This window comes from Pseudomonas sp. 7P_10.2_Bac1, from assembly GCF_025465935.1.
Taxonomy (GTDB): Bacteria; Pseudomonadota; Gammaproteobacteria; order Pseudomonadales; family Pseudomonadaceae; genus Aquipseudomonas.
Window position 1 is genome coordinate 57,672 of sequence record NZ_JANLNV010000094.1, and the last position, 112,722, is coordinate 170,393.

A 112,722-nucleotide genomic window follows, 5' to 3' on the forward strand; every position below is an offset into this window, starting at 1 on the left:
GGTACCTGGACGGTGAGTCATCACGGCTTTCATTTATCACTACGCAAAATGCCAATGTTGCCAACAAACACCGTTTTCTGGTCTTGCACGGCAAAGTGGACCGCAAGGGGCACGCGCAATTGCGCATCGAAATGGACTCGGTCAACAGCGCAGTGCCATTGCGTGATGAACGCATGCGCGACCAACTGTTCGATTTCAAGCATTTCCCCGAGGCGCAAATTACCGCGCAAATCAATCTGCAACCCATCAACGAACTGGCACCGGGTGCGCAAGTAGAGTTGCGCCTGCCGGTCACGGTCACTCTGCGGGACAAGCAGCACACCTATGAGGCGGAGTTGCTGGCAACCCGGCTGGATGAACATCGCTTTCAGGTCGTGACCCTCGAACCACTGATGCTGCAAGCCGAGGATTTTGGTTTACAGCCAGAGCTCGAGACCTTGCGTAAAGGTGCCGGATTGTCGGCTATCAGTTTTTCAGTACCGGTAAATGCGGTGCTGATTTTCACGGCCCGCTAAGATGGCCGGCGCCGTGTTCCCCTGGCACAGCGCCAACCAATTCAAGTTATTGATTGATGGCCCGGCATTTTTTCCGCTGATGCTGACGGCCATCGAGCAGGCTCGGGATCATATTGATCTGGAGTTCTACTTGGTGAAGGCCGGGCAGTGTGCTGAAACCCTCGTCCAGGCGCTGGAACAAGCGGCCCGGCGCGAGGTGCGTGTGCGCTGTCTGTTCGACGCTTATGGCAGCCTGGCGTTTACCGTGGCGTTACGGCATCGGCTGACCTCAGCCGGGGTTGAGCTGCGGTTTTACAATCCGCTGAGTTGGCGTCGGGGGTTGAACAATCTGTACCGTGATCACCGCAAGCTGCTGTTGGTGGATCAGCAATGTGCCATGGTCGGCGGCACGGGCGTGACTGATGAATTCTGGCAGCCCGCTGAAAATACCTATGACTGGCATGAAGTCATGGTGCAGATCCAGGGCCCGTTGGTTCAAGACTGGCAGATGCTGTTTGAGCGTCAATGGCGCGCCAACATCAGCCGCAAAGCCTGGAAACCCGCCACCCACTTTGGCCTCCCACAGTTGCCCATGGCGCCTGCTAAGGGTATCGGCATGGGGCGGGTGGCCTATGCCGATGCCCATCAGCATCGCGACATTCTGCAATCGCTGGTACGAGCCATTAACAGCGCCCAACACAGCATCTGGCTGGCTACGCCGTATTTTCTGCCAACCTGGAGTGTCCGGCGTTCATTGCGTCGTGCGGCCGGTCGCGGAGTGGATGTGCGCTTGTTACTCACCGGCCCACGCACCGATCACCCGTCCGTGCGCTATGCCGGGCATCGTTACTACCCTCGGTTGCTCAAGTCCGGGGTGCAGATTTTTGAATACCAGCCGTGTTTCATGCACCTCAAAATGGTGTTGGTCGACGAATGGGTCAGCATAGGTTCCTGCAACTTCGACCACTGGAACCTGCGCTTCAACCTCGAAGCCAACCTTGAGGCCCTCGACCCGACATTGACCCAGGCGGTAGCGGCCAGTTTTATGACGGACTTTGCGCAAAGCCTGCCGATCAGTCTGCAGGCTTGGCAGTCACGGCCATTGTGGGGCCGAGTTAAACAGCGGATATGGGGCTGGGTGGACAGGGTGGTGGTCAACATGCTGGGGCGTCGCCCCTAGGGGCTTCCAGACAAATTCGCGATGCCTTTAAATAAAGCATGGCATTTTGCTTCACAAGCGGTTACATAACTGAACGGAACGTGCAAAATCGAACGGCTTCACGGGCGGCTGGAGAGCGTGAAGTCTGAATCTTTTGGAGCGTTTTGCATGACATCTTCATTGTGGTTGGCAGTACTGGCTTCGGGCTTTATCTATGGCATTACGCCGGGCCCGGGTGTGCTGGCTGTTTTCGGGATTGGCGCGGCCCGTGGTCGCCGCGCGGGTGCCGGTTTTTTGTGCGGGCATTTGCTGGGTGATGTGATTTGGTGCAGTACGGCATTGATTGCCATTGTGGGTGCACGCGAATTTGGCAGCACCGCTTTCAACGTACTGGGGCTGATCAGCGGTCTTTATCTGTTCTGGCTGGGCCTGCGCGCCGTGCGTGTCAAACGCAGCAGCGTGGCTGAGCAAGGCCCGGCCCGCAAGCCGTTTGCCCATGGCATTTTCTTCGGCCTGACCAACCCCAAAGCCTATCCGGTCGCCGTGGCCACCTTCACCGCATTGCTCTCCGGACGTGCAGAACTGCTGACCTGGAATATGCTGCCCTGGTTGATCGCCTTGAGTTTTTTGGGGGGCGCGCTGGCGTATGTGATCTTGATTGGCATAGTGGGTGCAAGCCATGTCCGTGCGCTGTATCAACGTCACCAGTTGCTGATCACCCGTCTGTGTGGCGTGATGTTTATTGGTTTTGCCATCAGCGCTCTGGCGCATGCCTTACCGGGGCTGTTGGGTCATAACAGATAAAATTGGCTGCAAAGGATGTAGTCAGGGAGCGATACAGGGATAGGGATGGATGTTCACGTTTAACTTCCAGGCATCGGGTGCCTTATGGACATCAAACGTTACCTGTCTCAAGCCAGTTTCATTGATCAGTTGATGGACGCGGTCTGTGTCGTGGACCGCAAGTACCATATCGTTTATGTCAGCGCGGCCTGCGAGCGCATTTTTGGCTATGAGCAGGACGAGCTGATCGGGCTTTGCATCATTGATCTAGTGGTTCCGGCTGACCGTGAACGCACCGTACAGGCCGCCGACGGTGTCAGGGAGGGCGATCCGCAGTTCAATTTCGAGAACCGTTATCTGCGCAAGGACGGGAGTGTCATCCATATTTTATGGTCGGCACGCTGGTCGGATGACTATCGATTGCACATAGCAGTGGCCCGAGACATCACCGAGCGCAAGCTGGCCGAGTCGCGTCAACTGGCACTGTTCGCCATCTCCGAGGCGGCCCATGCTGCTGGTGATTTGCTGGAGCTGTTCAAGCGCGTTCATGAACTCGTCGGGCAATGGCTGCCGGCGTTGAACTTCTCCGTAGCCCTGTGCGATCAGCCTGAAGGCGAGTTGAGCTTTCCTTATCTCGTTTCACAGCACGGTGACTGGTCGATAAACGAGGTCTCGCGGCTGAGTGAAGAGGTCATTCACAGTGGTCAGCCGCTGCTGCAGAACGCCCCGGATGCCCCGTCGTGGCTGGGTGTTCCGCTGGTTACTCAAAACGGCATTATTGGGGTGCTGCTGGTCGAGAGTCCGTTGGGCTGCGAACTCTATACCGAGTCGCACAAAGAGCTGTTGCAGTTCGTATCTGCCCAGGTGGCAGCGGCGATTGAACGGAAAAAACTGCATGCTCGCCTGCAGTTTCTGGCGCAACACGATGCGTTGACTCGCTTGCCCAATCGCGAATTTCTCTACGAGCGCTTGAACAGCGCCTTGGCCCGCGCCAAACGTGAGCAGCAAAACCTGGCGGTGCTGTTTGTCGACCTGGATGGCTTCAAACTCATCAATGACAGCTACGGCCATGGGGTTGGCGACCAGTTGCTGCAACAGGTCGCAACGCGCTTGAAGGCGTGTGTGCGCGAGAGCGACACGGTTGCGCGAATGAGTGGTGACGAGTTTGTCCTGGTGCTGGAGAACCTCAACCTCGCTGAAGACGGAGTGATTGTGGCCGAGAAAGTCCGCTTTGAACTGAGTCGGCCCATCTTGATTGACGGCCATATGCTCAACATCCTTTGCAGCATCGGTATAGCCCTTTACCCCGAACACGGAGAAAACGCCCAACAACTGCTGCTCAAAGCCGACACTGCCATGTACTCCATGAAAAAGGGCGCGCGCTGACACCGCGCCTGTCATCGTTCGTTCGGTATGTGATCCGCTATATACCTGGAGGCACGAGCTTGCCCGGTGATCCTTTGAGGTTAAAAAGATCGCAAGCCAAGCCCGTCCCTCACAGCGTGTTAGCGACCTGCGCTGAGCTGAATGTCTGCACAGTGCCTGATCTTGTCCCAATCGATTTCAAGCCCTAGACCCGTATTGCCGGGCGCAGCGACTTGCCCCTGTGCATTGGTGCGGATCGGATTGGCCGTGGCAAATTCGAACAGTTCATATTCCATCGCCTGCTCAAAATAGCGGCTGGTGGGCTGCCCCAGCATCAGGTGCAAGTTGGCGGCTTGTGCCAGCGAGTGCCCCCAGCTTTGCAGTTCCACTGCTATGCCGTTGGCTGCCGCGTTATTGATGATTTTAAGCGCTGGGGTAATCCCGCCGCAGGTCATGACGTCGACCCGTATCCGGCTCCAACAGTGCTGCTGCGCGGCAAATGCAACCAACCGATAGTCGGTGATGGCATTGCCGGCGGGGAGCACCGGCACGTCCAGCCGTGCGGTCAATTGCCGATACCCCGCAAGGTCGTAATCATCCAGTGGCGCTTCGAACCAGGCGTAATCCCATTCGCCCAATACCCTGCCCACTGTCAGCGCCGCTTGCAGGTCATAGCGTTGTTCGACATCGAGCATCAGCGCCAGGTTTTTCCCGCCATGGGCACGCTGCACTTGTGAAATCAATTCCAGGTCGCGTGCCGGGTCGCACCAACAGTGAAACTTGATCGCGCGATAACCCTTTTCCACCAGTTCCTGCACGGTCTCGACATAGGCGCTCGGTGTCGCCAGCACCGGGGTGCTGGCGTAGGCGTCGATACGTTCGCGAAACCCGCCGAGCAGTTTGAACAACGGCTGTTCGGCTGCCTGCGCGGCGATGTCCCATAACGCCACGTCAATCAGCGCCTGAGCCTGTGCCGAGCGGGCATAGGCCTTGGGCTGAAAGTGCTGCCACAGCTTCTCCCGCTCCAGTGCCGAGCGACCGATCAGATCCGGGATCATGTCGCGCAGGGTTTGCGCCAGCACCGCATCGCGATGATGCGACGTGTATGAGTCGGTCGCGGCACAGCCCACCACGCCGTCACGGGTGGTGAGACGAATAAACGTATGGGTGGTGCACGGCTCGGGCTGTTCAGGGGTCCAGGTTGAGCCGCGAATCGGTGGCGTACAGGCAAAAACTTCGGCGCGCTCAATGATCAGATTGTTCACGTGCTACCTCCTGGGTTTATGGATGGACGCGATAGCGTTCAATCATCGCCTCGTCGAGCACGACACCCAGGCCCGGCGTGTCTGGCACCGGGACTTGACCGTTTTGCAGAGGCAGCAGGTTTTTCACCAGGCCACGGAACAGCGGGCTGTCACTTTGCGAATACTCGATCAGCTCACCGAACTCGCTGGCTGCAAGAAAGTGCACCGTGGCCGCCAGCAGAATCCCGGTGCTGAACCCGTGCGGCACTAATTGCGCGCCATGCAGTTGGGCCAGTTCGTAGATGTGACGCATCTCGCTGATCCCGCCACAGCGGGTGATGTCTGGCTGAATGATCGCGGGCCGTGACGCCTCGAGGAAGTGCCGGAACTCATGCCGTGTAGCCAAGCCTTCGCCTCCGGAAATACGCAGGCCCGAGCGTTCGGCCAGATACGCCAGCCCGCGCGTGTCATCTGAGGGCAGCGGCTCTTCGATCCAGTTCAGATTGAATTCACGCAATGCCTCACATTGCGCCAGCGCGTGCGGGTAGTTACGCCAGCGGCCGACCAGATCGATTTGCAGCTGTACCTCGTCACCGATCTCCTCGCGAATGGCGCGCAGCAGGGCCTGGTCTTTACGCAAGTTTTCGCCAAACCCGCCACCGCCCAATTTGATACTGCGCAGCCCTTGGGCCATCAAGCCGCGCACCAGCTCGCGGTTGCCGGCTTCGTCCGGTCGAGGGATAAAGGTGCCGTAGGCGTTGATGTGCTCGCGGTATTTGCCGCCCAGCAACGTATGCACCGGCACACCGTAATGCTGGCCAGCCAGGTCCCAGAGTGCGATGTCCAGCGCACTGATCGCATGAATCGCAGCTCCGCGACGGCCCATGTACTCGGATTGGCGGTACATCTTTTTCCATAAGCGGTCGATTTCCAGCGGGTTTTCACCCAAGAGAATGCCGCGCAAGCCCTGGCAGGTCTCATGGGAAGCCGGGGTGTCGATCAAGGCTTTGATCACTGCCGGAGAGCTGTCGGTTTCTCCAATGCCGATCAGCCCGGTGTCTGTATGAATGCGCACAATCAAGGCATCTTCGCCCCATTCGCAGGCGTGATCGAGCGCGGGCACGCGCAACCAGATGGCTTCTACATCAATGATTTTCATGGCTGTGTTTCCAGAGTCGTCGCAGTACCGTGGCGCAGGTTGTTACGGGCGATGCGGGCTTGCGCGGCATCCATCGTGGCCAGGTGTTGGCTCTGTTCTTCAATCAGGTTGGCGGGCATGGCGGCATAGTCTTCACGCAGCCATTTCAGCAGGCCCCAGATTTTCACGAACAAGATAAAAATGAACGGAATGGCGGTCAGGATCACCGCCGTTTTCAACGTGTTGAGCGAGGCGTTGATGTACAGCATTGCCAGTGGCAGCGCGGCCAGCATCAGGCACCAGAACAAGCGCAGGGAAGGCGAGGGGTCCTGGCCTTCACGCAGGTTGCGGGTGCTGGTGGCGGCTACGGTATAAGCCACGGCGTCGAGGTGCGAGGCCAGGAAGACCAGCATCAATACGAAGTAGATCACCGACAGCACTTTGCCGAATGGCAAGCTGTTCAGCAGCAACGAGACCGCAGCTTCACCGCCGGCGCCACTGAGCATCGCCGGGGCGTTGACCACGTCGGTGATGAACTGGTGAATGGCGAAACTCTGCAGACTGCCGAAGAAGAACCAGCACCCGCCACACCCCCCCAGGATCATGGCCATGACCACTTCCTTGATCTTGCGGCCCTTGGACACGCGGGTCACAAAGATCGCCACGCCGGGCGCGTAAGTGATCCAGTACAGCCAATAGAACACGGTCCAGCCGCGTGCGAATTCGCCGTTGCCGGTTGGGTCGGTGGCCAGGCTCATGTGGATGAAGTTTTGCAGCGTCAGGCCAATGGCGTTGGCGGTGTTGTTGATGCTGAACAGGGTGGGACCCAGCACCAGCACCACCAGGGCAAACAGCAAGGTCATGCCACAGGCCAGCTTGGCCAGGCGCTGCATGCCGGAGCTGATGCCGATGTACGAACTGAGCGAGAACACCACCGTTACCAAAATGACCAGGGACGCCTTGAGCGTGAATCCGTCAGTCAGGCCGGTAAGATCCGACAGCCCTTTGGCGACCGTCGAAGCGGTCAGGGTGGTGGTCAGCACCAGCCCGCCGAAAGTGGCAAACAGGAAAATCAGATCGATGATCCGCCCGACCGCGCCGTGGGCCTTGAAGCCGGTAATCGCTTCAATAATGCCCGCCAGGCTCAAGCCTTTGTTCTTGCGGACGTGGAAGTGATAGGCCATCGCCAGCGAGGCAATACCGTAGATTGCCCACGGCGTGATGCCCCAGTGAAAGAACGAATAAGCGATGCTCATTTCCAGCGCTTGCTTACTGGCGGCGGCAATGTCCAGGCCCGGCGTGAGGTAGTAATACGCCCACTCCATGAAAGCCCAATACATGGTCGCCGAGCCCAGGCCCGCGCAAATGAACATGAAGATCCAACTGGTGTTTTTGTATTGCGGCTTGCCTTCGCCCAAGCGGATGTTGCCGTATTTGCTCAAGCCCAGGCCGATTACCAGAATCACACAAGCAAAGCCCAGCACTTGCACCAGGGTGCCGAAGGTCATGGTCGCAGACGTGAATAAGTGATCGGCCACCACCTTGGCCTGATCGGGAAACATCATCAGCCCGATAACCGTGAGCGAAATCACCACGATACTGGTGAAAATCAGGGTTAGGTCTTTCTGCGTGTTTTGCAGCATATTGAGTCCCAACTATTGTAATTATTGGATAGGCCCCCTTTATTTGCGGGGTCTGGGACTAATGTAGGCAGGCTCTCGCGCCGAGAGAATCGCGATTTAGTAATGGACTGATAACGACCTCTTATGAATAAGTTCACCGAGCGGTTGCCCCATCTCACATTGCTGCTGGCCTTTAAAACGGTGGCCGAGCAGGGCAGCTTCACGCGTGCGGCAAACCTGCTGCATTTGTCGCAGTCGGCGGTCAGCCAGCAGGTGGTGAAGCTCGAAGAAGTGTTGGGTGTGCCTTTGTTCGTGCGTTCCACGCGCACGGTCACGCTGACCAAGGCAGGGGCGACACTCTTGGGTGATATTCGCGGGCCTTTTGAACAATTGGTCGGCGCCTTTGAAAAGTGCGCCCGGCAGGCGGCACCACCGGTGTTGTACATCGAGGCGGAACCGGTGATGAGTGCGTTCTGGCTGACCCCGCGCCTCAAGCACTTCACCCGGCGTTTTCCGGCGTTGCACATTCAACAGTTGCTCAGCACCCAGCGGGTGGAGTTTCCGGACGAAGTCGAACTGGCGATCAAATGGGGCACCGCCGATTGGCCCGGTTTTGAGGTGGAGTACTTGATGGGGTTGAATTACGTACCCGTGTGCTCGCCCGAGCTGGCGCAGGCCATTCACACGCCTACCGATCTGGCAAATCAGCCTTTGCTGCATGATCGGCATTATCACGATTGGGAGAGCTGGTTGGCGCTCTACCCGCAGGCGGATTTGCATGTGCGTACCGGGCACGTGGTGACCGATTCCAACGTGCTGGCGCAACTGGCGATTGAGGGGCACGGCGTGGCGTTATGCGCCATAGAACTGTGTGAGCGGGCAGTGCGCAACGGGGAACTGGTGATCCCGTTTCCTCACCTGAGCATGCGCCACAAGCTGGCTTACTACCTGCTGACCCAACGGCAAAAAGGCGTCAGTGAGATGACCCGCCAGTTCATTGAGTGGATCAAGGACGAAGCCCGGGGCAACTGATGGGCGGGTGTCGACCTGTGAGCGCCGGTGACGCTCACAGGTCGCTCCTGGTTAGAACTTGAACGTCACCCCCAATTCGGCGCTGCGCGGGGCACCGAGAAAAATCTGAGTCGCCGAGTAACCGGAATACTCCCCATAAAACGCATTGGTGAGGTTGCGCCCGCGCAGGGTGACAGTGGCGTTTTTCAGCTCATAACTGATCGACGCATCCAGCGTGGTGTGGCCTTGTACAAAGTAAGTGTTGGCCGTGTCGGTATAGAACCCGCTGGCGTGTTTGACGAACGCGCCAAGTGTCACCGGCAGGGTGTTCAAACGGTACAGCACGGCGGCGTTGGCGGTGGTGTGCGGAACGTTGACCGGATGGTTGCCGGAGCGGTCCGCGCCGCCTGCCTCGATCAGTTGGTCGTAACGCGCATCGACCAGTGACACGCCCAGATCGACTTCAAGTTGCGAGGTCAGTTGGGTCGACGTGGTCAGCTCCATGCCCCTGGAGACTTGGCTGCCGCCCTGAACCGTCAATGTCGAGTCGTTAGGGTCGCGGGTCAGAATGTCATTCAGGCGGATCCAGTACAGCGAGCCGAGCACCGAGGTCCGTCCGTCAAAGGCGCTGGCCTTGAAACCGACTTCCACCGAGCGCCCTTTGGACAGGTCAAAATCGCCGTTGGCGGTGGAGATCAGCAGCAAAGACGACACTGGCATCACCGCCGTGGAGTACTGCGCATACAGCTGTACGTCGGGCGTCAGGTTATAGACCGTGCCCAGGCGCCAGGAAAGCGATGTGTAGTTGGGGCTGAACGCTTGGCGGGTCCCCAGATAGAGGTCGCTGACCGAGCGGCGCACGTCGATGTCTTCGTAGCGCAAACCGCCGATCAATAACCAGTCAGGTGTGAGGTTGAACGCGTCTTCGGTAAACAGCGCGGTGGTGTCCATGTTGGTTTGGTAAATCAGGTTTTTGCCGGCCCCTGGCCAGTTGCCGGCAGCGCTGGACGGGAAGCTACCGACCTCCGGGTTCTGCGGATCCACCGAGGTGGTCGTGCCGTTTTGTCGGGGGTTGGTGAAGCGCGTGTAGTTGAATTCGCCGCCGACCGTGAAGCGGTTACGAAAACCGCCCAGCAGGGTGTCGTTGGTGGCGCTCAAGCGTTCGCTCCAGAACTGATGGTCGTGGCTGATACGCTGAACCGTGCGGTCCAGTTGCCCAGTACTGTTGTTATAGACCTGATCGCCCGAGAGGAAGAACTCACGGCGTGCGGTGTAATAGCTGAGCAGGTTGTTGAGTGACCAGTCGTCGTTGATGCGGTAGTCCGTGGTCCAGCGCAATGCGGTGCTGCGGGCCCCGGAGTGAGCGCCGTCAGGGTTGTAGTTGCGGTAGCGGGCCGATTTGTCGATGACCAGCCCGTAGGGATTTTTCACAATGCCGCTGGCGTGGCCAGCCGCCGAGGCGCCGACCAGCGGGGCGCCTTGGTAGGTGGAGTCGTACTCGTCATCAAAATGATCGACCGCGAACAGCATCGACAGGTCGTCGTTGGGCGTATAGAGCAAGCTGCCAGTCAGGCCCAGGGCCGTGGTGTTCTGATGGTCAATGTTGTAGAGACTATCGGAGCGCAACGAACTGATGTCCGCGCGCACGGCCACGGTATCGGAAAGTGGCTGGTTGACACCGATGGCGGCGCGCCGGGTATTGAAACTGCCAGCGCTGAACATGCCGTCCACGTGCTGGCCATCCAGACTGGCCTTGCGCGTAATCATGTTCACCGCGCCGCCCAGCGCACCTTCGCCATACAGCACCGACGCCGGGCCCTTGAGCACCTCGACGCGGTCGTAGTTCCAGGTGTCGACGTCGCGGGTGATGAACGTCGAGGCCGCTACCCGTACCCCGTCCTGCAGCACGTTAATGGCACTGCCGCTGAAGCCGCGCATCGTCAGCACCGCGGGGTTGCCAGGGACGTTGCCGACCGTGGCGCCGTTGATATCGGAAAACACTTCTTTGGTGGTACGCAGGCCTTTGACCTGCATGTCTTGCTGGGTCTTGACCTCGACCGTGGCCGGGGTTTCCCGGGCGGTGAGACCCAGGCGGCTGCCGGTGCTGTTTTTGTCATCCAGGTGCAACGGATCCTGGACAGGGGAGAGGGCCGTACCGGTGACCTGCAATGCGTCCAGGACCACGGTTGAGCCGGTGTCGGCCAAGGCCACCGGGAGGTGCAAAAAGCTGGCGCTCGCCAGCAGCAAAGGGTTAACCGGCAAGCCGATACGTTTCATCAGGGCGCGTAAACGCCCTGACGCCAGAGGCGCCATTTTTACGTTGTGTTCAGACATGTTTTCACCACAAAGCCGCGCGCACGCAAGGGGCGCGGTCATAACGTTGTCGAATCAGTGAGCGACGCAAGAGCGCGTCGTGAACCAACGGCAGGTTATGGGGCTTGTGGTTGAAGCCTGGGGATCAGGTAGCGGGGCGGTGGCTTGAGTTGGCCGCGGGGCTGGGCGCGGGCAGGGCGTACTCGGCGAATCAGCCATCCCAACGCGATAAAGAAGATCAGTGCCTGCGCCACCGAGGCGGCAAATGAACAGGTGTCGTCCATGGCTTTCATGGACGTGGGCGACAGGTCGCTGATTTTCGACATGCCCTTCATCTCGTGCGGGGCGCCGTGGCTCATGCCGCAGTCGATGTTGGCTGGCGTCATCGAAAATGCGCCCAGCATTTGCCCGTGGCAAATACTGCAGGCGAGCCCGTTGAACAGGATGAAAGCAAACAGCATCCAGGCAATGAGCGATCGGTGGTGACGGGCAAACATCATGGGGCGGCAATCTACCATCGCTTTTGCGCGGCTCCCAGTGATGTGTGCTGAGGCGCGAGCCTTGCGCGGCGCCACCCCGCGCCGATCAAGCGCTCAAGAGAGGTGCGGCAAAATGGCGCGCGTCGACGGCAAATGGCTGATACGCGGTCAGTTTCTATGGCGGGCACGAGCAGGCGCTGCAGTTTTCGAAGGTCATTAAAAGGTATTCATTTGGCAGAACAGATTTCAGGGATGTAATATCATTACATTATATTTCGAGCGACCCGCGTGAAGACTCCCCGTTCCCCCCTTGTTGCAGGCATTGTCAGCTCTGCGCTGGCGCAATCTGCGGGTAAGCGACTGCTGACCTCTGCGGCCGTTCTGGTTGTGTTATGGCTGGGCATCGCCTGGGCGGTGGCCATTCCATGAGTGCGATAAGCATCAGCCTGGATGACTTGACCGTCACGTATGAGCGCCGCCCCGCGGTGCACCACATCAGCGGCTGCTTTGACGCGGGCAGCCTGACCGCGATTGTCGGCCCAAACGGTGCCGGCAAATCGACGCTGATCAAAACCATTGCCGGTACGCTTAAACCGGCGGCCGGGCGGGTGGATCGCGGCAATCTGGCCTTGCGCAATCTGGGGTATTTGCCCCAGGCAGCGGAGATTGATCGCAGCTTTCCGTTGAACGTGGCCGATACGGTATTGATGGGTGCCTGGCGCAGCATCGGGGCTTTTCGTGGCGTCAGTCGCGAGCAGGCCCGGCAGGCACAAGAGGCGCTGATCGCCGTCGGGCTTGAGGGGTTTGAAGCGCGAAGTGTCGGCTCGCTGTCGTCAGGGCAGTTTCAACGGGTGCTCTTTGCCCGTTTATTGATGCAGAACGCTTCGGTGATTTTGCTGGACGAACCGTTCACCGCCATTGATGCCCGCACCACCCAAGACCTGCTCAAACTGATCCGCGACTGGCACGGTCAGGGGCGCACGGTAATTGCCGTGCTGCACGATATCGAACAAGTTCGCAAACACTTTCCAAACACTTTGTTGATGGCCCGCGAAGCGATTGCCTGGGGCGATACCGCGACCGTTTTGCACGCCGACAACCTGCGCCGGGCCCGCAACATGGCCGAATACTGGAGTGACGATGCCGCGCCGTGTGAGATGAACGAGGAGCAGTCGTCATGATCCTCTATCAGATGGTGGTGGAGCCGTTCGTGGAGTTCGGCTTTATGCGCCGCGCGCTGATTGCCTGTCTGGCACTGGGCATCGGCTCCGGTCCTGTCGGCGTGCTGCTGATGTTGCGTCGCATGAGCCTGGTTGGCGATGCGATGAGCCATGCGGTTTTACCCGGCGCGGCGGTGGGTTTTTTGTTCGCCGGTCTGTCATTGCCCGCCATGGGGTTTGGCGGTTTGATCGCCGGGCTTTTAGTGGCGTTGCTGGCCGGGTTGGTCAGTCGCTTCACGACCCTGCGTGAAGACGCCAGCTTTGCCAGTTTTTACCTGACCTCGCTGGCCGCAGGCGTGCTGATTGTGTCGCTGCACGGCTCCAGCGTCGACTTGCTGCACGTGCTCTTCGGAACGATTCTGGCCATCGATAACCAGGCTATTTTCATGGTCGGCGGCATTGCTTCGTTCACTTTGATCGTGCTGGCGCTGATTTATCGGCCGCTGATCCTCGAGTGTTTCGACCCCGGCTTCCTGCGCGCCGTGGGCGGGAAGGGCTCGTTGTATCACGTGCTGTTCCTGTTGCTGGTGGTGCTCAATCTGGTGGCGGGCTTCCAGGCACTGGGGACGTTGATGGCGGTGGGCATGATGATCATCCCGGCCACCGTCTCGCGGTTCTGGGCCACCTCGTTGAGCGCGCTGATGATCATTTCAACCGTGGTCGCCACGCTCTCGGGATTTATTGGCTTGATCGTTTCTTATCATGCCGGTGTCGCTTCCGGCCCGGCGATTGTGCTGACCGCCAGTGCTTTTTATGTCCTTTCGCTGCTGTTTGGCCGCAGTGGAATGGTCCGTCGCTTGCTCCCTAAAACACATCTCAACCACTGATTTCAGACACTCACAACGAGGGGATTCGAATGAAGCCAAAAATGCTGCTGGCTGCTGTTTTTGCACTGTCGAGTATGGCCGGTCTTGCCCAGGCAAAACCTATCGAAGCGGTGGCTTCATTCACTGTCATTGCTGACATGGTGCACAACGTTGGCGGTGATCACGTGCATGTGACCTCGCTGATCGGGCCTAATGGCGACCCGCATGCCTACGAACCAACGCCTAACGACGCGAAAGCGTTGAAGGGTGCCGACCTGGTGTTTGTCAGTGGCCTGCACCTGGAAGGCTGGCTTGATCGCTTGATCAAAGCCTCGGGCTATCAGGGCCAGCCGGTGGTGTTGTCCAATGGCATCAAGACCCGCAGCATGGAAGAAGACGGCAAGCAGATCACCGATCCGCATGCCTGGAACAGTGCCGCGAACGGCGTAGTGTATGTGCGCAATATCATCAGCGCCTTGCAGAAAGCCGACCCGGCCAATGCCCGCGACTACCAGGCCAAGGGCGAGCAGTACATCAAGCAACTGGAGCAACTGGACGCGTATGCCCGCGCCCAAGTACAGGCGATCCCTGCTGACAAGCGCAAAGTGCTGACCTCCCACGATGCGTTTGGTTACTTCGGCGATGCTTACGGCGTGACCTTCCTGTCGCCGCTGGGCTTTTCGACCGAGACTGAAGCTTCGGCCGCAGACGTTGGCGCCTTGATCCGCCAGATCAAGCAAGAACACGTCAGCACTTACTTCTTCGAAAACTCCAGCGATCCGCGTCTGGTCAAGCAAATTGCCGATGCCAGCGGTGCCCAGCCAGGTGGCGAGTTGTACGTCGAATCGCTGTCGCCAGCTGATGGCCCGGCGCCAACCTACGCGCAGATGTTCCGCTACAACGTCGACAAACTGACGACGGCCATGAAAGGCAATTAAAACGTTTGCACTGTGTGGGAGCGGGCTCGCTCGCGATTGCATCGACAAGGTCTAACAGATAGTCCGAGTCGTCTGCATCGCGAGCAAGCCCGCTTCCACAGGTGGATGGCGCTCGTCAAACCTGCGCAACAATCATTAATGCGATATGGATATATTAAATAGTTCTTTTATCACCATTCTTGCGGGTTGGTAGTATCCGCGGCGAATGGCCTGCACTGCCGATCGGTGGCTGGGTCGCGTTCTTGAGTTTTTCTTTTGAGATCCTGAGATGAGAATTAGCCTTCTGAGTTCGGCCGTTGCGCTCGCACTGTCTATTGTGAGCGTGGGTGCATTTGCCGATGTCGCTGCCATCAAGAACAAGGGCGAGATTGTGATCGGTACGTTGGGTACCGACGAGCCCAACAGTTTCGTTGACCCCAAGACTCGCCAGATCATTGGTTATGAAATCGACCTGGGCAATGAAATTGCCAAGGACCTGGGCGTCAAGCCGGTCTACAAACAGATCGCTGTAGCGGCGCGTATTCCTGAATTGCAGCAGGGGCGAGTAGACCTGTTGGCCGCTTCGCTGACGCACAACAAAGAACGTGAGGCGCTGGTCGATTTCTCGTATTCGGTGTTGATCACTGGCCAGAAAGCCATGGTGAAGAAGTCCAGCGGTGTGACCGCGCTTGATCAATTGGCCGGTGAAAAAATTCTGACCGTGAAAGGCGGCACTCAGGAACCCAACATTCTCAAGGCATTGCCTAGCGCTAAAGTCGTGACGTTCGATACCTCGCAACAAGCGCTACTGGCTTTGCAACAAGGTAAAGGCAAGGCCTTTGTCGATGATGAGTCGGCCCTGACCAACGATTTCGCGAAGATTGGCGCAGCATCCGCGGGCTACGCAATCCTGCCGGAGAACCTCAGCACCGAAGCGCTGGCACTGGCGTTGCCCAAAGACAGCGACTTGAAAGCGGCGGTCGACAAGACGCTCGCGCGTCTTGAAAGCTCGGGTGAGGCCGAGAAGCTCTACCTGAAATGGTACGGCCCAGGCACCAAATCCAACCAGGCCGAGCGCCATTTCAAGATCGACTCCGATCAGGTTGAGTAACCGCTGCCATTAGGCGGGCTGGTCGTGACATTGCTGGTCTGGTAACGCCAGGCAACGCCAATGAATGGCCAGCCGGTCTCCAAGAGTTTTGCGTGAGATGCTGGATTTTGATTATTCGTTACTCCTGAGCGGTCAATACCACGACATGCTGCTCAGTGGCTTGATGCTGTCCATCAAGCTCGCCTGTGTCACGTTGGTGTGCGCACTGCCGCTGGCCTTGTTCATCGCTTTGCTGCGCCTGTCACCTGTGCGCCCGCTGCAATGGCTGGGGTTTGCCTACGTCGAGTCGATCCGTAATATTCCGCTGCTGGCCCACATGCTGTTCTGGTATTTCGCGGCGCCCGAGTTCCTGCCCGAATCCTTGCGCGAGTGGCTCTACGCCGGCAACATCGAGGCCATCAGTGCCATCGTCGCGCTGACGCTGTACACCGCAGCCTTTATGAGCGAAGACATTCGCAGCGGCATTCGTGCGATCCCCACTGTGCAGCTCGAAGCCGGGCGCGCCCTGGGTTTTGGTTACCTTGAAAGCATGCGCCTGGTGGTTTTGCCGCAAGCCTTGCGGGTGACCGTTGCACCGCTGATTTCGCAGACCCTCAACTTGTGGAAAAACACCAGCATCGCCACGGTGGTCGGTGTCGCCGAGTTGATGTACCAGGCCGGTCAGGTGGAAACCGCAACCTTCCGCAGCCTTGAATCCTTTGCCTTTGCCACAACGGCTTATCTCAGCGTGTCGCTGCTGATTACCGGCGTCGCGGCGTGGTATCAACACCGCTATGTGCAGGTGAAATCGCGATGACCACCTTAGAGTTGATCGATTCGTACTGGGTGTACTTCCTGGTCGGTCAATACCCCAACGGGCCGCTCGGAGGGTTGGCGCTGACCTTGATCCTGGCATCGGCTGCGCTGGTATTGGCCATGCCGCTGGGCGTGCTGTTCGGCCTGGCGCGGCTCAGCCCGTGGCGCTGGCTGCGATGGCCGGTCACGGCACTGGTGTTTGTGGTGCGCGGCACGCCGTTATTGATGGTGATTTTCTGGGCGTACTTTTTCCTGCCGAGCCTCACCGGCTTCAAGACCGACCAATTCACCACCATGTTGATTGCGTTGGTGATCTTCGATGCGGCGTACCTCTCAGAAATCGTTCGCGCCGGGATACTGGGGCTTGATCGCGGGCAGGTTGAAGCCTCGCGTTCGTTGGGCTTTGGCTACTGGCGCACGATGCGCTGGGTGATCCTGCCACAGGCGCTGCGCACGATGCTGCCTTCGCTGGTCAACCAGTTTGTGTCGACCATCAAGGAAACCTCATTGGGCTACATCATTGGCCTGACGGAAGTTTCTTTTATCGCCTCGCAGATCAATACCCAAGTGTTCACCATGCCGGCTCAGGTCTACCTGATTCTGGGGCTCTCGTATTTTGTGTTGTGCTTTGGCCTGTCACGTTTCGCCTTTTGGCTGGAGCGGCGTCAGACGCAACGTGTTTCCTTAACTGACAACAGCAAGGTGACCTGATGATTCGGCTGGAAAAAGTTAACAAGTGGTACGGCACCTATCAGGCGCTGGTGGATGTTGATGAGCACATTGCCAAGGGCGAAGTGGTGGTGATTTGCGGGCCTTCAGGGTCGGGTAAATCGACGTTGATCCGCACCCTCAATCGCCTGGAACCGATCAAGTCCGGACGCATTCTGATTGATGGCCAGGACATTCATGCCAAGGACCTGGACCTGAACCAATTCCGTTCACACATCGGCTTTGTGTTTCAGCAGTTCAACCTTTTTCCCCACCTCACCGTGCTGGAAAACTGCACGTTGGCGCCGATTCGTCTGCGCGGCCTGAGCCGTGCAGACGCTGAAAAAGAAGCCATGGCGTTGCTCGACCGTGTGGGGCTGGCGCATAAGGCGAGCGCATTTCCGATCAATTTGTCCGGTGGCCAGCAGCAACGCGTCGCCATCGCCCGGGCGCTGGCAATGCGCCCGCCGCTCATGCTGTTTGACGAGCCCACCAGTGCGCTCGATCCGGAGATGGTCGGGGAGGTGTTGCTGGTGATGCGCGACTTGGCCCGCGACGGCATGACCATGGTCGTGGTGACCCACGAAATGGGCTTCGCCCGCGAAGTGGCTGACCGGGTGCTGTTTATGGATCAGGGTCGGGTACTGGAACGGGCGCCCGCTGCAGCGTTTTTCCAGAACCCGGAACATCCGCGCACACAGAAATTTTTGGCGGATATCCGCACACCTTTCTCTTCTGCCGTTTGAGGGCGAGTTGCCATGACTGATTCGATCCGGGAACTGCCCATCATTGATGTGGCGCCCTTGTTGGCTGAAAGCGGGCGTGATGACGTCGCTGCGCAGATCAGCCGCGCCTGCCGCGAGCAGGGCTTTTTCTATGTTGTCGGGCATGGCATCGACCCGGCACTGGTTCAGCGCCTTGAAACCCTGAGCCATGAGTTCTTTGCACTCGACGAAGCCACCAAACTGCGCTGGCGTATGGAGTTGGGCGGGCGCGCCTGGCGCGGTTACTTCCCGCTGGGCGGGGAACTGACCTCAAACCGCCCCGACTGGAAAGAAGGGCTGTACCTGGGCACGGAACTGGACGAGGCCGCACCAGAAGTCGTGGCCAAGACCCCGGTTCATGGCGCGAACCTGTTCCCAGATGTCGTCGATTTTCGCGAAACCATCCTCGCTTACATGGAGGCGGTCACCCAATTGGGGCATCGCTTGATGGAAGGCGTGGCCCTGAGCCTGGGGCTCGACGCGCAGTATTTTCATGACCGCTACACCGCCGATCCATTGATTCTCTTCCGCCTTTTCAACTACCCCTCGCAGCCTGTGCCGCAAGGGCTGGATGTGCAGTGGGGCGTGGGCGAGCACACCGATTACGGGCTGCTGACCATCCTGCATCAGGACAGCATTGGCGGCCTGCAAGTGCGCACCCCGCAAGGCTGGATCGACGCGACACCGATCCCCGGCGCGTTTCTGTGCAACATCGGCGACATGCTCGACCGCATGACCGGCGGGCTATACCGTTCGACGCCGCACCGCGTTGCGCGCAACACCTCGGGCTCGGACCGGTTATCATTCCCGCTGTTCTTCGACCCCAACTTCCGCGCCCGAGTCCAGCCGATTGAAGGCTTGCCCGCGGTCGAGCAACAGGACGACAGCGCCCAACGCTGGGACCAGGCCAATGTTCACGCCTTCCACGGTGAGTACGGCGACTACCTGCTGAACAAAGTCTCGAAAGTCTTCCCGCAACTGCGTGAAAACTTGCGGTAAAGCCGATTTGCACGAGCGAGCTTGCCTCGCGATCTTTTGATGTTAAAAAGATCGCGAGGCAAGCTCGCTCCTACTGTTTTATGTTGCCAATCTCGTTACAACCATGCCTTGCTTAACGCCTCGATCGCCTTCCAGTAGAGCCATGCAACGAGGGTCAACAGGACAGCGCCGGCCAGCGTAGGCATCAGGGCAAATGTCCAGCCCGGATCAACCATGAAAACGATGATGGGGTTACCGCCCGCCGGCGGGTGAATCGTGCCGCTGAGGGTCATCAGCACGAGCGCCAGTGAGCAGGCCAATGCCATGGGGAAGGCGCCAGGCCCCAGCACGTACAGACACATCAGCCCTGTGCATGAGCACAGCAGATGGCCTCCAATCACATTGCGTGCTTTCGAGAATGGCCCTTTGGGGAACCCGAACAACAGCACGCAACTGGCACCGAATGAGCCGATGATCCACGGAGCTTCGCTGTGTTCAGCCAGCAGGCCGACAAGGCTCAGTGCCAGAAACGCGCCGAAACCGGCCAGCAACAGCTGACCGGCCCGAGCCCGCACAGGGGGTGTCACGTTGGATGAGGTGCCTGGCGGAGTTTGACTCATCGCAGGTTCACTTCTTGAAGCGTTCGGCTTCTTCCGAACCCTTGGTCGCGTTACCTGCGCTGTAGGAGTGAGCTCCTACGCCCGCCAGTTTGCCGCCTTTAACGATCAGGTATTCGTCGCGGATCGGGCGGTTTTCGAAGTAGCACTCCAGAATTTCACGGGTGCCCGCGGCATAGCGCGCTTGCGCCGACAGGCTGGTGCCGGAGATATGCGGCGTCATCCCCTGGTGCGGCATGCTGCGCCATGGATGGTCGGCAGGCGCCGGTTGCGGGAACCACACGTCGCCGCCATAGCCCGCCAGTTGGCCGCTGCGCAAGGCTTCTGCCACTGCATCACGATCACACAGCTTGCCCCGAGCGGTGTTGATCAAATACGCGCCGCGCTTGAATTTTTTCAGCGATTCGGCGTTGATCATGTGCTCGGTTTCAGGGTGCAGCGGGCAGTTCAGCGTCACCACATCGCAGACTTTGGTGAGGCTTTCCAGGTTGGAGTGGTACGTCAGGTTCAGCTCTTTTTCGACCGCTTCAGGCAGGCGATGGCGATCCATGTAGTGCAGGTGCATGTCGAACGGCTTGAGCAGGCGCAACACGCGAAGACCAATACGGCCAGCAGCGACGGTGCCTACGTGCATGCCTTCGACATCGTAGGAGCGTTCTACGCAGTCAGCGATGTTCCAGCCGCCTTTGAGCACCCACTCGTGGGACGGCAGGTAGTTGCGCACAAGGGCGAGGGTGGTCATGACCACGTGCTCGGCCACGCTGTTGCTGTTGCAATAGGTGACTTCTGCCACGGTAATGTTGCGGTCCATCGCGGCCTGCAGGTCGGTGTGGTCCGAGCCGATCCCGGCAGTCACGATCATTTTCAGCTTGGGCGCTTTGTCCATGCGCTCGGCAGTCATGTAGGCCGGCCAGAACGGTTGGGAAATCACGATTTGCGCATCGTGCAGCTCGCGATCGAGCACGCTGTCGGCGCCATCTTTACTGGAGGTCACGATCAGTTCGTGGCCATTGGACTCCAGGTACTTACGCAGCCCGAGCTCGCCGGAAACACTGCCCAGTAGCGTGCCGGGTACAAAATCGATGGCTTTGGGGGTGGGCAGGGTTTGACCGTCGGGGTAACGGTCCAGATGTGGCAGTCCATCGCGGGCGTAGGTCTTGGGTTGGCCGGTGACAGGGTCGTCGTAAAGTACGCAAATGATCTTCGCCATTGGAGCCTCCTGTTATTGGAATTGACGAGCGCCTTTTCTGAGCCCCCGCCCGAGCAGTTCTTGCTGCTCGATAAGGATCCTCAGGGAAGGGGCTTTCAAAGGCCAATCGCTTGTTCCGATCTATAAATCAGATAAACCGATCAACAGGTCAGGAAGGCATCTACACGGCTTTGTAGGTCGAGGGAGGTAAACATGCTCAGCGCCGACGCCAGCAGCAAGGGCTGAGGGTCGCGCTGCAACATAACCAGGCCGATCTCTCTTTGTAACTGCGGGACAATAGGGATTGCGGTGATTTCCTGGCGCATTTCAGACAGCGCCAACACACTGTGGGGCACCACACTGTAAAGGCCCGAACAGCGCACGTGGCCATACAGCACCATCATCGAGTCCGTCTCCACCCGTGGCGTGATGTGCACACCGGCCTTGGCAAACGCCTCATCCACGCCTTGACGGCATTGCATGTTGCGAGTCAGCAAGCACAGTGGCAACTCGCTGACCTCGCGCCAGGTGAGCGCCGCTTTACCACGCAGACCGGTGTCATCACGCGCCACCAGCACATAACGCTCGGTGAACAATGGATAGGTATCAAATGCCTGCAATCTGCCATCGGACAGATACGTCATGCCGATATCCAGCTCGAAATTACTGATGCCTTGCAAAATGTCTGACGTGGACAGCGTGTAGATTTCGTGGGCCATGCGCGGGTAAGTGCTCAGGCACGAGTCGGTCATCAGCGGCACCATGGATAGCACCGTGGGGATCGCCCCCAGGCGCAATGATCCGGCCGGGTCCCGCTCCCGGTTACTGGCCTCCTGCCGCAAGGCGCCACAGTCCGCCAGAATGCGCCGGGCCCAGACCAGAACTTTCTCACCGTCAGCGGTAAACCCCTCAAAGCGGCGACTGCGCTGCATCACCGAAATCCCCAAGTCTTGCTCCAACGTGCGAATCGCCTCAGAAAGCGTGGGCTGCGACACGTTGCACTTCTCAGCCGCACGGCCGAAATGCTGCTCCTGAGAAAGCGTTACCAGGTAGGTCAATTGGCGTAAAAGCATGGCCGGGCATTCCTTGTTTTTATTCTGGTGTGGCTGGAGAAACACAAGGTGCGGGGGGCTCCAGCGCGATGTGCTTAACACTATAGCGCGTGGGATAAACGGTGGAGTTTTGGGGGGGGCGGCGAACAATCAACGCTAGGAAAGAGCGGTTTTGTGGTGCAAACAACTCGGTATGCCTGCTCCCGCAGATGGGGGCTCTAGTCAGTCAAGGCGAACCATCATGCGTCTATGGAAGCTGAATTGGATGCAAAATTATTGGGTTGCTGCGAAGAAGAGGAAAGAGTGCGAGAGAGTGGCCGGGGAGCCTGAGAACGTGGGGGGAATCTGGAGCGGGTAGAGGGAATCGAACCCTCAACTAAAGCTTGGGAAGCTTTCGTTTTACCACTAAACTATACCCGCTCAAAGCGGCTAACTTTGTACCAGAACTTGGCCCTGATGAGAAGTTTTTATTCTTCAAAAGCGCATGTTCAGGCGTTTTTAAAACTCTTTTCTTGTTTTTGCCGGCGTTACAGCGCCATTGATGTGTGCTGTGCGGGGCTTGTAGGGAGAGGCGCTGGCGAGGTCAGGAAGTCGAGCAAGGCAATCTTGCTGATGTGGCTGGCCTGTTTGTGTTCCATGTCCAGAAAGTGCCCGGTGTTTTCCAAACAAACAAATTGGCTGTCGCGGATCGCGCAGGCGAATTGCCGTGCGTCGCTGGCTGCGGTGTATTCGTCCCACTCGCCGTTGATGAACAGTACCGGTATATCGATGCGTTGGGTGGCCTTGAGGTAGCACTCGGGGTCGCCGGTCAGTACTTGGTCAATATGGAAGTGCATCTGCGCGTACTCGTGTTCGGCCAGGGTGCTGACGTGCCGATAGTTGAAGCGCTTGAAGAGTGAGGGCAGGTGTTTGCCCAAGGTGTCGTTGACCAGGTTGCCGACCTGGGGGCGGTTGCGGTCTGCCAGGCATCGGCGGCCGCGCTCCAGGTAGTTGCGCATGGGCGGATTGATGAGCGGAGAAAAAGAGCTGATGACGGCTTTTTTGATGCGCTGCGGTGAACCCGCCAAGGCGGTCAATGCAGCGGTCCCACCCCACGAAAATGACAGCACATATTGCGCGTCAAAATGCGCAACCAATTCCAGCAGCACCTGGGCTTCCAGTTCTTTTGTCAGAAATTTCTGGTGCTGGTTGTGGGGTTTTGACTGACCTGCATAGGGCTGATCGTAAAGGACGACATTGAGGTGCGGATGAAGGTTTTTGACGGTTTGAGCGAACGATGCCGTGGTGGCCATCGAGCCGTTGACCAGAATGATGGTGTTTTGCGCGGTATCAGAGCGATAGAACTCGGTGTGAATTCGATATTGCCCCTGAAGGTCGAGCACAGCGATTTCGGGCTTCATCATGGCGTCTGACTCCAGTGAATCGAGCGTCTGTCAGACTGATAATGCGCTGTGATTGTGACAAGCAGGCGTGGCCTTTAAACCGCTGGTCCGGGCTTGAAACAGGCAACTTCCCGGGCTGTCAGCGCGCGGTATTCACCGGGGGCGAGTTGGCTGTCCAGCAGCAATGGACCAATGCGTTCACGGTGCAGGCGTACGACCTTATTGTCGAAGTAGCCAAACATGCGTTTAACCTGGTGATAGCGGCCTTCCACAATGCTTAAACGCGCCGAGCGTGGGCCGAGCAGTTCAAGCGTGGCGGGCAGGGTGGTCAGGTCCTCGTAGGCGAAGTACACGCCCTGTTCGAACCGGGTGATGTAGTCGTCCGTGATTTCTTGTTCAGTCTCGACGTAGTACACCTTGGGCAGCTTGGTCTGTGGTTGCGTCAGGTGGCGAGACCAGTGGCCATCATTGGTGATGAGCATCAAGCCACTGGTGTTGAAGTCCAGTCGACCGGCGATATGCAGGTCGTGTTTGTCAGCCTCGTCGAGCAGATCCAGCACCGTCGGGTGCTCCGGGTCCTGAGTGGCGCTGACGCAGCCGGGCGGCTTGTGCAGCATGAAGTAGCGTGCAGGCTTGCCGGCCTGCAACAGCTGGTCATCCACTTCAACCCGGCTGAATTCTCGAACGTCATGGTGCGGGTCAGACACGGTCTGGCCATCCACCCGCACACGTCTTTCAATCAGCAACAGGCGTGCCTGCTGGCGGTTGAACTGGGGATGGTTGCTCAGAAAACGGTCTACGCGCATAACGAATAATCACAGGAAGTACAGGCGTGCATCTTACGCGAGGTGTTCAGGGGGCGCTGGAGGCAATTGGCTGAGCACATCGGCGCAGCGCGGGCACAGGCAGGCGCTGTTGCGTTGTTCGAGGGGCAAGGCCTGGAGGATCTCAGGCGCAATGCTGATGCTGTAACACCAGCAGGGCTGATGCTCGGTTTGCGCACTGGCCAGGGAGCAGTCATTGCGTGCACCACAGGCAGGGCAGAGGTCGGGGGCTGTCATGTCGGGATGTCCGTGGGGTCGCTGGCGTCGGGGCCTATTGTATGCCTTGTGCAGGGCTTGTCCGCTGGTCAGGCGGTTATTTCTTCAGGGCACTGAATCTGCTTTTCGCGGTCATAGAAAGGGTCAGGCAGCCTTGCTGTCTGCCGCCGTCCAGCGCCGCTGGAGCGTGCCCTTTCGCGGTCCAGGAGGCCGCCATGTTCCGACGTCTACTCTCTATTGTTGTATTGGGTTTGGCTGTGTCTGCATGTGTTCCGTACAACTCGGGCTACAGCGTTTATCGCTCTGAGGTGTATACGGTGCCAACGCCTTATTACTACGGCGTTTACCACCCTTATTATGTTTATCCGCATCCCTACTATGTTCCGGCGCCCCACTACTGGGGGCCTTCGTATGGGTATCACTATGGCTATGGAGGAGGGTATGGCCGAGGGTGGGGAGGCCGATAAACCACTGAGTGAATAAGTGTACGAACTCCTGCAGCCCAGGCTGGCGTGCGCGTCGTCGGCCTGGGCTGCAGGATATTGATCAATTGACAATGGAGGCGCGCTTTCTTAGTGTCCGCGGCATTGTTTTTAAGGGTGTAGCCATGACGTCGGATGATCGTATAAAACTTGAGGCTGTCTGGAAGCAGGCTTTACGTGAGGAGTTCGATGAACCCTACATGGATGAGCTGCGCGAGTTTTTGCGCCAGGAGCATGCCGCAGGCAAGGAGATCTACCCGCCCGGGCCACTGATCTTCAATGCGCTGAACTCAACCCCGCTGAACAAAATCAAAGTGGTCATCCTCGGGCAAGATCCGTATCACGGACCTGGCCAGGCGCACGGTTTGTGCTTCTCCGTTCAGCCGGGTATCGCTGTGCCACCTTCGCTGGTCAATATCTATAAAGAACTCAAGCGTGATTTGAATATTGATATCGCGTCTCACGGCTGTTTGCAGTCCTGGGCAGATCAGGGCGTGTTGCTGCTCAATACGACGATGACCGTTGAGCGAGGGATTGCCGCCTCGCATGCCAAAAAAGGGTGGGAGCGTTTCACCGATCGCATTATTCAAGTGGTCAGCGAGCAGAACCCCAAACTGGTGTTTTTGCTCTGGGGCGCCCATGCGCAGAGCAAGCAAAAGTTGATCGATGCGACCAAGCACCTGGTGCTGACCTCCGTACACCCGTCGCCGCTGTCGGCTTATCGGGGTTTTATCGGCAATGGGCACTTCAGTCGGGCCAACAAGTTTCTTGAGCAGAATGGCCTGACCCCGATCGACTGGAAATTACCGCCTGTTTGATCTGGGCTCACACGCCGTTGGCACACCAGGTCATGCGCCTGGTGTGCTGAGGCGCAATGACCTGAGCCGAACTTGGATCAGACCAGGCGCAAGCGACAGTTATCGGGCGCTTCAATCACTCTGCCGACTATTGCTGCGACAGGCACAGCCCAGGTCATGCCGTTGGCTGGGTCGGTAATCACAGCGAGCGTATCGCTGCTGGCACTGACGTCCAGACGTCGTCGTTCATGAATGGTTTTTAAATCGCCATAGGCATGACTGACCAGCTTTTCCGCAAGCGCTGTGCTTAATTCAAACGTCGTGACCAAATACCGAACGGCCTTGCAAAAAAGCACCTGATCGTTACCGGGGTGCTGAGCCTGATAACGTTGCAAGAACACCAGCGCAGCTTGCTGAAGGTAGGGGGGATCTTCGATTTGCGAATAAATAAGAGTCATGCGCGGGCGCCCTCGGCAGTATTTTTTTCGGAGGGTAGCGCCGCTTGGCGCAACTCCTGATTGACACCCGGCAGGCGCACGTCCGGGTTCGGCATGCCACTGGGAGACAGCTCATGGGTCATTTCAAATTCTGCCCTGACTGACCAGCCGCAGGCTTCGGTTGTGCATTGCAAATAAGCGACGCGTAAGAAGATATGTCGACCTTCGCTGGTGCGAATACGCATTCTGCTTAAGCAATGCGGACAAACCATTTTATAGGTGCTCATGACTGACTCCAATTGAACTATTGTTGTGTGCTCGTTTGAATAAGCACGTTAATTTCAAAGAAAGATCAATCCGTTGATCATGCAGGCTGACACCATATGTCTGGGTTAGTCAGTTTTTTGATGATGAGTAATCCTTTTTAACTGTTCTTGTAAGAATGATGACTCCGGATAAGTAATCTTTTTTTCTGGTTTTCTTTATGTGTTTGTTTTTTCCTGGTTGGCTGTTTAAATAGTCTTTTATTTTGATGAGAAATGTTACATATCTATAACTAAAAAATACTCAATGCGCGTAAATTCTGCCAAAAAACACAACAATGTCAAATTGGAAAAATTCAAATTGAGTAGCAGTAAATCGATTGAAATACTTGGACGGTTGAAAAAAATAACCCGCGTTAAAACAGACTCCGGGCTTTCTGAGGTGCTGGGAGTAAGCCCGCAAACACTCAGTAGCTGGAAAGGCCGTGATCGCATTCCTTACTCGGTATGTATGGAACTTGCCAGCGCACATGGTGTCTCGCTTGACTGGCTATTTGGTGGTCTGGGTCCAATGTTATTGCAGTCGCCGGCGACGGTGGTTGAATCCGTGGGCAGGCTGTCGGAACATGAGCGAAAAATGGTATTGATGTTTCGAGCATTAAAACGCTCCGATCAACGCGTTGTGTATAAAGTGGCCGAAGAAAAACAACAGCTTTATCTGTTGCTTCGTCAAGTTGAAGAGCTGTCAGCCCGTCTTGAGTATGATGCCGCTCGCCATTAGTTTATTTGGGCCCTTTGAAACGTCGCAGGACATCGGCAATATCTACAGTGTTGACCCAAATCATGAGTTTTATGCTGATAGGTATGACCACCAGTGCGCAAATAAATGCCGTGACGCCCACGGATAAACCGTTTAAATATGGCAGGGCAACAGGGGTGAATAAATAACCGACGCAGGCGCTCAGCAGAAAGGAGCCTACGTGTTGCCAGCCTTTGAGAGACCTGCGTGTACTGGTGACCACCCACGCCCCGAGAGAGGCCCCAAATAGTGCATCACGGTCGATCATCGCGATAATCGGAAGCCCTATTTCCAGATACCGGTACAAAGCCGAACTAATCATTTCATTCGTCATGATGTCGGTACTCATGCGTGAACAAATGGAGGGCAGGCGGCTCATCCAGAGAACAGCGGCGTCCGCACTTTGCAATTTTAAAATACTGATAAAGCTCAATGGCTGCGGCGGCTTCAATAGCGCAAAGGTAGTGAGCCACCAACACGGAACAATTATTGATAGTGGGGGCGGGGACTTCTTCTAAATACCCATAACCTTGTTGCTGAACATGCTGCTGCCACACGATCAGTGCTTTATTGACGGTGGCAGTTGCTCCATGCGCTGCTGTTTTAAGTTGCCCGTCACTGATACTTGAGCTCAGGGACAGGGCCTTCCTGAGCGATGTCAAGTTAATGGGGGGCCAAAACGCATCATCGCTGGTGCGGTCTGTGAGTGAGAGAGAGGCTGTTGATAGGCTCATGATTATAGTCCTTGGCAAGCCTTTTTATTGCCCGCTAAGGCAGCAGCGGCATACCGAGCTTAAAGGCTTTGATGATGGCGGCGTGACGCGACGTGACGCCGAATTTCATTCGTACATTGGCGATATGAAAATTGATCGTTGTTTCTGATCTGTTCAGTATGAGCGCTACCTCGGCACTGGTTTTTCCTTGGGCACACCAACTGAGGACTTCATGTTCCTTTGGCGTTAAAGAGGGTATGAAATCAGGCGATGTTGACGGTGTATCCAGCGACAGAGGTCGCTTGGGAAAACTGCGCTTATTCATATGTTGCCCTTGCATTGAGGCGTGTGCCGGACCAGAAAATTATTCTTGAGGTGCTAAAAATAATCGGTCTTATAACGACTCAACAACGTGGCAAGGTTGTAGGAATGTCCATGACAGTAATGGAATTTTCCTACGTGGTTGTGTGGGTTTTAAATATTGGCTGGAAAAGGTGTTTAAGCTGATTACGCACGAGTGGGTGGTCAGCCGGTTGCCTGACGAACAGGGCGCCCGTCAGGCGTTGTACTTGGTTGCCATAAAGGCAACCGCCAGTCAGGGCGACTGGCGGTGTTTCTCGCAACCTTTAATGCCTGATTCAGGCATTGGCTGCGGTGTGACGTTTGGCGCTGCGCTTGCGCCAGATGCGCACGATAGGGAACATCAGCATCACGGCAGTCAGGCCCCAGACACTCATGGTGATCGGGCTGGCCCACAGGATTTCCAGTGCACCGTTGGAAATCGACAGCGCACGACGCAGGTTCTGTTCCATCAAGCCACCCAGGATAAAGCCCAGCAGCACCGGCGACAGTGGGAAGTCGAGCTTGCGCAGGATGTAACCGAAGATGCCGATGGCGATCATCAGGAACAAGTCAAAGGTGGTTGCGTGAACGGCATACACGCCAATCGCAGTGATGATGGCAATCACCGGCACCAGCGCCCAGTTCGGCACGGCCAGAATACGGGTGAAGATGCGGATCATCGGGATGTTGAGGATCACCAGCATGATGTTGGCGATGAACAACGAAGCGATCAGACCCCAGACGATGTCCGGCTGCTGTTCAAACAGCAATGGGCCGGGGGTGATGTTGTACAGCGACAGCGCGCCGATCATCACTGCCGTGGTGCCGGAACCCGGTACGCCGAGTGTCAGCATCGGTACCAGTGCGCCGCAAGCGGATGCGCCGATAGCGGTTTCCGGGGCTGCCAGGCCACGCGAGTCACCTTGACCGAATGTGCCTGAGGCACCGGCCAGACGTTTCTCCGTCATGTAGGCCACTGCACTGGCCAATGTTGCACCGGCACCTGGCAGCACGCCCATGATGAAGCCCAGCAAGCCGCAGCGGATGTTCACCACGAACACGGCGGAGGCTTCTTTAAAGTTGAACAGCATACGGCCAGTGGCTTTCACGGCTTCCTGGCCGCGATGGGTTTTTTCCAGCAACAGCAGAATCTCGCTGATGGAAAACAGCCCGAGCACCAACACGACAAACTGGATGCCGTCAGTCAGGTGGATGTTATCGCCAGTGAAACGGTACACACCGCTGTTGGCATCGATCCCGACGCTCGACAGAAACAGGCCGATCAGAGCGGCAATAAAGGTCTTGAGCGGTCGATCGCCAGCCATGCCGCCGAGGCAGACAATTGCGAACACCATTAGCACAAAGTATTCGGCCGGGCCGAAGGCAATCGCCCATTTGGCCAGCAGCGGAGCAAACAGCACCATGCCGCAGGTGGCAATGAATGCACCGATGAACGAGCTCCAGGCCGAGAGCGACAACGCCACGCCGGCCAGGCCTTTACGGGCCATTGGGTAGCCGTCCAGGGTTGTCATGACAGTCGATGCTTCGCCGGGGATGTTCAGCAAAATAGAGCTGATACGCCCGCCGTATTCGCAGCCCAGGTACACCGCAGCCAGCAAGATAAGCGCCGATTCAGGCGGCAGACCGAGGGCGAAGGCAATCGGGATCAGCAGGGCCACGCCGTTGATCGGGCCGAGGCCGGGGAGCAGGCCGACCACGGTGCCGATCAAGGTGCCGCACAGTGCAGTAACCAGGTTGTAAGGGCTGAGCGCGACGCCGAAGCCCTGGCCCAAATAGCTAAAAGTATCCATATCAGTTCTCCAGAACTTCGAGCAGGCCGAGCGGCAGCGGAACGTCCATCGCCTTATCAAACAGCAGATAAAGACCGACGCTCATCAGGCTGATGATCACAATGCTTGGTAACCAGCGGCCGCCATACAAGCGTGCCAGCGGGATGCCGACCAACATGGCGCTGAGGACAAAACCGAGGGTTTCGAAGGTGCCGGCGAAAATCAGCAACAGCACGACACACAGGCCGATCTTGATCAGGGTTTCACGATCCAGTTGCGGGTCGTCCTCATTGTGCACCACCGGCGATGGACGAAAGATCATGTAGATCAAGCCCAGGCTCATCAGGCCGAGCATCAATAGCGGGAAGGCGCGCGGGCCTACCGGCTCGTAGGAGAAAGACGCCTGATAAGGCCAGGCCATCGCCGCCAGGCACAGGCAGACGATGAGCAGCGCCGAGGCAAAAATGCGTTGTACGAGCATGGTTCACTCCAGGGCTGTGCCCTCATGTCCAAGGGCACAGTCAGCGATCAGCGACGGTTACTGAACGAGGCCAAATTCCTGGGCCAGGATTTTGTACTCGGCGACCTGTTTCTTCACGTAGGCGTCCAGCTCAGGACCGGTCATGGAGAAAGGGAACAGTTCGCGCTGATCACGCAAGGTGGCGAAGTCTTCGGATACCAGCAGTTTGTCGAAGGTGTCTTTCCACCAGGCATAGTCGGCATCGCTGACTTTTGGCCCCAGGTAGAAGCCGCGCACCACCGGCCAGACGATGTCGTAACCCTGCTCTTTGGCAGTCGGGATGTCTTTCATCTGCGGGTCGTCGAGACGCTCATCGGCAAACACGGCCAGCAGGCGCATGTCACCGCTCTGGATGTGCGGCATGGAGTCGGAAATGTCAGTGCTGCCTACCTGAATGTGGCCGCCCAGCAACGCCGTGGCGATTTCGCCGCCGCCTTCCAATGCCACGTAACGCAGGTCACGTGGGTTGATACCGGCTGCCTTGGCGACCAGGGCGGTCTGCATCCAGTCCTGGCTGCCGACCGTACCGCCAGAGCCGATCACCACGCTGCCCGGATCTTTTTTCAGTGCTTGTACGAGATCGTCAAGAGTCTTGTAGGGCGAGTCTTTTTTCACGGCAAGAGCGCCGTAGCTGGTCCCAACGGCAGACAGCCAGCGCACATTGCTTTCATCGAAGCGGCCAAACTTGCCTTGTGCCAGGTTCAGCAGAGAACCGCTGGACCAGGCCACCAGCGTACCGGCATCTGCCGGGCGCTGCGCGACCACAGCGTTGTACGCAACCGCGCCAACGCCGCCAGGCATGTAGGTCACACGCATTGGTTTGCTGAGCAGCTTTTCGTTCACCAGTGCGCTTTGCACCAGCTTGCAGGTTAGGTCAAAGCCGCCGCCGGGGGAGGCTGGGGCGATACATTCAGGACGTTTAGGTTCGGCCATCAGTTGGCCAGCGAATAGCATGCAGCCGGCAGCAAGAGCCAAAGAGCGCAGTGAGAAATTCATAATGTCTCCGCAGGAGTTATTGTTTTAAATGAGCAGAAAAGTGCTGTTGTCAGCCGTGGCCATCGCCAACGTTTACGCCGGGCAAGTGCCGTGCATCGTCAGCGTCATGGGTAAAGCGAGGGGCAACAGAATGTCGTTCGCAGGCCATTGAGGCCGTGAGCGAATACAGGGGAACCAGGAAGGCAAGGGGCAATAAGCTGAGGATTCAGCATACGGTGTGCTCCGTTATTGTTCTTATTTGGCGAAAACACTTCGAGGTGTTTTGCGCAGCGCGATGAATCATTTGCGCAACAGGTGTGACTGTTTGTTAGCGAATCCTAATCCGCCAACCTTTCATGAACCTTTCAGTTTTCTTTCAGTACTTTTTGGGGTTCACAGTAGGCTTTGCGTCTGTACACTCCGCGCAAACAGACCCAAGGTCTGAACAAAAATAATGAGGTAAACCCGATGCGTGTTCTTTTGGTCGAGGATCAGTTGCAGTTGGCCGAGAGTGTGGCTCAAGCCTTGAAAAGTACCGGCCTGACCGTGGATGTCCTGCACGATGGCGTGACCGCTGACCTGGCGTTGAGCAGTGAAGATTATGCGATGGCCATTCTGGATGTGGGGCTGCCGCGTATGGATGGGTTTGAGGTGCTGGCACGTTTGCGCGGGCGCGGGAAAACCCTGCCGGTGTTGATGTTGACCGCGCGCAGTGACGTCAAGGACCGCGTGCATGGGCTCAATCTGGGGGCTGATGATTACTTGGCCAAACCCTTTGAACTGACTGAACTGGAGGCTCGGGTTAAAGCCTTGCTACGTCGCAGTGTGTTGGGTGGGGAACGACAGCAGCGCTGTGGCACTTTGGTCTATGACCTTGAGACACGGCGCTTTACGCTCAAGGAGGAGTTGCTGACCCTGACCTCGCGCGAGCAAGCCGTACTGGAAGCGCTGATCGCACGGCCCGGCCGGGTCATGAGCAAGGAGCAACTGGCGGCTCAAGTGTTTGGTCTGGACGAAGAAGCGAGCCCGGACGCGATTGAAATTTACGTGCACCGCTTGCGCAAGAAACTCGATGGTCATGCGGTGGCGATCGTGACATTCCGGGGGCTGGGTTACTTGTTGGAAGGCCGTGATGTTTAAGTTCGACAGCCTGCGTTGGCGGTTGCTCTGGACCCTGACGTTACTGCTGGTGGTACTGATGCTGGCCAGCAGTTTGAGTGCCTATTTAAATGGCCGCGAAGCCGCCGATACGGCTTACGACCGAACGTTGCTGGCGTCTGCCCGTACCATCGCCGCAGGCTTGTCACAACGTGATGGCAGCTTGAGCGCCGAGGTGCCTTATGTCGCACTCGATACGTTTGCCTACGACAGCGCCGGGCGCATTTATTATCAGGTTTACGACATTCAACAGCGGTTGATTTCCGGTTATGAACATTTACCGGCGCCGCCACCCGGTACGCCGCGCACGGATGATTACCCGGCGTTGGCACGCTTTTATAACGCCGAGTACCGGGGGCAGACGGTTCGCGTGGTGAGCTTGCTCAAGGCCGTGAGCGAGCCAAATATGAATGGCATGGCCGAGATTCGTGTAGCCGAGACCGACGAGGCACGCGTGGCCATGGCTCGCAGTCTTATGGCCGACACCGTGTTGCGTTTGGGGATGTTGGGATTGGGGGCGTTATTGGTCGTCTGGTTTACCGTGAGTGCCGCATTGCGGCCGTTGGAACGTTTGCGCACCGCCGTTGAAGAGCGTGAGCCGGATGATCTACGGCCGTTGCCGCTGGTGCCGGTGCAACGCGAACTAAGGCCCTTGGTGCAAACCTTGAACCACTTTACCGAGCGTCTGCGCTGGCAGTTTGAGCGCCAGGCGCAGTTTATTGCCGACGCGGCCCATGAATTACGCACGCCGCTGGCAGTGCTTAAGGCCCGACTTGAGCTGGGCCTGCGCACGCAAGATCCACAAGCTTTGCGTCATACGTTGGAACAAACGGTTAAAGACACCGACCGGCTGACGCATCTGGCGAACCAGCTCCTGTCGCTGGCGCGCATCGAAAACGGGGCTCGGGCGATTGCGGAAGGCGGAGCGCAATTGCTCGATCTCAGCCAACTGGCCCGTGAGCTGGGCATGGCCATGGCGCCCTTGGCGCACTCTCGAGGTGTGGCTCTGGCGCTGGAAGCCGATCAACCGGTGTGGCTGCGCGGAGAGCCGACGTTGCTCAATGAGCTTTTGAGCAACTTGATCGACAACGCACTGGCGCATACCTGTGCGGGGGGCAACGTGGTCTTGCGGGTGTCCTTGCCAGCGGTGCTGGAGGTTGAGGACGACGGCCCGGGGATTCCGTACGAAGACCGGGAGCGAGTATTCGAGCGATTCTATCGGCGCAACCAGCAAGTGGCAGGCACCGGCTTGGGGTTGGCGATTGTTGGCGAAATTTGCCGCGCGCATCTGGCGCACATCAGCTTGCATGACGGCGCCGAATGCGGCTTGAAGGTGCGGGTCAGCTTTGTACCCGCAAGTGACAATCGCTCGATGTAGCATGAGGGCTGCGCTTTGATGGCGCTGCAGCAGGTCGCGATCTTTGCGGTTAAGGGTTAACCGATCGCAGCTTTCGAGCCTTGGCAGCGCCTATCGAAAATCCTGCGACGCCATTACATGAACAGTCCACGAGCGTCGTTCAGTTCTTGTTGAAACTTCTCGCTGTCAGCATCAAGCCCCAGCCGTTTGAAGGCGTGCAATTGATTAAGTTGCTGGCTGAGCGTCGGCCCATCGCGCTGCTCGCAAAACAGTGTCGCGATTTGTACCAGATCGATGTAGTCGATGGCCTTGGATTGGCGGGCAAAGTCCTGATATTGACTGGGAAGCTTGAGCAGCATTTCCGGAAACTCCCAGACCTTGAGCAATTTATCGCCAATCACGGGGTGAATCCGCTCGATCACGTGGTTGAGGGACACCGGATCCGAGAGCAACTCGTTGTGATCTTCGGCGTAGGTCAGGATCGGTAGCACGCCAATTTGGTGAACTAACCCGCCCAGTGCGGCCTGGTCGGGCTTTAGCGAGGTGTAGCGACGGCACAAGGAATAGCAAACACCGGCCACTTCCAGGCTTTGTCGCCAGACGTCGCGCATTTTGCTTTCGACGACAGGCGAGCGGGCGTGGAAGATCTGTTCCATGACCAAACCGATGGCCAGGTTACTGCTGTAATTGACCCCCAGCCGGGTGATAGCCGTGTGCAAGTCGGTCACTTCGTACAACGCGCGTAAAAGCGGGCTGTTGACGACTTTAATCAGCCGAGCTGCCAGCGCGGTATCGCGAGCGATGACTTTGCTGAGATTGCTGACGCTGATTTCCGGGTTTTCCGCTGCCTTGCGAATGTTTAACGCCACTTCCGGTAGCGTGGGCAACACCAGGTCATCTCGAACGATGGCCTTTACCAAGTCCATTTGGACTTTGCTCGCCAGCATGCTCATTTCTATTCTCTAGAATTAACGCTGTATCTCACGATCACGGTCTAGCTGATAGGGCAGATCAAGCAGCGAAAGCTTGGGCCCCTGTAAGTCACCCACATGGAGCTCCCCGGCCTCGACCGCTTCAGCTGTCAGGACAGCCAGCAGTTCAATGCAGTCCTGGGTGTGTGCGGCAATCACAACTTCACCCACTGCACTGGTATGAGTCGGTGAAAACAGAGGGGTTCCCGGCTCTGGCTGCACGTGGCCTGCCTCAAGCGACAGGCGGTATAGGCGGCGTTTGAGCTTGCCGAGATATTGCATGCGCGCCACGATTTCCTGCCCGGTGTAGCAACCTTTTTTGAAACTCACACCGCCCACGGCTTGCAGGTTGAGCATTTGCGGGATGAACAGCTCGTATGTCTGCGGCATGACTTGGCCAATGCCGGCACGGATCTGGCCGAGTATCCACTGGTTGATATCAGCTTGCGGCAGCAGCGCCTGCAGTTGCTGGTGCAGGGTGTCGGCCTGTTCAGCCGGTGCCCACAGTTCGGCTCGGCCTTCGGAGACGCGAATTGCGATAAGCCCGTTGGCCCGCGCTACGCTGTCGGGGTCGGCCGGCAGGTCGAGGCCCAGGCTTTGCAGCGCCGCGTCACCCTGGTTCAAGCCAAAACGTACCCAGTTGTGGCTGTCATCGGTCAGTTTCGACTTGGAAAACACCGCGTACTTTTTCAAGTCGGCCAGCTGTGGCTCGACCAGCTCACGCGCCATGGCCAGATAACAGCCCTGAGGTTCGAGGAGGATACGAAAGCTAGACTGCATCCGGCCTTTCTGTGTGCAGCGCGCACCCAGGCTCGAGCGCGTTTCGCTCAGGTAATTGAGGTTGCAGGTCAATTGTCCCTGCAGGAACTTGCTGGCGTCGTTGCCAATAACGGCAAGAACGCCTTCGTGAGACAAGGTGCAGAAAAAAGCAGAGTCGGCCATGAGTCATCGCAGGTTGTAAAGTCTGGGACACATCATAGAGGGGTGACCTGTAAATGGGTAGTTCGCAGAGGAACCGCGCAACCGACCAAAGCCGACTGTTCTATGCCTGATCGGTCTGTATACTTGCGCTCTATTTGAGGAGCGCTCCATGGTCGAAGATGTTGAACTCAATCGTCTCTACTGGCACAGCCGCCGCGGCATGCTAGAGCTGGACGTACTGTTGGTGCCGTTCGTCAAGGAGGTCTACCCGCACCTCAATGACGTTGATCGCGAAGTCTATCGCAAGCTGCTCGAGTGCGAAGACCAGGACATGTTCGGCTGGTTCATGGAGCGCGCCGAGTCTGAAGACCCGGAGCTGCAGCGCATGGTCCGTATGATTCTGGACCGTGTCCAGCCCAAGTGATTTTTTCGAATGCCGCTGGCAGGCCTCCGGGCAATTGCTGGCGGCGTACCTTGCAGCCCAATCGCTGGCGCTGATCTCAATCTGCCTTCTGTCGATACCCGTGTGGGCGTGCCTGCTGGGGCTGTTGCTGTGCCTGGCACATGGTGCCTGGGTGGTGCCGCGGCATATTCGCCTCACCCATGCGAGTGCCTTTACCGGTTTTCGCCGTACCCCTGAGGGCTGGCAGTTATGGAACCGTGCCAAGGGCTGGCAGGCGGTGCAGTTGCACCGCGACAGCCTGGCATTGCCACTGATGGTGTTGTTGCGATTCAGGTTGCCGGGTGAGCGACGGATCAGGGCGGTGTGCATCCCGCGTGACGCGCTTGCGCCGGATCAGCACCGGCGCTTGCGCGTGCGACTCAAGTTCAGTCGGCGTAGGTGGCTGGCACCAGAATAGTGTCCAGCGCTTCAGGCAGCATGTCGGGGTAGTCGAGGGTGTAGTGCAAGCCCCGCGACTCCTTTCTCGCCATCGCGCTGCGGATCATCAGTTCGGCCACTTGCGCCAGGTTGCGCAATTCAATCAGGTCGCGGCTGACTTTGTAGTTACTGTAGAACTCGTCGATTTCATCCAGCAGCAACCGCACGCGGTGTTCGGCGCGTTGCAGGCGCTTGTTGGTGCGCACGATGCCGACGTAGTCCCACATGAAACGCCGCAATTCATCCCAGTTGTGGGCGATGATCACGTCCTCGTCCGAGTCGGTCACCTGGCTGGCGTCCCAGCTTGGCAGGGCGTCTGGAATGTTGATGTGTTCCAGTTGCGTGAGAATGTCGGCAGCGGCCGAGCGGGCATATACGAAACATTCCAGCAATGAGTTGCTGGCCATGCGATTGGCTCCGTGCAAGCCGGTAAAACTGGTTTCGCCAATGGCATACAGGCCGGGGACGTCGGTGCGGCCATGGCCATCGACCATGACTCCGCCGCAGGTGTAGTGCGCCGCTGGAACCACCGGAATCGCCTGCTTGGTGATGTCGATGGAGAACTCCAGGCAGCGTTCATAGACTGTCGGGAAATGGGTCTTGATGAACGTGTCGGACTCATGGCTGATGTCCAGGTACACGCAGTCGATGCCCAGGCGTTTCATTTCGTGGTCGATGGCGCGGGCCACGATGTCTCGCGGGGCCAGTTCGCCACGCGGGTCGAAACGATGCATGAAGCGCTCGCCATTCGGCAGCTTGAGGTGTGCGCCTTCGCCGCGCAGAGCTTCGGTGATAAGGAAGCTCTTGGCTTGTGGGTGATACAGGCAGGTGGGGTGAAACTGGTTGAACTCCAGATTCGCGACCCGACAGCCAGAACGCCAGGCCATGGCAATGCCGTCACCGCATGCGCCATCGGGGTTACTGGTGTAGAGATACACTTTGGCCGCGCCGCCCGAAGCCAGAATGGTGAAGCGCGATCCATAGGTGTCGACTTCTCCGCTGGCACGGTTAAGCACGTAGGCGCCGAGGCAGCGATCGCCTTCCAGGCCCAGGCGACGTTCGGTAATCAGATCAACGGCAACCCGTTGTTCGAGCAATTCGATATTGGGGCGCTGGCGGGCTTGTTCGAGCAACGTCTTGAAAATGGCCGCCCCGGTGGCATCGGCGGCGTGAATGATGCGGCGATGGCTGTGGCCGCCCTCGCGGGTGAGGTGAAATTCAAAACCGGGGTGTTCTGGGTCGGCAGGCTCGTCGCGGGTGAAGGGAACGCCTTGATCGATGAGCCACTGAATGGCTTCGCGGCTGTGCTCGACGGTGAAGCGCACGGCGTCTTCATGGCACAGGCCGCCTCCGGCATTGAGCGTGTCTTCGACGTGGGACTGTACGGTGTCGGTGTCGTCCAGCACGGCGGCCACACCACCTTGTGCCCAGAACGTCGACCCGTTGGCCAGATCGCCCTTGCTCAAAACGGCAATGCGCAGATGGCTGGGCAGCGTCAGCGCCAGGCTCAAACCGGCAGCACCGCTGCCAATCACCAGCACATCGTGTTGAAAATGTTGGCTCATTCTTCTTATGTCCGCAAAAAAAGCGCCCTCTAGTATATAGAGGGGGGGATCGGCACAATAGCCGGGCCTTTGTGGCATCGGGAAATTACAGCGGGCGAGAAGTGTGCCTCAGACTTGAACGATCTGCATGCCGATTTGCACAATAAATCGGTAAATCAGGGGCTGCGCTCAACGCGCAAGCAAGGCAAGATCCGTATTGAGTAATGCGGTGGGCACCAAAGCTGAAGCCGATTTCGGAACTTTTCGTGCGACTTTGGGTTCAATAGTGGGTTGCCCATCATAAAGAGGCGTCGCGTCAATTCTAAGCGTGGGTTGATTTTGCGACCTCCGCAGGTGAGTTTGACGACAAGATTATCGACGCAGCCGGCCAGGCCCGAGCTGCGTTTTCGTGCGTGCCAAATCCGAGTGCGCAGGAAACTTGCCAGGGGGGAGAGAACTTTTGCGTAAAGCCCGAGTCTATGTTTGCAAGCCTGATCAATTAGCAAAGCACTCTTCCTCCCGGTCTTATGAGGAGTATTCATGCTAACCCAGGAAGAGGATCAGCAGCTGGTCGAGCGCGTACAGCGCGGCGACAAGCGTGCATTCGATCTGCTAGTGCTGAAATACCAGCACAAAATTCTCGGGTTGATCGTGCGGTTTGTGCACGACACCCATGAAGCCCAGGATGTGGCGCAAGAAGCCTTTATCAAGGCTTACCGAGCACTTGGCAATTTTCGCGGAGACAGCGCCTTTTATACGTGGCTGTACCGTATCGCCATTAACACGGCGAAAAACTATCTGGTGTCACGCGGTCGTCGTCCGCCCGATAGTGATGTGAGTTCTGAAGATGCTGAGTTTTACGATGGTGACCACGGTCTGAAAGATCTGGAATCGCCGGAGCGTTCTTTGCTTCGCGACGAGATCGAAGGCACGGTTCACCGCACCATTCAGCTACTGCCAGAAGATTTACGTACAGCCTTAACTTTACGTGAGTTTGATGGTCTGAGTTACGAAGATATTGCGAGCGTCATGCAATGTCCGGTAGGCACCGTGCGCTCCCGGATCTTCCGGGCTCGGGAAGCCATCGATAAAGCCCTGCAGCCGTTGTTGCAGGAAAACTGAGACAGCGGCGACAGCCAAGAGAGGAACCGCCATGAGTCGTGAAGCCCTGCAGGAATCGCTGTCCGCAGTGATGGATAACGAAGCGGACGAACTGGAATTACGTCGGGTATTGAATGCCTTTGACGATGCACAAACACGCGCCACCTGGAATCGCTACCAGGTAGCCCGTGCGGTCATGCATAAAGATCTGCTGATTCCACGCCTGGACATCGCATCTGCAGTATCGGCCGCACTGGCTGAAGAACAAACCCCTGCCAAGGCAACGCGCGGTCACTGGCGCAGCATTGGCCGCCTGGCAGTGGCTGCTTCGGTGACGGTGGCTGTTCTGGCGGGTGTCAGACTGTACAACCAGGATGACATCGTGGGTGCACAACTGGCCCAACAAGATAATCAGCCTAGCCTGAGTGCGCCAATGGTCAAGGGACCGGCAGTTCTGGCTAACTATAGCGAAAGTTCTGATCAGGGCACCGGGCCGATGGCAAACGGTGTTCTGCAAGGTCAAGCCGGTTGGCAGAACCAGCGTTTGCCGGGTTATCTGCGCCAGCACGCCGAACAAGCGGCCTTGAAAGGGACTGAAAGCCCTCTGCCGTACGCACGAGCTGCAAGCCTGGAAAACCGTTAAGGGCCATCATGCGCGTCCTACCTCTGTTACCGCTTCTGCTCAGTGGTTTTTTTGTTGTACCTGCCCAGGCCGATGACGCCCAAAACTGGCTGAAACGCTTAGGGGAGGCCGAGCAACAGCAAAGCTATCAAGGGACCTTTGTTTACGAGCGCAATGGGAGTTTTTCGACCCATAGCATCTGGCACCGTGTGCAGGATGGAAAGGTTCGTGAACGGTTGGTCCAGCTTGATGGGGTTCCTTACGAGGTGGTCCGTGCTGATGGGCGGACCGAGTGCGTCACGGGCAAATTTATCACTGGCCTTGGAGATGTCGCAGATACCACGACGCGACAATTCGATCTGCAACGCCTTGATAACTGGTATGCCGTGACCCGGACGGGAGACTCCCGGGTTGCCGGGCGGCCGGTGGCCGTGATTTCCCTCACGCCGCGTGACCAGCACCGTTATGGCGTCGAGTTGTATCTGGATCGTGAAACCGGCCTGCCGTTGAAGTCATTGCTAGTCAATGACAAGGGCCAGTTGCTGGAACGTTTCCAGTTCACTCACCTTGATACAACGCCGCCTGATGACAGCCATCTCGCGCCGAGCAGCCATTGCCAGGCAGTTGTAACCTCAGACTCCGTGCCGGTAATGAGCAAACCTGTACATGCTTGGCACTCCGACTGGTTGCCGCCGGGCTTTGAGCTGATGAGCAGTTCTGTTCGTCGTGATCCCAAGACCAAGTCTGAGGTCACCAGCCTCATGTATGACGACGGTTTGACCCGTTTTTCGGTGTTCCTTGAGCCCCTCAAAGGTGACGCTGTTCCCGATATGCGCTTGCAGCTTGGCCCAACCGTGGCAGTCTCAAGGCATCTATCGACCCCAGATGCCGAGATCCTCGCGACCGTAGTCGGCGAGGTCCCGATGGGGACTGCAGAACGTATAGCCTTGTCTATGCGGGCAGGGCAGGCAGAACCAGCGGCGGCAACCCAACCCTAGTGGAACGCTGAAATGAGTGGTGAACATTTCAAATCAAAATTTTTTTATCTTTTTATATAGGTCAGGGCCTAATAGGCCCTGACCTTGTTTGTTTCCGGTCCCCCAAAAACCGGTCTATGCTGGCTTTAGTTTTTTGGGACACGTTGCACAACCCTGCTTGCTATTAACGGGAGCTGTAAATCAATGCCTCGATTGAAGTCTTACTTACCCATTTTTGCTGCGGTGCTGATGCTCGGCCAGGCAGTCCCCGCCCTGGCCGAAGCGCAACTGCCTGATTTCACGCAGTTGGTCGAGCAGGCGTCGCCAGCCGTCGTCAACATCAGCACGACGCAAAAACTGCCGGATCGCAAAGTGTCGAACATGCCTGATCTGGAAGGCTTGCCGCCTGGCCTGCGCGATTTCTTTGAGCGCAGCATGCCGCCGGGCATTGGCGGTGGCCAAGGTGGACGTCAGCGCGAGGCTCAATCGCTGGGATCGGGCTTTATCATCTCCCCGGATGGCTACATTCTGACCAACAACCACGTGGTGGCTGACGCCGATGAAATCGTCGTGCGCCTGTCTGACCGCAGCGAGATGAAAGCCAAGTTGATCGGCACAGATCCGCGCTCCGACGTGGCCCTGTTGAAAATCGATGGCAAGAACCTGCCGGTGCTCAAGCTGGGCAAATCCCAGGACCTCAAGGCCGGCCAGTGGGTGGTCGCGATCGGCTCGCCGTTCGGCTTTGACCATACTGTGACACAAGGCATTATCAGCGCCATTGGCCGTAGCCTGCCGAATGAAAGCTACGTACCGTTCATTCAGACTGACGTGCCGATCAACCCGGGCAACTCGGGCGGCCCGCTGTTCAACCTGGCGGGCGAAGTGGTGGGCATCAACTCACAGATCTACACCCGTTCCGGCGGCTTCATGGGCGTGTCGTTCGCGATCCCTATCGACGTGGCCATGGACGTTTCCAATCAACTCAAGGCCGGTGGCAAAGTCAGCCGTGGCTGGTTGGGCGTAGTGATTCAAGAGGTCAACAAAGACCTGGCTGAATCCTTCGGCCTTGAAAAACCTGCCGGTGCATTGGTTGCTCAGGTGCTGGATGACGGCCCGGCTGCCAAGGGCGGCCTGCAAGTAGGTGACGTGATTCTGAGCATGAACGGCCAGCCGATTGTCATGTCGGCCGACCTGCCACACCTGGTCGGCGCACTGAAAGCCGGCAGCAAGGCAACCTTGGAAGTGGTTCGTGACGGTAAGCGCAAAACCCTGGACCTGACCGTGGGCGCGATCCCGGATGAAGGCAAGGAAATGGCGGGCCTGACCGGTGCCGAGCAAAGCAGCAACCGTTTGGGCGTGGCGGTAGCAGACCTGAGCGATGAGCAGAAAAAAGCCAACGATATCAAGGGTGGTGTGATCATCAAGGACGTTCAGGACGGTCCTGCCGCGTTGATTGGTCTGCAGCCGGGTGACGTGATTACTCATTTGAATAATCAGGCGATTACCGATGCCAAGCAATTCACTGAAATTGCCAAGGCATTGCCGAAAAATCGTTCGGTGTCGATGCGAGTTCTGCGCCAAGGGCGTGCAAGCTTCATCACCTTCAAGCTGGCGGAGTAACCCATCCGGGTAGATGCTGCTGAAGGTTGCGAAGGGTTGCTTGGCAACCCTTTGCTCAAGCGGTGGCTACAGGTGGAACCCAGCAAGAATAAAAAGCCCGTATCGAGAGATACGGGCTTTTTTTATTTTTTTTGCTTGGGGATACGCACCAACTGACTGTCGGAGTACATGTCGTGCCAGGTACGTTTGCGTTTATCGAACACCGACCAGATAAACCCCAGGCCGAAACACAGCCATGAACCAATCGACACGATAAACCGCAACAGCGCTTGCCAGAGACTGATCGCCGTACCATCGGCGTTCTGTACGCGTACACCCCATACCTGCATGCCCAGGGTCTGGCCGTTGTGGGTCCAGAACTTGGCAAAGAACGCGAACAGCACAAAAAACAGAAGGGTTGAAAGCAACGGGTCGCCGTCCAGCGCGCCAGACTCGGACAGTTCACGCATTTTGGCTTCGCCGATAAAGGCCATCATGATCAACTTGTAGATGAAGGTGGTCACGATCAGCAGTGCGACGCACAGCAGCAAATCATAGAACATGGCTGCCAGACGGCGCCCCAGACCCACGGCGGGAAAGTCGCCTTGAGGGTTAAGTGGTGGTTTTGGCATGGCAGGCTCTCGTGAAGGAAAGACGCATCTTACGAAATTGCGCCCATAAAAAAGCCTCTGATGTCACCATCAGAGGCTTTTGTGTAACCGAGGCTTAGGCTTCGGCGATAACTTCGTCAGCCTGCATGCCTTTTTGGCCTTGAACAGCGATGAAGGTTACTTTCTGGCCTTCTTTCAAGCTCTTGAAACCGTTGCCTTGAATGGCACGGAAGTGTACGAACAGATCCGGACCGCTTTCCGGAGTGATGAAACCAAAACCTTTCTCGTCGTTAAACCACTTGACGGTGCCGCTCTGACGTTGAGACATTTCTTAATTCCTTGACGCTAACAATTAATGGCAGCCTCCTTGCGTTGAAAGAGGACTGGTGCTGGGTTGCAGGAAAGTAAGAGACGCAGAACGGGTTGTAGCAAACATAAAGCTACTGCCCAGGTCACGATTCCAGCGACCCATGCAAACACAGTGGTCAAACTCTACGAAACTAGGATTGAAAAAACAAGCCCCTTAAATAAACCCTTTATAGTTCAGTTTTTTACCTGCTTAGTGCAGTTTTAAAGGGCTGTTGGTCATAGAGATGTTCAATTGTTTTCATGTTTTAAGTGCTTTTTTCACTATCGAAGTTTCGCACGGTTTTAGAGCGTTTCAGGAGGCAAGCTACAAGCTGCAAGTTTGAAGCTGCAAGTTAAAAGCGGATTGGCTCTAGCTTGTAGCTTGTAGCCAGAAACTTAGCCCCTGTAATAACGTTGCGTAACAAACGGCATTTTTGACACTTTCATCGGAACACGTTTGCCCCGAACAATCGCCCATACCTCGGTGTCTATCGGCGTAAAGGCGGTGTCTAAATAGGCCATTGCCAGCGGTGCGCCAAGTGTCGGTCCAAAGCCGCCGCTACAAACGTTACCGATGATATTGCCCTGTGCATCCACCACCTCGGCGCCTTCACGTACCGGTGTGCGTTCTTGGGGCAGCAGACCGACCCTTTTTCGTGCAACGCCATTTTGCTGTTGGGCATAAATCACTTCGGCACCAGGGAAGCCACCTGCCCGCGGGCCATCGATGCGACGTGCCTTGGAGATCGCCCACAGCAGGCTGGCTTCAATCGGCGTGGTTTTTTCGTTCATATCGTGCCCGTACAGACACAAACCTGCCTCAAGGCGCAGCGAGTCGCGCGCGCCCAAGCCGATAGCCTCGACTTCGGGTTCTGCCAGCAGGGCGCGGGCCAGGGTTTCAGCATGGGCCGCCGGCACCGAAATTTCGAAGCCGTCCTCACCGGTGTACCCCGAACGACTGACGTAGCAGTCCAGGCCCAGTACCTTCACCGGCGCAAACTGCATGAAGGTCATTTTTTCGACTCCAGGTGCCAGACGCTGCAGCACCTCCACCGCAGCCGGGCCTTGCAAAGCCAGCAGAGCACGCTCTTCAAAGAGTGGCTGGATTTCGCAGTGCGAGCTCAGGTGCTTGCGTAGATGCGCCAGGTCTTGCTCCTTACAGGCCGCGTTGACCACCAGAAACAGTTGATCGTTACCCAGGTTGGCAACCATCAGGTCATCGAGGATGCCGCCTTGCCCGTTGGTGAACATGGCGTAACGCTGCATGCCTACCGGCAGGTCGATGATATCGACAGGCACCAGGGCTTCCAGAGCTTTGGCAGCACCTGCGCCGGTCAGCAGGATCTGGCCCATGTGCGACACGTCGAACAACCCGGCCTGTTCACGGGTGTGCTGGTGTTCTTTCATCACGCCCAGCGGGTATTGCACGGGCATGTCATAGCCGGCAAAAGGCACCATGCGGGCGCCGAGCTCAAGGTGCAAAGTGTGCAGCGGGGTGATGAGCAGGTGTTCGGTGGACATTCGTGACTCCTTGAAAATCAGCACTCAATAATGTTGACAGCCAGACCGCCGCGGGCGGTCTCTTTGTATTTGCTTTTCATGTCGGCGCCGGTCTGGCGCATGGTGCGGATCACCTTGTCGAGCGACACGAAGTGCTGGCCATCGCCGCGCAGGGCCATGCGCACGGCGTTGATCGCCTTGACCGAGCCCATGGCATTGCGCTCGATACACGGCACTTGTACCAGCCCGCCAATCGGGTCGCAGGTCAGCCCCAGGTTGTGTTCCATACCGATTTCGGCGGCGTTTTCGACTTGTTGCACGCTGCCGCCCAAGACTTCACACAACGCGCCAGCAGCCATGGAACAGGCCACGCCGACCTCGCCCTGGCAGCCGACTTCGGCGCCCGAGATCGAGGCGTTTTCCTTGTATAAGATGCCGATGGCGGCGGCCGTCAGCAGAAACCGCACCACGCCGTCTTCATTGGCGCCGCCGATAAAGCGCATGTAGTAATGCAACACTGCCGGAATAATCCCGGCCGCGCCGTTGGTGGGTGCGGTGACCACGCGCCCGCCATTGGCGTTTTCTTCATTCACGGCCAGTGCATAAAGGTTGACCCAGTCGAGCACAGACAGCGCATCGCGCAGGGCCGCCTCGGGGTGGGTGCATAACTGGCGGTGTAAAGCCGCAGCACGGCGTTTTACCTTCAGGCCGCCGGGCAAAACGCCTTCATTGCGACAGCCCGCGCTCACGCAGTCCTGCATCACTTGCCAGATGTTCAGCAGGCCAATACGGGTTTCGGCTTCGGGGCGCCAGGCACTTTCATTGGCCAGCATCACTTGGCTGATCGACAGGTTGTGGGTGATGCAATGGCCCAGCAGCTCCTTGGCTGTTTTGAACGGGTACTTCAAGGGCGTGCTGTCTTCGACGATGCGATCGGCACCGGCAGCGCCTTCATCCACCACAAAACCGCCGCCGACCGAGTAATACTCGCGGCTGCGGATCTGAATGCCGGCGGCATCCAGGGCACGGAAAACCATGCCATTGGGGTGAAAAGGCAGGGGTTTGCGAATCATTGCCAAGTGCAATTTTTCGTTGAATTCGATGGAGTGTTCGCCCAACAGGTTCAAGCGCCCGCTGCTGCGAATCATCGCCAGGCGTTCAGCCACGGTGTCAGTGTCGACGGTGTCTGGGTGTTCGCCTTCAAGCCCGAGTAACACGGCTTTGTCGCTGCCGTGACCTTTGCCGGTGGCGCCCAGCGAGCCATACAGCTCGACTTTCACGCAGGCTGTGTCGAGCAACAGTTCATCGCGAGCCAAGCCCTCGACAAAACGAGAGGCCGCCCGCATGGGGCCAACAGTGTGGGAACTGGAAGGACCAATGCCAATCTTGAACAGGTCGAACACGCTTAACGACATAGGGTTCTCCGGTTTCTTATTGATGAATTGGCAAGCAATACGTGTAGGCGCGAGCTCGTCCCGCGATCTTTGAAAAAATCAAAAGATCGCGAGGCAAGCGCTCCTAGAGATGGGGATCAAGCCTCCTGATAGCTCTCGATCGACGGGCACGCGCAGACCAGGTTGCGGTCGCCGAAGACGTTGTCGACGCGACCCACCGGTGGCCAGTATTTGCCTTCGATCAAGGACGCGACCGGGTACACGGCTTGTTCACGGCTATACGGGTGCGTCCACTCGCCCACGATCTCCGCTGCGGTGTGGGGAGCGTTTTTCAGCGGGTTGTCTTCTTTGTCGAGGCTGCCGTTTTCGACCGCACGAATCTCTTCGCGGATGCGGATCATGGCGTCGCAGAAGCGGTCCAGCTCTTGCTTGGATTCACTTTCGGTCGGCTCGATCATCAGCGTGCCCGCCACCGGGAACGACATGGTCGGGGCATGGAAACCAAAGTCGATCAGGCGCTTGGCCACGTCATCAACGCTGATGCCGCTGCTGTCCTTGAGTGGGCGCAGGTCCAGGATGCATTCGTGGGCCACCAGGCCGTGGGTGCCCGAGTACAGGATCGGGTAATGCTCTTCGAGACGGCGGGCAATGTAGTTGGCGTTCAGAATGGCCAGTTGCGAGGCGCGCTTGAGGCCTTCGCCGCCCATCATGCGGATGTACATCCAGGTGATCGGCAGAATGCTCGCGCTGCCAAACGGGGCCGCGCACACCGCGCCTTCCTTGCGCTCCAGAGCGCTGTGGCCCGGCAGGAACGGGATCAGGTGCGACTTCACGCCAATCGGGCCAACGCCCGGGCCGCCACCGCCGTGCGGAATGCAGAAGGTCTTATGCAGGTTGAGGTGCGATACATCGCCGCCAAACTTGCCCGGTGCGCACAGGCCCACCATTGCGTTCATGTTGGCGCCGTCGATATACACCTGGCCGCCGTTGTCATGAATGATGCCGCAGATTTCGCGGATGCCTTCCTCGAACACGCCGTGGGTCGATGGGTAGGTGATCATCAGGGCTGCGAGGTTGTCGCGGTGCTCGATGGCCTTGGCGCGCAGGTCTTCAATGTCGACGTTGCCGCGAGCATCGCAGGCGGTCACCACCACGCGCATCCCCGCCATGTGAGCGGTTGCCGGGTTGGTGCCGTGGGCAGAAGACGGGATCAGGCAGATGTCACGGCGCTCTTCGCCACGGCTCTGGTGATAGGCACGAATGGCCAGCAAACCGGCGTATTCGCCTTGCGAACCGGCGTTGGGCTGCAGTGAGACAGCGTCGTAACCGGTGGCCTCGCAGAGCATGGTTTCCAGTTCACGGGTCAGTTGCTGGTAACCCTGGCTTTGCTCGGCGGGGGCAAAGGGATGCAGGTTGCCGAACTCGGCCCAGGTCACCGGGATCATTTCGCTGGCAGCGTTGAGCTTCATGGTGCACGAACCCAGCGGGATCATGGTGCGGTCCAGCGCCAGGTCTTTGTCCGCCAGGCGACGCAGATAACGCATCAGCTCGGTTTCGGAGTGATAACGGTTGAACACCGGGTGGCTCAGAATAGACGACTGGCGCTGCAAGGCCGCAGGTAGAGTGCCTTTGACGGTGCTGGCCAGCGTGTCGAAGTCTGGCAGTGTCTGGCCATCAACGGCGAGCAGGTCCCATAGCGCCTGCACATCGGACTGGCTGCTGGTTTCGTCCAGCGACAGCCCCAGGCGTTGCTCATCGACCACGCGCAGATTGATGTGACGGGCCTTGGCCTTGGCATGCAGGGCACTCGTGCGGCTGCCAGTGTGCAGGGTCAAGGTATCGAAAAACGCGTGTTGCTCAACGTTCAGCCCCAATGCGTTCAGGCCGTGAGCCAGAATCGCGGTCAATTGATGAATACGCTGAGCGATCTGGGTAAGGCCTTTAGGGCCGTGATACACGGCGTACATGCTGGCAATGTTGGCGAGCAATACTTGGGCGGTACAGATGTTACTGGTGGCCTTCTCGCGGCGGATATGTTGCTCGCGGGTTTGCATCGCCAGGCGCAGCGCGGGTTTACCGTGACGATCCACCGACATGCCGACCAGACGCCCCGGCATGTCGCGCTTGAACGCGTCGCGGGTCGAGAAGTACGCGGCATGCGGGCCACCGAAACCCAGTGGCACGCCAAAGCGCTGGGCGCTGCCGATGGCCACATCGGCGCCAAACTCGCCTGGCGGGGTCAGCAGGGTAAGCGCCAGCAAGTCGGCGGCCACAGCGACCAGCGCATTAGCCGTATGGAAGCGCTCGACCAGATCGCGATAGTCGAACACATCACCGTTGCTCGCAGGGTATTGCAGCAAGGCGCCGAAGAAGGCCGAGACGTCGCTCACTTCACGCTCATCACCGACCACCACTTCAATGCCCAGCGGCTCGGCACGGGTACGCAGCACGTCGAGGGTTTGCGGGTGGCAGTGGCGGGAGGCAAAGAAGCGGTTGCTGGATTTGTTCTTGCTCAGGCGTTTGCAGAAGGTCATGGCTTCGGCAGCCGCCGTGGCTTCGTCAAGCAGCGAGGCGTTGGCAATCGGCAGGCCGGTGAGGTCGCTGATCAGCGTCTGGAAGTTCAGCAACGCTTCCAGGCGACCCTGGGAAATTTCAGGTTGATACGGCGTGTATGCGGTGTACCAGGCTGGGTTTTCCAGCAGGTTGCGCAAGATCGGCGAAGGCGTGTGACAGTTGTAATAGCCTTGGCCAATGTAGGTTTTGTGCAGCTGGTTTTTCGCTGCGATGGCTTTGATCGAGGCCAGGGCGTCGGCTTCGCTTTGGCCGGCTGGCAGGTTCAGAACGCTGGTGCCCTTGATGCCTTCCGGGATGACGCTGGCGCTGAGCGCTTGCAGCGAGTCAAAGCCCAGGGTGGTGAGCATCGCTTGTTCGTCGGCCTGGCGCGGGCCGATATGGCGCGCGATGAATTCATTGGCGGTGCTGAGATTGATCGTCATGGCCGGCTCCTCAGTTGTCGTCTTGTGCTTTGATCAAACGGTCGTAGGCGTCTTGAGTCAGCAACTTGCCGACAGCCTCGTGATCAGCGGGTTTGAAGCGGAAAAACCAGCCTTCACCCAACGGATCTTCGTTGACCAGTTCTGGACTGTCCTGGAGTTTAGCGTTCAGCTCGAGGACTTCACCGTCCAGTGGCATGTACACACCGCTCGCGGCCTTGACCGACTCGACAGTGGCGGCTTCTGCGCCTTTTTCGTAAGCCTGTAATTCTGGTAACTGAACGAACACCACATCGCCCAAAGCGTTTTGCGCAAAAGCAGTAATGCCCACGGTCACGCTGCCATCGGCTTCAGCGCGTAGCCATTCGTGGTCTTCAGTAAAACGCAATTCGCTCATCGAAACTCCTCAGGGCCAGACATGTCTGGTGGTCACAGGTGTAATGCTCGTGCGGGGCGAGCTGATTACAGGGAGCATTGCAAGATGGTTGCCAGTTTATAAAAAACTATATTTATCAATGATTTAAGTGATTTTTTGCAGGAGCCGTATGCCAGCTCTGTAGCGAAATCGCTACAGCGCTGGCGCAATTAAAAAATCCAAGAGGATCAAAGCCTTGGAGAACTGAGGATTGGCGTGACTGTATTGAAATCGTTACACTGGAATGAATTCAATACGGATAATGTGGCTTTGTAGGAGCCAACTTGCCTCGCGATCTTTTAAAAGATCAAAAGATCGCGAGGCAAGCTCGCTCCTACGATGGATTAATTTTTGCCGGGGATGCCGTATTTGCGCAGCCGGTGCGCAATTGCGGTGTGCGAGGTTTGCAGGCGGCTGGCCAATTGGCGGGTCGAGGGGTAGCTGACGTAGAGCTTTTCCAGCAGCGCTTTCTCGAAGGTCTCGACCGCCTGTTCCAGGGTTTCTATCTCGCCATCACTTTGCCGCGCAACCGACGTACCGGCGATGTCCAGGTCGCCGATATCCACCAGCGTACTTTCGCAGATGGCCGCCGCGCGGAAGATCACGTTCTGCAATTGCCGCACGTTACCCGGCCAGCGGTTGCCCAACAGCGCCGGGTAGGTGCCCGGCGCCAGACGGCAAACTGGGCGCTGGATCTGCGTACAGGCCTGCTGCATGAAGGCGCGCGCCAGCAGCAAAATATCCTGGCCGCGTTCGCGTAGCGGCGGCACTTCTAGATTGAGCACGTTCAGGCGATAGAACAGGTCTTCGCGAAACGTCCCTTCGTTGACCATTTTTTCCAGATTGCGATGGGTCGCGCTGAGGATACGCACATTGACCTTGACCTCCCGCTCACCGCCCACGCGGCGGAAGCTGCCGTCATTTAAAAAACGCAGCAGCTTGGCTTGCAGGTAGGGTGACATTTCGGCGATTTCATCCAGAAACACCGTGCCATGGTTGGCCAACTCCATCAGCCCCGGTTTGCCGCCACGCTGAGCGCCAGTGAAGGCGCCGGGGGCATAGCCGAACAGTTCGCTTTCGGCCAGATTCTCTGGCAACGCCGCGCAGTTCAAGGCTAAAAACGGTGCCGCAAAACGAGCGCTGATTGCATGGCAGGCACGGGCCACCAGTTCTTTGCCGGTGCCGGTCTCCCCCTGAATCAGCAGCGGTGCATCCAATGCGGCAACGCGCTGGGCACGGGCTTTCAAGGTGCGGATCGCCGGAGAATCGCCAAGTAGCGCGTCAAAACCCTCTGCGTGGTCGTGATGCAGCGCGGCCAGACGCTCGCCTATACGGCTTGGCTGGTACAAGGTGAGCAAGGCGCCGGCATCGGTGATGGGCGTGGCGTCCAGCATCAGCGGTTGCCCGTTGAGCGTCACCTCACGCAGTGGCAGGCGAAAGCCGTTTTCCAGCAGCACATCAAGCAGGCCGGGATCGCTGAACAACTCGCCGATGCTTTCGCCGGTCGGGTCGCGACCGTATAGCGTGACCAGCGCCGGGTTGGCCAGCAGCACATGACCGGCACTGTCCAGTGCCAGGACCGGGTCGGTCATGGCCGCGAGCAGGGCGTCGAGCTGCAGGTGGCGACGCTGGCCGGGCAGGATATCGACCACCCGTACCGACTGCACACCGTTGACTCGAAACAGCGCCTCGCGCAGCTCGTCGAGCACTTGTGGGCTGAGGGTCGGCGCGTCGATGTAAACGTTGGGTGGAACCATCTCCACCGCATCCAGGTTGAGATTACGCCCGCCCAGCAATGCCAGTACTTCCTGGGTAATGCCGACACGGTCGATAAAACTGACATGGATACGCATGGGAACGAGAAAACTTAAGCCAGGGGATGGCCAGTATGCCTTGGCAGGGAGGATAGGTGAAATTTGAGCCGCACATCGGCTCTGAAGGAGCGAGCTTGTCTCGCGATCTTTTGATCGTTTAAACGATCGCGAGACAAGCTCGCTCCCACAGGGGATGGAGTTATTCCAGGTGCTCGGGTTTTACCGGGTCGCCCGGTTTGACGTTGAGTTGCTCTCGCACGTCCTTGAACATCAAGTCGTAGTATTTGTGCATCGACAGGATGTTCGCATTGCTCGGAATCCCGTTTTTCACTGCGATCTTGAAGGCCACGCGGGCGAAGTCGAACGCCATGTCCTTGGGCAATGTGAAGGTGTCTTTAAAATCCTTTTTGTTGATCTGGCCGTGCATGTCGAACTGCATCGACCTGCCTTCCTTGGGATCTTGAACGACCTGGTAATCGATTTTGATGTCATACCCAAAGTCGCCAGGCTGCAGCGGTTCACGATGGATATGCAGGTGACCGGGTTCGAACGAGGCCATAGGCTACTCCTTGAGGCTGTAGGTCAAGGGCAGACCTCACGGTCTGCCCCCGGGTTCAAAAGTAGGTAATACCGGGTTTCTCGGTGCTCACTCGAGTCCCTGCCTTACCTTGAACGATTGCTTCAATATCTGCCAGTGCGCCGATCACGGCCGTCTTGCCGGTTTTACGTGCAAACTCGCAGGCGGCTTCGACTTTCGGGCCCATGGAGCCTGCAGCGAAACCGAGTTTTTCCAGCTCATCCGGGTGGGCGTGAGCAATGCCTTTCTGGTCTGGCTTGCCCCAGTTGATGAAAGCCGCGTTAACGTCTGTGGCAATCACCAGCACGTCACTGTTGAGCTGTTGCGCCAGCAGCGAAGAAGCGAGGTCTTTGTCGATGACCGCTTCGATGCCCTTGAGGTTGCCGTCTTCGCCGTACATGGTGGGAATGCCGCCACCACCCGCGCAGATCACCACGGTGCCTTTTTCCAGCAGCCATTTGATCGGGCGGATTTCAAAGATATGTTTGGGCTTGGGGCTAGGCACCACGCGGCGGAATTTGTCGCCGTCCGGGGCAATGTCCCAGCCTTTTTCAGCAGCTAGGCGCTTGGCGTCGGCTTCGCTGTATACCGGGCCAATCGGTTTGGTCGGGTTCTTGAAGGCCGGATCTTTGGGGTCGACTTCCACCTGGGTCAGCAAAGTGGCGAAAGGCACGTCCTTGGGCAGCAGGTTGCCCAGTTCTTGCTCGATCATGTAACCGATCATGCCCTCGGTTTCGGCCCCGAGCACGTCCAGCGGGTAGGGCGCGACGTCTGTGTAGGCGGCGGCTTGCAGCGACAGCAGACCTACTTGCGGGCCGTTACCGTGAGCTACGACCAGCTCGTTGCCGGGGGCAACACGGGCGATTTGGGCGGTGGCGGTGCGGATGTTTTCTCGTTGGTTGTCAGCGGTCATGGGCTGGCCGCGACGAAGAAGGGCGTTACCGCCCAGTGCAACGACGATACGCATAGAAAATGTCCTTATTAAGCTGGGAAGTCCGGAGCCGTAGGCGCGAGCCTGACACGCGATCTTTTGATCATTTGAAAGATCGCGAGGCAAGCTCGCTCCTGCAGAATGGGCGCTATGGCTTAGATATCAGCCAGTGCCGCCACCAGAATGGCCTTGATGGTGTGCATGCGGTTTTCGGCCTGCTCAAAGGCAATGTTGACCGGCGACTCAAACACTTCCTCGGTCACTTCAATACCGTTTTTCAGGTTCGGGTGATGCTCCGCGACGTCCTTGCCGACTTTGGTTTCGCTGTTGTGGAATGCCGGCAGGCAGTGCATGAACTTCACGCGCGGGTTTTCGGCGGCCTTGATGATGTCCGTGTTGACCTGGTAAGGCAGCAGCAGCTTGATGCGTTCGTTCCAGGTTTCAACCGGCTCGCCCATCGATACCCAAACGTCGGTGTGGATGAAATCCACGCCTTTGACCGCAGCTTTCGGGTCTTCGGTCAGGGTGATTTTGGCGCCGCTTTCCTTGGCGAATTCCTGGCATTGTTTAACGAACGCTTCTTCTGGCCACAGGCTTTTTGGTGCGGCGATGCGCACGTCCATGCCCAGTTTTGCGCCAATGAGCAGCAGCGAGTTGCCCATGTTGTTGCGTGCATCGCCCAGGTAGGCGTAGCTGATGTTGTGCAGCGGCTTGTCGCTGTGTTCGCGCATGGTCAGCACGTCAGCGATCATTTGCGTCGGGTGGAACTCAGCGGTCAGGCCGTTGAACACCGGTACGCCAGCGTACTTGGCTAGTTCTTCCACGACCACTTGCTCAAAGCCACGGTATTCGATGGCGTCGAACATACGGCCCAGAACGCGGGCGGTGTCTTTCATGCTTTCTTTGTGACCGATTTGCGAAGACACCGGGTCGATGTAGGTCACGTGCGCGCCCTGATCGTGGGCAGCCACTTCAAACGCGCAACGGGTACGGGTCGAGGTTTTTTCGAAGATCAGCGCGATGTTCTTGCCTTTCAAGTGCGGCTCTTCAGTACCGGTGTACTTGGCGCGCTTGAGATCACGAGACAGATCCAGCAAGAAGTGCAGCTCACGTGGAGTGTGGTGCACGAGGCTCAGCAAGCTGCGGTTTTTCATGTTAAACGCCATGGGGATCTCCTGGGTTTCTGGTTAACCGGCTTGCGCCGCCCCTTGTGGGGTCAGCGCAAGCAATCAAAGGGGTAGTCGGGTGACTTAGTAGTCGATTGGATCGCGCACGATCGGGCAGGTCATGCAGTGGCCGCCGCCACGGCCGCGTCCCAGTTCAGAGGCGCTGATGGTGATCACTTCTACACCGGCCTTGCGCAGCAGGGTGTTGGTGTAGGTGTTGCGGTCGTAGCCGATGACCACGCCTGGCTCCAGAGCCACTACGTTGTTGCCGTCGTCCCACTGCTCGCGTTCGGCGGCGAAGCTGTTGCCGCCGGTTTCGACGACGCGCAGGGCTTTGAGGCCCAGGGCCTTGGCCACCACATCGAGGAAGCTGGCTTCTTCGCGGCGCACATCGATGCCACCGGCCTTGCTTTCATCCGGATACAGCGAGAAGGCAACGATCTGGTTCACGACTTCGGGGAAGATAGTGACCAGGTCGCGGTCGCAGAAGCTGAACACGGTGTCCAGGTGCATTGCGGCGCGAGATTTTGGCAGGCCTGCCACGATCACGCGCTCAACCGCTTTGTTCTTGAACAGGTTCTGTGCCAGTTGGCCGATGGCCTGGCGCGACGAACGCTCGCCCATACCGATCAACACCACGCCTTTACCGATCGGCATGACGTCGCCGCCTTCCAGGCTGGCATTGCCGTGGTCAATGGTCGGGTCGCCGTACCAGACCTTGAAGTCTGCGTGGGTGAATTCGGGGTGGAACTTGTAAATGGCGGTGGTCAGCAAGGTTTCCTGACGACGGGCCGGCCAGTACATCGGGTTCAACGTGACGCCGCCGTAGATCCAGCAGGTGGTATCACGGGTGAACTGAGTGTTCGGCAGGGGCGGCAGGATAAAGCTGGTGTGACCCAGGAAATCGCGGAACATCTGGATGGTTTTACCGCCGAAGCTGTTCGGCAGATCGTCGGCCGACACGCCACCAATGAGGTACTCGGCGGCGTGGCGTGGCTCCAGGCTCTTGAGCCAGGCCTTGACTTCATTGACCAGGCCGACGCCCACCTGATTAGGCGTGACTTTGTGATCGAGGATCCAGTCGAAGGCCTCCGGGATGGCCACGATGTCGGTCAGCAGGTTGTGCATTTCCAGCACATCGATCCCGCGTTCACGCATTTTGGTGACGAAATCAAAGTGGTCACGCTTGGCCTGGTTGACCCAGAGCACGTCATCGAACAACAGCTCATCGCAGTTGTTGGGGGTCAGGCGCTGGTGTGCCAGACCGGGTGAGCAAACCATAACCTTATGCAGCTTACCGGCTTCGGAATGTACGCCGTATTTCACTTTTTCCTTGGTCATTACAGTCATCCTCCAAAGTACATAAACAGGGTGTTACAGGGTTAGAAAGCCGTCGTAGAGGCCATACGCTGCCACGAGGGCACCGATCACCACTGCGGCAAAAATGACTTTCTCGATGTGGGTGAAAATCTGTTGACCGCTTTCACGCTTGGCCTTGGCAAACAGAATGGCGCCAGGTGCGTACAACAGGGCCGAAAGCAGCAGGTATTTCAGACCGCCCGCATACAGCAGCCAGACCGCGTAGAGCAGGGCGATGGCGCCGATAACCAGGTCTTTCTTGCGTTCCGCCAGGGCGTTTTGATACGTCTCGCCGCGTACGGCCAACAGCAGGCCGTAGGCCGCCGACCACAGGTAAGGAATCAAGATCATCGACGTCGCCAGGTAGATCAGCGACAGGTAGGTGCTTTCCGAGAACAGGGTGATGATCAGGAAGATTTGCACCATGGCGTTGGTCAGCCACAGGGCGTTGACCGGTACATGGTTGGCGTTTTCCTTCTTGAGGAAGGCCGGCATGGTGTGGTCTTTGGCGGCCGCAAACATGATCTCGGCACACAGCAGTACCCACGACAGCAGGGCACCCAGCAGCGACACGATCAAGCCCACGCTGATCAGCACCGCACCCCAGTGACCCACCACGTGCTCCAGCACGGCGGCCATCGACGGGTTTTGCAGTTTCGCCAGTTCCGGCTGAGTCATGATGCCCAGCGACAAGACGTTCACCAGGACCAGCAACAGCAGCACAGTGATAAAGCCCAATACGGTGGCACGACCCACGTCAGAACGTTTTTCGGCACGGGACGAGAAAATGCTTGCGCCTTCGATACCGATGAACACCCAGACGGTGACCAGCATCATGTTGCGCACCTGGTCCATCACACTGCCCAGCGACGGGTTTTTCAGGCCCCAGATGTCACTGGTGAAGATGTCCAGTTTGAAGGCGAAAAGGGCAATCAGAATAAACAGAACCAGCGGCACAACCTTGGCAACGGTGGTCACCAGGTTGATGAACGCGGCTTCTTTGATGCCGCGCAGCACCAAAAAATGCACCGCCCAGAGCAACACAGACGCACCGATGATGGCCGCAACCGTGTTGCCCTCACCGAACACCGGGAAGAAATAGCCCAATGTGCTGAACAGCAATACGAAGTAACCCACGTTGCCCAGCCAGGCACTGATCCAGTAGCCCCAGGCAGACGAGAAACCCATGTAGTCGCCAAACCCGGCTTTGGCATAAGCGTAAACACCGCCGTCCAGATCCGGTTTTCGGTTGGCCAACGTCTGGAACACAAAGGCGAGGGTCAACATCCCCACGGCGGTGATTGCCCAGCCTATTAAAATGGCCCCTACATCGGCACTTGCGGCCATGTTTTGTGGCAGAGAAAAGATCCCGCCGCCAATCATTGAACCGACTACCAGCGCAACCAATGCACCCAGTCGAAGTTTTCCAGGAGTGTCAGACATTTAGAGCGACTCCAATCCATGAGAAGTGATGTCCACGAGGTTATTCTGTTGTTTGCTTATCCTGTTGACTTAGGTCAGGTCATGACTACATTCCATTGTCAGTAGAGCGAGGAGGTCGCTAATGCGCATTTTTATGACGCGCGCCGAAAACCCAGCTCCATAAGGCTTTCAGGTAATACAGCGGCTTTGACTGATCTATCGTGGAGATTGAAGCTAGACACTATTTGGGAATTTGCAAATGTGCTTTGGATGTTTCGTTAATCTGCCCGTGAAATGAAAAGTTCATCCGTGTGTGCATTATTTTTTGGTCTTTAATAGACAGTCTCGTTGTTAAAAAAAGTGGGCTTATCGCTTAACTCTGCTTACGAACAGACTCAGCATTTATTTAACCTGTAAATACCGGTAGTCCGATAAGTCGCACTTATTAACCGACTGGAACAAAGAGGTGACGATGTCGCAACAGACCCAGAAGCTTCGGCTCAATGCCTTGATTGCATTGGTGGTCGGTTCAATGATTGGCGGTGGTATTTTTTCATTGCCACAAAATATTGCTGAACGTGCGGCGGGCGCTGCGGTATTGATGGGATGGGGAATCACTGCCGTAGGGATGTTGGCGCTGGCTTTTGTGTTCCAGACCCTGGCCAACCGCAAGCCTGAGCTGGATTCGGGGGTATATGCCTACGCCAAGGCCGGGTTTGGCGACTATATGGGGTTTTCGTCTGCCTGGGGTTACTGGATCAGCGCCTGGATGGGCAATGTCGGTTACTTCGTGTTGCTGTTCAGCACATTGGGCTTTTTCGTTCCGGCGTTTGGCCAAGGCAACACACCGATTGCTATTGGTTGTGCTTCGCTGTTGCTGTGGGGCGTGCATTTTCTGGTGATGCGCGGCATCAAAGAGGCCGCGTTCATCAACCAATTGACCACGGTCGCGAAAATCGTCCCGATCGTGATGTTTATCGTGCTGGCTGCCGTTGCGTTTAAAGCCGACATCTTTACTCGCGATCTGTGGGGCACTGAAATGCCCAGCGTGGGCAGTGTCATGGATCAGGTGCGCAACATGATGCTGGTCACGGTGTTCGTGTTCATTGGCATCGAGGGTGCGAGTGTGTACTCGGGGCGCGCAGAAAAACGCTCGGACGTGGGCAAGGCCACTGTCATCGGGTTCTTGGGGGTTTTGGCGTTGCTGGTGCTGGTGAACGTGTTGTCGATGGGCATCATGACCCAGCCCGAACTGGCGCAATTGCAAAACCCGTCCATGGCTGGGGTGCTCAAGCATGTGGTTGGGGATTGGGGGGCGATTCTGATCAGTATCGGCCTGGCGGTTTCATTACTGGGCGCGTTGCTGTCGTGGGCGTTGTTGTGCGCCGAGATCCTGTTTGCGACTTCTCGGGACAAAACCATGCCGGCGTTCCTTAAAAAGGAAAACGCCAACCACGTGCCGGTCAATGCCCTATGGCTGACCAACGTGATGATTCAACTGTTCCTGGTGATCACTCTGGTGTCGTCGGGCACCTACACCACGCTGATTTACCTGGCTTCGTCGATGATCCTGGTGCCGTACTTCTGGTCGGCGGCGTATGCGGTGTTGTTGTGTGTGCGTGGCGACACCTACTCACAGGCCAGCCGCAGCCGGGTCAAGGATCTTCTTATTGGTGCCATCGCGCTGATCTACGCGATGTGGCTGTTGTATGCCGCGGGTCCCAAGTATCTGCTGTTGTCAGCGTTGCTGTATGCACCGGGGATTTTCTTGTTCGCCAAGGCCAAGCGCGAGCAGGGTGAAGTGTTGTTCAAGGGCATTGAGCCGCTGATCTTCGGCGCGGTGGTGATTACCGCGCTGGGAGCGGCGTATGGGCTTTACAGCGGGGCGCTGACACTCTAGAACCTGTAGGAGCGAGCTTGCCTCGCGATCTTTTGATCTTGATCTGGTTTTTGATCTGAAAAGCCCCTCTCCCGAAGGAGAGGGAACCGATTGGGGGATGCTGAAGATAACTGTTGGCTGCGCGGCAGCAGGGTGTCGAAGGCGGGTAGGCCGTCACTCGCTCGCCATCGGCAAGCGTTCTGGGCGTGACCAGATCCACAGGTTGCCCATGCTCATGCCGGCAATGGCCAGGAACACCGGCCAGTCGTGATCCAGCACATACAGCATCAACCCTGCACATAGCAGCATGCTGATGGTGGCGCTGACTTTGGCTTTGCGCTGGATGATTTTGCCATTGCGCCAGTTAAACAAAATGGGCCCGAACAACCGGTGGTTTTCGAGCCAGGCACTCAGGCGCGGGGAGCTTTTGGTCGCGGCCCAGGCGGCGAGCAAAATGAATTCGGTGGTGGGTAAGCCAGGGATCACGATAGCGATCAGGCCAATGCCCAGACTGACGTATGCCAGCACGCCAAACAGGAAGCGGGCGATTTTGGATGAGGATTGCGTTGGGTGTGTCATAGGCTCAAGGCGCAGAAAAAGATACTCGGTCAGCGCTCGCTGACCGAGCAGATCCTGCTTAGGCCAGTTCTGGCTCAGCAGCGTAAGCATGTTCCAGTAAAACGGTGAAACGTTCAAAGGCGGCAACGGCGCCTTTGTCCAGATCGGCTTCTTCTTCGGCGCTCAGTTCCAGGCCGTCGAGGGTTTTAACGAAGCTCTTCCAGCCTTCAGCGCGGCCACCGGCCGGTTCGCCCAAGTGGCGAGCGCCGAAAGTTTCGCTCAGTTCCAGCGCAACTGCACGCTTGATCAGGAAGGCGGCGCCAAGCTTGGAGCCTTCCGACACAAAGATCCAGCCCAAGGCTTCAGCTTTGCTCGGCGCGTGGATTGCACCCGCCACCGGAGCTGGGACCGGCGTTTGCAGGTCAGCCAGGTCTGCCTTGGCTTGTTCTGCACGGCAACGTTCAGGCAAGTCCGGGACGATTTCTTTCAAGGCGGCATCGGTGTACAGCGATTGCAGTTCCGATTGGAACAGGTATTGAGCCACTACAAAACGGGCGAAGTTTTCACGGGTTTCGAATGGCTTGTGCGCTTTGACCAGAGCGTCGAGCTTTTGATGCGGCTCGTTGGTGATCTGGTTCAGGCGTTGAGAACGCAAGGCTGGACGCTGTGCGGTTTCAGGAGTGGTCATGCAAATATCCTTGAGAATGAGATGCGCTTTGTAACTAGACGATCAAGAAGACGCATCACAGTAAAAATTCCTCACTACGAAGATAAAAAAGACTTCGTAGTGAGGTGTCCTTATCAGATGTCCCAGACCAGGTTGACCGAGAAGTTGCGGCCAGGGGCAGTCAGGCGGTCCATGTTGGCAGGGTTGAGTACGCCGGCTTCGCCCACGCTGTCGTAACCGCGCACGTCATCCCAGTTCCAGTATTTCTTGTCGGTCAGGTTGTACAGGCCAGCGTTGACGGTGACGTCCTTGGTGACTTTGTAGAAACCGGTCAGGTCGATCACGCCGTAGCCAGGCGACTTGAATTGTTTGCTGGTGCCATCGGGTGCGAAGAAAGTGGTGTTGTCCACCTGATCTTTACGCTTTACCAGAGTCCAGCTGACCAGAGCACCGTAGGTTTCTTGGTCGTAGCCCAGGCCCACTACGGCTTTGAGTGGGTTCACGCTGTTGATCGGCTCGCCGTTGTCGTCGTTTTTGCCGTGGGCATACGCCACCGAACCGCGTGTGTACAGGCCTTTTGGCGCACCGAACGCATCCAGGTTCAACTGACCTTTAACCTCGGCACCCTTGATGGTGGCGTGCTTGATGTTGTTGCTCTGGAAGGTGGTTTCGCTATAGCCAGGGGTGATGGCATCTTCGTTGATGAAGTCGCGGTATTTGTTGTAGAACACTGCCAGATCGAATGAGCCTGCATCAAACTTGCCGCGCAGACCGGTTTCGAAGCTTTTGCTTTTTTCCGGTTCCAGGTTCGGGTTGGCCGCCACTTTATAACCCGCCGCGAGGTTTTCAAAGGTGCCGTACAGCGCCTTGGCGGTGGGTGTGCGGAAACCTTCAGCGTACTGGCCGTACCAGGTGTATTGCTCGGTCAGGGCATAGGTCAGGCCGAATTTTGGCGATACGCGGTGCCAGATTTTTCTCTCGTCGCTAACGTTGGCGCGTTCATCCACCGGGATCGTGTTGAGGAACTCTTGAGTAATGTGCGGCGTCAGGCGGGTGTAGTCGTAACGCAAGCTCGGCGAAAACGTCCAGTCGTTCCAGCTGATCTGGTCCTGGGCGAACAGGCTGTAGGTGTTGATGGTCGGGTTCGGGAAGTCGCTGGACTTGACCAGGTAATCAGACGGGCTGTCGGCACCGACGGCCGTGCAGCCTCTGCCCACTTCCAGGCAGACACCCGAGCCGCTGCGCGAGCTGGTGACTTTCTGGTTTTTCAGGGTGGCGCCATAGGTCAGCAAATGATCGGTCTCACCAATGCTGAATGCCTTGTCCGCCTGTGCGTCGAGCACCCACTGCTTCTCTTGGTAGGTGGTGTCACGCGAGCGCATCACATGGCGAGTGAACGGGAAGTAGTCTTCCAGCGTGGTCTCGTCGGTTTTGGCGATTTGGTAGTTCAGGCTGGTCTTGATGTGGTCAGCCACCAAGCTGTCGACCGTCATGGTGTTGACCAGACCGAAGCGCTCACGGCTCACCGTGTCGGTGCCGGTACGCGAGCGGTACATGCCCAGCGCTTGGCCGTTGTTGAAAGGCCCGCCGACAGCGCTCTTCACATTGACGTCGTCATGGCTTTTGTACTTCTCGTAAGTGAAAGCCAGACGGTCGTCATCGTTGTAGTTCCAGCCGGCCTTGGCCAATACGCTGGTGGTTCGCACGTCTTCCGGGTTGGCCGCGGTACGGGCCAGGCCGTTTCCGCCACGATCGCCGTAAGATTCAGTGTCGTGACCATCGCGTTGGCTAAAGTGCAGCAAACCATCGAAATCACCCGAGCGACCGGCCACGGTGCCGGACTTGAGCCAGCTACGATCCGCGGAGCTGTAACCGGACTTCAAACGTGCACCTACATCCTGGCCGGGCTTGATGATGTCATCCGGGTCCAGGGTGAAGTAGCTGACCGCACCGCCAATAGCGTTGCTGCCGTACAGCACGGAGGCCGGGCCACGGAGGATTTCGACGCTTTTGATGATCTCCGGGTCAACGTAGTTGCGTTGGGTCTGGGCGTAAGGGCCGTTGAAGAACGAATCGGGGATTTCCACGCCATCAATCTGGGTCAGGATGCGGTCACCGTCGATACCGCGAATGTTGTAGCCGGTGATGCCGCCGCGCTGACCGGCGCCGCCCACTGAGACGCCGGGTTCATAGCGCACCAGATCCTTGATGGTGTTGACGTTGTCGCGGTCCAGGTCCTGGCGGTCGTGCACGGTCACGGTGCTGGGGACGGCGTTGACGTCCTGCTCGTTACGGGTGGCGCTGATGGTCACTTGCTGCAAGGCGAGGGTGCCGGAAGTGGCGCTGCGCTTTTCCAGCACGATGTTGTTGTTGCTCAACTTGCGGTAGGTCAGGTTGGTGCCGGTGAGCAGGCGATCCAGTGCTTTTTCCGGGGTCAGGGAGCCGCGCACGCCGGGCGAGGAGACATCTTGCGCCAGCTCTGCCGGCAGGCCGACCTGCCATCCGGTCACGCTGCTGAAGTCGTTCAAGGCAGACGCGAGTGGCTGTTGAGCGATTGCAAACTTGTAATTACCCACGGTGCGGCTGGCTGGCTGCGTATCGGTGGCGGCCATGACGGGTGCCGCTTGTACGCCAGCCAGAAGCATGGCGACGGTCAACAACGACAACGTGCATTGCTGCAGGCCGCCAGGGCGAACACTGGAAGAAGACCGACTGTTGGATCGAGTGGGCATTGATAGCGCTCCGAGGGGACAAGTCTTGTAGTTGCGAAGCTGACTCAAAATGCGAATCAGTTGCATTGATCACAACGAGACGAATGACCTTAGGCTATCGAGTAAAAAAAGATTGAATTAATTGAGGATGACCAGCGACGGGTATTCGGAGAGGCGGCTTGAGGTGATGTGTGCCAGCGAACGCACGATGTCCAGTGGTTGATCAAGCCGATAGTTGCCAGTTACGGCCACGTTCGCCAGCTTTTCATTGTTGTTGACGATCCAGCCTGGGTAGTAGCGACGCACTTCATCCAGGACTTTGCTCATCGGGCAGTTTTCAAACACCAATCGTCCTTCAACCCAGGCCAGGTCGATCTGAGGGTTGAGCGGTACGGTGCGGCTGAAGCCGTTTGGGCCAATGCTGACGCTGTTGCCGGCGGACAAACGCATTTGTGTGCCGATGGTATTGACCCGTAAATCAACATCGCCGCGTTGCACCCGCACCTGCGCTTCGCCATTGAGGTAGCTCACTGCAAACGCAGTGTCACGCACGCTGACGCGCACCGGGCCGGCATCCACCGTCATTGGAAATTCAAGGTTGGCCGGGATTTCGAAAAACGCTTCGCCTTTTAGCAGACGGGCGCTGGAGTGGGCATTGACCACTTTGCTGGAAAACGCCGAGTTGGTATTGAGCAGTACTTTGGAACCGTCCTCTAGCTGCAAACGCTGGCGCTCGCCCACCACTGTCAGGTGATCGGCCTGCAGGCGTAACGGCACGTTGCTGTAACTCCCTACCGTCAGCATCAGTACCGCGGCAGCGGCCACGTGCTTCCAGTGTCTGCTGATACGCCGCAACAGGCTGGGCGTACGGCGGGTTTGCAGCGTTTGTGCGGCTTCCAGCACCGGTTGCCCGTTCCAGATAGCGTTGGCCTTGGCAAACGCCTGGGCATGCGCAGGGTCAGCATTGAGCCAGAGGTTAAAATCGTTTTTCTGTTCTTCGCTCGCACACTCAAGGGTAATCAGCCAGTCCAGTGCCTGATCCATGGCGCTGTTTTTCAGCACCTCGTGCGTCGGGTCGGGCGCAGCTGATTGGTGAGTGTCCGTCACAGAAATTCCTTGGCAGTTTCGGCGCGTTGGCGTGGCATTGACGGCAAGGTTAAGGCCGATTCAGCCTGTCGGCTACCCCGATGCAGATTGCCATGATCAATTTGAGTTCCTTTTGAACGGTACTCAATGACACGTCAAGCTCTTGGGCGATCTCTTGATAACTGCAGCCATGCAGCCGGCTGAGGATAAAAATCCGCTGCTGACGGGCGCTCAACTGGCTCAGGCTCACACTCAAACGCTCCAGTAATTGCGCCGCTTGATGGGCTTCTTCCGGGGTGCTGTGGGGCGAGGCAATCCCCTCGATCACCTCGATCGGTACATCTTCAACCACCGTTCGCGCCTGGATGCGCCGGGCACGCAGATGGTCGAGCGCCAGATTGCGCGCGGTCTGATAAACAAACGGTTCCAGGTGTTCGACCGAACGCTCGTTCAAGGCACGGGTGACCCGCAGGTAAGTCTCTTGCAGCAAGTCCTCGGCGGTGCTGGGGTTATGCACCATCCGCTGTAACGTGCGTAGCAAGGTCATCCGCTGAGTGAGGAAGACTTGATTGAACTGGGACTGACTCACAGTACTACCCGACCGATTTTGAGCGAATGATAATGCTTATCATCTGTGCTGTTGGTCAAGTGATGTTTTGAATAAGCGCAAATAACTACTGTGAGGGCGGGGAGGTTTACATTAAGAGAACGCTGGCGAAGGAGCTGCCGCAGGCTGCGATCTTTTGATCTTTTAAACGATCATCGCCTGCGGTTGCTTCTATACCGAGTGTTTCACACGCGACCTTTCAAATACGCGTCGTAGTCCGGGATGCGGTGTTCGTGCGGCTGGTTCATCAGGGGGCTGCTGAGCAAATAGTCCGCAGTGCACTCATTGCTCGCCACCGGAATGTTCCAGACCGCCGCCACACGCAGCAGCGCCTTGATGTCCGGGTCGTGCGGTTGAGGCTCGAACGGGTCCCAGAAAAACACCAGCATGTCGATTTTCTGCTCGGCGATCTGCGCCCCCACTTGCTGGTCACCGCCCAACGGGCCGCTGATCATGCTTTCAATCGCCAGCCCGAGGCGCTGGCTCAACAGCAAGCCTGTGGTGCCGGTGGCGCACAGATCGTGCTGGCTGAGCGCTGCCTTGTGGCGTTCGGCCCAGTCCAGCAAAAAGCCCTTGCAGTGATCATGCGCTACCAGGGCGATGCGCTTGCGCGCCGCCAAGGTAGCCGTGGTGAAGCTGATACCGATCATCGCGTCACTCCGCGTTGTGCAGCGCCAGGCAGTTGTCGAGCATGCGGTTGGAGAAGCCCCACTCGTTGTCGTACCAAGCCAGTACTTTTAGCAGCTTGCCACTGACCTTGGTGTGGTTGGCATCGAAAATCGACGACAGCGGGTTGTGATTGAAGTCGCTGGATACCAGCGGCAGGCTGTTGTAGCCCAGCACTTTAGAGTGCTGGCTGGCCTCCTTAAACACCGCGTTGACTTCTTCCGCGCTGACCTCGCGCTTGAGTTCAACGGTCAGGTCGACCAGCGATACGTTGATCACCGGTACGCGCACTGCCATGCCGGTCAGCTTGCCGGCCAGTTCCGGCAATACCAGGCCTACCGCTTCGGCGGCGCCGGTCTTGCTCGGGATCATGTTGTGCGTGGCCGAACGCGCGCGGTACGGGTCAGTGTGATAAACGTCAGTCAGGTTCTGGTCATTGGTGTAGGCATGGATGGTGGTCATCAAGCCGTTGGCAATGCCGAATTCGCGGTTGAGGATTTGTGCCACAGGTGCCAGACAGTTGGTCGTGCACGATGCGTTGGAAATAATTTGATGCGATTGGCGAAGAATGTCGTGGTTAACGCCATAGACCACGGTCGCATCGGCATTTTTACCCGGCGCCGAGATAATCACCTTGCGCGCACCGGCAGTAAGGTGCGCCTCTGCTTTACTGCGTTCGGTAAAGTGCCCTGTGCACTCAAATACCACGTCTACATTAAGGTCAGCCCAAGGCAGTTCAACCGGATTACGAATGGCGGTTACCGCAATTCGGTCACCATTGACCGTCAGACTTTCCTGATCATGCTCCACTGTGGCGTCGAACGTGCCGTGAACGGTGTCGTACTTAAGCAGGTGAGCATTGATCGAACTGTCGCCCAGATCGTTGATTGCGACGATCTGCAAGTCCTGGCGATAGCCTTGGGTATACAGTGCTCGCAGGACGTTACGGCCGATCCGGCCAAAACCATTGATTGCGATTCGTACTGTCATTGAAAGCACCTGTCATCGATTTGTTGTTGGAATTACAAGATTATTCTCATAAAAATAGAAAACAAGCCATTTAAGTGGCAATATTTTGTTTTATCTACAACGAGTGACCTGAATCAACGGGTCCGAACGACTGAGCACGCGTCTGCGGGCCTCAGTCAGCATAGGACACGCACAGGTCGCCACATCCGTTAGCCTGGAGTTCAACACATGCATCCCCGCGTTCTTGAAGTCACCGAGCGTCTTATTGCCCGCAGTCGAGCTACCCGCGAGGCGTACCTGACGCTTATTCGTGACGCTGCCAGTGACGGACCGCAACGCGGCAAGCTGCAATGTGCAAACTTTGCGCATGGCGTGGCCGGATGTGGCGCAGAAGACAAAAACACCCTCAAGCTGATGAATGCGGCCAACGTCGCAATTGTTTCGTCATATAACGACATGCTGTCGGCGCATCAGCCCTACGAGCATTTCCCTGATCAGATCAAGCAGGCGCTGCGAGAAATGGGCTCGGTGGGCCAGTTCGCGGGCGGCACACCGGCCATGTGTGACGGCGTGACCCAGGGCGAAGCGGGGATGGAGCTGAGCCTGTTGAGCCGCGAAGTGATCGCACTGTCGACCGCCGTTGCGCTGTCGCACAACATGTTCGACGCGGCGCTGATGCTGGGGATTTGCGACAAAATCGTACCGGGCCTGCTGATGGGCGCTTTGCGTTTCGGCCACTTGCCGACCATCTTTGTACCGGGTGGGCCGATGCCGTCCGGGATTTCCAACAAGGAAAAGGCCGACGTACGCCAGCGCTACGCCGAAGGCAAGGCCAGCCGCGAAGAGCTGCTGGAGTCCGAGATGAAGTCGTACCACAGCCCCGGCACCTGCACCTTCTACGGCACCGCCAACACCAACCAGTTGCTGATGGAAGTGATGGGGCTGCACTTGCCCGGCGCCTCCTTTGTCAATCCCTACACGCCTCTACGCGATGCGCTGACCCGTGAAGCCGCACACCAAGTCACCCGCCTGACACAGCAAAGCGGTAATTTCACACCGCTGGGCGAGATCGTGGACGAGCGTTCGCTGGTCAATTCCATCGTCGCCCTGCACGCCACCGGCGGCTCCACCAACCACACCCTGCACATGCCGGCGATTGCCATGGCGGCGGGGATTCAGTTGACCTGGCAAGACATGGCCGACCTCTCCGAGGTGGTGCCGACCCTGTCCCATGTGTATCCAAACGGCAAAGCCGACATCAACCACTTCCAGGCCGCGGGCGGCATGGCATTCCTGATTCGTGAGCTGCTCGAAGCCGGGTTGTTGCACGAGAACGTCAATACCGTGGCCGGTTTCGGGTTGAGTCGCTACACCCGTGAGCCATTCCTGGTGGATGGCCAACTGGTCTGGCGTGATGGTCCGATTGAGAGTCTGGATGAGACGATCTTGCGTCCGGTAGCTCGCGCGTTCTCGTCCGAGGGCGGCTTGCGGGTGATGGAAGGCAACTTGGGACGTGGGGTCATGAAGGTCTCGGCGGTTGCGCCTGAGCACCAGATTGTTGAAGCCCCGGCGCGAGTTTTCCAGGATCAGCAGCAACTGGCCGACGCGTTCAAGGCCGGTGAACTGGAGCGCGATTTTGTCGCCGTGATGCGCTTCCAGGGCCCGCGCTCCAATGGCATGCCTGAGCTGCACAAAATGACGCCATTCCTGGGCGTGTTGCAGGATCGCGGCTTCAAGGTGGCACTGATTACTGACGGCCGTATGTCCGGTGCATCGGGCAAGATCCCGGCGGCGATACATGTCAGCCCCGAAGCCGAGGTGGGCGGTGCGCTGGCGCGGGTCCAGGACGGCGACATGATTCGTGTCGATGGTGTAAAAGGCACGTTGCAACTGCTGGTGGATGAGGCAGAATTCGCCGCACGCACCCCGGCTGTCGGCACCTTGAGCAATGCCGTCGGGACCGGGCGCGAGTTGTTTGCGTTTATGCGTCAGGCCTTCAGTTCGGCCGAGCAGGGCGCGAGTACCTTTACCTCGTCTCTGGAATCCCTGAAATGAAACTCGCCCTCGTCGGTGATATTGGTGGCACCAACGCCCGTTTTGCCCTCTGGGAAGACGAGCAGTTGCGTTCTGTCAGCGTGTTGGCCACTGCTGATTACGCGTGTCCGGAAGACGCAATCAGCGTTTATCTCAACAGTTTGAACCTGGCGCCAGGGGCGGTCGGTTCGGTGTGTCTGTCGGTCGCTGGCCCCGTCAGTGGCGACGAGTTTCGCTTTACTAACAACCATTGGCGTTTGAGCCGGTCAGCGTTTTGCGAGACCTTGCAGGTCGATCACTTGCTGCTGATCAATGACTTCAGCGCCATGGCGCTGGGCATGACGCGCCTGCAACCCGAAGACGTACGCCAAGTATGCCCCGGCATTGCGGACACCGCGCGCCCGGCAGTGGTCATCGGGCCTGGCACGGGCCTTGGGGTGGGCACCTTGCTCAACCTGGGCAACGAACAATGGATGGCCTTGCCAGGGGAAGGGGGGCATGTGGACCTGCCCATGAGCAACCCGCGTGAGGTGAAATTGTGGCAGCACATCTATAACGAAATAGGCCATGTGAGCGCCGAAAGCATCTTGAGCGGCAGCGGTTTGCCGCGCGTCTACCGGGCAATCTGTGCCGTCGATGGGCATGAGCCTGTGCTGGACAGCGACCGCGCGATCACAGCCGCGGCCCTGGAGGGCGATCCGGTGGCGCTGCAAGTGCTGGAGCATTTCAGTTGCTGGCTGGGCCGTGTGGCGGGGAACAATGTGCTGACGGTCGGCGGGCGTGGCGGGGTTTACATTGTCGGCGGCGTGATCCCGCGCTTTGCCGATATTTTTGTAAACAGCGGCTTTGCCCGAAGCTTTGCCGATAAAGGCTGCATGAGCGACTATCTCAAAGGCATCCCGGTGTGGCTGGTGACAGCGCCTTATTCGGGGCTGATCGGCGCGGGCGTGGCGTTGCAACAAGCGTTCGGTTGACTGTAGGGGCGAGCTTGTCTGGCGATCTTTTGACCTTTGAAAAGATCGCGAGGCAAGCTCGCTCCTATCCAGTGATCTTTCGTCCATAACAACAATAAGGATCAGCACCTGTGACCACACCCGGCAAATCTATTTTGCTGGTCGATGATGACCAGGAAATTCGCGAGCTCCTTGATATTTATCTCACCCGTGCCGGCTTTCAGGTTCGTACCGTGGCCGACGGCGCGGGTTTCAGGCGGGCGCTTGATGAGCAGGCCAGCGATTTATTGATCCTGGACGTCATGCTGCCCGACGAAGACGGTTTCAGCCTGTGCCGTTGGGTGCGTCAGCATCCGCGTTTTGCACAAACCCCGATCATCATGCTCACCGCCAGCTCCGATGAGGCCGACCGGGTGATCGGTCTTGAGCTGGGCGCCGATGATTATCTGGGCAAGCCATTCAGCCCCCGTGAGCTTCAAGCGCGTATCAAGGCCTTGTTGCGCCGTGCGCAGTTTTCCAGTGCGAGCACCGGTCATGAAGTCATGATGTTCGACGAATGGCGGCTCAACACTGTGACCCATCGGCTGTTCCATGCCGATGGCGAAGAGGTGATTTTGTCCGGGGCTGATTTCGCTTTGCTCAAACTGTTTCTGGATAACCCGCAGCAGATCCTGGATCGCGACATGATTGGCAACGCCACCCGTGGCCGTGATTTGATGCCGCTGGATCGTATTGTCGATATGGCGGTCAGCCGGTTGCGCCAGCGCCTGCGCGACACCGAAAAGCCGCCAAGGCTGATCCGTACGATCCGTGGCAGCGGTTATCAGTTGGCAGCTGAGGTCACCGTCGGAAATGGCCATTAAGTTTTTATCCCGTTTGCATGTCCCCCGTTCACTCCTGGGCCGGATGTTGCTGCTGACGCTGCTGGCCATTTTGCTGGCGCAGACTCTGTCCAGTGCGATCTGGCTCTCACAGTTGCGTACCACCCAGCTTGAAGGGCTGGTCAACAGCGCCAATAGCATGGCGCATTCGATGAATGCCACGGTGACGTACTTGCGCTCCCTGCCGCTGGCGTATCGCCCGCTGGTACTGGATCAAATGCGCAGCATGGGCGGCACGCGATTTGTCGTGAGCCTCAATGACAAGCCCCTCGAAATGCAGGTGCTTCCCCCATCCCAGCGCAAACAGGCGGTACTGGACGCGGTGGACCAGGTGCTACGCCAGTCGCTGGGGCCCGATGTCGATCTGTCGGTAAAGTTTGTGAGCCCCAAGGACTTACGCATCTTTAACGCCGGCCTGAAGCTCGACGAACTGCCACGCTCCTGGGCGCATTTTGCCTTGACCCTGGAGCCCGTCGATCCGCCAGTGCTGGTGACGCAAATCCAGATGGCGCCAGGGGAGTGGCTGTACATTGCGTCCTTGCTGCCACAGCCTTACACCAGCCTGGAGGAGCAAGGTCTGCCTGCGTTGCAGCTATGGTTTATTGTGCTGAGCAGCATCTTCTTGTTGTTGTTCATTGGCTTGTTGGTGCATTGGCAAAGCCGTCCGCTCAAGCGTTTGGCCAGAGCGGCTCGCGACATGTCTTTGGGTGAGGATGAGGTCCAGCCCGTGGAAGTGGGCGGAGGTAGCGAAGTGGTTGAAGTGGGGCGCGCGTTTAATACCATGCGCGCACGCATCAGCCGTTACCTGACCGAGCGCGGTCAATTGTTCAGCGCCATCTCCCATGACTTGCGCACGCCTATTACGCGTTTGCGCCTGCGCGTGGAACTGCTGGATGACGAGCAACTGCAAAACAAGTTTGGCCGCGACCTGGATGAGCTGGAAATGCTGGTCAAGGGCGCATTGCAATGCGTGAAAGACACTGACATTCACGAGAATATCGAGCCGGTGGACGTCAACACCTTGCTTGATTGTCTGATTGAACCCTATGTGCTGCCACACGGTAATGGCCACGTAACCTTGCAGGGGCGAGCAGCCAGCCCTTACCCCGGCAAACCTCTGGCCTTGCGCCGCTGCATGGGCAACCTGATTGATAACGCGCTCAAGTACGGCACCAACGCGCACTTGCGCATAGAAGACAACGAACAGGCATTTGTACTGACGGTGGACGATGAGGGGCCGGGCGTGCCCGAACAGCGCCTTGAGCAAGTATTTGAACCGCACTTCCGTTTGTCCGGGCAACAGCAGGGCTATGGCTTGGGGTTGGGCATCGCACGGAGCATTGCCCATAGCCATGGCGGTGAAGTGAGTTTGCAAAACCTGCGCACGGGCGGCTTGCGGGTGACGTTGTATTTACCGCGAATGGGCGACTGATAAAGCGCAGTGAGTACTCTCAGCGCTCCAATGCCGCTGCATGGGGTGTTTTTTAACGAAAACTCAGTGTGAGGGCGTAATGGCGTCAAAGACCGATCCGGTCTCAAGAACCTCCAACGCTGGCACAACATCCAATCGACCTTCAGGCAGCGCGCCGTTCGGTCGATATCCATCGCGTATACCGGGAAATGTCACTGGATAAGCTGCCAGGATTGATCCCTGCTTCATTGAGAACTGAAAAGAGGGATAACGCGGGATGAGGCAGAGGCTGAGAGTGAGTGGGAGCTACGAGGCCGTTTAGAGCTCGGTGTTTAGTCTTGTACGGCGTTGAAATCAGAGTCGGGTGTGGTCACTGTGGGGCGCCTTATTTATGACTGGCCGCAAAATGTCGACTGATAGACAGGCTCGCTTGCTCCGCACTGATAGGCAGCACTCGTTCCTGTTGAGAGTTTAAAGCCACTTCAGCCGCGGTCTTTTGTTCGCGGGGCTTGTACATGGCCGCCTTGATACGATTTTCGCGCACCCGCTTGCTGGTCTGGCTGAAATGCTGCTGCAGCTTTTCCATGGCGATATCGTACGGGTCACTGCACAGCGTTAATTGCCGTTCACGCTCATCCAGCGCCATTTGCTTGGCTTGCTCATCGCCATACTTATCAATGCGAAAACTCTTGCTCAGGTTGTAGCCATGAATGCGCGTGGTCGCACGCCAGTAGTCAATCTGATTGGACTGGACCCGATACACCCCAGGGTGGCCGCTGGTGTTATGTGGCATTAGTCGCTGGCGGTCTTCATAGCTGAAGGACTGCGGCATTTTCAACACCAGTTGATTGCGCAAGGCTTCGGCGGCTTCAAGGGCGCCAATCTCCCCGCCATATTCGGCAAAATCGAAGTAATGCACGTGGGCTTTGCCCGAGCGCTGGATGTCGATTTTCCAGGCGTAGGGCTGACCTTCCTTATCTTTCAGGGGGTAAATGAAGCAATGGTTTCGGGTTCTTGAGTTACGTTCTGACATGGCTCATATCTCCTGAGAGGGTCGGCATCCGTTCATTTTCTACGACGATGAGTAGGAGACTCGCTGATGTTATTTGCGGGTACAACGTGGGAAAACGACTTCGGGATGCGTCCTACAGGCAACGCGGAAAAAACTGAATCTCATAAAGAAATCGAAAGCTCTGACCCATAAGAGGATTCACGTTGCCCATACTGAAATATCGCAAGCGTCTCAACGCGGCGCGTTGATTGTCACTGGATGGTGACAATCACACGTCTGTTCGTTACTTGAGACGCCTGGAGCGTGGATACACTCATCCGTAGCGCAAGCACAAAGACTTGCACAGCTATAACAACAAGAAAGGGCCTCTCATGAATTCATTCAATCGCCTCGCCGTCGTTATCTCACTCGCCACTCTATTCCCCCTGAGCAGCTATGCCGCCGACTCGAAAGGTTCGGTCGAAGTGGTGCATTGGTGGACTTCAGGGGGTGAAAAAGCGGCCGTAGATGTACTCAAAGCCCAAGTTGAGAAAGACGGTTTCACCTGGAAAGACGGCGCGGTTGCCGGGGGTGGCGGCGCCACTGCGATGACCGTGCTCAAAAGCCGTGCTGTTGCGGGTAACCCGCCAGGCATGGCGCAGATCAAAGGCCCGGACATCCAGGAATGGGCTTCTACCGGCCTGCTCGACACTGACGTGTTGAAGACTGTCGCCAAAGACGAAAAGTGGGACAGCCTGCTCGACAAGAAAGTCTCCGACACCGTGAAGTACGACGGTGATTACGTGGCCGTGCCGGTGAACATCCACCGTGTGAACTGGCTGTGGATCAACCCTGAAGTCTTCAAGAAAGCCGGTATCGAAAAACCGCCGACCACCCTTGAAGAATTCTACGCCGCCGGTGACAAACTCAAGGCTGCGGGCTTTATCCCGCTTGCCCACGGTGGCCAGCCTTGGCAGGACAGCACGGTGTTTGAAGCCGTTGTGCTCTCGGTCATGGGCGTCGATGGCTACAAAAAAGCTCTGGTTGATCTCGACAATGATGCTTTGACCGGCCCGCAAATGGTCAAGGCACTGACCGAACTCAAGAAAGTCGCGACCTACATGGACGCCGATGGCAAAGGCCAGGACTGGAACCTGGAAGCGGCCAAAGTCATCAACGGCAAGGCTGGCATGCAGATCATGGGGGATTGGGCCAAGAGTGAATGGACTGCCTCCAAGAAGATCGCCGGTAAAGACTACGAATGCGTAGCCTTCCCGGGTACCGACAAGGCTTTCACCTACAACATCGACTCTTTGGCGGTGTTCAAGGTTAAAGACGAGGGTACCAAGGCCGGTCAGCAGGACATTGCCAAAGTGGCTCTGGGTGAAAACTTCCAGAAAACGTTCAGCATCAACAAGGGTTCGATCCCGGTTCGCAAAGACATGCTGAGCAACATGGAAAAGCTCGGATTTGACGCCTGCGCACAAACCTCTGCCAAGGACTTCCTGGCAGACGCTCAAACCGGCGGCCTGCTGCCAAGCATGGCGCACAACATGGCGACCTCACCGGCCGTTCAAGGGGCCTTCTTTGACGTAATTACCAATTACATCAACGACCCTAAAGCGGATCCGGCCGATACCGCCAAAAAACTTGGCGCAGCGATCAAGTCCGCCAAGTAACCCTCCTGTAGGAGCGAGCTCGCCTCGCGATCTTTTGAGGTTCTAAAAGATCGCGAGACAAGCTCCCTTGTACCCGGAGCAGTCTCTACTTTTTCCTCGCACGGATTTTCTCCATGAGTTCTGTTGCTGCGTTCAGGAAAGTCTCTCCCTTCGATGTTCTGCAACGCTGGCTGCCAAAACTGGTACTGGCGCCCAGCATGATCATCGTATTGGTGGGCTTCTATGGCTACATTCTGTGGACGTTCGTTCTGTCGTTCACCACTTCGACCTTCCTGCCGACCTACAAGTGGGCTGGCCTGGCGCAGTACCAGCGTTTGTTCGACAACGACCGTTGGTGGGTTGCCAGCAAGAACTTGATGGTGTTCGGTGGCATGTTTATCGGTATCACCCTGGTGATCGGTGTCACGCTGGCGGTGTTCCTCGATCAGCGTATACGCCGCGAAGGGTTCATCCGCACGATTTACCTGTACCCGATGGCGCTGTCGATGATCGTCACCGGTACAGCCTGGAAGTGGTTGCTCAACCCTGGTATGGGCCTGGACAAGCTGCTGCGTGACTGGGGCTGGCAAGGCTTTCGCCTGGACTGGCTGATCGACCCTGATCGCGTGGTCTATTGCCTGGTGATCGCGGCCGTCTGGCAAGCGTCGGGTTTTATCATGGCGATGTTCCTCGCCGGCCTGCGTGGCGTTGATCAATCGATCATTCGTGCCGCTCAAATTGATGGCGCGAGTTTGCCGCGTATTTACTGGAAAGTTGTGCTGCCAAGCCTGCGTCCGGTGTTCTTCAGTGCGGTGATGATTCTGGCGCACATCGCAATCAAGAGTTTTGACCTGGTAGCGGCAATGACCGCCGGCGGTCCGGGGTATTCGTCTGATCTGCCGGCGATGTTCATGTATTCCTTCACCTTTACCCGCGGCCAGATGGGCATGGGCTCGGCCAGTGCGATTCTGATGCTGGGGGCGATTCTGGCGATCATCGTGCCTTACCTGTATTCCGAGCTGAGGGCTAAACGAAATGACTAGTCTTGTCGGCAAACGCTCAATCAGCCTGAGCCGCATCGCGATCTATACGGTGCTGATTGTTGCGGTACTGCTTTATCTGGTGCCCTTGGTGGTGATGCTGTTGACCAGCTTCAAAACCCCGGAAGACATCAGCACCGGTAACTTGCTGAGCTGGCCGAGCGTAATCACTGGCATAGGCTGGGTCAAAGCCTGGGCCACGGTTGACGGCTACTTTTGGAATTCGATCAAAATCACCGTTCCGGCGGTGCTGGCCTCAACTGCCATTGGCGCGTTGAACGGCTACGTGTTGTCGATGTGGCGTTTTCGCGGTTCGCAACTGTTCTTCGGGTTGCTGCTGTTTGGCTGCTTCCTGCCGTTTCAAACGGTGCTGCTACCGGCCTCGTTTACCCTCGGCAAGATAGGCCTGGCCAGTACCACCACGGGCCTGGTGATCGTTCACATCGTTTACGGGCTGGCGTTTACCACGCTGTTTTTCCGTAACTACTACGTCAGCATTCCCGATGCGCTGGTGAAGGCCGCACGTCTGGATGGCGCGGGTTTCTTCACCATTTTTCGGCGGATCATTTTGCCGATGTCGACCCCGATCATCATGGTCTGCCTGATTTGGCAGTTCACCCAGATCTGGAACGACTTCCTGTTCGGTGTGGTGTTTTCCAGTGGCGATTCACAGCCCATTACCGTGGCGCTGAACAATCTGGTCAACACCAGTACCGGGGTTAAGGAATACAACGTTGATATGGCTGCGGCGATGATCGCCGGGCTGCCGACCCTGCTGGTCTATGTGGTCGCAGGCAAGTATTTCGTGCGCGGGCTCACAGCCGGCGCGGTCAAGGGGTAATCATGGCAACGCTCGAGCTTCGTAACGTAAACAAAACGTATGGTGCTGGCCTGCCAGACACCCTCAAGAATATTGAACTGTCGATCAAGGACGGCGAGTTTTTGATCCTGGTGGGGCCTTCGGGCTGCGGCAAGTCAACGCTGATGAACTGCATTGCGGGGCTGGAAAACATCACGGGCGGCGCGATCATGATTGATGATCAAGACGTCAGTGGCATGAGCCCCAAGGATCGGGACATCGCCATGGTGTTTCAGTCCTACGCGTTGTACCCGACCATGAGCGTGCGCGAGAACATCGAGTTCGGCCTCAAAATCCGCAAGATGCCGCAGTCGGCCATTGATGAAGAAGTGGCACGGGTTGCCAAGTTATTGCAGATCGAGCACTTGCTCAATCGCAAGCCCGGCCAGTTGTCCGGTGGGCAGCAGCAGCGTGTGGCGATGGGCCGCGCGCTGGCCCGTCGGCCCAAGATCTATCTGTTCGACGAACCGCTGTCCAACCTCGACGCCAAGCTGCGGGTCGAGATGCGCACCGAAATGAAACTGATGCACCAGCGGCTGAAGACCACCACGGTCTACGTGACCCACGACCAGATTGAAGCCATGACCCTGGGCGACAAGGTTGCGGTCATGAAGGACGGGATCATTCAGCAGTTCGGTACGCCCAAACAGATCTACAACGATCCGGCCAACCTGTTCGTCGCCAGTTTCATCGGTTCACCGCCAATGAATTTCATTGGTCTACGCTTGAAGCGTCAGGACGGCCGCTTGATGGCCGTGCTAGACAGCGGGCAGGCACGTTGTGAACTGCCGCTGGGGGTGCAGGACGCAGGGCTTGAAGACCGGGATGTCATCGTCGGAATCCGTGCCGAGCAAATCATGCTGGCACCACAAGAGCCCAATGGGCTGCCAACGATTCGTGCTGAAGTCAAAGTGACCGAGCCAACCGGGCCGGACACTTTGGTTTTTGTACAGCTCAATGACGTCAAGGTCTGCTGCCGACTGGCACCTGATGTCGCACCGCAAGTGGGTGAGAGCCTGAACTTGCAGTTCGATCCGAGCAAGGTACTGCTGTTTGATGCCCAGACAGGCGAGCGTTTAGGCATTGGCGCCGAATTACCCGCCCAGAACACTCGGGGCGACAACGTCGCCCAATTCAAAGGACGCTAAAGCTGCACTCAAGGACGCGTGTTGTTTCGAGCTGAAGATGTTGTAAACCGCGTTAGATAAAAACAGTTAATAACAAAAGACGAGGATTTTGGGATGAAAAAGCAACACGGCAATACCCGGTTGATCTGCCAGCTGTCAGCAGCCGCCGTGCTGGTTATGTCTGCCAATGCGATGGCAGACGACGCCTTCAGTGCCGACTCGAAATGGATGACCGGGGACTGGGGAGGCGAGCGGACCAAGCTCATTGATCAGGGGATCGACATCAAGGCGGACTACGTGGGGGAAGTAGGTGCCAACCTGTCTGGCGGCTACAACCACAACAAAACGGCGCGATACAGCGATCAGTTCGGCCTGGGCGTGGCACTGGACCTGCAAAAGCTGTGGGGTTGGGATAACACCCAGGCCAAGATCCAGCTCACCAACCGTAACGGTGAAAACATTTCCAATGACCGTGTCGGCGATCCGCGTGCCGGCACCTTGAGCTCGTCTCAAGAGGTCTATGGGCGTGGGCACATGGTGCGCTTGACTCAGCTCTACATTCAGCATCAGTTCCTTGACGGCAAGCTCGACGTCAAAGCCGGTTACTTTGGCGAAGGCGAAGACTTCAACACCTTCCCGTGCGACTTCCAGAACCTCGCGTTCTGTGGCTCGCAGGTCGGTAACTGGGCGACCAACATCTGGTACAACTGGCCGGTCAGCCAGGCCGCCTTGCGGGTGAAATACAACATCACGCCCGAGTTCTACGCGCAGATCGGCGCCTATAACCAGAACCCGTCGCAACTGGAGCACGGCAACGGCTTCAAGCTCAACGGTAGTGGTACCAAGGGGACAGTCTTGCCGGTCGAGCTGGTCTGGTCGCCCAAGGTCAACAACCTGCCGGGCGAATACCGTATCGGCTACTACAAAAGCTCGGCGCCAGCTCCCGACCTGCGTGAAGACATCAACGGTCAGGACGCTGCCAGCACCGGCCAACCGTACCGCATGCACGACAGCAAGCACGGCTACTGGCTGGTTGTGCAGCAGCAACTCACCAGTCACAACGGTGATGCGTCGCGCGGCCTGAACGTCGCTGCCAACGCGACCTTCCATGACAAGGCCACCAACATCGTCGACAACTACCAGTCGCTGATGTTTGTCTACAAGGGACCGTTCGATGCCCGTCCAAAAGATGACATCGGAATCGGTTTTGCGCGCATCCACGTCAACGATCAAGTGCGTAAAAACGCCGAATTGGCCAACGCCGCCAATGACGTGAGCAACTTTGATAACCCGTTGTACGCGCCACTGCGTAACACCGAGTACAACTATGAACTTAACTACGGTATCCACGTGACCAATTGGCTGACCGTGCGTCCCAACTTGCAGTACATCACGCATCCGGGTGGTGTGGACAAAGTGGACAACGCACTGGTGGCTGGCCTGAAAATTCAGTCGGTCTTCTAACGGTTGTTGCGATAAGCTCCTTTTCGTTGTGCGTATTTTCCGGATAGCCTGTGCTATCCGGTTTTTTTTGGGGGAGGGTGGCCTGGTGGCAGACGCGCCGGCTCCCAAAGGGTTGGGCGACATGATTTTCAGGACTGTGGCACATGCATGAGCATCCGCTTCACCGTTTTTTCAAATCAAAGCGTGAGCAGCCGGTTTTCCAGTGGGAGCGTTTTCAGCAACGCGACGTATTGGTGATCGACCACCCACACTGTCAGGCCGTGTTCAGCCGTCAAGGTGCGCAGTTGCTGCACTTCAAACCGACCGGGCAAAAGCCTTGGCTCTGGTGTGCGGCCAAATGGCCTCAGGTGGGTGCGATCCGTGGTGGTGTGCCGATTTTCTGGCCTTGGTACGGGCGCCATCCCAGCGAGAACGCCTGGCCGTCCCATGGCTGGGCGCGGCTGATCGACTGGAAGTTGCTGGACAGCAGTTCGGATGAAGAGGGCGTGTCGTTGCACTGGCGTTTGCAACTGTGTGACTGGCAGGTGGACCTGCATGCCCGGTTGGGCGAGAGCATGGACCTGCGCTTGAGCACTGAGCACCAGGACGATGAACCCTGCCAGGTCAGCCAGGCGTTGCGGGCTTACTGGCGCATTGGCGACGTGGCGGAGGTAGCGCTGTCCGGACTTGACGGTGTGCACGGTTATGACCAGCTCAATCGCGAGGTTTGCCAGCAAAAAGGCGAATTGCGGGTGGCGGGCGGCTGCCAGCGTGTGTTCCAGCACGAAGGTGAAATGCAGCTCAACGACCACGCGTGGCAGCGGGCCTTAAGCATTGATACCGGCGATCACGCCAGCACCGTGGTGTGGCACCCCGGCAAACGGCCCTTGCTGGGCGTGAGCTGGAGTGAGGTGATGGGGTTTGTGTGTGTTGAATCAACCAGTGCTCGCGCCCAGACCCAAAGCCTGGCTCCGGGTGAACAGGCGCACTTGAGCCTGCAGGCGTGGGCGGGGCTGTGTAACGCGTAACCCCAAATAACTGTAGGAGCCAACTGCCTCGCGATCTTTTGATCTTCCAAAAAACCGCGAGGCAGTGATCAGTTGAACTCGTCCCCCACCGGATAACGGCTGGCGTTCAGGCTTTCTTTGATTTTGCGCAGGTGCGGTTGGAAGTCCACGCCGCGGCGCAAGGTCATGCCGGTGGCCAGCACATCCAGCACGGTGAGCTGGATAATGCGCGAGGTCATGGGCATGTAAATGTCCGTGTCTTCAGGCAACGGGATGTTCAGGCTCAAGGTGCTGGCCTTGGCCAGCGGTGAATTCTCGGCGGTCAGGCCCAGCACCGATGCTCCGTTGGCGCGGGCAATGCGTGCGACTTCGACCAGCTCGCGGGTACGGCCCGTGTAGGAAATAATCACGAACAATTCCCCAGTGTGCGCCACCGAGGCGATCATGCGTTGCATCAGCACGTCAGCATGGGCCGTGACCGCGAGATTAAAGCGGAAGAACTTGTGCTGCGCATCCAGCGCCACCGGGGCCGAAGCACCTAGCCCGAAGAAGTGGATTTGCCGCGCCTGGATCAACAAGTCGACGGCGCGACTGATCAGGTTCGGGTCCAGCGCCTGGCAGGCGGTGTCCAGCGACGCGATCGCGCTGCCAAAGATCTTTTGTGTGTAGGCCGCCGGATTATCATCCGCTTCAACGGCTCGGCTCACGTAAGCTGCACCACTGGCCAGGCTCTGTGCCAGTTGCAGTTTCAACTCCGGATAACCACTGACCCCAAACGAACGACAGAAGCGATTGACCGTAGGCTCGCTGACCGATGCCGCCTGGGCCAGTGCAGCAATACTGAAACGAGTCGCCTGTTGTGGGTTTTGGAGAATTATTTCGGCTACCTTGCGCTCAGCCTTGTTCAGCTCTTCGAGGCGGCCTTTGATCTGTTCGAGTAAATTTCGCACGCGGTCCATTTATGTTCCTTGGGTCAGCGATGCATTAACCGTACTAAGCGGTTCGTAAGGTGGCCTATCCTACTGGTGGCCTGTGATGACCACTAGCGGGAATCTGCATTTAGAGAAAATGTTGTGTTTATTACTACATTTTTCCTTGAGTGATGCCTTGAAAAAAGGTATTTGTAGCTTAACTTGATAAAAGAACAAACATCATGCCTTCGATTACGGTTGAACCGTGCACCTTTGCCTTGTTCGGCGCCCTGGGCGATCTGGCCTTGCGCAAATTGTTCCCTGCCTTATACCAACTGGACCGTGCCGGCTTGCTGCATGCCGACACGCGCATCCTGGCGCTGGCCCGTGAGCCGGGCGATGCGTTGACGCACCTGGCGCACATCGACAGCCAATTGCGCCAGTATGTCGGTGCCAAGGAAATCGAAGACAAAGCGCTCGCACGCTTCCTGGCGCGCTTGAGCTATCTGCATGTGGATTTCCTCCAGGAAGAAGATTACCTGCCGCTGGCTGAACTGGCCGGAACCGAACAGCGACTCATCGCTTACTTCGCTACGCCAGCAGCCGTGTACGGTGCCATTTGCGAGAATCTGTCCAAGGTCGGGCTGGCTGACAACACCCGTGTGGTGCTGGAAAAACCCATCGGCTCGGACCTTGAGTCGTCGCGCAAGGTCAACGATGCGGTGGCGCAGTTTTTCCCTGAGAACCGTGTCTACCGCATCGACCACTATTTGGGCAAAGAGACCGTTCAAAACCTGATTGCCCTGCGCTTTGCCAACAGCCTGTTCGAAACCCAGTGGAACCAGCGCTACATCTCCCACGTTGAAATTACCGTGGCCGAGAAAGTCGGCATTGAGGGGCGCTGGGGCTACTTCGACAAGGCTGGTCAGCTGCGCGACATGATCCAGAACCACTTGTTGCAGTTGCTCTGCCTGATCGCCATGGACCCGCCCGCGGACCTGTCGGCAGACAGCATTCGTGACGAGAAAGTCAAAGTGCTCAAGGCGCTGGCGCCCATCAGCGCCGAAGGCCTGACCACCCAAGTGGTACGCGGCCAGTACATTGCCGGTTACAGCGAAGGCCAGTCGGTGCCGGGTTACCTTGAAGAAGAAAACTCCAACACCCAGAGCGACACCGAAACTTTTGTCGCACTGCGGGCGGATATTCGCAACTGGCGGTGGGCGGGTGTGCCGTTTTACCTACGCACCGGCAAACGCATGCCACAGAAGCTGTCGCAGATCGTGATCCACTTCAAGGAGCCGTCGCACTACATCTTCGCTCCGGAGCAGCGCCTGCAAATCGGCAACAAACTGATCATCCGCTTGCAGCCGGACGAAGGCATCTCCTTGCGCGTGATGACCAAGGACCAAGGCCTGGACAAAGGCATGCACCTGCGTAGCGGCCCGTTGCAGCTGAACTTCTCCGACACCTATCGCAGCGCGCGTATTCCGGATGCTTATGAGCGTCTGTTGCTTGAAGTGATGCGCGGCAACCAGAACCTGTTTGTCCGTAAAGATGAAATCGAAGCAGCCTGGAAGTGGTGCGACCAGTTGATCGCGGGCTGGAAAAAGTCGGGCGATGTGCCTAAGCCTTACGCGGCGGGCTCCTGGGGGCCGATGAGCTCCATTGCACTGATTACCCGGGACGGGAGGTCTTGGTATGGCGATATCTGATTTGAAACTGCCGCAAGGTGTCACGGCGCACACCTTCAAGAGCCCGGAGGTACTGGCCGAAGGGCTGGCCCTTAAAGTGGCTGAACAGTTGAACGAAGCCATTGCCCAGCGGGGCGTGGCAACGCTGGTTGTGTCGGGTGGCCGCAGCCCTGTGGCTTTTTTCCAGAGCTTGATCAAGCAGCCGCTGGACTGGTCGAAGGTGGTGGTCAGCCTGGCTGATGAACGCTGGGTGCCGGTGGAGCATGCTGACAGTAATGCCGGCTTGCTGAAAAAACATTTGCTTCATGGCCCGGCTGCCAAGGCGCGCTTCGTGGGCTTGTACAACGCTGCGAGCAACCTTGATGAGGCGGCGAATCAAGCGAATGACTTGCTGGCCGAATTACCAGCGATCGATGTGCTGATTCTGGGCATGGGCGATGACGGTCACACCGCTTCGTTGTTCCCCAACAGCCCTCACCTGGTTGAAGCGTTGCAACTGGATAACCCCCGTCGTTGCTGGCCGATGCTGGCGCCGACCGTCCCGCATCAGCGTTTGAGCATGAGCCGCAGTCTGTTGGCGAGTGCGAAAACCAAGGTTCTGTCGATTAGCGGGCAGTCCAAATTGAACACCCTAAACGATGCGTTGGCGGGCACCGACATTGCTGCCCTGCCTATTCGTGCCTTTCTGCAACCTACGTTAGAGATTTACTGGTGCCCATGAGCCAAGGATCAGCTGCCATGACAACACGCATTGCCAACGTCTCGATGGCGGATAAAGTCGCCCTGCTCGACGAATTGTGCGCCAAGGCGCGCATTCTGCCGGTGATTACCATTGCGCGTAAGCAGGACATTCTGCCGTTGGCCGATGCGCTGGCGGCGGGTGGCCTGACGGCCCTGGAAGTCACCTTGCGTTCTGAGTTTGGCCTGGAGGCTATCCGGGTACTGCGTGATCAGCGTCCAGAGCTGGTGACGGGTGCAGGTACTATTCTGGATCGCCAGATGCTGGCGGCAGCCGAAGCGGCTGGTTCGCAGTTTATCGTCACCCCGGGTATTACCCGTGACCTGCTTGAAGCCAGTGTGGCCAGCGATATTCCGCTGTTGCCGGGTATCAGCAATGCCTCGGGCATCATGGAAGGCTATGGCCTGGGTTACCGCCGTTTCAAGCTGTTTCCGGCTGAAGTCAGCGGTGGCGTCGCGGCCATCAAAGCCTTGGGTGGCCCTTTCGGCGAAGTGAAATTCTGCCCGACCGGTGGCGTGGGCCCGGCGAACATCCGCAACTACATGGCGTTGAAAAACGTGATGTGCGTGGGCGGTAGCTGGATGCTCGACAGCGAGTGGGTCAAGAACGGTGACTGGGCACGTATTCAGGAATGCACCGCCGAGGCATTGGCCTTGCTGGACTGATTAACGACGAATTTGTTGTGTGTTCTACGGTTTTTGGTGCGCTTGGTCGGCGCACCTTTTTTTTGCCCGCAAATTGGGGTGGTTGTAACCGCCGATGAGTTTCTGGCGTGTTCCTAGTGGCGCGGTTTGGGCTTGCCATGCTTGGCCCGCAACGGGTCCAGCAGGTCTGACAGACCGTTGTGATCGATTTCCTGCATCAGTGCCAGCAAACCTCCCAGCTCCCCTTTGGGAAAGCCTTCACGGGCAAACCAGTTCAAATAGGGGCCGGGCAGGTCGGCGATCACTCGACCTTTGTATTTGCCAAACGGCATTTGCTGGGTGACCAGCAGTTCAAGTTTTTCAGGGTTCATTCCACGACCTTCAATGCGTGCAGCCAGACGAAGAAAAATACAGGCATTTTGCATGCAGGCCAAATGACAGATCATGCAAATAGACCGGTGCTGAATTCTTTTAAATAACTTAATTTGTTGTTTTGTATGGATTTATTTTTAATTCGCAAGCTGGCACGAGGACTGCAACCTCTAACGCACGATCCTCAACTCAGCAAGGAATTGAAAAATGACTGACCTTAATAAAGAAGCCATCTCTGTCCTGAACGATTTGATCGAAACCAGCAAAGACGGCCAGGAAGGTTTCAAGAGCTGCGCCGAAGATATCAAGAACGCCGAACTCAAGGCGCTGTTCGTGAAGCGCTCGGCCGATTGCGGCACAGCCGCTGCAGAACTGCAGACAGAAGTGCGCAAATTGGGCGGTGACCCAGAGACCACTACCAGCGTGGCCGGGGACCTGCACCGTCGTTGGGTCGATGTGAAGTCGATCTTTACCGGCAAAGGCGAGGAGGCCGTCCTCAACGAAGCCGAGCGCGGCGAAGACCATGCACTGAAGGCTTATAAAGAAGCGCTCGAAAAAATCAACAAGCACAACCTGGTAGGCATTCGTGATCTGGTTGAGCGTCAGTTTCAGAACGTGCAACGCAATCACGATCAGGTCAAGGCACTGCGTAACCAGGCGCGTGCTCGCGCTTAATGCAGTGACTTGAAGCTACTGCAGAAGCGGGCTTGCTCGCGATAGCCTCAACGCGGTCTCAAAACGACTGCAAGGTTGGCATCGCGGGCAAGCCCGCTTCTGCGTTTTGCGTTTAATCAGCCAATGCTGATGGCTGGCAGTACCGGCAGGTTCACGGTCTGTTGCTTGCGGGGCGCAATGATCTCGGCTTCGCCATCGACCACGATTTCTTCGCGCTGGTTAAACACGCGGGTAGCAATGCGCACACGAAATTTTGGCAGCTTTTCGAGGATTTCCAGGCGCACGGTCAGGGTGTCCCCGATTTTGACCGGCTTCTGAAAGCTCATTTGCTGACCCACATAGATTGTCCCCGGGCCAGGCAGTTCGCATGCCACGGCAGCGCTGATCAGTGCACCGCTGAACATGCCGTGGGCAATGCGTTCCTTGAACATCGTGGCCGCAGCAAATTCAGGGTCGAGGTGCACCGGGTTGTGGTCGCCAGACATGGCCGCAAAAAGCTGAATATCGCGCTCTTCGACGGTTTTGCTGTAGCTGGCAGTCTGGCCGACTTCGAGGTCTTCGTACGGGGTGTTGGTAACCTGTGTCATCTAGCGCATGTCCTGTGACGGGTGATTGGTTTTAAAGATCTGATTTTAAAGACTTTTTACAAAATAAAGTGGCCCGTTTATTCGCTTCTTGGCGGGCGTGGGCGGCTTAGTGCCTGATTCAGCCATTCAATGACATCCGCTGTCACATCGTCGCGGTTGGTTTCATTAAAAAGCTCGTGCCGGGCATGGGGGTAGAGGTTGAGTTGCACCTCCTGAAGCCCTGCCTTGCGTAATGCAGTGCTCAGGTCTACGAGACGCTTGCCTTCACTGACGGGGTCACAGGTGCCGCCGATCACCAGCACAGGCACAGAAGCGTCAATCTGCCTGAGATTGGACGCTTTGCTGATTTGCTGCAAGCCACCGAGCAGGTCGATCCACAGCTGATTGGTGCAGCGAAATCCGCACAAGGGATCACGGGCGTAGGCATCGACTTCTTGCGGGTCACGGCTTAGCCAGTCAAAGCGTGTACGGTTGGGTTTGAAGGCTTTATTGAAGGAGCCAAAGGACAGCCACTCGATCAACGCGCTGCGACCCTTGGGGCCTTGGCGCCAGCGCTCGAAGCGAGCAATCAGGCTGGCGCTGCGGTACAGCGCAACGTTCTGAAAATTCGAGCCACTGAGGATCGCGCCCTGCACGCTGGCACTGTGATGAAGCAGGTACGCCTGGGCGATGTAACTGCCCATGCTGTGACCGAGGACAAAAATAGGCGTGCCCGGATACGCCTGGCCCATGTGCCGGTTGAGGTTGGCAAGGTCGCTGACCACGGTGCACCAGCCGTCTTCGTCAGCGTAATAGCCCAGCGTGCCCTGTTCAGCGGTCTTGCCATGGCCGCGCTGGTCATGGGCGTACAGCCCGAAACCGGCTGCGCTCAAGGCCTGACCCAAACGCGCGTAGCGCCCACTGTGTTCCGCCATGCCATGCGCCAACAGAATCATGGCCTTGGGCTTGCCTTCAGGCAGCCACTGGTTGACGAAAAGCCGTGCTCGGTCATTCGCATCCAGCCAGAAGGTTTCGTGGTTCATGACAGTTCCTTTACGCGGTGTCGTAGCAGTGTATAGCGCATTAACGGCATCACCGTCGAAATCACAGTAATAAGATTCAAGATGTAAATGGCGAAGATCGCTTTATTTGCCTACTACTTGATAACTGTTAACGTCCGGATGCTGTGCTTTTCCTGCATTTCACATGCAGCCAGACGTGCTCAGGTAAGAGGATAAAAACAATGCAACCTGATTTCTGGAACGACAAACGTCCTGCTGGCGTACCGCTGGACATTGATATGACCGCCTTCGCGTCCGTGGTGGATGTCTTCGAGCGCTCCTGCAAGACCTTTGCAGACCGGCCCGCCTTCAGCAACCTGGGCGTAACCCTTACCTATGGCGAACTGGACCGTCTCAGTGCGGCCTTCGCCGGTTATCTGCAGCAGCACACCACGCTGGTGCCCGGTGACCGCATTGCTGTACAGATGCCCAATATCCTGCAATACCCGATTGCCGTCTTCGGTGCGTTGCGCGCGGGGCTGGTCGTCGTCAACACCAACCCGTTGTATACCTCGCGTGAAATGCGCCATCAGTTCAAGAGTGCCGGCATTCGCGGGCTGGTTTACCTCAATATGTTTGGCAAGCGCGTGCAGGAAGTGCTTGAGGACATCCAGATCGAGTACCTGATCGAAGCCAAAATGGGTGACCTGATGCCCGCGGTAAAAGGCTGGGTCACCAATCTGGTGGTCGATAAGGTGAAAAAGCTCGTGCCGGCTTACCGAGTCCCCCAGGCCATTCCCTTTAAAAAGGTCCTGGAGCAGGGCGCGGGGCATGCACTGCGGCCTTTGCAAGTGAGGCTCGATGACATCGCCGTCTTGCAGTACACCGGTGGCACTACGGGCTTGCCGAAGGGCGCGATGCTGACCCACGGCAATCTGGTGGCCAACATGCAGCAGATCCGCGCCTGCCTGTCCCAGCATGCGGAAGACGGTTTGCCACTGCTCAAGGAAGGTCAGGAGATCATGGTGGCGCCGTTGCCGCTCTACCATATCTATGCTTTCACCGCCAATTGCATGTGCATGATGGTGACCGGTAATCACAACATCCTGATCACCAATCCGCGTGACATCAAAGGCTTCATCAAGGAGCTGAAAAACTGGCGGTTCACAGCTTTTCTGGGCCTGAATACCCTGTTTGTGGCGCTGATGGATCACCCCGATTTCAAGACCCTGGACTTCTCCTCGCTCAAGCTCACCAACTCGGGCGGCACGGCGTTGGTCAAGGCCACGGCTGAGCGTTGGGAGCGGCTCACAGGGTGTCGTATCGTCGAGGGCTATGGCCTCACGGAAACCTCACCGGTGGCCAGCACCAACCCCTACGGCATTCTCGCCCGTCTTGGGACGGTGGGCATGCCGGTGCCGGGGGCAATCATGAAAGTCATCAACGATGACGGGGTTGAACTGGGGCTTGGGGAACGCGGCGAGTTGTGTGTCAAAGGCCCGCAAGTGATGAAGGGGTACTGGAAAAACCCAGAGGCCACGGCCGAAGTGCTAGATGCCGAGGGCTGGTTCAAGACCGGCGATGTAGCAGTGATCGATCCTGATGGTTTTGTACGCATCGTGGACCGTAAGAAAGACCTGATCATCGTCTCGGGTTTCAATGTGTACCCCAATGAAATCGAAGACATTGTGATGGCCCATCCCAAGGTGGCGAACTGCGCCGTTATCGGTGTCCCCGACGAACGTACAGGCGAAGCCGTCAAGTTGTTCGTGGTGCCACGTGCAGGCGGAGTGAGCGTTGAAGAGCTCAAGGTGTACTGCAAGGATAATTTCACTGGCTACAAAGTACCCAAGCAGATTGTGGTCCGGGATTCACTGCCCATGAGTCCGGTTGGCAAGATCCTGCGGCGAGAGTTGCGTGACATCGCCTGATTCGTTCAGGCAGGCGACAGGCGCCCGCCAGCGGCTGGCGGGCTTTTTTTCTTGGGGGGCTGAAACCATAGAACAGGGCCTTGAAAACGGTGTCTATTGCGCTGTAAACCCTTGTTTAGAGAGGTTTTGACGAAAATAGAGTTTTGGCTCTAATGATGACTTAGGATTGTAGGACAGTCAGAAAAGTGACGCAAAGCCCCTTTTTTGGCTCTAGGCGGCCTTTGGCAAAGCTGCTACTCTCGGCGCGCTTTGTGACTTCTCGGCAAGTAATAAAGCCAGAATTTCCATTACAAAAATCAAACAAATAATAACCGCATAAAATGCGGTGAAGAATTCGCGACGCTGAGGAGTGGGCTTCCATGATTGAAGACTTTTGGAAGGATAAGTACCCAGCTGGGATTGCTGCTGAAATCAATCCTGACGAATACCCAAATATTCAGACGGTATTGCGCCAATCTTGCCAACGTTTCGCCGACAAGCCGGCGTTCAGCAACCTCGGTAAAACCATCACCTACGGTGAGCTTTACGAGCTTTCAGGCGCCTTTGCAGCCTGGTTGCAACAGCACACCGACCTGCAACCTGGCGATCGTATCGCCGTACAACTGCCCAACCTGTTGCAATACCCGATCGCTGTGTTCGGAGCCATCCGCGCCGGTTTGATCGTGGTTAACACCAACCCGCTGTACACCGCGCGGGAAATGGAACACCAATTCAATGACTCGGGCGCCAAGGCGCTGGTGTGCCTGGCCAACATGGCGCACCTGGCCGAAAAGGTCGTGCCCAAGACCTCGGTCAAGCATGTGATCGTCACAGAAGTGGCTGACTTGCTGTCGCCCTTCAAGCGTGTGCTGATCAACAGCGTGATCAAGTACGTGAAGAAAATGGTCCCGGCGTATCACTTGCCCAAAGCCATCAAGTTCAACGACATCATGAGCAAGGGCCACGGCCAGCCGGTCAAGGAAGCCAACCCGCTGAGCAGCGATGTTGCCGTGCTTCAATACACCGGGGGAACCACCGGTGTGGCCAAGGGCGCGATGCTCACGCACCGCAACTTGATCGCCAACATGCTGCAGTGCAAGGCGTTGATGGGCTCAAACCTCAATGAAGGCTGTGAAATCCTGATCACGCCTTTGCCGCTGTATCACATCTACGCGTTTACCTTTCACTGCATGGCGATGATGTTGCTGGGCAACCACAACGTCTTGATCAGCAACCCGCGTGATCTGCCGGCGATGGTCAAGGAACTGTCCAAGTGGAAGTTCTCCGGTTTTGTGGGGCTCAATACCTTGTTTATTGCACTGTGCAATAGCGAAGCCTTCCGCAAGCTGGACTTCTCGGCCCTCAAGGTCACCTTGTCGGGCGGTATGGCATTGCAGTTGTCGGTGGCCGAACGCTGGAAGACCGTGACCGGCTCGCCAGTGTGTGAAGGGTATGGCATGACTGAAACCAGCCCTGTGGCGTCGGTCAACCCGATCCAGCACATCCAGATTGGGACCATCGGTATTCCGATGCCTTCGACCCTGTGCAAAGTGATCAACGATGCCGGAGAAGAACTGCCGCTCGGTGAAATTGGCGAGCTGTGCATCAAAGGCCCGCAGGTCATGAAAGGATACTGGGAGCGCCCAGAGGCCACCGCCGAGATCATTGACAGCGAAGGCTGGTTGAAATCGGGTGACATTGCGTTGATTCAGCCTGATGGCTACATGCGCATCGTGGACCGCAAAAAAGACATGATCCTGGTGTCGGGCTTCAACGTGTATCCCAATGAGCTGGAAGACGTCATGGCTTCGCTGCCTGGCGTGTTGCAGTCGGCGGCGATTGGTATTCCTGATGAGAAAACCGGTGAGCTGATCAAGGTCTTTATCGTGGTCAAGCCAGGCATGACCCTCACCAAAGAACAGGTGATGGCGCACATGCGGGCCAACCTGACGGCCTACAAGGCGCCGAAACTCATCGAGTTCCGCGAGAGCCTGCCGACCACCAACGTGGGCAAGATCTTGCGTCGCGAATTGCGCGATGAAGAGCTGAAAAAGCTGGGTCTTAAAAAGTAATACCGGCCTGGAAACAACAAAGCCCCGCAGTGCGGGGCTTTGTTGTTTTTGCAGCGGCTGCACACCCCTCTGTAGGCGTGGGCTTGTCTTGCGATCTCTTGATCTGGCTTTTGCTCACTCAAATCAAGAACACCTCCATGGGACTCTCCCGAAGGAGAGGGGACCGATTGGGTAAAGCGGCAGATGCTCGGTGGCCTGTTGGCCGCGCGACAGCGCGGCATCGAAGACGGGGTGGCTTTTTCTACAGGGGAGGCAAACTCAATTACTTCTGCACAAACTGCGCAAAATTGACGCCAGAGCCTGCAGGGCGCACGTCCTGCAGGAAGGAGTCTTTGTCCGCGCTCAGCTCCAGGCTCATGGTCGGCGTACGTTTGTGCGTCGCCCGGACCACCATGCCTTCGCGTTTCTCACGCAAGAATGCGGTGGTGACCTTCAAGTGCAGCAACTCATCGGTGCTCGGGGTATGCAGCAACAAGTGGACCCATTCGTATTGGCCGATCGCCAGGCGGGCCAGCGGAATATCGAACCACCAAATATTCTTGTTGGTGTTCAATGTGGCGAAATGGCTGTTATTGACGCCCAGCACTGCGCCGCCGAGTTCCTGGTTTCTGCGGGCGATGGCCTGCTTTTTATCGAGTTTCATAACCTTCCTACAATTGCGGATCTTCAGCGCCATGCCCTGAATACGTTGCGCATTCTCGGGGGTTAGCGAGTAAACATAAAGCTCAACCTGCATGCCGCGACGAAATGAGCCACAGAAAATAAATGAAACTCTGGATGAAGTCCTCGGGTCAACCGATGTGTCAAAACTGACATCCGAACTTTCATCAGGAGAAATCCCATGAGCAGCACTGGCGATAAGATCAAAGGCATGGCGAACGAAGCAGTAGGTAATGTCAAACAAGCGGTGGGTAAAGCGACCGACAACGACAAGCTGCGTGCAGAAGGTAAAGCCCAAGAGCTGAAGGGCGAAGGGCAGCAGACTGTCGGAAAAGCTAAAGATGCAGTGAAGAAAACCGTCGATAAGGCTTGATCTGTTTCTTCATCATCGACCCGATACGGCCATCCAGGAGGTGGCCGTTTTTGTGGGGGTGGCGCTTGAGAAGGGTTTCCACGGTCGCCAATTGAACTACTTTTGAGGTACAACCCTCCGGCCTGGCCCCGTGACAAAGGGGGTGTCGAACTCAATTTATAAGCGGCGAAAGGAGACGCTATGATTTTTCCGGTCTTGAATGGCCTGCCGTTAGGCAAAGTGTTGGTGCGTACGGTCAAAGAATTCATCGACGATGAAATGTCCACCTACGCCTCGGCCCTGGCCTACCAAATGCTCTTCTCGCTGTTTCCGTTCATCCTGTTTTTAATTGCATTGATCGGCTTTTTGCATCTGCCCGACTTTTTCAGCTGGCTGCGTTTGCAGTCAGAGTTAGTGTTGCCTCCCCAAGCACTGGAGCAGGTAAACCCGGTGATTGACCAGTTGGAGCAATCGAAGGGGGGCTTGCTGTCATTTGGTATTGTCGTCGCGCTGTGGACAGCTTCGGCTGGCGTGCGCTTGATGATGAGTGCCATGAATGCGGCCTACGACGTGGTTGAAGGCCGGCCTGTCTGGAAGCGTTTCCCGCTGTCGATCTTTTACACCATCGGCATTGCCGGAATGCTGCTCGCCGCTGCCGCACTGATGGTGCTGGGGCCGCAAGTCATGGGCTGGCTGGCGGGGCAGGTGGGGCTTGAGGAATTTGTGGTCACCCTGTGGACCATCCTGCGCTGGCCGGTGATCATCCTGCTGATGATGGTGGCCGTGGCGGTCATTTATTACGTCATGCCCGATGTGGAGCAGAAGTTTCGCTTTATTACGCCAGGCTCGGTACTGGCCGTGGTGGTCTGGATCGCGGCGTCATTGGGCTTTGCGTTTTATGTGAAAACCTTCGCCGATTACAACGCGATGTATGGCAGCATCGGGGCGATCATCGTGCTGTTGCTGTATTTCTATATTTCGTCAGCCGTATTGCTGTTGGGGGCTGAAATGAACGCTGTTATCGAGCACATGTCAGCTGAAGGCAAAGATCCGGGTGAGAAAACCTTCGACGAGTCCGAAGACACACCGCATGTGTCCGGGCTTGGGCGCGACCACTCCCTTAAATCCACTTCAGATGAAGCCTGATTATGATTCGTGAAATTTTGAAAATGGGTGATGAGCGCCTGCTGCGGGTAGCCAAGCCAGTGCCTCCCGAGCTGTTTGACACGCCAGAACTCTGGCAACTGATCGACGACATGCTGCAGACCATGGAGCACGCCGGGGGTGTCGGCCTGGCGGCACCACAGATCGGCGTTGACCTGCAACTGGTGATCTTTGGTTTCGAACACAGTGAACGATACCCGGATGCTGAGCCTGTGCCGCAGACCATTCTGATCAATCCGCTGATCACCCCGTTGAGCCCGGCGGTTGAAGAGGACTGGGAAGGCTGCTTGTCAGTGCCTGGGCTACGGGGGGTGGTCGAGCGCTTCGAGAAGATCCGCTACGAAGGTTTCGACCCCAAGGGAGACCCGATCGTGCGTGTTGCAGACAGTTTTCATGCGCGGGTCGTGCAGCACGAATGCGATCACTTGATCGGTCGTCTGTACCCGTCACGCATCAAGGACTTCAACAAGTTCGGCTTTACTGAAGTGCTGTTTCCGGAACTGGCTGCGGGCACTCAAGAGTAGGTTCAAGGCTCATCGCTATCATCGCCTTGTTGCGTTGATAGCGAACCAGCCGCTCATGCAGCACATAGGGCAAGTCTGCCGCCAGGCAAAAGCCCAGACGCTCATAGAACCCTTGCAACTGCGGATCACAGAACAACCACACTGGCCCCTCGCATGTGGACACAGCAGCCTTCACCAGGGCCGCGGCGACGCCTTGCCCTCGCCACGCAGGTGCGACAAACAACCCGGTCAACCAAAAGCCCTGAGCCATTGCGCGCAGGCACAGCCCAGCGATGATCTCTTCCTCGCGTGCCACCCACAGTTGCGCATCTTTACTCGCTTTCATCGATGACTGATGAGCGCGGTAAAACTTGTTCATCAATGGCCACAACGGTGCTTCGAGTGGGGTATAAACAAAGGCGGTCATGAAGTCCACGGGCGTTGATAACGGGCGCGCAGTATATACAAAGCGCTGAATCATTTAAGTCTGTCGCCAGGTATTGATTTGCCTGTTTATCCGGACTTTAAAAATGCGCTCCGGGTTTAGTTTTGAATCATGATGTTTAACTAAATGTTAATGCCAAAACCGCGAAACCCAGTGTTTTCAGCCTGCCCAGGCACCTGATGCCATGCGTTTCGTCGCTCCTTGCTGGCAATTGGCTTGCACCCTGTTTAGGCGTGTCTATGCTTTGCGTCCAAGGGGTCCGTATATAGAGCGGCGTTTCCCCTGAAAAGTTGTAATACAGACATAAAGCGTTACTTAGGCGAGGTTTTGTTGTGCCTTGAACACTAAACGTCATCACAAGACAGCACCGTCAGGGGTTGAGTCATGTTTAATTCGCGTCGCAAAGCCGACCTGCTCGAGAATCAGCGCCTAAATTGTTCTTTGGAGGAGATGAAGGCCAAGCTAATGGCTGTCAGTCGTTCAATGGCCATTATCGAGTTCACCCCTGAAGGGATCATTCTTGAGGCCAACGACAATTTTTGCCGAGCGACGGGCTATACCCTCGACGAAATCCGCGGCAAGCATCACCGTCTTTTTTGCGAAGACGCTTACCAGCGGTCAATTGAATATGCGCAATTCTGGAAAAGCCTGGCCAGCGGTGCGCCGCTGAGCGGTACGTTTTCTCGGCTCAACAAGGCCGGGCGCGAGATTTGGCTGGAAGCCAGCTACATGCCGATTACTGATGCCAGCGGGCAGGTGAGTAGCGTGTTGAAAGTGGCTGCCGATATCACGGACCGGATCAATAAAGAGCATGAAAACCAGAGCATTGTGAATGCCTTGAGCCGCTCCATGGCCATGATCGAGTTTTCACCTGATGGTCGAGTCATCACCGCCAACCAAAACTTTCTCAATACCCTGCATTATTCGTTGGCAGACATCGTGGGCCAGCATCACAGCATGTTCTGCCGGCGCAGTGAGGCCGAATCTGCGGGCTACAAAGCGTTCTGGGAGTCGCTCAATCGCGGCGAGTACCATTCAAGGCGCTTTGAGCGGGTTGATAAGTATGGTCACACGGTTTATCTGGAGGCTTCGTACAACCCGATTTTCGATGCCAAGGGGCGGCTGTACAAAGTAGTGAAGTTTGCCAGCGACATCACGGCGCAAGTCAGTAACCTGCAAACGGCTGCCGAATCGGCCCATGCGACCTCTGTGCAAAACGACGCCTGTGCACAGAAAGGCTCACAAGTGGTTCAACAAACGGTGCAAACCATAGAGGCCATTTCCAAGGACCTCAACGAAGCCGCCAGTAGCATCGATGCCGTGAGTAAACAATCCGAAATCATCGGCAAGATCGTCCAGACCATTCGCGGTATCGCCGACCAGACCAACCTGTTAGCGCTCAATGCGGCCATTGAAGCGGCGAGGGCGGGTGAGCATGGTCGCGGTTTTGCGGTGGTGGCCGACGAGGTCAGGAGCCTCGCGGCGCGTACCAGCGCGGCGACAGTTGAAATCGTCGAGGTGGTGCGTAAAAACCATGACTTGTCGTTAAGTGCAGTGACCAGCATGCAATCCAGCTTGAGCCGGACCGGGCTGGGCGTGTCGCTGGCCAATGAGGCAGGGGAGGCGATTCTGGAGATTCAGCAAGGCTCAAGGCATGTGGTTGACGCCATCAGCCAGTTCAATTCCACGCTGCAGATCAGTTAGGGCGGGCTTGCCGGCGATTGAGTCGGCGCGAAGAAACGGTCAGCCCGCGCCGCCAGCATTGCGAGCAATGCTCGCTCCCAAAAAGCCCTTCAGCCACCGGGCTTTTGATTCAAAACGTACGGTTACACCAACTCGGCCGAGCGTTTTTCAGCAACCTGCTGCTGGGCGGCTGCCTGCTTGATCGCATCTTTTTGCTGCATGAGCGCGGTGATCTGGTCTGAGATCGCCTGCTGTTTCTCAGGCGGCATGGCGTTTACATCCTCCTCGGTCAGGCCCATTTCCTTGAGAAGCTGCTCGCGAATCCGCTGTGCAGGCGACTTGCTCATGTAGTCCTTGAATTCATCGGTGGCCGAGGGCTTTGTCGCTGTGCTGGATGCGCTGGCCTGCAACATGACCCGGGTCTTGGCGAAGGCGGCGTTGACGTTATCTGCTTGCGTCACACCTGCCACAGAAGCCGGGGTCGCCTGGATGTTCGGTACCTGCTGGGCATTTTGCTGTGCGGCGCTGTACAACGCGCTGGCCGCTGCGTTGGCCGGGTCCAGGTCGGTGCGCTGGCTCTTTTGGATTGCAGAAATATGCTGCGTGTTAATCAACATGAGTGTGCCCCTCTGAAAGGTGATGCCGATGAGTAGGGCAATAACTGTGCCCAGTTTGCACCCCGCGTTTTCAGAGGGCTGCAGCCTGGGCGGCAAGTTAGGAGGAGGCAGGAGCGGTCAACTATTGCCGCTCGGCGGCGATTTCAGGTGCTTTCGCGCAGCCTCAACTCAAAGCCCATGTCCTGTACCGGCTGCGGCACTTTGTTTCCAGCCATCAAGGTGAGCATCTGTTCGGCAGCACGACGGCCTATGGCTTCACGTGGTGTACGAATACTGCTCAGGCGCGGCACCATAAATTCCGAAGATGGCAGGTCGTTAAAGCCCAGGATGGAGATTTGTTCGGGGATTTTGATCCCGGTGCGGGCAGCTTCCAGCAGGGCGCCATGGGCAAGGTCGTCGTTGCCGAAAAAAATCGCGTCCACTTGCGGGTGAGTGGCCAGTAGTTGCAGGAACAGCTCGCCGCCCAGGCCCACGGAAGAAGGGCGCGGGGTCAGCACTTCAAGGTCAGGGTTGTACAGCCCGGCCTCCTGCAAGGCGCGACGATAGCCTTCGCCGCGCAAGAGAGTGCGCTGGTCAAGTTGCGCACCGATGTATGCCAAGTGTCGACGCCCGCGTGAGATCAAGTGTTGGGCCGCGGTTTCCCCCGCCTTCAATTGCGAAAAACCGACGCAGTTAAGGCCGGCACCCGCGTCCAGCTCCATCATGTACACACAGGGGGTGTTGCTCGCCTCAATCATGCGTCGCGAGCTCTCGGTGCGGTCAAAGCCGGTCAGCAGCAGGCCACGCGGCTGGTAGGCCATGTAGTTGCGCAGCAGGTTTTCTTCTTCATCGCGCGAGTAGTGATAATTACCGATCAGTACTTCAAAGCCTTTGGGGCGCAATACCTCATGGATGGCTTCGAGGGTGTCGATAAACAGCAAGTTGGAGAGCGAGGGCACCAGCACCACCACCGAATGGCTTTGCGCCGACGCCAGTGCCCGAGCGGCCGGGTTGACCACGTAGTTCAGTTCGTCGGCCGCCTGGCGCACTTTTTCGGCCAGATCTGTGGCCACACTGCTGATGCCACGCAAGGCTCGGGAGGCGGTAATCGGGCTGACGCCGGCCAATCGGGCCACCTCATTAAGGGTCGGGCGTCCCGTGGTGCGGGGGTTTTTATCGTTTTTAGAGGTGGTCATCAGGGCGGCTTGCCAAACAAAAAACAAGTCACTAAGGTAGCGCTGTCCTAGTCTGTCGGCAATTGCCTAATTGTCTGTAGGACCATCCAATATCGTTGTATGTCGAGAGCGTCACGGCGTCTCCCCATAAAAATGAGAAATTGACGTCGGTAGCCTGGTCCTTGTGCTTTGCTTTCATGAAATGAACGCTCTGCTCAGACAGCGCTGTCTACGGACTGAGGTGTTTCATGAACCAACCTATCTCTGCCCTGGTCATCATGGGTGTTGCCGGCTGCGGTAAAACCAGTGTGAGCCAGGCGTTGTGCCGACTAAATGGTGCAACGCCGATTGAAGGCGATGCGTTTCACCCAGCGGCCAACATTGCAAAAATGAGCGCCGGTATTCCACTGACCGATGAAGACCGCTCCGGCTGGCTCGACACTCTGTGCAATGAACTGCGCACGGCGATTGCCCGTGGTCAGCGCCCGGTCCTCACCTGTTCGGCGCTTAAATTGCGCTACCGCGAGCGTCTGCGTGCGGCTGTAGACGGCTTGGGTTTTGTGTTTCTGGAACTCACGCCGCAAGTGGCCGCCGACCGCGTCGCACATCGCCCGGGGCACTTTATGCCCAAGACACTCATTGACAGCCAGTTCGATGCTCTCGAATCACCGAGCCAGGAGCCACTGGTACTGACCCTGAATGCCGGGGCTTTGAATATCGACGAGTTGGCACACCGATCCTGTGATTGGTGGAGCGAACATTCTTTATTGGCAACTTCATGATTTTGTTTCAAAAAGACAGCGCTGTCTGTTCAGACACCCGCTGTTCATTGGTATTTGATAACAAAAACAAGGCAGGAGACGCCCCATGCTAGGCATGTCCCAACACACTTTTCTGCTGGTTGACGCAGTGGTGACTATCATCGGGCTGATCGTACTGATCACTCGTTTCAAGCTGCACCCCTTTATTGCCCTGATCATCGCCTCTGCCTTTTTGGGCCTGACCACCGGCATGCCCACCGACCAGATCCTCAAGTCCTTCCAGGAAGGTTTTGGCGGTGTACTGGGCTTTGTCGGGATCATTCTGGCGCTGGGCACGATGCTCGGCAAAATGATGGCTGACTCAGGAGGCGCCGATCAGATTGCCCGTACCTTGATCCGTGCCTTTGGCAAGGAGCGAGTGCAGTGGGCGATGATGTTCGCGGCGTTTCTGGTCGGCATCCCGCTGTTTTTCGAGATCGGTTTTGTCTTGCTGATCCCGCTGGTCTTTATCGTTGCCCGTCGTACCGGCGTGTCATTGATCAAGATCGGCATTCCGTTGCTGGCCGGTCTGTCGGCGGTCCATGGCCTGGTGCCGCCGCACCCGGGCCCGTTGCTGGCGATCGGGGTGTTCGGAGCCGATATCGGCAAAACCATTCTCTACGGTTTGATCGTTGCCTTGCCGACCGCGATCATTGCCGGCCCGATTTACGGGACGTTCATCTCCAAATACATTCCAGGCAACCCGTCCAAAGAGCTGGTAGACCAACTGGCCAGCGAGCCTGAATCCAGCTCCTTGCCGAGCTTTGGCATCACCCTGGTCACCGTGCTGCTGCCCGTGTTCCTGATGCTGCTCAAGACATTTGCCGACGTGGCATTGCCGGACGGCAACTTCTTCCGTGGCTGGATGGACATGATCGGCCATCCGATCAGTGCGCTGTTGCTGGCGTTATTGCTGTCGCTCTACACCTTTGGCGCCCGGCAGGGCATCGACTCCAAACGCGTCCTCAAATTGCTGGACGCGAGTCTGGCTCCAACGGCAGCTATCGTCTTCATCATTGGCGCGGGCGGTGGTTTCAAGCAGATGCTGGTGGCCAGCGGCGTGGGGGATGTGATCGGGCACATGGCGGTTCACGCGCAAATCTCGCCGATCCTGCTGGCGTGGCTGGTGGCGGCGGTGATCCGTATCGCGACGGGCTCGGCGACTGTGGCGACCATTACCGGCGCGGGGATTGTATTGCCGGTGGTGGATCTGATTCCGGGCGTCAACCGAGAGTTGCTGGTGCTGGCCACGGGCGCGGGGTCGTTGATCCTGTCACACGTGAACGATGCGGGGTTCTGGCTGGTGAAGCAGTACTTCAACATGACGGTGGTTGAAACCTTCAAGACCTGGACCGCGATGGAAACCATCCTGTCGATCGTGGCGTTGATCTTCATCATGCTGCTGTCGCTGGTGGTTTAAGCCTAAAAAACCTGTAGTCGTTGCCGCGGGCTGCGAAGGGTTGCACAGCGACCCGTTTGCTTAAGGCCTTCAAGGCCCTTATCGCAGCCTGCGACAGCGGCTACAGGTGTTGATTTAACTGGCGCTCAGCCCGTCCGCTCGGAACATCGCGCGGATACCACGCAAGGCCTGGCGGATACGGTCCTGGTTTTCAATCAGGGCAAACCGTACATGGTCATCACCATACTCGCCAAAACCGACACCCGGCGAGACACACACCTTGGCATCGGCCAGCAGTTTCTTGGCGAACTCCAGCGACCCCATGTCGGCATAAGCCTTGGGAATCTTGGCCCAGACGTACATCGAGGCTTTCGGGTTTTCGACCATCCAGCCCAGCTCGTGCAGCCCTTTAACCAATACGTTACGACGCTGGCGGTACTGCTCGGCAATGTCTTTGACGCATTGCTGATCACCTTCGAGTGCAGCAATGGCCGCTACTTGCAGCGGGGTGAAGGTGCCGTAGTCGTGGTAGCTCTTGATTCGTGCCAATGCGCTGACAAGCTCAGGGTTACCGACCATAAAGCCGATTCGCCATCCGGCCATGTTGTAGCTTTTGGACAGGGTAAAGAACTCTACGGCGACGTCTTTGGCACCCGGAACCTGCATGATCGAGGGGGCTTTCCAGCCGTCATAGACAATGTCCGCGTAGGCCAGGTCGTGGACCACCAGGACGTCATATTGCTTGGCCAAAGCGACTACGCGCTCAAAGAAATCCAGCTCGACACATTGCGCGGTCGGGTTCGAGGGAAAGCCCAGAATCATCATCTTGGGCTTGGGAATCGAGCCGCGAATGGCTTTTTCCAGCTCTGCAAAAAAGTCCACGCCCGGTATCAGGGGCACCGAGCGTACCTGCGCGCCGGCAATGACTGCGCCGTAGATGTGGATCGGATAACTGGGGTTGGGTACCAGAACGGTGTCGCCCTGATCGAGGGTAGCCAGCATCAAGTGTGCCAGGCCTTCCTTGGAACCAATGGTGACGATGGCTTCGTTTTCCGGATCGATCTCAACGTCGTAACGGTCGGCGTACCAACGTGAAATAGCCCTGCGCAGACGCGGAATGCCACGCGAAGTCGAGTAGCCGTGAGTATCCTCACGTTGTGCGACGGTGCAGAGTTTTTCAACGATGTGCGGCGGTGTCGCACCATCAGGGTTGCCCATGCTGAAATCGATGATGTCTTCGCCACGGCGTCGGGCGGCCATCTTCAGCTCGGCGGTGATGTTGAACACGTAAGGGGGGAGTCGATCAATGCGCGCAAAGCGGCGCGGCGAACCTTGGTCTGCCATGTATGCCTCTGATACGTAAGCGCCCGGAACCGTCCGAGCGACGTTGACCACTGCGGTGGTCTGCGGCGAAACAATAAGGGCGAAAATGGCCTTCTGTCTAGAGGTCTGGCGAGACTTTTTTCTTAAAATCCAGATGTTTTTGGGTTTTATTCCTATGCTTCACCGAGAAATTGCCTTCTCACTTAATGAGTGCACTCCTATGGACACATCAAAAAAGTACAAATTGCCGGTTCCGCGTTTTACCAAAAGCCCGTTTTTATTGGTTGCGGGATGGGGAGGGCGCTTTACCCAAGACACTGCCCAAGACATTCCATCGCTTTGGGCTAAATTCTTAGCAGATATTGAGCATATTCCTAATCGGGAGGGCGATGAAACTTACGGCGTTTGCTGCAACCCGGACGGTAAAGGCGGTTTTGAATACATCGCCGGGGTCCGGGTCAGCACGCGGGATGATTTGCCGGAGCACTATCGTTGGGTAGAGCTGCAAGAGCAAAACTACGCCGTCTTTGAGCACCGCGGCTCGCTGGATAATCTGGGGCAGATGTTCCAGGCAATCTGGAACGACTGGCTGCCAAGCTCCGACTATGAAGCGGTGGATGCACCTGAGTTTGAGCGTTATAGCCCGGATTACGACGTGCAAACCCTGACGGGCGTGCTGGAGATCTGGCTACCGGTCAAGCCGCGGGCTTCACCTGCCAGGGGGTAAGAGGCAAGACCAGGCGGCGTTCCCCGCGGTAGGCCTCGCCACTCTCGAACCAGCCTTGGCTCAGATATAAAGCCACGGCCGAGGTGTTGGCGGGGTTTACGGACAGCATCAGTTGGTTGATCTCGGGCCAGTAATGATGGACAGACTGTGCCAGCAGACGCAGGCAGATTTTGCCCAGCCCTTGGCCCTGCACCCGCTTGTCGACCTGCAAGGCATGCAGCGTCGCGCTGTCGGGCGCGGCCCAGTGCGCCAGCAGCGGAAAGCGTTTGAGCAGCATGAAGGCGACGGGGTGTTCGTGGTGCAACAACACCAGGCCTTGTATCCCCGGATGCCGTTGTGCAGGCAATGAATACAAGGCGCAGTAAATGTCGCCACAAAACGGTATTTGTTCTGGAAACACTTCAAGGCTGTTCAGCTGCTCGCGCTGTTTGGCATTCAGGTCTTCATAGGCGCAGAGGCGAGTGGTCATGCGAGGGGCTGTTCCCGTTTCATTTCAGCCGCGACCAAAGCCCACGTGGTGCAGGGCAAGGCGCGAGAAGCGTGGTTTGGTTGTTTCTAATTAGCTTAAAGCAACGCCGCCTTCTTCCCTTCGGGTCACGTGTCAAATTTAGCCAGTGACGCGCCTTGCAATGAAGCGGGATCAGACCCTAGGGCTCGGGAGGCAGCGAAAGCGGCATAGTAAAGGTGAATGTCGTGCCTTGCAGTTCGTCTGACAGCACACTCAGGCGGCCATTGTGGGACAAGGCGATCTGGCTGGCAATGTACAGGCCCAGGCCAAGTCCGGCTTGTGGTGTGTCGGTGGCAGGACGCGAGTAAGGTTGAAACAGTTGCTGGACCGCCTGCGTTGGAATGGGGATGCCCTGATTGGTCACGCTGAGCGTAAACACCGCCGCGTGGGTCTCGCAACGGATCTGCACCGGCCCTGTCGCAGAGCCGTGGGTAATGGCATTTGTGAGCAGATTGGACAGCAGTTGAGCCAGCCGGTTGCTGTCGCACTCAATCACATCCAGTGGCCCAATGATCGAATTGATCTGCCGCTCGGGGTAAATATGCCGGACTTCCGAGACCACGTGTTCAAGGACCTGGTCCAGATCCGGGCACTGGCGCAGATGGACCGGAATACCGCTGCCGAGTCTGCCACGGGCGAAGTCCAGCACATCTTCGACCAACTGCGAGGCCCGCAGCCCGCAAGTCCTGATGTGTTGCACCAAATCATTGGTCTGAGGGTCGGGATGTTTGCACAGCAGGCGTTCGGCCGCCGTGGTCATGGCAAACAGCGGGTTGCGCAGATCATGGCCAAGCACCGCAATGAACTGTTCGCGCAACTCTGCATGTTCACGTGCCAGCGCGAGTTCCGTTTCGACCTGTTGAAGGTTTTCTTCGGTTTCGATCTGTAGCGTGAGCAGGCGCGCAAATGACTCCATCGTGGTTTGGATCGAGCTGTTTTTAAGCGCGGCGGGCTCTGGGTCCAGCGCACACAACGTTCCAAAAAGGTCGCCATCGGCCCGGTACACCGGGATCGTAATGTAGCTCTCGAACTGATAGATCTTGGGGGTTCGGTGATCTTGGTACAGCGGATCTTCACTGGCTTTATCGATGATAATGGGCAGGTTCGAGTTCATGCTTTCAAAGCACAAGGTCGTTGCCAGATCCAGTTCTCCCCCCGGTTTGAGTCCAAACCCCAGGTTGTCCAGCACGGCGCAGGCTGTCCAGGTGTGTTGGGTTACGCGGGCAACGGCGGCGAAGCGCATGCCGGTCATTTCGGTAATGACTTGAAGCATTGCCGGGACTGCGCTGATCCGGTTAATCGTTGCGATATCCGCAGCGGCGCTGGGTCTCATAAAAGCACATCTCGGCTAAATGTTATAAAAGGTGATTCTAGCGAGTCGGTAAAGATTGATACAAATTTGTATAAAAAGTGTATGCAGTTTTTTTCGATGAAAGGTCATGTCACAGGCGTGAGCGGCTCCTACGGGTAAACAATCACGCAGCATTCTTTAAAGAAACGAGTGCGTGGAGCGATCTTTAAACAGATCGCTCCACGCGCTCATACCTGGCAGGCATTTGCGGGGGCTCAGGTGTCCTGTTTGTCTTGCAGGACTTCGGCTGTTTTTGCGTCCAGGTCGACATCCCACTTAACGCCTTTGGTGTCCCGAAGTTCAACTTCATACACCAGCTTGCCGTAGGAGTGATCCAGTTCGGTGTCCAGAATGGTCGCGCCAGGGTGTTTGTCTAATGCGGCCTGGTTGAGTTTTTCGAAGGCGGCCACTTCGCCCGATTTGAGCAAGCCCGGAATATGGTCAGGACGTACATCGGCTTGTGCCAGGCCAGCTGTCAGGGTCAGGGCGCCCGCGGCGAAGATTGCGTTAAATGCTTTCATGGTTAATCCCTCTTGGGTGAACGGCTTAAGTGGGATCAGAGTAACCATGACAACTTAACTCACCCTTAATTTTCCCCTTCACCTGCTGCCAAGGAGGTGAAGTACCCTTGGCGACACCAGCGTTGCGGCCTGCGCTAAGCCTTAGGCAGGACAGCTTCTGTCAGGAGGTCGGCGCACCCCACGCTGATTTTATTGCGGCCGGTATTCTTGGCGATGTACAGCGCCTTGTCAGCCTCGTTGAGCCACATTGAGGCGTCATCGAAGGCTGGCTGGCAAGAAGCCAGGCCGATGCTCAGGCTCAAGCGCAGCTCAGGCTCGTCGAGGTAGCGAAAGTCGCAACAAAGGCTGCGCAGGCGCTCCATGATCTCCTGGGTTTGTACCAATGAGCGGTTGGGCAGAATTACGCAGAACTCATCTCCGCCATAGCGTCCGGCCAGGTCATCTGCGCGCAGGTTTTCCTTGAGCACAAGGCTGAACTGGCGCAACACGCTGTCGCCCACGATATGCCCGTAGGTGTCATTGATGCGTTTGAAATGATCGATATCAATGAGCGCAAGAGTGGCGTCGCCTTGTGTTTGCTTGCAGGCATGGAAACTGAGTTGCAACAGGTCTTTCCATGAGCCGTGGTTGAGCAGCCCGGTCAGGCTGTCGGTACGGCTGAGGGTGCTCAAGGTGCGCTTATGGGCAGCCAGTGTCGCTGCCATCCGATAGCTGACCATGCCTACCACAAATGGATAAATGACCAGGATGGGCAGGCACCCATAGATCTGGATGGGCGTGGTGTAAGGGGTGAAGGCAAACCCGAAGACCAACCATGAAACAACGACCCCCAGGCCTTGGGCGGCGAGCCCGCGCAGCAGCATTTTTACGCCGCCCACCGCCACATTGTTCATGGTCATCATCGACACAATAATGACCGCCGGCAGGGGATTGAACTGCAGGGTAGCGGCCCAGAAACCGCCCAGCACGGAGTCGAAGAGTATGTTGCGACGCTCAGCGCGATAAGGGTAGCGCGAGCGTGAAGAGCGCAGGTAGGCCAGGTGCGGCCAGGCAAAGCCCGAGGCGAGGAACAGCATCCAGACCCAGGCGGGCATGTCCAGTGGGTAAAACGTTGGCATCATGCAGACGCAGCCAATCCCTAGGCCAAAGGTTCGCGGCACATAAATGCGCTGCGAAAATGACAAACCTCTGCCTTGTTGATTGTCCATATTCATCTGCGCAAGGTGTTGCGGCACTGTGTGCCACTAACATCCGTAGAAACGGAGAATTATCGTTTTAATGCGTAGCTAATGTCGATCATCAATAGTGGCATTCTGCCTGATTTTTGACAGTGTATGCCTAAAGATCTGTGTTTTGACGTTAGAAAATGACGATTGACCTTCTATCGTCGAAATAACCCGCGTAATAATTGCACTTTGTGTTCTGGAGTCGTTGAAGCATGCCTATCGAGTCCTCTAAAACGGGCGGTCTAAAGCCTGCCGAGCAGTATGAAGGGAAGTTTCGAAATCAGGGTGTGAGGCCCGCCGCGAGTCTGGGCAAGACCCTGGGCATTTTCTGGCGGATGCTATTTCAAAAGCCTTCAAACACACGGCCTGCTTCGCCGATTCCAGTCACGCCATTGACCCGCGAAGCGCTGCAGAACGCCCCGGACTTCAGTGTCTTCCGACTGGGGCATTCAACGCTGTTGCTCAAGCTCAAGGGTAAGTTCTGGCTCACCGATCCGGTGTACGCCGAGCGTGCTTCGCCTTTTCAATGGGCTGGCCCCAAGCGCTTCCACGCACCGCCAATTAGCCTCCAGGAGCTTCCCCCCCTGGAGGCCGTGATCTTGTCGCATAACCACTATGATCACCTTGATCAACAAACCGTGTTGCAACTGGCGGCCAAGACGCAGCACTTTTTGGCTCCGCTGGGGGTGGGCGATCTGCTGATCAAGTGGGGCGTACCCGCGCAAAAGGTGGAACAGCTGGATTGGTGGCAAGAAACCCGACGCGACGGTATTCGTTTTATCGCGACACCGTGCCAGCACTTTTCCGGTCGGGGGCTGTTTGATCACAACGAGACACTGTGGGTGTCATGGGTGATGATCATTGACGATGTACGAATTTTCTTTAGTGGCGATTCAGGTTACTTCGACGGTTTCAAAGAAATCGGTGAGCAATTTGGCCCCTTTGATCTGACCCTCATGGAAACGGGCGCCTACAACGTCGACTGGCCTGATGTGCACATGCAACCTGAACACAGCTTGCAGGCCCATATCGATTTGAAAGGCCGCTGGTTACTGCCGATCCATAACGGTACTTTTGATCTGGCCTTTCATGCCTGGTACGAACCGTTTGATCGCATTGTGGCCCTGGCGGCCGAGCGTGATGTACTCATCACGACACCTGCCATGGGGGAGGCCTTTAACCTGATGCATCCCCATAAAGGCCGCGCGTGGTGGCTGGACGTGCAAGCCACCGATGAGGCACCTGCCAGGCACGCCAACCTCTGAGGGGCGAGTGGTTTATTCGATCAGGGCGAAGTCTTCCCGATCCATGGGGTCGGGTGTTGTGCCCCGGATATTGCTGCCGCGACCGGGTGCAAAGCCGGGGAAGAACACCAGCCCTTCTGCTTCAAGCGCATAAGCCAGTGCCAGGCGAGTCACATCACGCACGGGCCCGCCGGCTTCGAAGCGCTGAATGGCCGGTACTGAGACCTTGGATTGCTGGCTCAGGCGCTCCCAGCTCCAATCGAGCATTTCACGCGCTTGGGCACAGTGCAGCGGGGTGAATTGGTTGATGATGATGCGTTCAAACGTGCTGCGCATGGCTGCGTTGGACATGGCGGATCTCCGGGGCTGAGTCAATGCTTGAAAATATACTGTGTTTTTATACAGTTGTTTTCATGGTCGATCAAACTCATTTTTTGAATCGGTTAGGGTCGGCAGAAGCCGCGATTCAAGCCCGTTTGTAGGACAGGTAACGGTCGAAAACTTCGATAGGTAGGCGATCTGTCCTCTCTTAAAGATCAAAAAAAGGGCCACCTCGCGGCAGCCCCTTTTTAATAGCAGTCAGATCAAGCCCGGAATCAATCCCAGCTCAACGCGCCGCCAGTCTGGTACTCGATAACCCGTGTCTCGAAGAAGTTTTTCTCTTTCTTCAAGTCCATGATTTCGCTCATCCATGGGAATGGGTTGGTGGTGCCCGGGTATTCTTCTTTAAGGCCGATTTGCGACAGGCGGCGGTTGGCGATGAACTTGAGGTAGTCCTCCATCATGGCCGCGTTCATGCCCAGTACGCCGCGTGGCATGGTGTCACGTGCGTATTCGATCTCGAGCTGGGTGCCCTGCAGGATCATCTGGGTCGCTTCTTCCTTCATTTCAGCGTCCCACAGATGCGGGTTTTCGATTTTGATCTGGTTGATCACATCGATACCGAAGTTCAGGTGCATGGACTCGTCACGCAGGATGTACTGGAATTGCTCGGCAACACCGGTCATTTTGTTGCGGCGGCCCATCGACAGGATCTGGGTAAAGCCGCAGTAGAAGAAGATGCCTTCCAGAACGCAGTAGTAGGCGATCAGGTTGCGCAGCAGTTCCTTGTCGGTCTCGACGGTGCCGGTCTTGAACTCCGGGTCGGAGATCGAGCGGGTGTACTTCAGACCCCAGGTGGCCTTTTTGGCGACCGATGGGATCTCGTGGTACATGTTGAAAATCTCGCCTTCATCCATCGCCAGCGATTCGATGCAGTACTGGTAGGCGTGGGTGTGGATCGCTTCCTCGAACGCCTGGCGCAGGATGTACTGGCGGCATTCCGGGTTGGTGATCAGGCGGTACACGGCCAGCACCAGGTTGTTGGCAACCAGGGAGTCAGCGGTGGAGAAGAAGCCCAGGTTGCGCATTACGATGCGACGTTCGTCGTCGGTCAGGCCTTCGGGGTTTTTCCAGAGGGCGATGTCGGCGGTCATGTTGACTTCTTGCGGCATCCAGTGGTTTGCGCAACCGTCCAGATACTTCTGCCAGGCCCAGTCGTACTTGAACGGTACGAGCTGGTTCAAGTCGGCACGGCAGTTGATCATGCGTTTTTCATCGACGGCCACGCGAGCGCTGGCGCCTTCAAGTTCTGCCAAACCTTCGGCGATGTCGAGTTTGTCCAGGGCCGCCTTGGCGCGCTTGATGGCAGCCGAATCGTTGGCGGTGACTGCGCGTGCTTCCTGGGCAGCAATGCCGCCAGCAGCGTCCAGACGGTCCATGTTGGCTTCGGCTGCATTGCCTGCATTAGCGCCTTTAACGGCGACTTCTGCTTCGTCTTCTTTGTCGAATTCGTCCCAGCTCAGCATGACGTGTCGTCTCCTGCGTGAGGGCCTGATGGCCGTGTGATAACACTGATCGTCGAGTTGCCACACAGCCATTGGCCGCTTGGATCTATGGAATGTTGCTTGCAGTAGCGGTAAGCGCACGCAAAAACATGAATGTATTCGTAGGGTTGTCCCGCTGTCGCAGAGGGGATGCAGACGTTTCTGTATCTCAACCTGGCCCTGGGCCGGAGCAGCGTGGGTTCAAAGCCCGCACAAGGGGTATTTCAAGCCCTTTTGCCGGCCGCAGTATACGGGGTTTGTGCCGGGTATTTCAGCCAGTTTTTTTTCAACCGCTGCGACCCTTTGTCCTGAGTTTTTCCTGGACATGAGCGTCGCAACGGCCCGGCGCGGCTTTGCCGGTCAAGCCAAGCCAGGTCGGTTTTATCACTCTAGTCGCTAATGAGCGCTGCAGGGGGCCGTCTAAACGCGCATAGCTCTATGTAGTGCTTATTCAAGCGCCCAGATGGGTATGTTTTTGTCATCAACGGTAGTGGGCGTGTTTGACACGTGACTGCGCCTCAATGACAAGGACACCAGCATGAGCGGACCAGAACAGTTCACGTATTACTCAGAGCACTTTCTAAAATCGGACTTTGAACGGTGTGTCAATGCCGCGTTGGCCGAGGGCCTCATTACCGAGGCGCAGAGCCGTTGGCTGCAACAGGCCGGTGGACCTTATTCGACAAGGGGTGTACCTGCCATTGCGCCTCTTTATGCGAGCCACGTTACGTTGGCGCACCCGAGTGCTCAGCCAGCCTATTTACGAGGGGCGTTTGTCCTTTCCACCGGGAAGTTGGCGTCTGACAGTTATTTTCTCTATAGCTTGGCCACGGGGCTGCATAAGTTCTTGAACTGGTCGCAGTTGCTTCGGGCTTTCAATGAACAGTTGATCGTGGATGACCGATCGCCGCTGTTGCGTTTTATCCCCTTGGCCATGCGCCAGGGGTTATTGGGCGAAGGCGAAATCCGCGTGACCCTGACGCCGCTTGAGTTGCCTGTGTTCAAGAGCATCAGTGAGAACGTCGAGCGCTCTTTGGTAGAGGATCGGTTTGTCACCCATGAAGTCATGTCGCAGATGCCATCCGTTCGTACCGTTGTTTATAACGGGTTGAAGTCGAAACTGGACGAGAAAGCCGCTTCAACACCTGCTGGCTGTGAGAAGAGTGTCATACGGCATGACATCACCCTTGATAGCCCATTAGTGGATTGGGCGTTTGAATACTATTTGAAAAAAGCATTGCCGGAACGCGAGCAATTAAACTATGTCCCCCGCGCGGCCTGTGGCGCTGAGCCAAGTAAAAGCAGTGCTGAAATAGAGTTGGAGTTTGTCAGTTTTCTCGATGCGGCAACCCGTCACCTGTTCAGCGACTATGCCACGGCGATCTCACGCTATTGGAATGAGCCACAAGGGCTTTTCCCCAGTTTGAAGGCCTGCGTGCAGGATGCCCTGAGTGAGCGGCTGTTCAGCTGCCTTGTTCAGGCACAGCGCGATGGAATGCTCTCTGCGCTGGAAGTCAGGCAGGTGCAGGCGTGTGTACAAGGTGTTGATCAACCCCACGTGGAACGGGTGTTGATACACCTGAGGCAAACGGTGGATACCCGTGTTGAACTGGTCGCCTGGTACGGTTTTTTTATCGGTGGCGTTGAGGGCACGTTTGCCGTTATGAGCGACCGTGGGCTGGAAGTCTTCAATAACTGGTCACACTTTCAGCGAGTCACGGCCCCGCGTTTTGACGTCTTGCTCCCCAAAGAGCTCGAGAGCGCTCCGCCTTTGCCTGATGCGCACCTGAGCCGCTATGTGGCACGCGCGGACCGCGCCTTGTGGCGCACCTCGCCCTCTCTCGGCATGGGGTACATCCTGCTGCATGACGATCTGTTTTCGGCACTGGAAGCGCAGCTCCATAAAAAAATGCTCTCGGATATGGAGTACGTGACTGAGTGGTTGAAGACCAATACGGTGTATGCAAAGTCTTACCAAGCCGTCGATTATGCGAGCATCACGCTGGCCGTTCTGGACGATGCCCTTAATATCAGGGTATTGCTCAACCCTGAACTGGATATCCCCTTTGATAACTACCGCTGGAGCACTCGCTTTTCATTGCAGGAGACGGTTGTTGAAACCACCGGAGAGCTGCTTGAGCAGCTTAAAATTCCGCTCGATATTATCCGGTTGCTTATTGAGGCGCTGGATCGGGATGTGACCACTAAGTTATCGGCGTTTCCAACGTTACATGCGTTTTGCAAGCAAAGGATCGCTGAGCAATGTGAGCGTGAAGGGCAGCCCTTGCTTGATCTCGAAACGATCAAGGTAAAAGTATTTGCCTTTGCATCTAATGGCTCGCTTACAAAAACGTCGTCCATGGCGTTAATCGATGCCTTTATTGAACATTTGACTGCAAAAACACCGTTACCGGCCGAACCCGCGCTGGTCCAGTTTGAGCGGGCGTCGGGGGCGCTGACTCAGGAGGCCTGTCTGGTTCTGCATCGCGTATTACGTGAACCCAGTCATGATGTTGCGGTTCACTTTGCTCAGTACCTCAAGCAGTCGGTGTTTATCGATCAGTTAACATCCGGTGCAACACTGCTTGATGATCTGGTACAGCTGAAATCTCAGTTGTTATGGGCCGGTGGGTATTATTTCTTCAATCATGAAAAGCGTCTGGGCCTACGCGCGGTTAACTTTATTTCGGCATTGCAAACGTTTCGCGTCAGATCGGCACGGCCGTCCAGTTACTACTTTGTACCTGACGTTCACCGTGTCGAGGTGTACTTGAAAAGCATCAACTTCAATGCACGCCTTGAAAACTGCTTCTTGATTACGGAGCGCGGCGGGCTTCAGTCTGCATGTGCCGGGCATGCAGTACTTTGGTCGCCGGCCCGAAAGTTTGAGTCTTTCGATTCCGTTGAACAGTGTCAGGCTGTTTTAAGGCAGCGCATTCTTGATCGCGTCGAATATGTGGATCTCACCGATACGATAAACAGCGTTCAACGCGCCACTCTTCTTGAAAACAAAGCGTTGTTGAGCGAGGCGCATGAGTTGTTTTCGTTTTCTGTTATTGAGCAGGACTATCTGGTCGACCTGGAATCCAGTCGTCTGCAACACCATTTAGATGACGCGCTACGCGCCTTTAATCAAGGGGAGGCGTCGGGGCTTTCAAGTGAAGGGCTTCAGAGCAGTGTCGATAGCTATATTGGCGCAATCGAGGCCGGTTTTCAGGTGCCATCGCTGTTGCTTCAAGTCGATGCCGAGGTGTTTGAGACGGCCCTGCCTGAGACGCTGGCACAAGCCACAACAGCTGAAAAGTTTGAATACGCAAGTATTTTGCAGCGTTATCGAAATGCGGTGAGCGATGACCGAGATTATTTGCATGGGATCAAGAATGTCCACGATTACGCGGCTGAGGCATTGAAAAAACAACTGGCTAAAGATTTCCCCCTGCTATCGCTGGACCCGAACACCCTCTCTGTCACCGCCACACAAGCCAGCGGGCCTGCCTGGGCAGGAGAAATTGCCTCAATGGGAAGTGCGTTATCCAGTACAACCCAGACGTTGACCGCGTATGCCTTGCGCGGCTTCGGCCAATTGACAGGGCGTCTCACGCTGTCAACGTCGCAGAACGTTTTACTGCCGGGCGTGATGAACGAACAGTACATCAAGGCGTTAGTGCGCAAGCTTGATGTGGGCGTCAGGTATCGCACTCTGCTGGAAGAAAAATTGATCGTTAATACCGAGGAGGCCAGTAGTCGTTTCAAGCTGTTTTGTGACCAACTGCCGCCTCAATTACTGGAGATCGCATTTCGCTATAAATTGACCGGCGTGCTCAGCGATAAGGCCTATCGCTATATTGAGCGCTTTCTCAACATGCCGGACGGTATCGCTCGAGAGTTGCTTGATGGCACGCGAATTATCATACGGCCACTCAATATGCTTTCCAGCCTTGATGCCGAACCCGATACGGTCAAGGGGATGTACCTGATCGGCCCGGAGACGACCGCGACAGGCCCATTGGTTCTGCTGGTCACTTACAGCCGTGAGTACTCGATTAAAGAGTATCCGGATGAAGCCAGTTTTATGTCGGATGTGCTCAACCGGGAAAAACTGCAAACCCAGATACTGGCTCGCCTGGACCCGGGGGCGCGTAGAAAATACGCCCATGGGGGGTTCAAGGAGCCGCACATCACCTATATTGCCCAGGATTTCCTCAGTTTTGATGCGATGACTACGCCAGCGCCGGTGACCATTTCACAGCAGCCGTTTACGGGGAATGCGTTGTCAAGGTTGTATAAAGATAATTGCAGCTTGTTATCGGATATGGCGAAGTCACAGTCGATCACCCGGGGCGAGGCTGACTGGGCTTCATTCAAGACGTTGCTGTCATTGGTGATGGAAACCGTGACCCTGTTTTTGCCTGCACGATTGACCCTCCCGGTGACGATATGGCAAACCAGAGACACCTTGAAGGCCGCTGTCGGTGCTGCAGCGCAAGCTCACTGGGGTGAGGCCGTGACCGAGTTTGTGACCAGCCTGTTGATGTTGGTGGCGATGCGTCAGCCCGAGGGTGGCCAACGCAAGCCGGCAAAAACCCTCGAGCCTTCTGATGAAACCACGTCTTTTGCAAGTGAGCCGGGCGTGCAAGCGAGCTTCACTGCTAAGTATGGAACAGCGCTAGAACCCTACATTGAACATGCTGTTTCTTTATCAGAGTTACAGCACGACCCGTTGACTGATATTTACCGGCAGGCACTGACAGAAAAAACCTATGCGGCTGTTCGCGGCAGGGTCTTTCAAATAAGCCAGGTTGCCGGGCGATGGCGTATTCGTCTCAGCGATGATCAGGAGGGGCCTGCTCTGCATCGTGACCTGGCCAGTCAGCGATGGGAGATCGACATTCGAGAACCGCTGCCCGGTGGAGGGCCGATATTCAGCAGGCAACAGGGGGCTCAGGGCACGCGTGGCTTTATTGCTGAAGCCACAGGCATGGCACAGATTCGCCAACTCTATCCAGCCAAGGCAGTCGTCATCCAGGAAGCCCATCAATATGCCGTCAATTATGTGAATGAAGGGCGGGAGGTGCTTAAACGCATTT

Annotated in this window: 107 protein-coding genes, 1 tRNA gene and 2 pseudogenes (2 of these 110 running past the window's edge); 52 read left to right on the plus strand and 58 right to left on the minus strand. The window is 57.0% G+C overall.

Features of this window, described 5'->3' with window-relative positions; translation table 11 throughout:
* From NTD86_RS23395 to NTD86_RS23410, 4 genes are all read left to right on the plus strand, one after another.
* Positions 1 to 515: the 3' portion of a YceI family protein gene (locus tag NTD86_RS23395; protein ID WP_262205758.1), read on the plus strand. The gene continues 76 nt to the left of window position 1, outside the view; the window shows 515 of its 591 coding nt (coding positions 77–591); its start codon lies off the left edge, out of view; it ends in the stop codon at positions 513 to 515.
* Between the two features lies 1 nt (position 516).
* Positions 517 to 1,674, plus strand: a complete 1,158-nt coding sequence (locus tag NTD86_RS23400; protein WP_262205759.1) for a phospholipase D-like domain-containing protein — start codon at positions 517 to 519, stop codon at positions 1,672 to 1,674.
* Between the two features lie 147 nt (positions 1,675 to 1,821).
* A complete protein-coding gene (locus NTD86_RS23405) occupies positions 1,822 to 2,457 on the plus strand; it encodes a LysE family translocator (RefSeq protein ID WP_262205760.1) in 636 nt (211 codons plus the stop codon).
* Between the two features lie 84 nt (positions 2,458 to 2,541).
* Positions 2,542 to 3,822 carry a GGDEF domain-containing protein gene (locus NTD86_RS23410; RefSeq protein ID WP_262205761.1) on the plus strand — a complete coding sequence of 427 codons (1,281 nt, stop codon included), beginning with the start codon at positions 2,542 to 2,544 and terminating at the stop codon, positions 3,820 to 3,822.
* Positions 3,823 to 3,941: 119 nt separating this feature from the next.
* Here NTD86_RS23410 and NTD86_RS23415 read toward each other — a convergent pair whose 3' ends face one another.
* From NTD86_RS23415 to NTD86_RS23425, 3 genes are read right to left on the minus strand one after another with little or no spacing between them, the layout of a single operon-like run.
* On the minus strand, positions 3,942 to 5,066 hold the full coding sequence (locus NTD86_RS23415) for a mandelate racemase/muconate lactonizing enzyme family protein (protein WP_262205762.1): 1,125 nt from the start codon (positions 5,064 to 5,066) through the stop codon (positions 3,942 to 3,944).
* Between the two features lie 16 nt (positions 5,067 to 5,082).
* The gene (locus tag NTD86_RS23420) at positions 5,083 to 6,204 is read right to left on the minus strand and encodes a mandelate racemase/muconate lactonizing enzyme family protein (protein ID WP_262205763.1); all 1,122 of its coding nucleotides are present in this window, start codon (positions 6,202 to 6,204) and stop codon (positions 5,083 to 5,085) included.
* Positions 6,201 to 7,826, minus strand: coding sequence for a BCCT family transporter (locus NTD86_RS23425; protein WP_262205764.1), 1,626 nt, complete (start codon positions 7,824 to 7,826; stop codon positions 6,201 to 6,203). The genes NTD86_RS23420 and NTD86_RS23425 overlap by 4 nt, the downstream gene beginning before the upstream one ends.
* A gap of 123 nt (positions 7,827 to 7,949) precedes the next feature.
* Here NTD86_RS23425 and NTD86_RS23430 point away from each other — a divergent pair, with 123 nt between their 5' ends.
* Positions 7,950 to 8,837, plus strand: a complete 888-nt coding sequence (locus NTD86_RS23430) for a LysR substrate-binding domain-containing protein (protein WP_262205765.1) — start codon at positions 7,950 to 7,952, stop codon at positions 8,835 to 8,837.
* Between the two features lie 51 nt (positions 8,838 to 8,888).
* On the opposite strand, the gene NTD86_RS23435 is transcribed toward NTD86_RS23430, so the two are convergent.
* Together NTD86_RS23435 and NTD86_RS23440 are read right to left on the minus strand one after the other, a co-directional pair.
* Complete coding sequence (locus NTD86_RS23435) at positions 8,889 to 11,150, minus strand: TonB-dependent receptor (RefSeq protein ID WP_262205766.1); 2,262 nt, start codon at positions 11,148 to 11,150, stop codon at positions 8,889 to 8,891.
* A 95-nt stretch (positions 11,151 to 11,245) separates the two neighbouring features.
* A complete protein-coding gene (locus tag NTD86_RS23440; protein WP_262205767.1) occupies positions 11,246 to 11,629 on the minus strand; it encodes a DUF2946 domain-containing protein in 384 nt (127 codons plus the stop codon).
* 267 nt (positions 11,630 to 11,896) lie between these two features.
* Here NTD86_RS23440 and NTD86_RS23445 point away from each other — a divergent pair, with 267 nt between their 5' ends.
* From NTD86_RS23445 to NTD86_RS23485, 9 genes are all read left to right on the plus strand, one after another.
* Positions 11,897 to 12,037 (plus strand): hypothetical protein, encoded by a 141-nt coding sequence (locus NTD86_RS23445; protein ID WP_262205768.1) that lies wholly within the window; start codon positions 11,897 to 11,899, stop codon positions 12,035 to 12,037.
* On the plus strand, positions 12,034 to 12,789 hold the full coding sequence (locus NTD86_RS23450; protein WP_262205769.1) for a metal ABC transporter ATP-binding protein: 756 nt from the start codon (positions 12,034 to 12,036) through the stop codon (positions 12,787 to 12,789). Before NTD86_RS23445 ends, NTD86_RS23450 begins: the two co-directional genes overlap by 4 nt.
* Entirely contained in the window at positions 12,786 to 13,655 is an 870-nt protein-coding gene (locus NTD86_RS23455) for a metal ABC transporter permease (protein ID WP_262205770.1), read from the plus strand. The genes NTD86_RS23450 and NTD86_RS23455 overlap by 4 nt, the downstream gene beginning before the upstream one ends.
* Positions 13,656 to 13,684: 29 nt before the next feature.
* Positions 13,685 to 14,572, plus strand: a complete 888-nt coding sequence (locus tag NTD86_RS23460; RefSeq protein WP_262205771.1) for a metal ABC transporter substrate-binding protein — start codon at positions 13,685 to 13,687, stop codon at positions 14,570 to 14,572.
* A 268-nt stretch (positions 14,573 to 14,840) separates the two neighbouring features.
* On the plus strand, positions 14,841 to 15,662 hold the full coding sequence (locus tag NTD86_RS23465; RefSeq protein WP_262205772.1) for an ABC transporter substrate-binding protein: 822 nt from the start codon (positions 14,841 to 14,843) through the stop codon (positions 15,660 to 15,662).
* A gap of 97 nt (positions 15,663 to 15,759) precedes the next feature.
* Positions 15,760 to 16,458 carry an amino acid ABC transporter permease gene (locus tag NTD86_RS23470; protein WP_262205773.1) on the plus strand — a complete coding sequence of 233 codons (699 nt, stop codon included), beginning with the start codon at positions 15,760 to 15,762 and terminating at the stop codon, positions 16,456 to 16,458.
* Positions 16,455 to 17,168: an amino acid ABC transporter permease gene (locus NTD86_RS23475; RefSeq protein WP_262205774.1), complete on the plus strand. Its 714-nt coding sequence runs from the start codon at positions 16,455 to 16,457 to the stop codon at positions 17,166 to 17,168. Before NTD86_RS23470 ends, NTD86_RS23475 begins: the two co-directional genes overlap by 4 nt.
* Positions 17,168 to 17,911, plus strand: coding sequence for an amino acid ABC transporter ATP-binding protein (locus NTD86_RS23480; protein ID WP_262205775.1), 744 nt, complete (start codon positions 17,168 to 17,170; stop codon positions 17,909 to 17,911). Before NTD86_RS23475 ends, NTD86_RS23480 begins: the two co-directional genes overlap by 1 nt.
* Before the next feature lie 12 nt (positions 17,912 to 17,923).
* Entirely contained in the window at positions 17,924 to 18,928 is a 1,005-nt protein-coding gene (locus NTD86_RS23485) for an isopenicillin N synthase family dioxygenase (RefSeq protein WP_262205776.1), read from the plus strand.
* Between the two features lie 95 nt (positions 18,929 to 19,023).
* Here the strand turns inward: NTD86_RS23485 and NTD86_RS23490 are convergent, their stop codons facing one another.
* The 7 genes from NTD86_RS23490 to NTD86_RS23520 all read right to left on the minus strand — a co-directional run bounded on the left by NTD86_RS23490 (position 19,024) and on the right by NTD86_RS23520 (position 24,208).
* Complete coding sequence (locus tag NTD86_RS23490; RefSeq protein ID WP_262205777.1) at positions 19,024 to 19,527, minus strand: HPP family protein; 504 nt, start codon at positions 19,525 to 19,527, stop codon at positions 19,024 to 19,026.
* 7 nt (positions 19,528 to 19,534) lie between these two features.
* Positions 19,535 to 20,734, minus strand: coding sequence for an NAD-dependent formate dehydrogenase (locus tag NTD86_RS23495; protein ID WP_262205778.1), 1,200 nt, complete (start codon positions 20,732 to 20,734; stop codon positions 19,535 to 19,537).
* Positions 20,735 to 20,874: 140 nt separating this feature from the next.
* Positions 20,875 to 21,786, minus strand: coding sequence for a LysR family transcriptional regulator (locus tag NTD86_RS23500; RefSeq protein ID WP_262205779.1), 912 nt, complete (start codon positions 21,784 to 21,786; stop codon positions 20,875 to 20,877).
* Positions 21,787 to 22,111: 325 nt separating this feature from the next.
* Positions 22,112 to 22,185, minus strand: a tRNA-Gly gene (locus NTD86_RS23505).
* 107 nt (positions 22,186 to 22,292) lie between these two features.
* On the minus strand, positions 22,293 to 23,165 hold the full coding sequence (locus tag NTD86_RS23510; RefSeq protein WP_262205912.1) for an alpha/beta fold hydrolase: 873 nt from the start codon (positions 23,163 to 23,165) through the stop codon (positions 22,293 to 22,295).
* Positions 23,166 to 23,242: 77 nt separating this feature from the next.
* Complete coding sequence (locus NTD86_RS23515; RefSeq protein WP_262205780.1) at positions 23,243 to 23,953, minus strand: pseudouridine synthase; 711 nt, start codon at positions 23,951 to 23,953, stop codon at positions 23,243 to 23,245.
* 33 nt (positions 23,954 to 23,986) lie between these two features.
* Positions 23,987 to 24,208: a cysteine-rich CWC family protein gene (locus tag NTD86_RS23520; protein WP_262205781.1), complete on the minus strand. Its 222-nt coding sequence runs from the start codon at positions 24,206 to 24,208 to the stop codon at positions 23,987 to 23,989.
* Between the two features lie 586 nt (positions 24,209 to 24,794).
* On the opposite strand from NTD86_RS23520, the gene ung reads away from it, so the two are divergent.
* The gene (gene ung, locus NTD86_RS23530; RefSeq protein ID WP_262205783.1) at positions 24,795 to 25,487 is read left to right on the plus strand and encodes a uracil-DNA glycosylase; all 693 of its coding nucleotides are present in this window, start codon (positions 24,795 to 24,797) and stop codon (positions 25,485 to 25,487) included.
* A gap of 77 nt (positions 25,488 to 25,564) precedes the next feature.
* Here the strand turns inward: ung and NTD86_RS23535 are convergent, their stop codons facing one another.
* Together NTD86_RS23535 and NTD86_RS23540 are read right to left on the minus strand one after the other, a co-directional pair.
* Positions 25,565 to 25,924 carry a hypothetical protein gene (locus tag NTD86_RS23535; protein WP_262205784.1) on the minus strand — a complete coding sequence of 120 codons (360 nt, stop codon included), beginning with the start codon at positions 25,922 to 25,924 and terminating at the stop codon, positions 25,565 to 25,567.
* Positions 25,921 to 26,190, minus strand: coding sequence for an ogr/Delta-like zinc finger family protein (locus tag NTD86_RS23540; protein WP_262205785.1), 270 nt, complete (start codon positions 26,188 to 26,190; stop codon positions 25,921 to 25,923). The genes NTD86_RS23535 and NTD86_RS23540 overlap by 4 nt, the downstream gene beginning before the upstream one ends.
* Before the next feature lie 283 nt (positions 26,191 to 26,473).
* Between NTD86_RS23540 and NTD86_RS23545 the strand changes: the two genes are divergently transcribed.
* Positions 26,474 to 26,947, plus strand: a complete 474-nt coding sequence (locus NTD86_RS23545) for a helix-turn-helix domain containing protein (RefSeq protein ID WP_262205786.1) — start codon at positions 26,474 to 26,476, stop codon at positions 26,945 to 26,947.
* Position 26,948: 1 nt separating this feature from the next.
* On the opposite strand, the gene NTD86_RS23550 is transcribed toward NTD86_RS23545, so the two are convergent.
* The 6 genes from NTD86_RS23550 to NTD86_RS23575 all read right to left on the minus strand — a co-directional run bounded on the left by NTD86_RS23550 (position 26,949) and on the right by NTD86_RS23575 (position 31,326).
* Positions 26,949 to 27,299, minus strand: a complete 351-nt coding sequence (locus NTD86_RS23550) for a putative holin (protein WP_262205787.1) — start codon at positions 27,297 to 27,299, stop codon at positions 26,949 to 26,951.
* Positions 27,289 to 27,699 carry a head completion/stabilization protein gene (locus NTD86_RS23555; protein WP_262205788.1) on the minus strand — a complete coding sequence of 137 codons (411 nt, stop codon included), beginning with the start codon at positions 27,697 to 27,699 and terminating at the stop codon, positions 27,289 to 27,291. The genes NTD86_RS23550 and NTD86_RS23555 overlap by 11 nt, the downstream gene beginning before the upstream one ends.
* 34 nt (positions 27,700 to 27,733) lie before the next feature.
* Positions 27,734 to 28,003: a helix-turn-helix domain-containing protein gene (locus NTD86_RS23560; RefSeq protein WP_262205789.1), complete on the minus strand. Its 270-nt coding sequence runs from the start codon at positions 28,001 to 28,003 to the stop codon at positions 27,734 to 27,736.
* Between the two features lie 313 nt (positions 28,004 to 28,316).
* Complete coding sequence (locus NTD86_RS23565; protein WP_262205790.1) at positions 28,317 to 29,831, minus strand: tripartite tricarboxylate transporter permease; 1,515 nt, start codon at positions 29,829 to 29,831, stop codon at positions 28,317 to 28,319.
* Between the two features lies 1 nt (position 29,832).
* Positions 29,833 to 30,291 carry a tripartite tricarboxylate transporter TctB family protein gene (locus tag NTD86_RS23570; protein WP_262205791.1) on the minus strand — a complete coding sequence of 153 codons (459 nt, stop codon included), beginning with the start codon at positions 30,289 to 30,291 and terminating at the stop codon, positions 29,833 to 29,835.
* A 57-nt stretch (positions 30,292 to 30,348) separates the two neighbouring features.
* Entirely contained in the window at positions 30,349 to 31,326 is a 978-nt protein-coding gene (locus NTD86_RS23575) for a Bug family tripartite tricarboxylate transporter substrate binding protein (RefSeq protein WP_262205792.1), read from the minus strand.
* 28 nt (positions 31,327 to 31,354) lie between these two features.
* On the opposite strand from NTD86_RS23575, the gene NTD86_RS23580 reads away from it, so the two are divergent.
* The 3 genes from NTD86_RS23580 (at position 31,355) to NTD86_RS23590 (ending at position 33,841) form a co-directional block, all read left to right on the plus strand.
* Complete coding sequence (locus NTD86_RS23580) at positions 31,355 to 31,477, plus strand: hypothetical protein (RefSeq protein ID WP_262205793.1); 123 nt, start codon at positions 31,355 to 31,357, stop codon at positions 31,475 to 31,477.
* 296 nt (positions 31,478 to 31,773) lie between these two features.
* A complete protein-coding gene (locus NTD86_RS23585; RefSeq protein ID WP_262205794.1) occupies positions 31,774 to 32,445 on the plus strand; it encodes a response regulator in 672 nt (223 codons plus the stop codon).
* Positions 32,438 to 33,841 carry a sensor histidine kinase gene (locus tag NTD86_RS23590; protein WP_262205795.1) on the plus strand — a complete coding sequence of 468 codons (1,404 nt, stop codon included), beginning with the start codon at positions 32,438 to 32,440 and terminating at the stop codon, positions 33,839 to 33,841. The genes NTD86_RS23585 and NTD86_RS23590 overlap by 8 nt, the downstream gene beginning before the upstream one ends.
* A gap of 113 nt (positions 33,842 to 33,954) precedes the next feature.
* Here the strand turns inward: NTD86_RS23590 and NTD86_RS23595 are convergent, their stop codons facing one another.
* Together NTD86_RS23595 and NTD86_RS23600 are read right to left on the minus strand one after the other, a co-directional pair.
* The gene (locus tag NTD86_RS23595; RefSeq protein WP_262205796.1) at positions 33,955 to 34,773 is read right to left on the minus strand and encodes an HDOD domain-containing protein; all 819 of its coding nucleotides are present in this window, start codon (positions 34,771 to 34,773) and stop codon (positions 33,955 to 33,957) included.
* Positions 34,774 to 34,788: 15 nt separating this feature from the next.
* A complete protein-coding gene (locus NTD86_RS23600; RefSeq protein ID WP_262205797.1) occupies positions 34,789 to 35,733 on the minus strand; it encodes a YgfZ/GcvT domain-containing protein in 945 nt (314 codons plus the stop codon).
* A 148-nt stretch (positions 35,734 to 35,881) separates the two neighbouring features.
* On the opposite strand from NTD86_RS23600, the gene NTD86_RS23605 reads away from it, so the two are divergent.
* Both NTD86_RS23605 and NTD86_RS23610 read left to right on the plus strand, forming a co-directional pair.
* Positions 35,882 to 36,136 carry a succinate dehydrogenase assembly factor 2 gene (locus NTD86_RS23605; protein WP_262205798.1) on the plus strand — a complete coding sequence of 85 codons (255 nt, stop codon included), beginning with the start codon at positions 35,882 to 35,884 and terminating at the stop codon, positions 36,134 to 36,136.
* Complete coding sequence (locus NTD86_RS23610) at positions 36,120 to 36,572, plus strand: protein YgfX (RefSeq protein ID WP_262205799.1); 453 nt, start codon at positions 36,120 to 36,122, stop codon at positions 36,570 to 36,572. Before NTD86_RS23605 ends, NTD86_RS23610 begins: the two co-directional genes overlap by 17 nt.
* Here NTD86_RS23610 and nadB read toward each other — a convergent pair.
* Complete coding sequence (nadB, locus tag NTD86_RS23615) at positions 36,541 to 38,157, minus strand: L-aspartate oxidase (RefSeq protein WP_262205800.1); 1,617 nt, start codon at positions 38,155 to 38,157, stop codon at positions 36,541 to 36,543. The two genes, NTD86_RS23610 and nadB, sit on opposite strands and share 32 nt — an antisense overlap.
* Positions 38,158 to 38,676: 519 nt before the next feature.
* On the opposite strand from nadB, the gene rpoE reads away from it, so the two are divergent.
* The 4 genes from rpoE to NTD86_RS23635 all read left to right on the plus strand — a co-directional run bounded on the left by rpoE (position 38,677) and on the right by NTD86_RS23635 (position 42,456).
* On the plus strand, positions 38,677 to 39,258 hold the full coding sequence (gene rpoE / locus NTD86_RS23620) for an RNA polymerase sigma factor RpoE (RefSeq protein ID WP_048367992.1): 582 nt from the start codon (positions 38,677 to 38,679) through the stop codon (positions 39,256 to 39,258).
* 31 nt (positions 39,259 to 39,289) lie between these two features.
* A complete protein-coding gene (locus NTD86_RS23625) occupies positions 39,290 to 39,880 on the plus strand; it encodes a sigma-E factor negative regulatory protein (RefSeq protein WP_262205801.1) in 591 nt (196 codons plus the stop codon).
* An 8-nt stretch (positions 39,881 to 39,888) separates the two neighbouring features.
* The gene (locus NTD86_RS23630) at positions 39,889 to 40,857 is read left to right on the plus strand and encodes a MucB/RseB C-terminal domain-containing protein (protein WP_262205802.1); all 969 of its coding nucleotides are present in this window, start codon (positions 39,889 to 39,891) and stop codon (positions 40,855 to 40,857) included.
* Between the two features lie 183 nt (positions 40,858 to 41,040).
* Positions 41,041 to 42,456 (plus strand): DegQ family serine endoprotease, encoded by a 1,416-nt coding sequence (locus tag NTD86_RS23635; RefSeq protein WP_262205803.1) that lies wholly within the window; start codon positions 41,041 to 41,043, stop codon positions 42,454 to 42,456.
* Positions 42,457 to 42,578: 122 nt separating this feature from the next.
* Here the strand turns inward: NTD86_RS23635 and NTD86_RS23640 are convergent, their stop codons facing one another.
* From NTD86_RS23640 to arcD (NTD86_RS23695), 12 genes are all read right to left on the minus strand, one after another.
* Complete coding sequence (locus tag NTD86_RS23640; protein WP_262205804.1) at positions 42,579 to 43,067, minus strand: RDD family protein; 489 nt, start codon at positions 43,065 to 43,067, stop codon at positions 42,579 to 42,581.
* A 94-nt stretch (positions 43,068 to 43,161) separates the two neighbouring features.
* Positions 43,162 to 43,374: a cold-shock protein gene (locus NTD86_RS23645; protein WP_010220199.1), complete on the minus strand. Its 213-nt coding sequence runs from the start codon at positions 43,372 to 43,374 to the stop codon at positions 43,162 to 43,164.
* 416 nt (positions 43,375 to 43,790) lie between these two features.
* The gene (gcvT, locus tag NTD86_RS23650; RefSeq protein WP_262205805.1) at positions 43,791 to 44,915 is read right to left on the minus strand and encodes a glycine cleavage system aminomethyltransferase GcvT; all 1,125 of its coding nucleotides are present in this window, start codon (positions 44,913 to 44,915) and stop codon (positions 43,791 to 43,793) included.
* 17 nt (positions 44,916 to 44,932) lie between these two features.
* Entirely contained in the window at positions 44,933 to 46,309 is a 1,377-nt protein-coding gene (locus tag NTD86_RS23655) for an L-serine ammonia-lyase (RefSeq protein ID WP_262205806.1), read from the minus strand.
* Positions 46,310 to 46,425: 116 nt separating this feature from the next.
* Positions 46,426 to 49,284 carry an aminomethyl-transferring glycine dehydrogenase gene (gene gcvP, locus NTD86_RS23660; RefSeq protein ID WP_262205807.1) on the minus strand — a complete coding sequence of 953 codons (2,859 nt, stop codon included), beginning with the start codon at positions 49,282 to 49,284 and terminating at the stop codon, positions 46,426 to 46,428.
* A 10-nt stretch (positions 49,285 to 49,294) separates the two neighbouring features.
* Complete coding sequence (gcvH, locus tag NTD86_RS23665) at positions 49,295 to 49,678, minus strand: glycine cleavage system protein GcvH (RefSeq protein ID WP_262205808.1); 384 nt, start codon at positions 49,676 to 49,678, stop codon at positions 49,295 to 49,297.
* 362 nt (positions 49,679 to 50,040) lie between these two features.
* A complete protein-coding gene (locus NTD86_RS23670; protein ID WP_262205809.1) occupies positions 50,041 to 51,549 on the minus strand; it encodes a sigma-54-dependent transcriptional regulator in 1,509 nt (502 codons plus the stop codon).
* A gap of 160 nt (positions 51,550 to 51,709) precedes the next feature.
* A complete protein-coding gene (locus tag NTD86_RS23675; RefSeq protein WP_262205810.1) occupies positions 51,710 to 52,069 on the minus strand; it encodes a DUF5064 family protein in 360 nt (119 codons plus the stop codon).
* A 55-nt stretch (positions 52,070 to 52,124) separates the two neighbouring features.
* Positions 52,125 to 53,054, minus strand: coding sequence for a carbamate kinase (gene arcC, locus NTD86_RS23680; protein ID WP_262205811.1), 930 nt, complete (start codon positions 53,052 to 53,054; stop codon positions 52,125 to 52,127).
* A 119-nt stretch (positions 53,055 to 53,173) separates the two neighbouring features.
* Complete coding sequence (locus NTD86_RS23685) at positions 53,174 to 54,184, minus strand: ornithine carbamoyltransferase (protein WP_123749764.1); 1,011 nt, start codon at positions 54,182 to 54,184, stop codon at positions 53,174 to 53,176.
* Positions 54,185 to 54,268: 84 nt separating this feature from the next.
* Positions 54,269 to 55,525 carry an arginine deiminase gene (arcA, locus tag NTD86_RS23690; RefSeq protein WP_262205812.1) on the minus strand — a complete coding sequence of 419 codons (1,257 nt, stop codon included), beginning with the start codon at positions 55,523 to 55,525 and terminating at the stop codon, positions 54,269 to 54,271.
* Positions 55,526 to 55,558: 33 nt separating this feature from the next.
* A complete protein-coding gene (gene arcD / locus NTD86_RS23695) occupies positions 55,559 to 56,986 on the minus strand; it encodes an arginine-ornithine antiporter (RefSeq protein WP_262205813.1) in 1,428 nt (475 codons plus the stop codon).
* A gap of 451 nt (positions 56,987 to 57,437) precedes the next feature.
* On the opposite strand from arcD (NTD86_RS23695), the gene arcD (NTD86_RS23700) reads away from it, so the two are divergent.
* Positions 57,438 to 58,865, plus strand: coding sequence for an arginine-ornithine antiporter (arcD, locus tag NTD86_RS23700; protein WP_262205814.1), 1,428 nt, complete (start codon positions 57,438 to 57,440; stop codon positions 58,863 to 58,865).
* A 153-nt stretch (positions 58,866 to 59,018) separates the two neighbouring features.
* On the opposite strand, the gene NTD86_RS23705 is transcribed toward arcD (NTD86_RS23700), so the two are convergent.
* From NTD86_RS23705 to gap, 7 genes are all read right to left on the minus strand, one after another.
* Positions 59,019 to 59,423 (minus strand): YbaN family protein, encoded by a 405-nt coding sequence (locus NTD86_RS23705; RefSeq protein WP_262205913.1) that lies wholly within the window; start codon positions 59,421 to 59,423, stop codon positions 59,019 to 59,021.
* A 58-nt stretch (positions 59,424 to 59,481) separates the two neighbouring features.
* Positions 59,482 to 60,090, minus strand: coding sequence for a biliverdin-producing heme oxygenase (locus NTD86_RS23710; protein WP_262205815.1), 609 nt, complete (start codon positions 60,088 to 60,090; stop codon positions 59,482 to 59,484).
* Between the two features lie 113 nt (positions 60,091 to 60,203).
* Positions 60,204 to 62,801, minus strand: coding sequence for a TonB-dependent receptor (locus tag NTD86_RS23715; protein ID WP_262205816.1), 2,598 nt, complete (start codon positions 62,799 to 62,801; stop codon positions 60,204 to 60,206).
* Positions 62,802 to 62,918: 117 nt separating this feature from the next.
* A complete protein-coding gene (locus NTD86_RS23720) occupies positions 62,919 to 63,887 on the minus strand; it encodes a FecR family protein (RefSeq protein ID WP_262205817.1) in 969 nt (322 codons plus the stop codon).
* Positions 63,888 to 63,936: 49 nt separating this feature from the next.
* Complete coding sequence (locus NTD86_RS23725) at positions 63,937 to 64,455, minus strand: RNA polymerase sigma factor (protein WP_262205818.1); 519 nt, start codon at positions 64,453 to 64,455, stop codon at positions 63,937 to 63,939.
* 203 nt (positions 64,456 to 64,658) lie between these two features.
* Positions 64,659 to 65,123, minus strand: coding sequence for a methylglyoxal synthase (locus tag NTD86_RS23730; protein WP_262205819.1), 465 nt, complete (start codon positions 65,121 to 65,123; stop codon positions 64,659 to 64,661).
* A gap of 4 nt (positions 65,124 to 65,127) precedes the next feature.
* Positions 65,128 to 66,129 (minus strand): type I glyceraldehyde-3-phosphate dehydrogenase, encoded by a 1,002-nt coding sequence (gene gap / locus NTD86_RS23735; RefSeq protein ID WP_262205820.1) that lies wholly within the window; start codon positions 66,127 to 66,129, stop codon positions 65,128 to 65,130.
* 207 nt (positions 66,130 to 66,336) lie between these two features.
* Here gap and edd point away from each other — a divergent pair, with 207 nt between their 5' ends.
* From edd to NTD86_RS23755, 4 genes are all read left to right on the plus strand, one after another.
* Positions 66,337 to 68,163 (plus strand): phosphogluconate dehydratase, encoded by a 1,827-nt coding sequence (gene edd / locus NTD86_RS23740; RefSeq protein WP_262205821.1) that lies wholly within the window; start codon positions 66,337 to 66,339, stop codon positions 68,161 to 68,163.
* Complete coding sequence (locus NTD86_RS23745) at positions 68,160 to 69,116, plus strand: glucokinase (protein WP_262205822.1); 957 nt, start codon at positions 68,160 to 68,162, stop codon at positions 69,114 to 69,116. The genes edd and NTD86_RS23745 overlap by 4 nt, the downstream gene beginning before the upstream one ends.
* Positions 69,117 to 69,226: 110 nt before the next feature.
* On the plus strand, positions 69,227 to 69,958 hold the full coding sequence (locus tag NTD86_RS23750; RefSeq protein WP_262205823.1) for a response regulator: 732 nt from the start codon (positions 69,227 to 69,229) through the stop codon (positions 69,956 to 69,958).
* Positions 69,948 to 71,408, plus strand: a complete 1,461-nt coding sequence (locus NTD86_RS23755; protein WP_262205824.1) for an ATP-binding protein — start codon at positions 69,948 to 69,950, stop codon at positions 71,406 to 71,408. Before NTD86_RS23750 ends, NTD86_RS23755 begins: the two co-directional genes overlap by 11 nt.
* A gap of 364 nt (positions 71,409 to 71,772) precedes the next feature.
* On the opposite strand, the gene NTD86_RS23760 is transcribed toward NTD86_RS23755, so the two are convergent.
* Complete coding sequence (locus NTD86_RS23760) at positions 71,773 to 72,420, minus strand: AP2 domain-containing protein (protein WP_262205825.1); 648 nt, start codon at positions 72,418 to 72,420, stop codon at positions 71,773 to 71,775.
* 350 nt (positions 72,421 to 72,770) lie between these two features.
* On the opposite strand from NTD86_RS23760, the gene NTD86_RS23765 reads away from it, so the two are divergent.
* From NTD86_RS23765 to NTD86_RS23790, 6 genes are all read left to right on the plus strand, one after another.
* Positions 72,771 to 74,057 (plus strand): ABC transporter substrate-binding protein, encoded by a 1,287-nt coding sequence (locus tag NTD86_RS23765; RefSeq protein ID WP_262205826.1) that lies wholly within the window; start codon positions 72,771 to 72,773, stop codon positions 74,055 to 74,057.
* Between the two features lie 113 nt (positions 74,058 to 74,170).
* Positions 74,171 to 75,079, plus strand: coding sequence for a carbohydrate ABC transporter permease (locus NTD86_RS23770; RefSeq protein ID WP_262205827.1), 909 nt, complete (start codon positions 74,171 to 74,173; stop codon positions 75,077 to 75,079).
* On the plus strand, positions 75,072 to 75,917 hold the full coding sequence (locus tag NTD86_RS23775) for a carbohydrate ABC transporter permease (RefSeq protein ID WP_262205828.1): 846 nt from the start codon (positions 75,072 to 75,074) through the stop codon (positions 75,915 to 75,917). The genes NTD86_RS23770 and NTD86_RS23775 overlap by 8 nt, the downstream gene beginning before the upstream one ends.
* Positions 75,918 to 75,919: 2 nt before the next feature.
* Positions 75,920 to 77,083 (plus strand): ABC transporter ATP-binding protein, encoded by a 1,164-nt coding sequence (locus NTD86_RS23780; RefSeq protein ID WP_262205829.1) that lies wholly within the window; start codon positions 75,920 to 75,922, stop codon positions 77,081 to 77,083.
* Positions 77,084 to 77,176: 93 nt separating this feature from the next.
* Complete coding sequence (locus NTD86_RS23785) at positions 77,177 to 78,526, plus strand: carbohydrate porin (protein ID WP_262205830.1); 1,350 nt, start codon at positions 77,177 to 77,179, stop codon at positions 78,524 to 78,526.
* A 143-nt stretch (positions 78,527 to 78,669) separates the two neighbouring features.
* Entirely contained in the window at positions 78,670 to 79,533 is an 864-nt protein-coding gene (locus tag NTD86_RS23790) for a D-hexose-6-phosphate mutarotase (protein WP_262205831.1), read from the plus strand.
* 68 nt (positions 79,534 to 79,601) lie between these two features.
* Here NTD86_RS23790 and NTD86_RS23795 read toward each other — a convergent pair whose 3' ends face one another.
* A complete protein-coding gene (locus tag NTD86_RS23795) occupies positions 79,602 to 80,462 on the minus strand; it encodes a MurR/RpiR family transcriptional regulator (protein ID WP_262205914.1) in 861 nt (286 codons plus the stop codon).
* A 203-nt stretch (positions 80,463 to 80,665) separates the two neighbouring features.
* On the opposite strand from NTD86_RS23795, the gene zwf reads away from it, so the two are divergent.
* Genes zwf through NTD86_RS23810 form a run of 3 tightly spaced genes read left to right on the plus strand, consistent with a single transcriptional unit; the run spans position 80,666 to position 83,518 of the window.
* Positions 80,666 to 82,135 (plus strand): glucose-6-phosphate dehydrogenase, encoded by a 1,470-nt coding sequence (gene zwf, locus NTD86_RS23800; protein WP_262205832.1) that lies wholly within the window; start codon positions 80,666 to 80,668, stop codon positions 82,133 to 82,135.
* Positions 82,122 to 82,835, plus strand: a complete 714-nt coding sequence (gene pgl, locus NTD86_RS23805; protein WP_262205833.1) for a 6-phosphogluconolactonase — start codon at positions 82,122 to 82,124, stop codon at positions 82,833 to 82,835. Before zwf ends, pgl begins: the two co-directional genes overlap by 14 nt.
* Before the next feature lie 17 nt (positions 82,836 to 82,852).
* Positions 82,853 to 83,518, plus strand: coding sequence for a bifunctional 4-hydroxy-2-oxoglutarate aldolase/2-dehydro-3-deoxy-phosphogluconate aldolase (locus tag NTD86_RS23810; RefSeq protein ID WP_410017014.1), 666 nt, complete (start codon positions 82,853 to 82,855; stop codon positions 83,516 to 83,518).
* A gap of 113 nt (positions 83,519 to 83,631) precedes the next feature.
* Here the strand turns inward: NTD86_RS23810 and NTD86_RS23815 are convergent, their stop codons facing one another.
* A complete protein-coding gene (locus tag NTD86_RS23815) occupies positions 83,632 to 83,868 on the minus strand; it encodes a DUF3820 family protein (protein ID WP_262205835.1) in 237 nt (78 codons plus the stop codon).
* A 208-nt stretch (positions 83,869 to 84,076) separates the two neighbouring features.
* On the opposite strand from NTD86_RS23815, the gene NTD86_RS23820 reads away from it, so the two are divergent.
* Positions 84,077 to 84,544 (plus strand): ferritin-like domain-containing protein, encoded by a 468-nt coding sequence (locus NTD86_RS23820; protein ID WP_262205836.1) that lies wholly within the window; start codon positions 84,077 to 84,079, stop codon positions 84,542 to 84,544.
* A 116-nt stretch (positions 84,545 to 84,660) separates the two neighbouring features.
* On the opposite strand, the gene NTD86_RS23825 is transcribed toward NTD86_RS23820, so the two are convergent.
* Both NTD86_RS23825 and NTD86_RS23830 read right to left on the minus strand, forming a co-directional pair.
* Positions 84,661 to 85,131 (minus strand): MaoC family dehydratase, encoded by a 471-nt coding sequence (locus NTD86_RS23825; RefSeq protein ID WP_262205837.1) that lies wholly within the window; start codon positions 85,129 to 85,131, stop codon positions 84,661 to 84,663.
* A 77-nt stretch (positions 85,132 to 85,208) separates the two neighbouring features.
* A complete protein-coding gene (locus tag NTD86_RS23830) occupies positions 85,209 to 86,153 on the minus strand; it encodes an alpha/beta hydrolase (RefSeq protein WP_262205838.1) in 945 nt (314 codons plus the stop codon).
* 200 nt (positions 86,154 to 86,353) lie between these two features.
* Here NTD86_RS23830 and fadD2 point away from each other — a divergent pair, with 200 nt between their 5' ends.
* Together fadD2 and fadD1 are read left to right on the plus strand one after the other, a co-directional pair.
* A complete protein-coding gene (gene fadD2, locus NTD86_RS23835; protein ID WP_262205839.1) occupies positions 86,354 to 88,042 on the plus strand; it encodes a long-chain-fatty-acid--CoA ligase FadD2 in 1,689 nt (562 codons plus the stop codon).
* A gap of 359 nt (positions 88,043 to 88,401) precedes the next feature.
* A complete protein-coding gene (gene fadD1 / locus NTD86_RS23840) occupies positions 88,402 to 90,093 on the plus strand; it encodes a long-chain-fatty-acid--CoA ligase FadD1 (RefSeq protein WP_262205840.1) in 1,692 nt (563 codons plus the stop codon).
* A gap of 262 nt (positions 90,094 to 90,355) precedes the next feature.
* On the opposite strand, the gene NTD86_RS23845 is transcribed toward fadD1, so the two are convergent.
* Positions 90,356 to 90,736 (minus strand): hypothetical protein, encoded by a 381-nt coding sequence (locus tag NTD86_RS23845; RefSeq protein WP_262205841.1) that lies wholly within the window; start codon positions 90,734 to 90,736, stop codon positions 90,356 to 90,358.
* Between the two features lie 198 nt (positions 90,737 to 90,934).
* On the opposite strand from NTD86_RS23845, the gene NTD86_RS23850 reads away from it, so the two are divergent.
* The 3 genes from NTD86_RS23850 (at position 90,935) to def (ending at position 92,793) form a co-directional block, all read left to right on the plus strand.
* Complete coding sequence (locus tag NTD86_RS23850; RefSeq protein ID WP_262205842.1) at positions 90,935 to 91,126, plus strand: CsbD family protein; 192 nt, start codon at positions 90,935 to 90,937, stop codon at positions 91,124 to 91,126.
* 180 nt (positions 91,127 to 91,306) lie between these two features.
* Positions 91,307 to 92,251 (plus strand): YihY/virulence factor BrkB family protein, encoded by a 945-nt coding sequence (locus tag NTD86_RS23855; protein WP_262205843.1) that lies wholly within the window; start codon positions 91,307 to 91,309, stop codon positions 92,249 to 92,251.
* 2 nt (positions 92,252 to 92,253) lie between these two features.
* Positions 92,254 to 92,793: a peptide deformylase gene (def, locus tag NTD86_RS23860; RefSeq protein ID WP_262205844.1), complete on the plus strand. Its 540-nt coding sequence runs from the start codon at positions 92,254 to 92,256 to the stop codon at positions 92,791 to 92,793.
* Here def and NTD86_RS23865 read toward each other — a convergent pair.
* Positions 92,747 to 93,199, minus strand: coding sequence for a GNAT family N-acetyltransferase (locus NTD86_RS23865; RefSeq protein WP_262205845.1), 453 nt, complete (start codon positions 93,197 to 93,199; stop codon positions 92,747 to 92,749). The two genes, def and NTD86_RS23865, sit on opposite strands and share 47 nt — an antisense overlap.
* Before the next feature lie 501 nt (positions 93,200 to 93,700).
* Here NTD86_RS23865 and NTD86_RS24420 point away from each other — a divergent pair.
* Together NTD86_RS24420 and NTD86_RS24425 are read left to right on the plus strand one after the other, a co-directional pair.
* Positions 93,701 to 94,369 (plus strand): annotated as a pseudogene (locus tag NTD86_RS24420) (PAS domain-containing protein); the annotation flags it as partial.
* 120 nt (positions 94,370 to 94,489) lie between these two features.
* A pseudogene (locus NTD86_RS24425) lies at positions 94,490 to 94,921 on the plus strand (methyl-accepting chemotaxis protein); the annotation flags it as partial.
* Between the two features lie 122 nt (positions 94,922 to 95,043).
* Here the strand turns inward: NTD86_RS24425 and NTD86_RS23875 are convergent.
* Entirely contained in the window at positions 95,044 to 95,517 is a 474-nt protein-coding gene (locus NTD86_RS23875) for a hypothetical protein (protein WP_262205847.1), read from the minus strand.
* Positions 95,518 to 95,660: 143 nt separating this feature from the next.
* Positions 95,661 to 96,692 carry a LacI family DNA-binding transcriptional regulator gene (locus NTD86_RS23880; protein WP_262205848.1) on the minus strand — a complete coding sequence of 344 codons (1,032 nt, stop codon included), beginning with the start codon at positions 96,690 to 96,692 and terminating at the stop codon, positions 95,661 to 95,663.
* Between the two features lie 227 nt (positions 96,693 to 96,919).
* Here NTD86_RS23880 and NTD86_RS23885 point away from each other — a divergent pair, with 227 nt between their 5' ends.
* Positions 96,920 to 97,453 (plus strand): gluconokinase, encoded by a 534-nt coding sequence (locus tag NTD86_RS23885; RefSeq protein WP_262205849.1) that lies wholly within the window; start codon positions 96,920 to 96,922, stop codon positions 97,451 to 97,453.
* Between the two features lie 85 nt (positions 97,454 to 97,538).
* The gene (locus NTD86_RS23890) at positions 97,539 to 98,891 is read left to right on the plus strand and encodes a GntP family permease (protein WP_262205850.1); all 1,353 of its coding nucleotides are present in this window, start codon (positions 97,539 to 97,541) and stop codon (positions 98,889 to 98,891) included.
* Between the two features lie 114 nt (positions 98,892 to 99,005).
* On the opposite strand, the gene alaC is transcribed toward NTD86_RS23890, so the two are convergent.
* A complete protein-coding gene (alaC, locus tag NTD86_RS23895) occupies positions 99,006 to 100,214 on the minus strand; it encodes an alanine transaminase (RefSeq protein ID WP_262205851.1) in 1,209 nt (402 codons plus the stop codon).
* 199 nt (positions 100,215 to 100,413) lie between these two features.
* On the opposite strand from alaC, the gene NTD86_RS23900 reads away from it, so the two are divergent.
* Complete coding sequence (locus tag NTD86_RS23900) at positions 100,414 to 100,920, plus strand: GyrI-like domain-containing protein (RefSeq protein WP_262205852.1); 507 nt, start codon at positions 100,414 to 100,416, stop codon at positions 100,918 to 100,920.
* Here NTD86_RS23900 and NTD86_RS23905 read toward each other — a convergent pair.
* The 4 genes from NTD86_RS23905 to NTD86_RS23920 form a co-directional block, all read right to left on the minus strand.
* The gene (locus tag NTD86_RS23905; protein ID WP_262205853.1) at positions 100,889 to 101,389 is read right to left on the minus strand and encodes a GNAT family N-acetyltransferase; all 501 of its coding nucleotides are present in this window, start codon (positions 101,387 to 101,389) and stop codon (positions 100,889 to 100,891) included. The two genes, NTD86_RS23900 and NTD86_RS23905, sit on opposite strands and share 32 nt — an antisense overlap.
* Before the next feature lie 178 nt (positions 101,390 to 101,567).
* Positions 101,568 to 102,761 carry a GAF domain-containing sensor histidine kinase gene (locus NTD86_RS23910; RefSeq protein ID WP_262205854.1) on the minus strand — a complete coding sequence of 398 codons (1,194 nt, stop codon included), beginning with the start codon at positions 102,759 to 102,761 and terminating at the stop codon, positions 101,568 to 101,570.
* 233 nt (positions 102,762 to 102,994) lie between these two features.
* Positions 102,995 to 103,300 (minus strand): PepSY domain-containing protein, encoded by a 306-nt coding sequence (locus tag NTD86_RS23915; RefSeq protein ID WP_262205855.1) that lies wholly within the window; start codon positions 103,298 to 103,300, stop codon positions 102,995 to 102,997.
* A 134-nt stretch (positions 103,301 to 103,434) separates the two neighbouring features.
* Complete coding sequence (locus NTD86_RS23920; RefSeq protein WP_262205856.1) at positions 103,435 to 104,508, minus strand: diguanylate cyclase; 1,074 nt, start codon at positions 104,506 to 104,508, stop codon at positions 103,435 to 103,437.
* A gap of 230 nt (positions 104,509 to 104,738) precedes the next feature.
* Between NTD86_RS23920 and NTD86_RS23925 the strand changes: the two genes are divergently transcribed.
* Positions 104,739 to 105,791, plus strand: coding sequence for an MBL fold metallo-hydrolase (locus tag NTD86_RS23925; protein ID WP_262205857.1), 1,053 nt, complete (start codon positions 104,739 to 104,741; stop codon positions 105,789 to 105,791).
* Between the two features lie 12 nt (positions 105,792 to 105,803).
* On the opposite strand, the gene NTD86_RS23930 is transcribed toward NTD86_RS23925, so the two are convergent.
* Positions 105,804 to 106,121, minus strand: coding sequence for a helix-turn-helix transcriptional regulator (locus NTD86_RS23930; RefSeq protein WP_262205858.1), 318 nt, complete (start codon positions 106,119 to 106,121; stop codon positions 105,804 to 105,806).
* Positions 106,122 to 106,366: 245 nt separating this feature from the next.
* Positions 106,367 to 107,617, minus strand: a complete 1,251-nt coding sequence (locus NTD86_RS23935; protein ID WP_262205859.1) for a ribonucleotide-diphosphate reductase subunit beta — start codon at positions 107,615 to 107,617, stop codon at positions 106,367 to 106,369.
* 556 nt (positions 107,618 to 108,173) lie between these two features.
* On the opposite strand from NTD86_RS23935, the gene NTD86_RS23940 reads away from it, so the two are divergent.
* Positions 108,174 to 112,722, plus strand: partial view of a M35 family metallopeptidase gene (locus tag NTD86_RS23940; protein ID WP_262205860.1) — the 5' portion only. Its footprint extends 767 nt past the window's final position; 4,549 of the gene's 5,316 nt are visible here — the first part of the coding sequence; its start codon is at positions 108,174 to 108,176; its stop codon lies off the right edge, out of view.

Bases quoted from the DNA above. Each gene is read 5' to 3' on its own strand.
- nadB (WP_262205800.1), bottom strand. From the start codon at position 38,157: ATGAGCCAACATTTTCAACACGATGTGCTGGTGATTGGCAGCGGTGCT.
- fadD1 (WP_262205840.1), top strand. From the start codon at position 88,402: ATGATTGAAGACTTTTGGAAGGATAAGTACCCAGCTGGGATTGCTGCT.
- NTD86_RS23400 (WP_262205759.1), top strand. From the start codon at position 517: ATGGCCGGCGCCGTGTTCCCCTGGCACAGCGCCAACCAATTCAAGTTA.
- NTD86_RS23430 (WP_262205765.1), top strand. From the start codon at position 7,950: ATGAATAAGTTCACCGAGCGGTTGCCCCATCTCACATTGCTGCTGGCC.
- NTD86_RS23780 (WP_262205829.1), top strand. From the start codon at position 75,920: ATGGCAACGCTCGAGCTTCGTAACGTAAACAAAACGTATGGTGCTGGC.
- NTD86_RS23510 (WP_262205912.1), bottom strand. From the start codon at position 23,165: ATGAAGCCCGAAATCGCTGTGCTCGACCTTCAGGGGCAATATCGAATT.
- NTD86_RS23515 (WP_262205780.1), bottom strand. From the start codon at position 23,953: ATGCGCGTAGACCGTTTTCTGAGCAACCATCCCCAGTTCAACCGCCAG.
- NTD86_RS23685 (WP_123749764.1), bottom strand. From the start codon at position 54,184: ATGGCGTTTAACATGAAAAACCGCAGCTTGCTGAGCCTCGTGCACCAC.
- NTD86_RS23675 (WP_262205810.1), bottom strand. From the start codon at position 52,069: ATGGCCTCGTTCGAACCCGGTCACCTGCATATCCATCGTGAACCGCTG.
- NTD86_RS23670 (WP_262205809.1), bottom strand. From the start codon at position 51,549: ATGCGTATCCATGTCAGTTTTATCGACCGTGTCGGCATTACCCAGGAA.
- NTD86_RS23405 (WP_262205760.1), top strand. From the start codon at position 1,822: ATGACATCTTCATTGTGGTTGGCAGTACTGGCTTCGGGCTTTATCTAT.
- NTD86_RS23540 (WP_262205785.1), bottom strand. From the start codon at position 26,190: ATGAGCACCTATAAAATGGTTTGTCCGCATTGCTTAAGCAGAATGCGT.
- NTD86_RS23550 (WP_262205787.1), bottom strand. From the start codon at position 27,299: ATGACGAATGAAATGATTAGTTCGGCTTTGTACCGGTATCTGGAAATA.
- NTD86_RS23595 (WP_262205796.1), bottom strand. From the start codon at position 34,773: ATGAGCATGCTGGCGAGCAAAGTCCAAATGGACTTGGTAAAGGCCATC.
- NTD86_RS23560 (WP_262205789.1), bottom strand. From the start codon at position 28,003: ATGAATAAGCGCAGTTTTCCCAAGCGACCTCTGTCGCTGGATACACCG.
- NTD86_RS23575 (WP_262205792.1), bottom strand. From the start codon at position 31,326: ATGAATTTCTCACTGCGCTCTTTGGCTCTTGCTGCCGGCTGCATGCTA.
- NTD86_RS23845 (WP_262205841.1), bottom strand. From the start codon at position 90,736: ATGAAACTCGATAAAAAGCAGGCCATCGCCCGCAGAAACCAGGAACTC.
- NTD86_RS23855 (WP_262205843.1), top strand. From the start codon at position 91,307: ATGATTTTTCCGGTCTTGAATGGCCTGCCGTTAGGCAAAGTGTTGGTG.
- NTD86_RS23475 (WP_262205774.1), top strand. From the start codon at position 16,455: ATGACCACCTTAGAGTTGATCGATTCGTACTGGGTGTACTTCCTGGTC.
- NTD86_RS23850 (WP_262205842.1), top strand. From the start codon at position 90,935: ATGAGCAGCACTGGCGATAAGATCAAAGGCATGGCGAACGAAGCAGTA.
- NTD86_RS23460 (WP_262205771.1), top strand. From the start codon at position 13,685: ATGAAGCCAAAAATGCTGCTGGCTGCTGTTTTTGCACTGTCGAGTATG.
- NTD86_RS23790 (WP_262205831.1), top strand. From the start codon at position 78,670: ATGCATGAGCATCCGCTTCACCGTTTTTTCAAATCAAAGCGTGAGCAG.
- NTD86_RS23900 (WP_262205852.1), top strand. From the start codon at position 100,414: ATGGACACATCAAAAAAGTACAAATTGCCGGTTCCGCGTTTTACCAAA.
- arcD (WP_262205814.1), top strand. From the start codon at position 57,438: ATGTCGCAACAGACCCAGAAGCTTCGGCTCAATGCCTTGATTGCATTG.
- NTD86_RS23480 (WP_262205775.1), top strand. From the start codon at position 17,168: ATGATTCGGCTGGAAAAAGTTAACAAGTGGTACGGCACCTATCAGGCG.
- NTD86_RS23655 (WP_262205806.1), bottom strand. From the start codon at position 46,309: ATGTCGTTAAGCGTGTTCGACCTGTTCAAGATTGGCATTGGTCCTTCC.
- rpoE (WP_048367992.1), top strand. From the start codon at position 38,677: ATGCTAACCCAGGAAGAGGATCAGCAGCTGGTCGAGCGCGTACAGCGC.
- zwf (WP_262205832.1), top strand. From the start codon at position 80,666: ATGCCTTCGATTACGGTTGAACCGTGCACCTTTGCCTTGTTCGGCGCC.
- NTD86_RS23635 (WP_262205803.1), top strand. From the start codon at position 41,041: ATGCCTCGATTGAAGTCTTACTTACCCATTTTTGCTGCGGTGCTGATG.
- NTD86_RS23585 (WP_262205794.1), top strand. From the start codon at position 31,774: ATGCGTGTTCTTTTGGTCGAGGATCAGTTGCAGTTGGCCGAGAGTGTG.
- NTD86_RS23745 (WP_262205822.1), top strand. From the start codon at position 68,160: ATGAAACTCGCCCTCGTCGGTGATATTGGTGGCACCAACGCCCGTTTT.
- NTD86_RS23425 (WP_262205764.1), bottom strand. From the start codon at position 7,826: ATGCTGCAAAACACGCAGAAAGACCTAACCCTGATTTTCACCAGTATC.
- NTD86_RS23410 (WP_262205761.1), top strand. From the start codon at position 2,542: ATGGACATCAAACGTTACCTGTCTCAAGCCAGTTTCATTGATCAGTTG.
- NTD86_RS23785 (WP_262205830.1), top strand. From the start codon at position 77,177: ATGAAAAAGCAACACGGCAATACCCGGTTGATCTGCCAGCTGTCAGCA.
- NTD86_RS23760 (WP_262205825.1), bottom strand. From the start codon at position 72,420: ATGTCAGAACGTAACTCAAGAACCCGAAACCATTGCTTCATTTACCCC.
- NTD86_RS23520 (WP_262205781.1), bottom strand. From the start codon at position 24,208: ATGACAGCCCCCGACCTCTGCCCTGCCTGTGGTGCACGCAATGACTGC.
- NTD86_RS23485 (WP_262205776.1), top strand. From the start codon at position 17,924: ATGACTGATTCGATCCGGGAACTGCCCATCATTGATGTGGCGCCCTTG.
- NTD86_RS23715 (WP_262205816.1), bottom strand. From the start codon at position 62,801: ATGCCCACTCGATCCAACAGTCGGTCTTCTTCCAGTGTTCGCCCTGGC.
- NTD86_RS23580 (WP_262205793.1), top strand. From the start codon at position 31,355: ATGAGCAGAAAAGTGCTGTTGTCAGCCGTGGCCATCGCCAACGTTTAC.
- arcD (WP_262205813.1), bottom strand. From the start codon at position 56,986: ATGTCTGACACTCCTGGAAAACTTCGACTGGGTGCATTGGTTGCGCTG.
- NTD86_RS23570 (WP_262205791.1), bottom strand. From the start codon at position 30,291: ATGCTCGTACAACGCATTTTTGCCTCGGCGCTGCTCATCGTCTGCCTG.
- NTD86_RS23885 (WP_262205849.1), top strand. From the start codon at position 96,920: ATGAACCAACCTATCTCTGCCCTGGTCATCATGGGTGTTGCCGGCTGC.
- edd (WP_262205821.1), top strand. From the start codon at position 66,337: ATGCATCCCCGCGTTCTTGAAGTCACCGAGCGTCTTATTGCCCGCAGT.
- NTD86_RS23490 (WP_262205777.1), bottom strand. From the start codon at position 19,527: ATGAGTCAAACTCCGCCAGGCACCTCATCCAACGTGACACCCCCTGTG.
- NTD86_RS23440 (WP_262205767.1), bottom strand. From the start codon at position 11,629: ATGATGTTTGCCCGTCACCACCGATCGCTCATTGCCTGGATGCTGTTT.
- NTD86_RS23625 (WP_262205801.1), top strand. From the start codon at position 39,290: ATGAGTCGTGAAGCCCTGCAGGAATCGCTGTCCGCAGTGATGGATAAC.
- NTD86_RS23545 (WP_262205786.1), top strand. From the start codon at position 26,474: ATGCGCGTAAATTCTGCCAAAAAACACAACAATGTCAAATTGGAAAAA.
- NTD86_RS23465 (WP_262205772.1), top strand. From the start codon at position 14,841: ATGAGAATTAGCCTTCTGAGTTCGGCCGTTGCGCTCGCACTGTCTATT.
- NTD86_RS23770 (WP_262205827.1), top strand. From the start codon at position 74,171: ATGAGTTCTGTTGCTGCGTTCAGGAAAGTCTCTCCCTTCGATGTTCTG.
- arcA (WP_262205812.1), bottom strand. From the start codon at position 55,525: ATGACCAAGGAAAAAGTGAAATACGGCGTACATTCCGAAGCCGGTAAG.
- NTD86_RS23730 (WP_262205819.1), bottom strand. From the start codon at position 65,123: ATGATCGGTATCAGCTTCACCACGGCTACCTTGGCGGCGCGCAAGCGC.
- NTD86_RS23705 (WP_262205913.1), bottom strand. From the start codon at position 59,423: ATGACACACCCAACGCAATCCTCATCCAAAATCGCCCGCTTCCTGTTT.
- NTD86_RS23420 (WP_262205763.1), bottom strand. From the start codon at position 6,204: ATGAAAATCATTGATGTAGAAGCCATCTGGTTGCGCGTGCCCGCGCTC.
- NTD86_RS23600 (WP_262205797.1), bottom strand. From the start codon at position 35,733: ATGGCCGACTCTGCTTTTTTCTGCACCTTGTCTCACGAAGGCGTTCTT.
- NTD86_RS23710 (WP_262205815.1), bottom strand. From the start codon at position 60,090: ATGACCACTCCTGAAACCGCACAGCGTCCAGCCTTGCGTTCTCAACGC.
- NTD86_RS23455 (WP_262205770.1), top strand. From the start codon at position 12,786: ATGATCCTCTATCAGATGGTGGTGGAGCCGTTCGTGGAGTTCGGCTTT.
- NTD86_RS23775 (WP_262205828.1), top strand. From the start codon at position 75,072: ATGACTAGTCTTGTCGGCAAACGCTCAATCAGCCTGAGCCGCATCGCG.
- NTD86_RS23935 (WP_262205859.1), bottom strand. From the start codon at position 107,617: ATGCTGAGCTGGGACGAATTCGACAAAGAAGACGAAGCAGAAGTCGCC.
- NTD86_RS23815 (WP_262205835.1), bottom strand. From the start codon at position 83,868: ATGAACCCTGAAAAACTTGAACTGCTGGTCACCCAGCAAATGCCGTTT.
- NTD86_RS23555 (WP_262205788.1), bottom strand. From the start codon at position 27,699: ATGAGCCTATCAACAGCCTCTCTCTCACTCACAGACCGCACCAGCGAT.
- NTD86_RS23765 (WP_262205826.1), top strand. From the start codon at position 72,771: ATGAATTCATTCAATCGCCTCGCCGTCGTTATCTCACTCGCCACTCTA.
- NTD86_RS23450 (WP_262205769.1), top strand. From the start codon at position 12,034: ATGAGTGCGATAAGCATCAGCCTGGATGACTTGACCGTCACGTATGAG.
- gcvT (WP_262205805.1), bottom strand. From the start codon at position 44,915: ATGTCCACCGAACACCTGCTCATCACCCCGCTGCACACTTTGCACCTT.
- NTD86_RS23890 (WP_262205850.1), top strand. From the start codon at position 97,539: ATGCTAGGCATGTCCCAACACACTTTTCTGCTGGTTGACGCAGTGGTG.
- NTD86_RS23925 (WP_262205857.1), top strand. From the start codon at position 104,739: ATGCCTATCGAGTCCTCTAAAACGGGCGGTCTAAAGCCTGCCGAGCAG.
- NTD86_RS23915 (WP_262205855.1), bottom strand. From the start codon at position 103,300: ATGAAAGCATTTAACGCAATCTTCGCCGCGGGCGCCCTGACCCTGACA.
- NTD86_RS23435 (WP_262205766.1), bottom strand. From the start codon at position 11,150: ATGTCTGAACACAACGTAAAAATGGCGCCTCTGGCGTCAGGGCGTTTA.
- NTD86_RS23875 (WP_262205847.1), bottom strand. From the start codon at position 95,517: ATGTTGATTAACACGCAGCATATTTCTGCAATCCAAAAGAGCCAGCGC.
- NTD86_RS23645 (WP_010220199.1), bottom strand. From the start codon at position 43,374: ATGTCTCAACGTCAGAGCGGCACCGTCAAGTGGTTTAACGACGAGAAA.
- NTD86_RS23820 (WP_262205836.1), top strand. From the start codon at position 84,077: ATGACTGACCTTAATAAAGAAGCCATCTCTGTCCTGAACGATTTGATC.
- NTD86_RS23920 (WP_262205856.1), bottom strand. From the start codon at position 104,508: ATGGACAATCAACAAGGCAGAGGTTTGTCATTTTCGCAGCGCATTTAT.
- NTD86_RS23930 (WP_262205858.1), bottom strand. From the start codon at position 106,121: ATGTCCAACGCAGCCATGCGCAGCACGTTTGAACGCATCATCATCAAC.
- gcvP (WP_262205807.1), bottom strand. From the start codon at position 49,284: ATGACGATCAATCTCAGCACCGCCAATGAATTCATCGCGCGCCATATC.
- NTD86_RS23905 (WP_262205853.1), bottom strand. From the start codon at position 101,389: ATGACCACTCGCCTCTGCGCCTATGAAGACCTGAATGCCAAACAGCGC.
- NTD86_RS23825 (WP_262205837.1), bottom strand. From the start codon at position 85,131: ATGACACAGGTTACCAACACCCCGTACGAAGACCTCGAAGTCGGCCAG.
- NTD86_RS23535 (WP_262205784.1), bottom strand. From the start codon at position 25,924: ATGACTCTTATTTATTCGCAAATCGAAGATCCCCCCTACCTTCAGCAA.
- pgl (WP_262205833.1), top strand. From the start codon at position 82,122: ATGGCGATATCTGATTTGAAACTGCCGCAAGGTGTCACGGCGCACACC.
- NTD86_RS23810 (WP_410017014.1), top strand. From the start codon at position 82,853: ATGACAACACGCATTGCCAACGTCTCGATGGCGGATAAAGTCGCCCTG.
- NTD86_RS23630 (WP_262205802.1), top strand. From the start codon at position 39,889: ATGCGCGTCCTACCTCTGTTACCGCTTCTGCTCAGTGGTTTTTTTGTT.
- ung (WP_262205783.1), top strand. From the start codon at position 24,795: ATGACGTCGGATGATCGTATAAAACTTGAGGCTGTCTGGAAGCAGGCT.
- NTD86_RS23605 (WP_262205798.1), top strand. From the start codon at position 35,882: ATGGTCGAAGATGTTGAACTCAATCGTCTCTACTGGCACAGCCGCCGC.
- gap (WP_262205820.1), bottom strand. From the start codon at position 66,129: ATGACAGTACGAATCGCAATCAATGGTTTTGGCCGGATCGGCCGTAAC.
- gcvH (WP_262205808.1), bottom strand. From the start codon at position 49,678: ATGAGCGAATTGCGTTTTACTGAAGACCACGAATGGCTACGCGCTGAA.
- arcC (WP_262205811.1), bottom strand. From the start codon at position 53,054: ATGCGTATCGTCGTTGCACTGGGCGGTAACGCCCTTCTTCGTCGCGGC.
- NTD86_RS23640 (WP_262205804.1), bottom strand. From the start codon at position 43,067: ATGCCAAAACCACCACTTAACCCTCAAGGCGACTTTCCCGCCGTGGGT.
- def (WP_262205844.1), top strand. From the start codon at position 92,254: ATGATTCGTGAAATTTTGAAAATGGGTGATGAGCGCCTGCTGCGGGTA.
- NTD86_RS23500 (WP_262205779.1), bottom strand. From the start codon at position 21,786: ATGCTTTTACGCCAATTGACCTACCTGGTAACGCTTTCTCAGGAGCAG.
- NTD86_RS23830 (WP_262205838.1), bottom strand. From the start codon at position 86,153: ATGAACCACGAAACCTTCTGGCTGGATGCGAATGACCGAGCACGGCTT.
- NTD86_RS23865 (WP_262205845.1), bottom strand. From the start codon at position 93,199: ATGACCGCCTTTGTTTATACCCCACTCGAAGCACCGTTGTGGCCATTG.
- fadD2 (WP_262205839.1), top strand. From the start codon at position 86,354: ATGCAACCTGATTTCTGGAACGACAAACGTCCTGCTGGCGTACCGCTG.
- NTD86_RS23755 (WP_262205824.1), top strand. From the start codon at position 69,948: ATGGCCATTAAGTTTTTATCCCGTTTGCATGTCCCCCGTTCACTCCTG.
- NTD86_RS23565 (WP_262205790.1), bottom strand. From the start codon at position 29,831: ATGGATACTTTTAGCTATTTGGGCCAGGGCTTCGGCGTCGCGCTCAGC.
- NTD86_RS23910 (WP_262205854.1), bottom strand. From the start codon at position 102,761: ATGAGACCCAGCGCCGCTGCGGATATCGCAACGATTAACCGGATCAGC.
- alaC (WP_262205851.1), bottom strand. From the start codon at position 100,214: ATGGCAGACCAAGGTTCGCCGCGCCGCTTTGCGCGCATTGATCGACTC.
- NTD86_RS23880 (WP_262205848.1), bottom strand. From the start codon at position 96,692: ATGACCACCTCTAAAAACGATAAAAACCCCCGCACCACGGGACGCCCG.
- NTD86_RS23470 (WP_262205773.1), top strand. From the start codon at position 15,760: ATGCTGGATTTTGATTATTCGTTACTCCTGAGCGGTCAATACCACGAC.
- NTD86_RS23495 (WP_262205778.1), bottom strand. From the start codon at position 20,734: ATGGCGAAGATCATTTGCGTACTTTACGACGACCCTGTCACCGGCCAA.
- NTD86_RS23590 (WP_262205795.1), top strand. From the start codon at position 32,438: ATGTTTAAGTTCGACAGCCTGCGTTGGCGGTTGCTCTGGACCCTGACG.